Source organism: Streptomyces sp. NBC_00224 (assembly GCF_041435195.1).
Taxonomy (GTDB): Bacteria; Actinomycetota; Actinomycetes; order Streptomycetales; family Streptomycetaceae; genus Streptomyces.
The window spans coordinates 4799956-4914409 of sequence record NZ_CP108106.1; the positions used below are offsets into that span (position 1 = coordinate 4799956).

Below are 114454 nucleotides of genomic sequence, written 5' to 3' on the forward strand. Positions count from 1 at the left end.
CCCGGGGGCGGCGGCGGGTGCGCGGCGCGGTCGTACAGCGCCTCGGTCACCGGGTCCTGGGCGTACAGGTCCTGCGCCCGGTACGGATCGTTGCCGTAGGCGTCCTGGAAGTACGGGTCCGGCACGGGCTGCTGCGGCGGCACCTGCTCGGCGTAGGGAGGCACCGGAGGCGTGTTGCCGGACGACGCGGAGCCGCCGCCCGCGCCCTGCCCGCGGTCACCGTCGTACGGCGCGTTCATGGTTACCCCACCTCATCGTCCCCGGCCTGGCCGGCCACGGTGCATAGCGATAGCTCAATGCTCCACTTTCTCACCCGTGCCGGGCGAGGCCCCGCTTTCCGGACCGGTGTCCGGTGTCGGGTCACTCGGCTGCTCGGGATCGTCGCCGCCGTCCGCCTCCGCGCCGTCGCCTTCCCCGGTCTCCCCGGCCGCCTTGCGGGCCGTCGACCGCTTGCGCTGGGTGTACATCCTGATGCCCGCGAGGACGAGCAGCAGGACACCGCCGGCGATCACCAGCATCACGGTGGGGGTGATCTCGGAGACCTTGACCGTGAACTCCATCGGATCGCCGTACGGCGTGCCGTCCTGCGTGTAGAGCCGTGCGGTCACCTGAACGGGGCCGTTGGCGTTCGCGGTGGCCGTGAACTTCACCGACTGGCTGTGACCACCGTCGATCTTGACCGGCTGCCCGCCGTTCGCGTCCTCGTTGGTGGTCACCTTCAGGCGGGAGGGGTTGCTCGGCTCCAGCCGCAGCACCAGATTGCCCACGGGCTGGACCAGCTGGTTCTGCACGGTGACGGCGAGGGTGGCGCTGCGCCCCGACATGGTGGCCGTGGACTTCTGGATCAGCCGCACCTCGCCGGTGAGCCCGTCCAGATAGCTCTGCACCCCGGCCCGGTAGATCACGGCCCCTTCGCGGTCGCCGCGCCAGGACGTCGACATCTCGCGGTTGACGGCGTTGCCGAAGGGCGTGACGACGCGGTCGGGGGCGGTCAGGATGACCTTGAACTTGTCCAGGGTGCCCTGGGTGCTCTTCATGTCCTGGAACGCCTGCACCGGCAGTTCCTGCCTGCGCAGCGACCCGGGGTACGAGGAGGAGCCGGGCACCCGGGCGGTGGCGCGCGCGTCCGGCTTGGCCGTGGCGGCAGCGGTGAGGTCGAGCGGCTCGGTCCAGCGCTGCGTGCTCAGGGCGCGGATGGCGCTCGCCATCGTCTGGGCCTGGCTGGCGGTCGGCATCCGCTGCGGGGCGACGACGATGCTGCGCTGCTTCTCCGTGTCCTGGAGCGTGATCGCCAGCGTCTGGGCGAGGAACTCCTGGACGGCCGGGGTGGAGTTCCCGGCCCGGGACATGTCGCCCTCGAACGCCGTCGAGAGGCGGGCGTCGGAGACCACGGCCGTGGTGCCGCCGCCGATCGGCCGCGCGGCCGACGGCGAGTACAGGAGGCCGCCGGTCTCGCGGAGGCTGTCGCTGCGGGCGATCACGTTGTGGGCGCCCGCCGAGGTGGCCACGTCGACGATCGAGGGGTCGACCGCGCCCTCCACCGGCCAGGTGAAGTCGACCGAAGGCGTCACATGGAGGATGGTCTCCACGGTCTTCTCGGCCACCTCGGTGGCCCCCTGCAGATGGCTCAGCGACCCGGAGACGTCCTTGCCGCGATGGGCGAGCGAGGCCAGGTCCGGGTCGGCGAAGGGCAGCGCGACGACCTTCTCGCCCTGTACCGCGTCCTCAAGCTCGCCCAGCCACTGCTTGGCCACGTCCTGGTTGGTGCCCGGCACATCGGTGTCGCCGGACTTGACCCGGTAGTTGCGGGTCATCGCGTCGACGGTGGCGAGCAGATCGGGGTCGATCACCCAGGTCACCGGCAGCTGACCGCCCAGCGAGACCATCCGCTCCAGCCGGCCGCCGGGCGCGAGCTCTGCGGCCAGCGCGTCGTCGGCGAAGACCGGGGTCTGCTGCTCGTCCGAGCCCGTCTGGGCGGTGAGGTGGGTCGACGACATCAGCGGCCACATATAGGTGAGCTGCGACTTCTTGCCGTCGACGGCCTCGGGCTGCCACGGCAGGAAGGTCCGCTGGATGCCCAGGACCTGCTCGTACTGCTGGTTCGCCGTCTGCCCGGACAGGGAGACGCCCAGCTGGTAGACGCCGTCGCCGCCCAGCCCCAGCTTGCTCACCGGCACCGAGAGGGTGAAGTCCCGGCTGATCCCGGGGGCCAGCTTCGCGAACTTGACCGTGTACTTGTCACCGACCTCGGCCGGGTCCAGGCCCGGCGCGTAGCCGCTGCGCTGGGAGGCGTCGTCGATCGCGGTCCGGCCGTTGAGCCGCTGGCCCACCCGCAGACCCACATGGGCGCCTGTGACGGTCTGCTTGCCCGTGTTGGTGACCGTGCCGGAGATCGTCAGCGTGTCGCTCTTGACGGGGGCGCTGGGCGACATCGAGTCGAGCGTCACCTGGACGGTGCGCGAGACAGGCGCCGCTCTGCCCGGTGCGGCCGCCTCGCTGGCGTGGGCCGCCGTGGTGGCGGCCGTGCCGGAGAGCAGACCGGCGATCAGGGGAGCGCCGACGAGCAGTGCCGCTGTGCGGCGCAGCCACCGGCGGGCAGGAGAGGAGCCCATCCCCTGAGAATCTGCCGCCTCGGCCACGCGTCGCCCGTCCCTCGTCGTCGTCAGCTGTGTCGGTGGTTGTCGATTCCTGCGTCCACGCATGGTAACGAGGTCGACTGTGGCGAAGTGCCGTGGACTGCTCCACATGATCGGAAGAGTGTGCCAGGGAGCCAGGTGAGGCGGCTTTCCGGGGCCGTGGAGAGCCCGCGAGGACGAGTGAGCCGGGGCGGGCGGAAACGGTGACGCCCCGGTCGGCCGGGGCACGTACCCTTTTCTGTTGTGCCGAACGCCAACGAAGACAACCCCAGCGCCCTGAGCCAGGTGCAGCGCCGCGCGGTCAGCGAACTGCTGCGGGTCTCCCCGGTCGCCGACGACCTCGCCCGCCGCTTCCAGGAGGCCGGGTTCTCGCTTGCCCTGGTCGGCGGGTCGGTACGGGACGCGCTCCTCGGCCGGCTCGGGAACGACCTGGACTTCACGACCGACGCCCGCCCCGAGGACGTGCTGAAGATCGTGCGCCCGTGGGCGGATGCGGTCTGGGAGGTCGGGATCGCGTTCGGCACCGTCGGCTGCCAGAAGGACGGCTACCTCATCGAGGTGACGACGTACCGCTCCGAGGCGTACGACCGCACCTCGCGCAAGCCCGAGGTGTCCTACGGCGACTCCATCGAGGAAGACCTCGTCCGCCGCGACTTCACCGTCAACGCGATGGCCGTGGCACTCCCCGAGAAGGAGTTCATCGACCCGCACGGCGGCCTGGAGGACCTGGCGGAGCGCATCCTGCGCACCCCCGGCACCCCGGAGGGGTCTTTCTCCGACGACCCGCTGCGCATGATGCGGGCCGCGCGTTTCGCGGCCCAGCTCGACTTCGAGGTGGCTCCCGAGGTCGTCGCCGCGATGACGTCGATGGCCGAGCGGATCGAGATCGTCTCCGCCGAGCGCGTGCGCGACGAGCTGAACAAGCTGCTGGTCTCCGTACACCCGCGCAAGGGGCTGCGGCTGCTCGTGGAGACCGGGCTCGCGGACCACGTGCTGCCCGAGCTTCCCGCGCTGCGGCTGGAGAGTGACGAGCACCACCGGCACAAGGACGTCTACGAGCACTCGCTCACGGTGCTCGACCAGGCCATCGCCCTGGAGAAGGACGGGCCCGACCTGGTGCTGCGCCTCGCCGCGCTGCTGCACGACATCGGCAAGCCGAGGACGCGCCGGTTCGAGCAGGACGGCCGGGTCTCCTTCCACCACCACGAGGTGGTCGGCGCGAAGATGACCAAGAAGCGCATGATCGCGCTGAAGTACTCCAACGACATGGTCAAGGACGTCTCGCGCCTGGTGGAGCTGCATCTGCGCTTCCACGGCTACGGAACCGGCGAGTGGACCGACTCGGCGGTGCGCCGGTACGTACGAGACGGCGGCCCGCTCCTGGCGCGGCTGCACAAGCTGACCCGCTCGGACTGCACCACGCGCAACAAGCGCAAGGCGACCGCGCTGTCGCGGGCCTATGACGGGCTGGAGGAGCGGATCGCGCAGCTCCAGGAGCAGGAGGAGCTCGACTCGATCCGCCCGGACCTGGACGGCAACCAGATCCAGGAGATCCTGGGGATCGGGCCGGGCCCGGCGATCGGTCAGGCGTACAAGCACCTGCTGGAGCTGCGCCTGGAGAACGGGCCGATGGAGCACGACGCGGCCGTAGCGGCGCTCAAGGAGTGGTGGGCCCAGCAGGGCTGAGGTCGGCCACGAGGACGTTTCACGTGAAACATGCGCCGATGTTTCACGTGAAACACGGCGACCCGTCGATATGCCGAGGGGCGGTGTTTCACGTGAAACACCGCCCCTCAGGTCTCCGCTGGGACTACTTCTTGTAGTTCTCCAGGCAGAGGGTGAAGTCCTTGCTGCCGCCCGTCTCGGTGTACTCCGAGTACTTGTTGCGGTCGCAGCCGCTGTTGTCGTCCTTCTTCTGGACAACCTTGTACTTGGCCTTGGAGTCGCCGCAGTCCACGACCTTCAGGTCCGGGTTGGTCGTGGAGTCGGGGTTGCCGATGCTCATGCAGTCGCCGACCTTGGCGGTGTCGGCGTCATGACGGCTGGTGTACCAGCCGATGGCCGCGGCGATGAGGACGCTCACCACGACGACGATCCGGACGATCTTCTTGATGTTGCGGCGCGGCGGGGCGGGCGCCGGCGCGTGGGGTATCGGACCGCCCTGGTTGATGTAGGGCGACTGCTGCGGCGGGACTCCCGGCTGACCCGGCTGCTGACCGTACGGCGCGCCTCCCTGCGGCTGCCCGTACGGGGCTGCGCCCTGCGGCTGTCCGTAGGGAGCGTTGGGCTGCGGCGCGTACGGGTTCTGGCCCTGGGGCGGCGGAGTGGACACTTGGGGGTTCCCCCTTGGTGAAAAACAGATGATGTATGACGCCCGTAAGGTAGCGGGCCCGGCTGACATCCCTGCTACCGGAGGGGACTCTGTGGCCCTGATGTGACACTCAGCCGCGCTGAAAGCGGGTCATAAACACCGCTACTGCCGCGTAGATCACAGAGACCGTGACAACCAGAAGTGCCGACTTTCCGTCAGGCGGCAGCATCAGCGCGGCAACCGCGGCGGCGCCGACGAAGGCGACGTTGAAGAGCACGTCGTACAGCGAGAAGATCCGGCCGCGGTAGGAGTCGTCCACCGAGGACTGCACCACGGTGTCCGTGGAGATCTTCGCGCCCTGGGTGACCAGCCCCAGGACGAAGGCGGCGACGAGCACCGGCACGGGGGCGAACGGCAGCCCCAGGGCGGGCTCCAGGACCGCCGCCGTCCCCGCGCACACCGCCATCCAGCGGTAGGGCCCCAGCCGCGCCACCGCCCCCGGCGTCACCACGGCCGCCGCGAAGAACCCCGCCCCCGAGATGCCCACCGCAAGCCCCAGCAGCGCCAGCCCGTCGGAGGTGCCGTCGGCCCAGGCGTACCGGCAGAGCATCAGCACCAGCACGGTGAGCGCCCCGTAGCAGAAGCGCATCAGCGTCATCGCGATCAGCACGTGGGCGGCCGTGCGGCGCTTGTGCAAGTGACGCAGCCCGTCGGTGAGTCCGCGTGCCGTCGTGCCGATCGCGGAGCGGATTCCGGGCCGCACCGCGTCGGGGTCGGGCCCCAGCAGTCCGTGTGGCAGGCGCAGCGACCACAGGGCCGCGCACAGATAGAGGAGCGAGCCGAGCAGCACGGTGGCGGCGTCCGCCGGGAGCACCAGACGCAGCCCGAAGGCCAGACCGCCGCCCGCGGTCGCGGCGAGGGTTCCGGCGGTCGGCGAGAGGGAGTTGGCCATGACGAGCCGCTCCTCGTCCACGACCCGGGGCAGCGCGGCCGAAAGTCCCGCGAGGACGAAGCGGTTGACGGCCGTGACGCAGAGCGCGGAGGTGTAGAAGAGCACGTCGGGCGCGGAGGTGAGCAGAAGCAGCGCGGTGCAGCCGGCCAGCAGGGCGCGCAGCAGATTGCCGTACAGAAAGACCTGGCGCCGCTGCCAGCGGTCCAGGAGGACGCCCGCGAAGGGGCCGACGACCGAGTAGGGCAGCAGCAGAACGGCCATGGCCGAGGCGATCGCCGTGGGCGAGGTCTGCTTCTCGGGGGAGAAGACGACGTGTGTGGCGAGCGCGACCTGGTAGACGCCGTCCGACGCCTGGGAGAGCAGTCGTACGGCCAGCAGATGCCGGAAATTCCTCAGGCGCAGGAGTACGCGCAGATCACGCACGACAGGCATGTGTGCAAGCGTCACATACGGAGAGGGCCCCTGCGCCGGCACGGCACAGGGACCCTCAACAGTCGGGCGGAAGCCGAGGCTTAGCGCTCGACCTCGCCCTTGATGAACTTCTCGACGTTCTCAAGGGCCTCGTCGTCGAAGTACTGCACCGGCGGGGACTTCATGAAGTACGAGGACGCGGAGAGGATCGGGCCGCCGATGCCGCGGTCCTTGGCGATCTTCGCGGCACGCACGGCGTCGATGATGACACCCGCGGAGTTCGGGGAGTCCCACACCTCAAGCTTGTACTCAAGGTTCAGCGGAACGTCACCGAAGGCGCGGCCCTCAAGGCGCACGTACGCCCACTTGCGGTCGTCCAGCCAGGCCACGTAGTCCGAGGGGCCGATGTGGACGTTGTTCTCGCCCAGCTCGCGGTCGCGGATCTGCGAGGTGACGGCCTGCGTCTTCGAGATCTTCTTGGACTCCAGGCGCTCACGCTCAAGCATGTTCTTGAAGTCCATGTTGCCGCCGACGTTCAGCTGCATGGTGCGCTCCAGGCGGACACCGCGGTCCTCGAAGAGCTTCGCCATCACGCGGTGCGTGATGGTGGCGCCGACCTGGGACTTGATGTCGTCGCCGACGATCGGGACGCCCGCCTCGGTGAACTTGTCAGCCCACTCCTTGGTGCCGGCGATGAAGACCGGAAGGGCGTTGACGAACGCGACCTTGGCGTCGATGGCGCACTGCGCGTAGAACTTCGCAGCGACCTCGGAGCCGACGGGCAGGTAGCAGACGAGAACGTCGACCTGCTTGTCCTTGAGGATCTGGACCACGTCGACCGGGGCCTCGGCGGACTCCTCGATGGTCTGGCGGTAGTACTTGCCCAGACCGTCGTGGGTGTGACCACGCTGGACCGTGACGCCCTTGTTCGGGACGTCGCAGATCTTGATGGTGTTGTTCTCGCTGGCGCCGATGGCGTCCGCGAGGTCGAGGCCGACCTTCTTGGCGTCCACGTCGAACGCGGCCACGAACTCCACGTCCTTGACGTGGTAGTCGCCGAACTGGACGTGCATCAGACCCGGCACCTTGCCGGCCGGGTCGGCGTCCTTGTAGTACTCGACGCCCTGCACCAGCGAGGCGGCGCAGTTTCCTACGCCGACGATGGCTACGCGAACCGAACCCATTCCGGTTGCTCCCTGTGTGTTCTCGACGAAGTCCTGCGGACGCAGGGCCTTCAGTTGGCGGTGTCCTCGGACGGATCCGGCCGGGTGCTGTCCCGATGCCGGGGCAGGCCGCCCGTCTCTCCTGATGTGTGGTCCTGCTGAGCGGAGCCGGTGGCGGGGCCGGATCGCTGATCCCGTCCCGCCCGCTCGCTCTCGATGAGCTCGTTCAGCCAGCGCACTTCGCGCTCCACGGACTCCATGCCGTGACGCTGCAGCTCAAGCGTGTAGTCGTCCAGGCGCTCGCGCGTACGTGCCAGGGAGGCGCGCATCTTTTCGAGGCGCTCCTCCAGCCGGCTGCGACGACCTTCCAGCACGCGCATCCGCACCTCGCGCTCCGTCTGCCCGAAAAAGGCGAAACGTGCCGCGAAGTGCTCGTCCTCCCAGGTGTCGGGACCGGTGTGGGAGAGCAGTTCTTCGAAATGCTCCTTCCCTTCGGCCGTCAACCGGTAGACGATCTTGGCCCGGCGCCCTGCGAGTGAAGCAGCGAGAGCGTCCTCGGGAGCGCTGCCCGGTTCCTCGATCAACCAGCCGCTCGCGACCAGCGTCTTGAGGCAGGGGTAGAGGGTCCCGTAACTGAAGGCCCGGAAGATCCCCAGTGAGGTGTTGAGCCGCTTGCGCAGCTCGTACCCGTGCATCGGGGCCTCGCGAAGCAGACCGAGTACGGCGAATTCGAGGATGCCGGAGCGCCTGCTCAACCTTCGCCTCCTCTGCTGCCGCGGACCTTTATGCCGTGCTGATGTATCGACTCGATACATCCTGACGATAGAACGGTGTCGCCTCTGCGACAAGAGGGGCCATGGTGAACGGCGTCACATCGTCAATTCGTAGGAAGCAAGTTGCCTGATTTGGGGTGAACTTCGGCCCCTGGCTGGTTTTGACCGTGCGTAGTCTGTGCGGCATGCAGACCACCGGGAGCCGAGTGACGTCAGGGGGCGTCGGCGCGTACCGCGCCATCGGTATACCGGGTGCACGGCGGACGGGCTCGTCGCAGGGCTGGTCCGTCTGTCGGGGGGACCGGAACTCACCAGTCGCTTTCAGGCGCTCTCGCCTGCCCGAGGAGTAGTCGTTCGATGAGCGAGCACCGTCGCAAACCGCCGGAGTCGCAAGGTGGCGGCCGGGCCGCCGCCCGACGGGCTGCCCAGCAGCCCTCCGGCCGCCGCGCGGCCCCCGCCCGGGAGTCCGTCACGGATTCCCCCTCCGGCTCGTACGGAGAGCAGCGGTCGGCCGGTGGGCGCGCCGAGGCGCGACGGGCCGCCCAGCGGGGCGGACGCAGACGAGCGGCCGAGCCCGGCGGCGGCGGTCCGGCGGGTCCGGGCGGGCGCCGCGGTGGTACGGGCCCCGGCAACCGGCGGCCCGGCAAGAAGCGCTTCATCGACTACCCGCGCTTCAACAAGCGCGGGTGGCGGCGCTGGATGCCTTCCTGGAAGCTCGTCAGCGGGCTGTGTCTGGGCTTCCTCGGCACACTGGTGGTCGTGATCGGCGTCGCCTACTGGATGGTGAGCGTCCCGAACGTGGCCCAGGCGGCCCAGGCCGAGAACAACGTCTACTACTGGTCCGACGGATCCCAGATGGTCGCGACCGGCGGCGAGATCAACCGCCAGATCATCGCGTACGAGAAGATCCCGGCGGCCATGCGGTACGCGGTGATCTCGGCGGAGAACAAGACCTTCGAGACCGACTCCGGCGTCGACCCCCAGGGCATCGCGCGCGCCCTGGTGAACATGGCCAAGGGCGGCCACACGCAGGGTGGCTCCACGATCACCCAGCAGTACGTGAAGAACGCCCGGCTCGACGACCAGTCGCAGACGATGACCCGTAAGTTCAAAGAGCTCTTCATCTCCATCAAGGTCGGCGCGACCAAGAAGAAGAGCGAGATCATGGCGGGCTATCTGAACACCGCCTACTACGGGCGCGGCGCCTACGGTCTGCAGGCCGCGGCCCGCACGTACTACAGCAAGGACGCCAAGGACCTCGACCCCAGCCAGTGCGCCTTCCTCGCCTCGCTGCTCAAGGGCGCCACCTACTTCGACCCGGCCGGCGCCACCGAGACCGACCCGGCGGCCACGCCGCAGCAGAACACCAAGAACGCCATGAGCCGGTGGGCCTGGATCCTCGACGAGGAAGTGAAGGACGGCCACCTCGGCGCGGCGGACCGGGCCAAGTACAAGACCTTCCCGATGCCGGACAAGCCCAAGAAGAACGCGCAGCTCAGCGGGCAGATCGGCTATCTGGTCAGCCTGTCCAAGGCGTACTTCGTGAACAACAACACCCAGGGCATCAGCTCCGGTGACCTGGACCAGGGCGGCTACGAGATCCACACGACCTTCGACAAGAAGAAGGTCCAGGCGCTCGAAGACGTGGTGAAGAAGGTCCGCAAGAAGAACATCGATCCGAAGAAGCGTCCGGAGCACGACACGTTCGTCCAGTTCGGCGCGGCGTCGGTGGACACCAAGAGCGGCGCCATCAAGGCGCTGTACGGCGGCGAGGACGCGACCAAGCACTTCACCAACAACGCCGACCAGACCGGTGCCCAGGTCGGCTCGACCTTCAAGCCGTTCGTGCTGGCCGCCGCCATGGAGTACGGAAAGCGCGACCCGAAGGGCCCCAAGGACCAGGGCGAAACGGATCGGACCCCGGTCTCCCCGAAGAGCATCTACAGCGGCATGAACAAGCTGAAGATCAAGAACTACGACGGGAGCGTGTGGACCAACGAGAAGGGCGAGCAGTGGCTGCAGACCAACGACGGCAATGAGTCGTACAACAAGCCCAGCTACGCCATCGACCTGCGGTACGCGATGCAGGAGTCGGCGAACACGCCCTATGTCCAGCTCGGCATGGACGTCGGCACGGACAAGGTGAGGGACGTCGCCCTCGCCACGGGGCTGCGCAAGGACAGCCTGGCCTCGTCGAGCGTGCCGTCGTTCTCCATCGGCACCTCCTCCCCCAGCGCGATCCGCATGGCCGGCGCGTACTCCACCTTCGCCACCAGCGGGATGCACCACGATCCGTACTCGGTCGAGAAGGTCAACAAGCGCGGCCGGGTCGTCTACCAGCACGACGACAAGGCGACCCGCGCCTTCTCGGCCGCGATCGCGGACAACGTGACGGACGTCCTGAAGAACGTCGTGGAGAAGGGCACCGGCACCAACGCCCAGCTCAGCGGCCGTGATGTGGCGGGCAAGACCGGTACCACCGACGGCAACCGCTCCGCCTGGTTCGTCGGCTACACGCCGCAGCTGTCGACCGCGGTGAGCATGTACCGCCTCGACGACAACGAGACGAACAAGAAGCGCGAGTTCCTGAAGATGTTCGGGACCGGCGGCCAGGAGAAGATCCACGGTGCGTCGTTCCCGTCGACCATCTGGCACGACTACATGGAGCAGGCGCTGAACGGCGTGCCGGCCGTCGACTTCCCGACGCCCGAGGCGATCGGCGACAAGGTGTACGGCGGCGGCATGTCGCCCAGCCCGAGCCCTTCCCCGTCGCCCTCGGACTCCCCGTCGCCCTCCGGAACCCCCTCGCCCAGCCCGTCGCTGACGCCGTCGCCGTCCCCGAAGCCCAGCAAGACCTGTGGCAAGTGGGACTGGAACTGCGGCGGACCCGGCGGGCCCGGTGGCCCCGGCGGTAGCGACGCGGGCACCGACCAGGGCACCACCGTCGGGGACACCAGTGGCCCTTCCGGCAGCCCGTCGCCCAGTAAGTCCAAACCGGGCAGCGGCCCCCAAGGGAATATCTTCGGAGGCCCTAACGGCTAGCGGGCCCGGCGCGCGCGGCTGAATGTCAGGGGCGGTGTTTCACGTGAAACCAGGCATGGTGTTTCACGTGAAACATCGCCCCTCGGCATTTCCACAGAGGTGTACGGCAGGATGTGCGGCATGACGAGCGAGACCAGTGCCCGCGCGTACGAGAACAGGCGTGCGGAGCCCGCCGAACCCGTCGTACGGCCCACGGAGCAGGACGAGGTCGCCACGGCCGGCAGCGAGCTGCTGGGCGGTCCGATGGGCCGCTGGGCCTGGGGGGCGGGCCACTGGCTCACCCCTGTCCGGGTGATCGCCCTCGTCGCGATCGGCATGTTCGCCCTCGGTATGGCGCAGAAGGCCCCCTGCTACGAATGGGCCTGGTTCCGGGGCGTGAACTCCCAGTACACCCACGCCTGCTACTCCGACATCCCGCATCTGTACGTGGGGCGGGGCTTCGCCGACGATCTCGTGCCGTACTTCGACCGGCTGAGCGGCGACATGGACTACCTCGAATATCCCGTCCTGACGGGACTGTTCATGGAGGTGGCCTCCTGGCTGACGCCCAGCGGCGGCAGCATGCAGCACCGCGAGCAGATGTACTGGATGGTCAACGCGGGGATGCTGATGGCCTGCACGGCCGTCATCGCCGTCTGTGTCGCGCGGACACACCGCCGCCGCCCCTGGGACGCCCTGCTGGTCGCCCTGGCGCCCGCCTTCGCGCTCACCGCGACGATCAACTGGGACCTCTTCGCCATCGCCCTGACGGCCGCCGCCATGCTCATGTGGTCCCGCAGCCGCCCGCTCGCCTTCGGCATCCTCGTCGGGCTCGCGACGGCCGCCAAGCTCTATCCCGCCCTGCTCCTCGGGCCGCTGCTGTTCCTGTGCTGGCGGGCCGGGAAGTGGCGGGAGTACGGGGTGGCCTTGTTCGGCGCGGCGGGCTCCTGGCTGGCGGTGAACGTGCCGGTGATGCTGCTCGCGCCCGAAGGCTGGAAGAAGTTCTACACGTTCAGCCAGGAGCGGTCCGTCGACTTCGGCTCGTTCTGGCTGATCATCTCGCAGCGCACCGGCAAGTCCCTGGACGTCGGCACGGTGAACAACCTGGCGACCCTGCTGATGGTGCTGCTGTGCGCGGGCGTCGCGGCGCTGACGCTCACCGCACCGCGCCGGCCGCGCTTCGCGCAGCTCGCCTTCCTGGTCGTCGCCGCGTTCATCCTGACCAACAAGGTCTACTCGCCGCAGTACGTGCTGTGGCTGATCCCGCTGGCCGCGCTGGCCCGGCCGCGCTGGCGGGACTTCCTGATCTGGCAGGCCGGGGAGGTCGTCTACTTCCTCGGGATCTGGATGTACCTCGCGTACACGATGAGCGGCGAGAAGCACCAGGGACTGCCGCCGGAGGGCTACCAACTGGCCATCGCCGCCCATCTGCTGGCGACGCTCTACCTGTGCGCGGTGATCGTGCGGGACATCATGATGCCCGAGCGGGACGTCGTACGGCGCGACGGCTCGGACGACCCGTCCGGTGGCGTTCTCGACGGGGCCGAGGACGTCTTCGTCCTGGGGCAGGCGGCGCATCCGCCCCGGCACGCGGCTCCCCTGGTGGAGGGCCCCCGGGTGGAGTGGGGCACACGGCAGCCGGGCACCTAGCCCGGGCGGCCGGGAAGCGACGCGAAGGGGCCCCCGCCACCGGCGGGGGCCCTTCGTCATGTCCGGCGGCGACGCGTCGTCTAGCGGTCGACCAGGCGGTCGAACTGCGTCGTGGTGTGCCGCAGATGGGCCACCAGCTCATCGCCCACGCGCGGCTCCTGGGAGTCCGACGGGACGAAGAGGATCGACACCTGCATGTGCGGCGGCTCGGCGAACCAGCGCTGCTTGCCGTCCCAGACGAACGGCGACAGATTGCGGTTGACGGTCGCCAGACCGGCCCGCGCGACGCCCTTGGCGCGAGGCATCACACCGTGCAGCGCCTTGGGAGCCTCAAGCCCGACGCCGTGCGAGGTACCGCCGGCGACCACGACCAGCCAGCCGTCGGAGGCGGCCTTCTGCTGGCGGTAGCCGAAACGATCCCCCTTCGCGACCCGGGTGACGTCCAGGACGGCGCCCCGGTACTCGGTGGCATCGTGGTCGCCGAGCCACAGCCGCGTACCGATGCGGGCGCGGAAGCGGGTCTGCGGGAACTGCTGCTGCAGCCGCGCCTGCTCCTCGGCCCGCAGATGGCTGACGAACATGGTGTGCAGCGGCAGCCGGGCCGCGCGCAACCGGTCCATCCAGCCGATGACCTCCTCGACCGCGTCCGAGCCGTCGGTGCGGTCGAGCGGGAGGTGCAGGGCGAAGCCCTCCAGGCGCACGTCGTCGATGGCGGAGTGGAGCATGCCGAGCTCCTCCTCCTTGATGCCGTGGCGCTTCATCGAGCTCATGCACTCGATGACGACGCGCGCGCCCACCAGGGCGTGCACCCCGTCCACGGACGACACGGAGCGGATGACGCGGTCCGGCAGCGGCACCGGCTCCTCGCTCCGGCGGAACGGCGTGAGCACCAGCAGGTCGCCGCCGAACCAGTCCTTGATGCGGGCCGCCTCGTAGGTGGTGCCGACCGCCAGGACGTCCGAGCCGAAGCGGTTCACCTCCTCGGCCAGCCGCTCGTGGCCGAAGCCGTAGCCGTTGCCCTTGCAGACCGGGACGATGCCCGGGAACTGGTCGACCACGGACTTCTGGTGCGCCCGCCAGCGCGCGGTGTCGACGTACAGGGAGAGCGCCATGGCCGGATCCGGAACCTTTCTGGTGGCTGCGGTGTATCAGAGGTATGAGAGACGAGATTACGCAACCATCAGCGCCGCGACATGTAGATGTCGAGGGCCTTGTGCAGCAGCTTGTTCAGCGGGAAGTCCCACTCACCGACGTACTCGACGGCCTCGCCGCCGGTGCCCACCTTGAACTGGATGAGACCGAAGAGGTGGTCGGTCTCGTCGAGCGAGTCGGAGATGCCGCGCAGGTCGTAGACGGTCGCGCCCATGGCGTACGCGTCACGCAGCATCCGCCACTGCATCGCGTTCGAGGGCCGGACCTCACGGCCGATGTTGTCGGAGGCGCCGTAGGAGTACCAGACGTGCCCACCGACGACGAGCATCGTCGCCGCCGACAGGTTCACGCCGTTGTGGCGCGCGAAGTAGAGCCGCATCCGGTTGGGGTCCTCGTTGTTGAGGACCGTCCACATGCGCTGGAAGTACGAGAGCGGGCGCGGCCGGAAGTGGTCGCGGACAGCGGTGATCTCGTACAGCCGCTGCCACTCGGCCAGGTCCTCGTAGCCGCCCTGGACGACCTCGACACCGGCCTTCTCGGCCTTCTTGATGTTGCGGCGCCACAGCTGGTTGAAGCCCTTGAGGACGTCGTCGAGCGAGCGGTTGGCGAGCGGCACCTGGAAGACATAGCGCGGCTGCACATCGCCGAAGCCCGCGCCGCCGTCCTCGCCCTGCTGCCAGCCCATCTTGCGCAGCCGGTCGGCGACTTCGAAGGCGCGCGGCTCGATGTGGGTGGCCTCGACGTCCCGCAGACGCTTGACGTCCGGGTCCTGGATGCCGGACTTGATGGCGGCCGAGTCCCAGCGCCGGATGACGACCGGCGGGCCCATCTTCACCGAGAAGGCGCCCTGGTGCTTCAGGTGCGCCAGCATCGGCTGCAGCCACTCGTCGAGGTTCGGGGCGTACCAGTTGATGACCGGGCCCTCGGGCATGTACGCGAGGTACCGCTTGATCTTCGGCAGCTGGCGGTAGAGCACCAGACCGGCGCCGACCATCTGGCCGTTCTTGTCGAACCACCCGAGATTCTCCGAGCGCCACTCGGTCTTCACATCAGCCCACGCCGGGACCTGGCAGTGGCTCGCCGCGGGCAGGCTCTGGATATACGCCAGATGCTGCTCACGGCTGATGGTCCTCAGGGTCAGGCTCATGCGGGGCGCTCCTCGGCAGGTGTGTCCCCATGGGTACAGGGGCTCCGGCTCTCGCGCCGAAGCCTACTGCGCCCGGGGAGCGCCCCGGATGGCTGTACGGACCCTGGGCTGGTGCGGGGTGCTCTCAGCCGCCGACCACACCGCCGAAGAGGCCGCCGTGCGCCATGCCAAGGAAGAAGCCCACCGCTGAGGCGCCGAGCCCGAGGATCAGCAGGAACCGCTCGCGGGTGGTCTCCGAGATGAACTGCCCGTACGCACCGGTGAGGATCCCGATGAGGCCTGCCCAGGAGCTGACCAGGTGCAGGCTGTGGAAGAACGCGGTGCTGAACGCCAGCGCTCCCAGCACGACGGTCACCGCCATGAAGGCGTCCTGGAGGGGATGAGGCTTGCCGTCGGTGGCGAAGAGGGAGACGACGGACGAGTTCGATCGCACTGCCTGTGCCATGAGGCACCTCCTGGCGGTAGCGGAGCGCGGCGAAGGGTAGCGCCGCGCACACCCGATGTGTACAGATTGCGGCCCCTGACCGCCGGATTTCAACCGGAAGCGGGTGTGCAGGTAGTCTGTACGGTCTGCACCGGTGTCTGCCCTGGCCAGGACGCGGTCCCTCTCCCTCGGAGCGGGATTGTCAGTGGCGGCGGATACCGTTGCTTACGCATCACGACCCTCCTGCCACGGAACGACCGTGGCCGCTGAGTCCAAAGGAGGTGGGTTCCACATGCGTCACTACGAGGTGATGGTCATCCTCGACCCCGATCTGGAGGAGCGCGCTGTCTCTCCCCTGATCGAGAACTTCCTCTCCGTCGTCCGCGAGGGCAACGGAAAGGTTGAGAAGGTCGACACCTGGGGCCGTCGTCGTCTCTCCTACGAGATCAAGAAGAAGCCCGAGGGCATCTACACGGTCATCGACCTGCAGGCCGAGCCTGCGGTCGTCAAGGAGCTCGACCGTCAGATGAACCTGAACGAGTCGGTCCTCCGGACGAAGGTCCTCCGCCCCGAGACCCACTGAGCTTCCGCTCAGAGGCAATCGGGTTCCGAGTAGCAACACAGCAGCCAGCAGCAATCCCCGCCGAGAGGTTCATCCATGGCAGGCGAGACCGTCATCACGGTCGTCGGCAATCTCGTCGACGACCCCGAGCTGCGCTTCACCCCCTCGGGTGCGGCCGTCGCGAAGTTCCGTGTCGCGTCGACTCCCCGCACCTTCGACCGTCAGACCAATGAGTGGAAGGACGGCGAAGGCCTGTTCCTGACCTGCTCGGTCTGGCGTCAGGCGGCGGAGAACGTCGCCGAGTCGCTCCAGCGAGGCATGCGCGTCGTCGTGCAGGGCCGGCTGAAGCAGCGGTCCTACGAGGACCGCGAGGGCGTCAAGCGCACGGTCTACGAGCTGGACGTCGAGGAAGTCGGCCCCAGTCTCAAGAACGCCACGGCCAAGGTCACCAAGACCACCGGCCGAGGCGGCCAGGGTGGTTACGGCGGCGGTGGCCAGCAGCAGGGCGGCGGCAACTGGGGCGGAGCCCCCAGCGGTGGTTCCCAGGGTGGCGGCGCTCCCGCCGACGACCCCTGGGCCTCCGGCGCGCCGGCCGGCGGCGGCCAGCAGCAGGGTGCCGGCGGTGGCAGCTGGGGCGGAAGCTCTGGCAGCTCCGGCGGCTCCGGCGGCGGCTACTCGGACGAGCCGCCCTTCTAGGGCAGCCCGTACCCCCACTTCTTGATCACACAGGAGAAACACCATGGCGAAGCCGCCTGTGCGCAAGCCTAAGAAGAAGGTCTGCGCTTTCTGCAAGGACAAGACCGCTTACGTGGACTACAAGGACACGAACATGCTGCGGAAGTTCATTTCCGACCGCGGCAAGATCCGTGCCCGCCGCGTGACCGGCAACTGCACGCAGCACCAGCGTGACGTCGCCACGGCCGTCAAGAACAGCCGTGAGATGGCGCTGCTGCCCTACACGTCCACCGCGCGATAAGGGAAGGGTGACCGAAAAATGAAGATCATCCTCACCCACGAGGTCTCTGGCCTCGGCACTGCCGGCGACGTCGTTGACGTCAAGGACGGCTACGCTCGCAACTACCTGGTCCCGCGTGGTTTCGCGATCCGCTGGACCAAGGGTGGCGAGAAGGACGTGGCGCAGATCCGCCGCGCCCGCAAGATCCACGAGATCGCCACCATCGAGCAGGCCAACGAGATCAAGGCCCGCCTCGAAGGCGTGAAGGTGCGTCTGGCCGTTCGCTCCGGCGACGCCGGCCGTCTCTTCGGCTCCGTCACCCAGGCCGATGTCGCTGCGGCGATCAAGGCTGCCGGTGGCCCGGACGTGGACAAGCGTCGCGTCGAGCTCGGCTCGCCGATCAAGACCCTGGGCGCGCACCAGGTGTCCGTGCGTCTGCACGCCGAGGTTGTCGCGAAGGTTGGCGTCGAGGTCGTCGCCGCCTAAGCGCAGCGCTCAGCAGAGCATAAGAAGGGCCGCACCCTCCGGGGTGCGGCCCTTCGCCGTGTGCGGCGCGTGTGATGTTTCACGTGAAACGCCGCGCTTCGGGTGCCGCGTTTCACGTGAAACATGGGTCAATCAACTGGTCCTCAACCAGCGCTCAACAGTCCTCGGGGGGCCTCGACGCTCCCCAAGTGGTCCTCAGCGCGTGGCGCCCGTCACCAGCCAGCGTCCCGAGCGGGCGCGGGCCCACAGCGTCACCATCCGGACGGTCATCATCAGGGTCATCGCCCACCACAGCGTCGTGAGCCCGCCGCCGAGTACCGGGACCAGGAGCGCCACCGGAGCGAAGCAGGCGAGGGTCAGCAACATCGCCCGGGCCAGATAGGGGCCGTCGCCCGCACCCATCAGCACCCCGTCGAGGACGAAGACGATGCCGGAGATCGGCTGGGAGACGGCGACCACGAGGAGAGCGGGCAGCAGGGTGTCCTGGACCGTGTGGTCGCCGGTGAAGAGCGGGATGAACAGCGGCCGGGCGACGGCCACCAGCAGGCCGAGAGCCACTCCGGCGGCGATGCCCCACTCCACCATGCGCCGGCACGCCTGGCGGGCGCCCTCGGTGTCCCCGGCCCCCAGATAGCGGCCGATGATGGCCTGCCCGGCGATGGCGATCGCGTCGAGGGCGAAGGCCAGCAGGCTCCACAGGGACAGGATGATCTGGTGGGCGGCGATGTCGGTGTCACCGAGACGGGCGGCCACGGCGGTGGCGATCATCAGGACGGCCCGCAGCGAGAGCGTACGGACCAGCAGTGGGACCCCCGCCTGGGCGCTGGCGCGGATGCCTGCCGCGTCGGGGCGCAGCGAGGCGCCGTGCCGCCGGGCTCCTCGTACGACGACCGAGAGGTAGACGGCCGCCATCGCGAACTGGGCGATCACGGTGCCCCAGGCGGAGCCCGCGATGCCGAGGTCCGCCCCGTAGACGAGCCCGACGTTCAGCGCCGCGTTCAGCGTGAAGCCGCCGATGGCCACGTAGAGCGGCGTCCTCGTGTCCTGGAGGCCGCGCAGGATGCCGGTGGCCGCGAGGACCATGAGCATGGCGGGGATGCCGAGCGCGGAGATACGCAGATAGGTGACGGCGTAGGGGGCGGCGGTGTCCGAGGCGCCGAAGAGATCGATGAACCAGGGGGCCGCGGGCAGGACGACGGCTATGACGGCCGCGCCGAGCAGCAGGGCGAGCCAGACGCCGTCCATGCCCTGGCGGATGGCGGCCTGCAGGTCTCCGGCGCCGACGCGGCGTGCGACGGCGGCCGTGGTGGCGTAGGCGAGGAAGACGAAGACGCTCACGGCGGTGGTGAGGAGTGCCGCGGCGATGCCCAGACCGGCCAGTTGCGGGGTGCCGAGGTGGCCGACGATCGCGCTGTCGGCCATGACGAAGAGCGGCTCGGCGACGAGTGCGCCGAAGGCGGGCACGGCGAGGGAGACGATCTCGCGGTCGTGTCGGCGCCGGATGTTCTTCGGTGCCACTGGGGCCTGTGTCATGAACTCAATCTAATCTTCCACAGGTAAGAGATGCAATGCATTAGTGGTCCTTACCTTGGAACCGGAGTGCGGTTCGGCTGTGCGCCGTTTGTCGTGATCTTGGGCCAGCCGGGAAAGTTTTTCTCCCCCACAGCCGGTGGATGGAAAAGCCGCAGGTCAAGTGGGTGTTGGTGGGATGGCTATGACTTTGTCCACAGTGCTGTCCCCCGGTCCGTGCACAGGTTCTGCGGGGTTCTCCACAGCATCTGGTCCGTCGTCCACATGGCCTGTGGATAACCAGATTGGCGGACGGTGCCGACGGGCCTAACGTGGACCGGCGCCCGACGCGCCGGAACCGGAGTCGGGCATCTCGTTTTGTCAGTGTCGTGCCGTAGAAAGAGTGGCACGGCTAGGTCCGCGGAGCGGACGGGAGGAGGTGGCCCGGTGAGCATTCCCGAGCCCTTGGACGACCCCTGGGCCGACAGCGGTCCGGGTGACCGTCTGCCCGTCTCCCGCCCCCGCCGCGCCGACGGACGGGGCCGTGGCCGCGACGACCAGCACGACCGGGGCAGCGAGAGCGAGTCCTGGGACGGCGGCGGCTCGTCCGGCTTCGAGCGGGTCCCCCCGCAGGACATCGACGCCGAGCAGTCCGTTCTGGGCGGCATGCTGCTCTCCAAGGACGCCATCGCGGACGTCGTGGAGATCATCAAGGGCCATGACTTCTACCGGCCGGCGCACGAGACCGTGTACACGGCGATCCTCGACCTGTACGCGAAGGGCGAGCCGGCCGACCCGATCACCGTCGCGGCCGAGCTGGTCAAGCGGGGCGAGATCACCCGCGTCGGCGGCGCCTCGTATCTGCACACCCTGGTCCAGTCGGTGCCGACCGCGGCCAACGCCTCGTACTACGCGGAGATCGTCCACGAGCGGGCGGTGCTCCGCCGTCTCGTCGAGGCGGGCACCAAGATCACGCAGATGGGATACGCGGCGGACGGCGATGTCGACGAGATCGTCAACTCCGCCCAGGCCGAGATCTACGCGGTCACCGAGCAGCGCACCAGCGAGGACTATCTGCCGCTCGGCGACATCATGGAGGGCGCGCTCGACGAGATCGAGGCGATCGGCTCCCGCAGCGGCGAGATGACCGGTGTGCCGACCGGCTTCACCGACTTCGACTCGCTCACCAACGGTCTCCACCCGGGCCAGATGATCGTCATCGCGGCCCGTCCCGCCATGGGTAAGTCCACGCTGGCGCTGGACTTCGCCCGGGCCTGCTCGATCAAGCACAACCTGCCCAGCGTGATCTTCTCCCTCGAAATGGGCCGTAACGAGATCGCGATGCGTCTCCTGTCGGCCGAGGCCCGGGTCGCGCTGCACCACATGCGTTCCGGCACCATGACCGACGAGGACTGGACCCGGCTCGCCCGCCGGATGCCGGACGTCTCCCAGGCCCCGCTGTACATCGACGACTCCCCGAACCTGTCGATGATGGAGATCCGCGCCAAGTGCCGTCGGCTCAAGCAGCGCAACGACCTCAAGCTCGTCGTCATCGACTATCTGCAGCTGATGCAGTCCGGTGGGTCCAAGCGCGCCGAGAGCCGCCAGCAGGAGGTCTCGGACATGTCGCGAAACCTCAAGCTGCTCGCCAAGGAACTGGAGCTTCCGGTCATCGCGCTGTCGCAGCTGAACCGTGGCCCCGAGCAGCGTACGGACAAGAAGCCGATGGTCTCCGACCTGCGTGAGTCCGGCTCCATCGAGCAGGACGCGGACATGGTCATCCTGCTGCACCGCGAGGACGCGTACGAGAAGGAGTCGCCGCGCGCGGGCGAGGCGGACCTGATCGTGGCCAAGCACCGTAACGGTCCGACGGCCACGATCACGGTGGCCTTCCAGGGTCACTACTCGCGTTTCGTGGACATGGCACAGACCTGACCGGGCCCTGACACGCGCGAGCCGATACGCACGGGCTGATGCGCACGGGCCCGAACCGGGCGGCCCGTGCCGACTCGTGCGTGTCGGACGAAAAACCGGTCGACGGCCGCGTGACCCGGGGATAGACCTGGGGCCATGACCTCATCCCCGCATGCGCCGATCACCCCGCCGACGACCACGGCCCCCCTTGACCTTCTGCCCAGTACAGAGCGCGCTCTGATCCACCGCCTCGCCGTCGCCCAGTCCGAGGGGCGGCTCCCTTCGCTGGTCGCCGGCGTGGTGCGCGAGGGCCGGATCGTCTGGACGGGCTCGCGCACCTCGGTCGAGGGCCACGGGCCGGACGCCGACGTCCAGTACCGCATCGGTTCGATCACCAAGACCTTCACCGCTGTCCTGGTCACGCGGCTGCGGGACGAGGGGCTACTGGACCTCGAAGACCCGCTGGACAAGCACCTGCCCAACACCGGGGTCGGTGAGGTGACCATCGCCCAACTCCTCAGCCACAGCGCAGGGTTGGCGGCCGAGACGCCCGCGCCCTGGTGGGAGCGGAGCTCGGCGGCGCTGCGCCCGGAGCTCGCGGACGTGCTGGGCGAGAACCCGTTTTTGCACCCGGTCGGCAGGCTGCACCACTACTCCAACCCGGGCTACACGCTGCTCGGTTCGCTGGTCGAGGCGGTACGGGGAGTGCCCTGGGAGGAGGCGCTGCAGAGCGAGATCCTCGATCCGCTGGGGCTGAACAGGACGAGCACGCAGCCGGTGGCCCCGCATGCGGGCGGCTGGGCCGTGCACCCCTGGGCCGACGCCCTGCTCCCCGAGCCGTCCGAGGACCTGGGGATCATGGCCCCCGCGGGCCAGTTGTGGTCGACGGCAGCGGACCTCTGCCGCTTCGCGGTTTTCCTCGCCGAGGGAGACGACCGTGTGCTGAGCGCCGCGTCCGTACGGGAGATGCGGGCGCCGTCTGCTCCGCCCGAGGCGGGGGACTGGCAGGGCGGTTACGGACTGGGCGTACAGCTGAGCCGCCAGGACGACCACCGCACCCTCGCCGGGCACACCGGCTCGCTGCCCGGGTTCGTCGCAGGGCTGTGGATCAGCGTGGAGGACGGCATCGGGGCGGTAGCGCTCGCCAACTCCACCTCGGGGACGGCCCCGGCGGTCGCCGCCGATCTCGTCCGGATCGTCGTCGAGGCCGAGCCGAAGCTCCCTGAGCCGTGGCGGCCCCTCTCCGAGGTCGACCCGTCTCTGCTGGAGCTCACCGGCCCCTGGTACTGGGGGACTTATGCCTACGGCCTGCGACTGAATGCCGATGGCACGGTGGCGCTGGAGCCGCTGCGCGGAACCGGCCGCGCGGCGAGGTTCGAGGCTCGGGCCGATGGCAGCTGGATCGGTCTCAACGGCTACTACAAGGGCGAGATCCTGCGGGCGGTGCGCCGCCCGGACGGCTCGGTGAGCCATCTCGACCTCGGGTCGTTCGCCTTCACCCGGGAGCCGTACGGGCCGGACGATGCCGTCCCGGGAGGCGTCGACCCCGAGGGCTGGCGCGGGGTCTGATGTTTCACGTGAAACGTGCCCCACGTGCCCCCGGGGCGCTCAGCGAGTTCCGGTCCCGGAGGCTCAGAGGGCTTTCTTGAAGCCCAGGTGGGACGCGTCGAAGCCCAGTCGCTCATAGAAGCGGTGGGCATCGATCCGGGTGGCGTCCGACGTCAGCTGGACCAACTGGCAGCCCAGGCGCCCGGATTCCTCGACGGCCCACTCGACGAGCCGGGTGCCGAGGCCGCTGCCGCGCTCATCGGCGTGGATGCGTACGCCTTCGATGATCGAGCGGGTGGCGCCGCGCCGGGACAGCCCGGGGATGACGGTCAGCTGGAGTGTGCCGACGACCTGGTCGTCGCGGACGGCGACGACCAGGTGCTGGTTGGGGTCCTTGGCCAGCCGGTCGAAGGCGGCGAGGTACGGGGCGAGGTCGTTCGGCGACTCCCGCTGGGCGCCCAGCGGGTCATCGGCGAGCATCGCCACGATCGCCGGGATGTCCTGGGGTGCCGCCGGCCTTATCTCAAGATCGCTCATGGACCGGAGACTACGCGGGGACGCGGAGTTCCTCGACGGCCCTGACCAGCGGGGCGAGTTCCGGATTCAGCGCGGCCTCGTCGAGCGCCTCGCGCAGTGCGCGGTCATTGGTCGGCCGGGCCTCGGAGAGCAGCTCCTGGCCGGACTCGGTGACGTCCGTGTAGATCCCGCGCCGGTCGGTGTCGCAGAGGTACCGGGTGAGCAGGCCGCGGTCCTCCAGGCGGGTCACCAGCCGGGTGGTGGCGGACTGGCTGAGGACGACCGCGTCCGCGACCTGCTTCATCTGCAGATGGCCGCCCGGGCCGCTGTGCTGGCGGCTGAGGACGTCCAGGAGCGAGTACTCGCGCACGCTCAGCTCGTGCCCCGACTGCAGGGCCCGCTCGATATGGGCCTCGATCCTTCCGTGCAGCAGGGAGAGGGCGCACCAGCCCTGGGAGAGGGCGGTGAGTGCGGGGTCCGTCGCGGTCATGCGTCTGTCCTCCGTCCGGAGCGGCTTGAGACCAGGATAGGTCACGAGCGCAATAGCCCGCGTTTGCAATTAACCCGCGCCTGCAATTATTGTGGACGCCCGTAAGGCGCTCGTGCAATCTCCTGGAAGGGTGAACATCCCATGCCACTCGCGCTCCTAGCCCTGGCCATCGGGGCGTTCGGTATCGGCACCACCGAATTCGTGATCATGGGCCTGCTGCCGGAGGTGGCCGACACCTTCGACGTGACCATCCCCATGGCCGGCTACCTGGTGACCGGATACGCGCTCGGCGTGGTGCTCGGCGCCCCGCTGATGACCGTCCTGGGCACCAGAATCTCCCGCAAGCGCATGCTGATGCTGCTGATGGGCTTCTTCATCGTCGGCAACGTGCTCTCCGCCGTCGCCCCCGTCTTCGGGCTGATGCTGGCCGGGCGGATCGTCGCCTCCCTGGCGCACGGCGCGTTCTTCGGCATCGGCTCGGTCGTCGCGGCCGATCTGGTCGCCCCGGAGAAGAAGGCCGGGGCCATCGCGATGATGTTCACCGGTCTGACCGTCGCCAATGTCATCGGCGTCCCGCTGGGCACGCTGGTCGGCCAGCAGATCGGCTGGCGTACGACGTTCTTCATCGTGGCCGCACTCGGTGTGGTCGGGCTCCTCGGCGTCGCCAAGCTCGTCCCCGACCTGCCCAGGGCCGAGGGTGTCCGGCTGCGCCACGAGATCGCCGCGTTCCGCAACGTCCAGGTGCTGCTCGCCATGGCGATGACCGTGTTGGGCTTCGGCGGCGTCTTCGCCGCGATCACCTACATCACGCCGATGATGACCCACGTCACCGGCTACGCGGACGGCTCCGTCACGTGGCTGCTCGTCCTCTTCGGCCTCGGCATGGTCGCCGGGAACCTGATCGGCGGGCGGTTCGCCGACCGGGCTCTGATGGCGATGCTCTACGTATCGCTGAGCGGCCTCGCCGTCGTGCTGGCCCTGTTCACCCTCACCGCCCACGACAAGACCGCTTCGGCCGTCACCGTCTTCCTGATCGGCGCGCTCGGCTTCGCGACCGTACCGCCGCTGCAGAAGCGGGTCCTCGATCAGGCCGCGGGCGCCCCCACCCTCGCCTCCGCCATGAACATCGGCGCCTTCAACCTCGGGAACGCGCTCTCCGCCTGGCTCGGCGGGCTCGTGATCGCCGCCGGACTCGGGTACACCGCCCCGAACTGGGTCGGCGCCACGCTCGCCGCCTCGGCCGTCGTCCTCGCCGTCGTCTCCAGCGCGCTGGAACGGCGTACGCGGACGGACAGCCGGATCGTCACGGGCGCCGCCCCCGAGCCGGTCCGCGCCACCGCGGCGCACCACTGACCGACCCGCAGCACCCGGTCACCCCTGACCAACCGCTCTACCGCACCAAGGAGTCACCCCTCATGAGCACCACCACCGCAGTCGCCCCGCTCACCATCCAGGACGCCGAGGCCCTCGTGGAGGCGGCCCGCGCAGCCGCCGAGGAGGCCGGGGCCACGGTCGCCGTCACTGTGCTCGACGCGGGCGGCCATCTGCTGGCCTTCCGCCGCGACGACCGCGCCGTACTGATCGCGGGCGAGACCAGCACCCGCAAGGCGTACACCGCGCTCCAACTCGGCACCGCGACCGCCGACCTCGTCGATGCGGTCCAGCCCGGTGGGCTCTTCCACACCCTGCCGACCGCGCTCGACCGGCCGCTGCTCTTCATCGCGGGCGGCGTCCCTGTCCACCGCGACGGACGGCTGATCGGGGCGATCGGTGTGGGCGGCGGATCCCCCGAGCAGGACCACGGCTTCGCCACGGAGTCCGTTCAGCGGCTCGTCTGAGCCCGCTGTCGAGCCCGCCGCCGGGTCGCGGCCGGCAGCCTGTGTTCAGCCCGCGGCGACTGTCAGCGGAGCGAAGCGACGGGTCCAGTCACCGGGCAGTCCGGGGATGTTGCGGGTCATCACCGCGTTGAAGGCGATCGGTTCCAGACCGTTCGCCTTCAGCCAGTTGAGCAACTCTTCGTGGCGTACGTCGACGTCGGTGCGCAGCGGGCGGTCCGTGCCCGCGGCGAGCGAGGCGACCAGGGCCTTGGCGGTCTCGGTGTCACGCGCCACCAGCGGACCCACGACATGGGTCTCCATGTTCGGCCAGGCCGCCGCATAGCCGATGATGCCCCCCGAGTCCTCGGCGACTCGCAACTGGTCGGCGAAGGCGGGCAGCCGGGTGATCACATGAGTGCGGTCGCGGCCGAAGACATCGGCGTCCAGCCGCAGGATGGCGGGCAGGTCCTCGGCGGTCGCCGGGCGGGTCGCCACGGTGGGGGACGGGCCCGAGGGGCGGAAGTGGCCACGGACCATCTCGGCGCGGCCGGTGGTCTCGAAGCCCAGCTGTTCGTAGAGCGGCTGCCCGTACGGTGTGGCGTGCAGCGTGATCGGCCGGTCGCCCAGCTCCGCCAGAACGTGCCGCATCAACCGCCGCCCCACGCCCAGCCGTGCGTGCTTCTCGGCCACCAGGACCATTCCGATGGCGGCGAGATCCGCGTACGAGGTGACCACGCAGGCGCTGACCAGCCCTTTGCCGTCCGGGTCGTCGATGCCGTAGCCCCTTCCCGCTGTGAGCAGCAGGCCCCACTTGTGCTCCTCGCGCGGCCAGCCGCGGTTCTCGGAGAGGTCGGCGCAGGAAACGAGGTCGTCAATGGTCAGGCGGCGGATCGGAAGCTCGTCGAGCGGTGAGGGCATGGGGATCAGGCTGTCCGATGGACCCGCACTTCGTCCACCGTTTTGCGCATACAGGGCGTTGCTTTCGGCCACGCTCTGTCAGCCTTCGCCCGGATGTTTCACGTGAAACATGGAGCGAAGGCGTTGTTTCACGTGAAACATGGAGGCCCTGAGCGACCCCGGCGCCCGGCTGGGGTGCCCGGTGCACGGGTGTGACCAGGGGTACTAGCCTCTGGACACATGGCGAGACTTCATCTCTTCGACCTCGACGGGACCCTCATGCGGGGATCCGCCGCGCCGGTCGAGATATCCCGGCAGCTAGGGCTGCTGGAGGAAATCGGCGAGCTGGAGAGGGAGCTGTCCGGCGGTCTGATCGGGCCGCCCGAGTACGCGGTCCGGGTCCACGAGCTCTGGTCGGGGCTGACGCAGGCGCATGTGACGGCGGCTTTCGTCTCTGCGCCATGGCTCGCCGGGATCCAGGAGGTGTGGCGGGAGATCCGGGAGGGCGGTGACTACTGCGCCGTGATCTCGCTCTCGCCGTCGTTCTTCGTCGAGCGGCTGCTGGAGTGGGGAGCCGATGCCGCGCACGGCTCCGTCTTCCCCGAGGTGCCCTTCACCCGGCCCGTCGACCCGGCCGGGATCCTGAGCGCCGCCGCGAAGGTGACACTCGCCGAGCGGCTGCGCGCCGAGTTCGGGGTGAGCCGGGCGGACTGTGTCGCGTACGGGGACTCGATGTCGGACGTGGAACTCTTCGCCGCGGTGCCCCTGTCGGTCGCGGTGAACGCCGACCACCACCTCGCCGGAAGGGCCACGCACATCTACTCCGGGGGCGACCTCCGTGAGGCCTACGCGCTGGCACAGGTCACACGAGCCTAACGGGAATGTCGGTTCGGATACCCGGGATTCCTGCTATTTGTCCCCGCAGCCGCACTGAAGCTGACATGCTCCGGTACGGGAGGGACGGGACTCCCGGACGTCGGTAACTGCGGCCAGAGGTTCGAGGCGAGACAAGGGATGAACGCTCCGACCAACACGTCGACCGACGCTGTGCTGATACGCCGCACACTCGCGGAGATCGCACCTTTAGCGGACAAGGTCACGTCGTATTTCTACGCATTGCTCTTCATAGGCGATCCGGAGCTGCGCACGCTCTTTCCGGCAGCGATGGACGCCCAGCGGGACCGGTTGCTCAAGGCGTTGCTCACGGCCGCCGAGCATCTGGAGAACACCGCCACACTCACTGAATATCTTCGCCAGCTGGGCCGGGGCCACCGTAAGTACGGCACCCGGCCCGAGCATTATCCGGCCGTCGGAGAGGCGCTGATCGGGGCACTGGTCCGGTACGCCGCGAAGACCTGGGACGAGGCGACCCAGGCCGCCTGGGTCCGGGCGTACACGACGATGTCGCAGATCATGATCGACGCGGCCGACGAGGACGAGCTGCGCCGGCCCGCCTGGTGGTACGCCGAGGTCGTCTCGCACGATCTGAGGACCCCGGACATCGCGGTGGTCACCCTCCGCCCGGACCAGCCGTACCCCTTTCTGGCCGGGCAGTACGCGACGCTGGAGACGCCCTGGTGGCCGCGGATCTGGCGGCACTACTCGCTGGCCTCCGCGCCCCGCACCGACGGACTGCTGTCGCTGCACGTCAAGGCGGTGCCGGCCGGCTGGGTCTCCGGCGCGCTGGTCCACCGCGCCCGCCCCGGGGACACCCTGCGCCTGGGGCCGCCCGCCGGGTCGATGGTGGTCGACCACACCACCGACAACGGCCTGCTCTGTCTGGGCGGCGGCACCGGCATAGCGCCCATCAAGGCGCTGGTCGAGGACGTCGCCCGGTACGGCGAGCGGCGGCCCGTCGAGGTCTTCTACGGCGCCCGCAGCAACCACGACCTCTACGACATCGACACCCTGCTGCGGATGCAGCAGGCGCACTCGTGGCTGTCGGTGCGGCCGGTGATCTCGGAGGGTCCGGGCCGGGGGCTCGGCGGACGGCTCCCGGAGGCGGTGCGCGAGTACGGGCCGTGGAACTCGTACGACGCCTATGTGTCCGGGCCGCCGGGAATGATCCGCAGCGGCGTGACCACCCTGCGGGACATCGGGATCCCCTCCGACCGCATCCGCCACGACTCCGTCGAGGAGCTCGTCGCGGCGAACGACTGAGGCGCGGCGCAGCACCGAGGACCGCGCGCCCGGCGGGGGATCAGCCCAGGTCGGGCGCGTGCATCGCGCGGACTCCCTCGATGTTGCCGTCGAGGTAGTGCCGCAGCGACAGCGGTACGAGGTGGACGGAGGCGATACCGACGCGGGTGAACGGGATCCGTACGATCTCGTACTCGCCGCACGGGTCGTCCACTTCGGGGCCGTGCCGCAGGGACTCGTCCATGGAGTCGAGCCGGCAGACGAAGAAGTGCTGCACCTTCACGCCGGTCGCCCCGCCGTCGGCGCCGATGTGCTCGACGGTGTCGACGAAGCAGGGCACCACATCGGTGATCTTCGCGCCGAGCTCCTCGTGCACCTCGCGGTGCAGGGCCTCGACGACGGTGGAGTCCTCCGGCTCGACGCCGCCGCCGGGGGTGAGCCAGTAGGGATCCATGCCGGGCTTGGTGCGCTTGATCAGGATCAGGTCGTCGCCGTCCAGCAGGACGGCTCGTGCGGTGCGCTTGACCACGGGTCGGACGGTCATGGGAGAAATGTGGCCCGTGGCGGCGCCCGCGAAACTCTCTCAGCTCCAGTCGACCGCGGCACGCAGCAGCCACTCCTGCGCCCGAGCGATGTGCGGCAGGGCGAGCGTGCCGGTGCGCACCGCCAGGAAGTAGGTCCGCAGCGGGGGCACCGGAGGGTCGAGCAGGGCCACCAGCTCGCCGCGCTCCAGCGCCCCCTCGCACAGATAGCGCGGCAGTACGGCCAGGCCGGCACCCGCCGTCACCGTCTCCAGGACCGCCCGCAGGTCGGGTGCGATCACCGTGCCCGCGGCGGCCGGCTTGGTGTCGAAGACCGCGGCCCAGTAGCGCGAGACGAACGGGAGCGACTCGTGCACCTCCACCACCGGAATGTGCTCCAGTACGCCGGGGCCTCCGCGCCGCAGCGCCCCCGGCGCGACCCGCGAGGCCCAGCGCACCCCGGCGACCAGCACATGCTCCTCGTCGCAGAGCGGGGTCGCGCTGAGCAGCCGGCCGCGGGGCCGGGCGGTGGCGATGGCCAGGTCGTGGTGGCCCGCGGCCAGGCCCTCCAGGGTCTCCTCGGCGTTGCCGAAGGAGGCCCGCAGCGCGAGCCCCTGCGGGACGAGGGAGGTCAGTGCGGGCAGGGCGCGCAGCGAGGTGAACTCCGGTGGCCCGGCGAGGTGGAGGGTGCGTACACCCGACTCCTCGTACGAGCCGGACTCCGCGATCTCGACCAGCGCGTCCAGGTGCGGGGCGGCCCGCTGGGCCAGTTCGTCCCCGACGGTCGTCGGTGTCACCCCGCGCGCCTGGCGCAGGAACAGCGGGCGCCCCAACTGCCGCTCCAGGGTGCGGATCTGGCTGGTCACGGCGGGCTGCGAGAGGCCGAGCAGGGCGGCGGCCCGGGTGAAGGAACCCGCGCGATGGACCGTGACGAACGTGCGCAGCAGGGCGAGGTCCATGGCTGCCCTCCCGTCCCGAACTGCCTCACAACGTCCCCGGCCGGACACAACTATAAATATGTCGATAGGTCTCTGTCGCTACTGTGATTGGACACTGACACAGAGTCAACTAGCCTTGGTGACACGGTTCTTCGCGCGTGGAACCGGGGCGGTCCGAGCCATGAGGGGGGAGGCTCGGACCGCCCGTCTCATGCCCCGGCGGCCGCGGCCTCGTCCAGCGCCCGCCGTACGTCGGCGACGAGATCCGCGGTGTCCTCGGCCCCGGCGGAGAAGCGGATGAAGCCCTCCGAGACCTTGTCGCCGCCCCAGCGGCCACGCCGCTCGGCAGTGGAGCGCACCCCGCCGAAGCTCGTGGCGTCGTCCACCAGCCGCAGCGCCGCCAGGAACCGCTCCGCGTAAGCGCGGTCGGGCAGGTCGAAGGAGACGACACAGCCGAAGCGGCGCATCTGCGCGGCCGCCTGCCGGTGCGCGGGGTCGGACGGCAGCCCGGGATGGCGCACCCCGCTCACCTCGGGGCGCTCGGACAGCGCCTCCGCGACGGCCAGCGCGTTCGCCGACTGCCGGTCCGCGCGCAGCTGGAGCGTGGCCAGCGACCGGTGCGCCAGCCAGGCCTCCATCGGCCCGGGAATCGCCCCGACGACCTTGCGCCATGTGCGTACGCGCGCGGCGAGCCCAGGGTCCCGGCAGACCACATAGCCGAGCAGCAGATCGCCGTGGCCGGTGAGGCCCTTGGTGCCGCTCGCCACCGCGAAGTCCGCGCCGAGCTCCAGCGGGCGCTGGCCGAGCGGGGTCGCCAGCGTGTTGTCGACCGCGACCAGCGCGCCCGTGTCGTGGGCGGCCGCCGCCAGCCGCCGGATGTCGCAGACGTCCAGGCCCGGGTTGGAGGGCGTCTCGATCCACAGCAGAGCCGCGCCGTCCAGGACGTCCAGTTGGGCGTCGCCCGCGGTCGGCGCGGTGCGCACCTCGACTCCGTAGGCGGCGAGCTGCTCGCGCACCAGGGGCAGCGCCTGGTAGCCGTCGTCCGGCAGGACCACGGCGTCGCCCACGCGCGCGTGGGAGAGCAGGACCGCCGAGATCGCGGCCATGCCGGAGGCGAACACGACCGCCTCGGCGGGCGCGTCCGGGGACTCCAGCTCGGCGAGGGCGCGCTCCAGATGGGTCCAGGTCGGATTGGTGTCCCGGCCGTAGGTGTAGGGGCCCACGGCCTCGCCCGGGAGGTGGAAGTGCGCGGCGAACACCGGCCCCGGCAGCGAGGGTTCGTACGCCACCGGGTCCGGGAGCCCGGCCCGCACCGCTCTGGTGCCGTCACCCGGCGCCCGGGGAGGGTTCACACCGGAGGTCATCCGCGCTCCCCTCAGTCCTTGTCGTCGGGCAGGACGACGTTCAGCGCCCAGGACACGATCGAGATGATCAGGCCGCCGAGCAGTGCGGTCCAGAAGCCCTCGACATGGAAGTTGAGGTCGAGCTTCCCGGCCAGCCACGAGGTGAGCAGCAGCATCAGGGCGTTGATCACAAAGGTGATCAGGCCGAGCGTGAGGATGAACAGCGGGAACGAGAGGAGCTTCACGACCGGCTTGACGATGAAGTTCACCACGCCGAAGAGCAGCGCGACCAGAACCAGCGTCAGGGCCTTCTTGCCGGTGCTGTCACCGGTGAGCGTGATGTCCTGAACCAGCCAGATGGCCACGGCCAGGGCCGCCGCGTTGGCGAGCGTCTTGACTACGAAATTCTTCATGTGTCTGATCGTGGCAGACGTGATCGGTACCAGTGCAGGGGCGGACGGCGATGAAGCAATTCCGGCTTGACGAACTTGAGGCGGAGCGCGCCGCGAACGACGGCGCGTATCTGCAGTTTCTGCGGGAAAGGAACATGTCGGCCGGGCTCTACGCACTGGACGCGGGCGATCACGACCCGCAGAAGCCGCACGCCCAGGACGAGATCTACTTCGTGGTGAGCGGCCGGGCATCCATCACCGTCGGCCTGGAGACCACCGAGGTGGCGCGGGGCAGCGTCGTCTATGTGCCGGCCGGGGTCGCCCACCGGTTCCACCACATCGCCGAGGACCTGCGGGTTCTGGTCGTCTTCTCTCCCCCTGAGAGCTGAGGGCGACCCCCGGGACTCCCTAGGGGTCCGGTCAGGGGAGACCAAGGGCTGCGAGGCCCCCGTTCGGTACCCCCGCGCCCCTAGCATCGAGGGTGTCGAAGGCAGCAGCCCGAGACCTCAGGAGAATCACGAGTACGAAAGAGGTAAGGATGATGGCCGCACGGGAGATATTCACGGGGATGCCCTGGTGGGTGAAGTGGGTTGCCGTGCCCGTCATCGCCCTGGTCGTATTCGGCGGTCTCATCGCCAGTGTGGTCGGCTTCCTGTTCGGACTGCTCTTCAAGGTGCTGATCTTCGTGGCCCTGGTCGGCGGTCTCGTCTACGTCGTGCGGCGGTTCATGTCGGGCTCGTCGTCCTCGCGCGGAGACTGGTAGGCGGCAGCGCGCATTTCGTACGGGCGCGGCCCCGCAAAGGCACAGCGCTCGTACAGAACGCCCCAGGATTAGCCCGGCTGAGGGACGGAGAGGCCAAACCCCTCATGGCGCCGGAGGCGGCCGTTATGGTGAAAACCTCTGCTGCCTCGGGCGGGCCCCCTGTCCGTCAGCACGCCTGGGGGTGACTTTTGGCCACGGCTGCGAACGCCGGTGTCCCTACCCTGATCGGTTCGGTCCAGCGGGCGTTGCGCCTGCTGGAGGCCGTGGGTGCCCATGTGGACGGCGCTCCTGCCAAACAGCTGGCGCGGGAGGCCGGACTGCCGCTCCCCACCGCGTACCACCTGCTGCGCACCCTCACCCACGAGGGCTATCTGCGCCGAGAGAACGGTGTGTTCGTCTTCGGCGAGGCCGCCGAGCGGCTGGCGGACGGCGGGGCGATGCAGAATCGGCGCACCAAGATCAGCCGCTCTCTCGCGGAGTGGCGCGACGCCATCGGGGTCCCCGTCTACTTCGCGGTCTACCGCGAGGGTGAGATCGAGATCGCCGGAGTGGCCGACACGCCGTCGGCCCCGGCCGTCGAGGAGTGGGCCGACTTCCGGGAGACCGGGCACGCGCACGCCATCGGCCAGTGCCTGCTGAGCCAACTCGACGAGAAGGCCCGCGAGGACCATCTGAACCGGCACCCCGTCCGCGCGGTCACCCCCTATTCCGTACGCGACCGCCGGGCCCTCCTGGACCGCCTCGCGGCTACGGAGCGTATGCAACCGGTCGTCGAACGCCAGGAGTACGCACTGGGCACGGTCTGCGCGGCCATCCCGATCGCGGCGGGCTCCGGAGCCGCCACCATGGCCATTTCCCTCCCCCTCCACCAGCAAGAACGCCTGATTCCGGCGATCGAGCAGCTCCGTGGCGAAGTCGGCCGTCTCCTCGGCTCCCTCGCGTTCTCTATCAGTATCTGAAAACTCACTCCTTGTGATCTGTTAGTGCTTCCAGCACGATTGCGTCAAGAGGGCCAGGGGGGATCATTCCTGGCCATTTCAGCTACAGCGGGGTACATGATGCGTGAGGTCCTGGCAGAGGTCATGATGAGCTTCCTCGTCTCCGAGGAGCTCTCCTTCAGGATCCCGGTGGAGCTCACATACCGCGCCGACGATCCGTACGCGGTCCGCATGACCTTCCACCTTCCCGGCGACGAACCCGTGACATGGACGTTCGGGCGGGAACTGCTGCTCGACGGCATCAACACCCCCACCGGCGACGGCGATGTGCACATCGCGCCCTCCTGCCCGGAGGAGCTCTGCGACGTCCACATCCGCCTCCAGGTGGGCGGCGAACGGGCGCTCTTCCGGGCCGGGGCCGGCCCGCTGGTGGCCTTCCTCGACCGCACCGACAAGCTCGTACCGCTGGGGCAGGAGCGCGCGCTCGGCGACTTCGACGGACATCTGGACGAGGCGCTGGGGCGGATCCTGGCCGAGGAGCAGAACGCGGGCTGAGCGCCGCCTACTTCTTGCGGCGCTTGCCTCGTCCGCCGCGCACCGGCCCGCGTGCCGCGACGGCCGGGCGGTCGGCCGAGACCACCAGCGCCGCGAGGGCGGTGGTCACCGGGACCGAGGCCACCAGGCCGATCGAGCCCACCAGCGTCCGGACGATCTCCTCGGCGACCAGCTCGCTGTTGGCCACCGTCCCCACGCTGCTCTGCGCGATCGAGAACAGCAGCAACAGCGGCAGCGCCGCGCCCGCGTACGCCAGGACCAGGGTGTTGACCACCGACGCGATGTGGTCGCGGCCGATCCGGATGCCCGCCCGGTACAGCCCGCGCGGACCCATCGTCGGATTGGCCTCGTGGAGCTCCCAGACCGCCGACGTCTGGGTGACCGTCACATCGTCGAGCACCCCGAGCGATCCGATGATCACGCCGGCCAGCAGCAGACCGGACATGTCGATGTTCGGGTACAGCGCGTGGATCAGGCCGGTGTTGTCGTCGGTGTTACCGGTCAGCGAGGCCCAGCCGATGAAGAGCGACCCGAGCAGCCCGATCAGGACGAGCGAGACCAGCGTGCCGAGCACGGCGACCGAGGTGCGCGCCGACAGGCCGTGGCACATGTACAGCGCGATCAGCATGATCGCGCTCGACCCGACCACCGCGACCAGCAGCGGATTGGAGCCCTGGAGGATCGCCGGCAGGATGAACAGGGTCAGCACGGCGAACGAGACGACCAGCGCGACGAGCGCCATCACCCCGCGCAGCCGGCCGACGACCACGACCGCGAGGGCGAAGATGCCCGCGAGCAGCGCCATCGGGAGCCGCCGGTTCACATCGGTCACCGAATACTGCAGGTCGTGCGGGGCGTCGGGGGCGTACGCGACGATCACGCCCTGCCCCTTGTGCAGTTGGCGCGGAGCGTCCGGCTGGACGATCTCGGTGAAGGTGCGGCCCTTCTCCTTGCCGCTGGTGACCTCGATGGTCGCCTTGGCGCACAGGCCCCGATCGGAGCGCTCGGCCTCCTGGCCCTTGGCGGTCGAGGTGTTGCCGTTCGACGGGGTCTGACCGCCGTTGACCGTCTTGCAGTCGACCTTCTGGAGTGCGACGACCTTCGCCTGCTGGGTCTGGCGGTCGAAGCCGACTCCGGTGCGCTGGTGGGACGGGGATCCCCCGGGCCACAGCACGGCCAGGCCGACGAGCACCGCGACCGAGAAAGGGATCAGCACGGCGGCGATCACCTTGCGGAGATGCTTGGAGACGGGCGCCGCGGGACCGTGGCTGTGCGTGTGCCCGGAGGTCTGGCCGTGCGGGTGTCCGTGGGCGTCTTCGGGGGGCTGCTCTGCTGACGTCACCGCCCGATCATCGCAAGAACGGTGGGGCCCCTCTGTTCAGCGCGCTGGCGATGACGCTAGCGTGGTGACACCTTTGCACACGCGGGAGCTCGGAGCACCGGGCTGAGAGGGCGCTGAAAGCCGTACGAACCGTACGGAAGTGGCTGCGCCGACCGCCGAACCTGTTACCGGGTAATGCCGGCGTAGGGAGTAGGTCTCATGACCGTTCAGGACGCACGCACGCCTGCCTCGAATCAGAGCGAGGCCGGGAAGTCCATCGGCTGGCACAAGGGATACGTCGAGGGCTCGCGCCCCGACCTCCGGGTGCCGGTCCGCCAGGTGCACCTCACCAACGGCAAGGACGTCACGCTGTACGACACGTCCGGGCCGTACACGGACCCGAACATCGAGACGGACGTCCGCCGCGGACTCGCCCCGCTCCGGGAGAACTGGATCATCGCGCGCGGGGACACCGAGGAGTACGCGGGCCGCCCCGTGCGCCCCGAGGACGACGGCATCAAGCACACCTCGCCGCGTGGCGGGCTGAAGAACCTCGACGCGGTGTTCCCGGGCCGGCCGCGCCAGCCGCGCCGGGGCCGAGGCGGCCAGGCCGTCACCCAGCTCGCGTACGCCCGCCGGGGCGAGATCACCCCGGAGATGGAGTACGTCGCGATCCGCGAGAACGTCTCGCCCGAGGTCGTGCGCGAGGAGATCGCGGCCGGGCGCGCGGTGCTGCCCGCCAACGTCAACCACCCCGAGATCGAGCCGATGATCATCGGCAAGCGGTTCCTGGTGAAGGTCAACGCCAACATCGGCAACTCCGCCGTCACCTCCTCCATCGAGGAGGAGGTCGACAAGATGACCTGGGCCACCCGCTGGGGCGCCGACACGGTCATGGACCTCTCCACCGGCCGCAACATCCACACCACCCGCGAGTGGGTGCTGCGCAACTCCCCCGTCCCGATCGGCACCGTGCCGCTCTACCAGGCGCTGGAGAAGGTCGACGGCCGCGCCGAGGAGCTGACCTGGGACGTCTACAAGGACACGGTCATCGAGCAGGCCGAGCAGGGCGTCGACTACATGACGGTCCACGCCGGGGTGCTCCTGCGGTACGTGCCGCTCACCGCCCGCCGCAAGACCGGCATCGTCTCGCGCGGCGGCTCGATCATGGCCGCCTGGTGCCTCGCGCACCACAAGGAGTCGTTCCTGTACGAGAACTTCGAGGAGCTGTGCGAGATCCTCGCGGCGTACGACGTGACGTACTCCCTGGGCGACGGCCTGCGCCCGGGCTCCATCGCGGACGCCAACGACGAGGCGCAGTTCGCCGAGCTGCGCACGCTCGGTGAGCTCAACACGATCGCCAAGCGCCACAACGTCCAGACGATGATCGAGGGCCCGGGCCACGTCCCGATGCACAAGATCAAGGAGAACATCGACCTCCAGCAGGAGATCTGCGAGGAGGCGCCGTTCTACACGCTCGGCCCGCTGACCACCGACGTCGCCCCGGCGTACGACCACATCACCTCCGGCATCGGCGCGGCGATGATCGCCTGGTGGGGCACCGCGATGCTCTGCTACGTCACGCCCAAGGAGCACCTGGGCCTGCCGAACCGCGACGACGTGAAGACGGGCGTCATCACCTACAAGATCGCGGCGCACGCGGCCGACCTCGCCAAGGGGCACCCGGGCGCCCAGGACTGGGACGACGCGCTCTCGGACGCCCGCTTCGAGTTCCGCTGGGAGGACCAGTTCAATCTGGCCCTCGACCCGGACACCGCCCGGGAGTTCCACGACGAGACGCTGCCCGCCGAGCCGGCGAAGACCGCGCACTTCTGCTCGATGTGCGGGCCGAAGTTCTGCTCGATGAAGATCTCGCAGGACATCCGGCGCCAGCACGGCGGGGATCTGGCGGCGGGGGACATCGAGGCCGGGATGGCGGAGAAGTCCAAGGAGTTCGCCGAGGCGGGCAACCGCGTCTATCTGCCGATCGCGGAGTGACGTCCGCGTACCGATGTTTCACGTGAAACAGCGATCCCTGTTTCACGTGAAACATGCGCGGCCGTGGTTTCACGTGAAACGAACGCGCCGGTGGTTTCCCGGTGGGATCCCGGCGGTTTCACGTGAAACGGGCGCCCCGAAGCCGGTCACTCCGGCTGGTGTTCGGGGCCCCCGAAGTCGGGACTGGTGAAGTCCGGGCTGGTGAAGCTGGGCCGGGTCCCCTTGGACGAGTCACCCGGGCTGTCGAAGTCGGGCCGGTCGTAGCCGAGGCTCGGTATCCGGCCCGCCGAGCGGCGCCTCGGCGCACCCGGACCGGCACCCGGGTCGGCCAGCGCCTCACGCAGGAACGGGTAGATGCCCCGCTCCACCAGGGCGTGGCGCCATGCGTCACGGGCCCGGGAGACCTCCTGCGTTCTCTCGTCGCCCACCTCGGCCTCCTCCGGCTCGGCGACGACCTGGGTGGCGCCGTTGCGGATCGCGGTGAGCAGGAGGCTGATCGCGGCGGCGAGTATCGCGGCCGCGGTGAGCGCGCCGAAGAACCAGCCGGCGGTCAGTAAAGTGTCGGCGAAGGCGGGCTCGGGGTTGAGCATCTTCAGGATGTAGCCCACCAACAGGAAGATCGCGGCGGCGGTCCCGGAGAGGACCGGCGCCAGCACCGCGACGACCGCGCCGACGCCTGCACCCGAGGTGGATTCCGGGCTGTCGACCACCGGAGGCGTCATCACCGAGCCGCGCTCCGATGTGAGCGCGGGGGTGGAGGGCGTGCGCAACTCCTCGCGCACCCTGACGTAGTGGTCGTACTCGGCCGCCGCGGCCGCCGAGACGAGGGCACCGGCGTTGAGCACCATGGTGCGCAACTGCTCGGTGTTGAGCCTTACTCCTACGCCGGCCAGCTCAGGCCGGTCGGGCGCGGTGCGCAGTGCGTCGTCGAGGATCCGCTCGAACTCCGGGCGGTCCTCGGTCAGCAGGTGCGGAGCGCTGTTCATGTGCATCCCCCGATGCTCCGTAGGGCCGGAAAGCCCGCCTGACGAACGGGCAATCGGGCGGAAACGGAGGAGAGCCTGCTACGGATAAGCCGATGGTAGAGCGGTTACGGCACGGGGTGACAGGGTGTTTCCGAAATCACCTTGCTGCCGCCCGAGCCGGTGTTTTCCCGATTACGCGTCAGTCATGCAGAGGCAACTGCACGACCAGCAGTTTTCCGGCCATGGTCACCCCACCGTCCATGGCGATGGCGAGGCCGTCCGCGTACACATGCGGTCCCTCCACGACCGGACGGGAGTCTTCCTCGCCGTCTTCGGTACCCACTTCGCCCAGCAGATAGGGAATCGGGCTGTGTCCGTGGACCACCCGCTGCCCGCCGTACGCCGAGAGCAGCTCACGCGCGGCCTCGGGGCCACCGTCGTCGCGGAAGGCGAAGCGCTTGGTGAACTTCCGGAACAGGTCCCAGCATTCGTCGGCGTCGTTGCGGGTGAGCAGCGCGTGCACGGTGTCGTTCACGGCCTCGATGGAGTCGCCGTACTCCAGATACGCGGTGGTGTCGGAGTGCATCAGCAGATGCCCGTCCTCCTGCTCGATCGCGTCGAGGCGGGACATCCACTGCAGATGGACGTCCTGGAGGCGATCCATGTCGACCTTCTGGCCGCCGTTGAGCAGCCAGGCGGCCTGGAAGGTGGCGGTGCCCGCACCGGAGTTGACCGGGGTGTCACCGAAACGCTTGGCGCCGATCAGGAGCAGCTCGTGGTTGCCCATGAGGGCCTTGCAGTAGCCGCCGGCGGCCGCGGCCTCGGCCGACAGCCGCATCACCAGGTCGATGACGCCGATGCCGTCGGGACCGCGATCGGTGAAGTCGCCGAGGAACCAGAGGCGGGCATTGCCCGCGGCCCAGTTCGCGTCGACGTCGATCAGCCCCTGCTCGCGCAGCGCGGCCAGGAGTTCGTCGAGGTAGCCGTGGACGTCGCCCACGACGTAGAGCGGCCCGAGCCCGTCCGGCAGGGGCGCCGGGGTGGGGTCGGTCTGCACCCGGACCTGCACGGTGTCCCCCCGGTTGATCACCGGGAGGTCGCGTGCCGTCGGGGTGTAGCCCTCGGGCGGCTCGTCGTCCGCGAAGGCGTTCCCCGGGTGGATGTCCGGGGGGTACGCCTCCGCCGGGTGCACGGCCGCGGGAGGATGCGGCTGCGCCGGTGGAGGCATCTCGACTGGTGGGGGCGGCGGGGGGACCTGCGCGGAATGCGCGGGAGCCTGCGCGTACGGAGGCACCCGGAAGTCACGCAACGTCTCCGTCCGCTCGGGTCCCTGACCGGCCCCCTGAGTCATCGACCCCTCCACCACCGTCGCGCCGCCGTACACCGTGGGACCCCCCTGGTCGGGCGGGGATCCGTGGTGTCGTGCGCCCATCATAGGAATGAGGCTCGTGCTGTGTGACGCACCAGGGGTGGTGAATCCGGGCGCGGCCTTGCTTCCCCGGTTGTTATGTCCCCCAATGTGTTGGTCTAGTCCTTGTCCGCATCGCTGTCGGGGCTCCTGTCCGGCACGTTCGGGTCCTGGCCGAGTCCCCTGGGTTCCGCGACGGGGGAGCGCGGGGGACTGACCGTCGTACGCGGCGACCGGCGCTGCGACGACGTGCGGATGATGAGTTCGGTCGGTATCACCTGCTCGATCGGGTGACCGTGGTCGATGCCTTCGATGGCGTCGATGAGCAGTTGGACCACGGCGGTGCCGATGCGCCGGGGCTTGAGCGAGAGGGTGGTGATGGGCGGTTCGGTGCTCGCGTACACGGTGGACTCGCTGCAGCAGACGAGCAGCAGGTCCTCGGGCACCCGCAGGCCGTATCTGCGGGCGGCCGCCAGCAGATCGGTGCCGTTGGGGTCGAACAGTCCGTACACGGCGTCGGGGCGGTCCGGGCGGGCGAGCAGCCGGTCGGCCGCGACGGCGCCCGCGCACGGGTCGTGGGCGGGGTAGGACTCGTAGACCGGGTCCTGCCCGACCCGCTCGCACCAGCTCAGATACGCCTCGGTGGAGAGCCGGGTATAGGTGTCGGTGGTGGTGCCGGTGAGGAGGCCGATCCGGCGGGCGCCGGCGGCTGCGAGATGGTCGAGCAGTTCGAGTACGGCGGCCTCGTGGTCGTTGTCGACCCAGGCGGTCACCGGTAGCGAACCCGCCGGACGTCCGTCGGAGACCACCGGTAGTCCCTGGCGGACCAGTTCGGTGACGACGGGGTCCTGGTCGGAGGGGTCGATCACGACGGTGCCGTCGAGGGCGACGTTCGACCAGACGTCCGCGGGGCTGCGGCGTGAGGTGGCGGGCAGGATGACGAGGGCGTAGCCGCGCGCGAGCGCGGCCGATGTCGCGGCCCTCGCCATCTCGGCGAAATAGGCGAACTCGGTGAAGGTGAAAGGTTCATCCCCGTATGTCGTCACAGTCAGGCCGATCAAGCCCGACTTGCCGGTACGGAGCGTGCGGGCCGCTGCGGATGGGCGATAGCCCAGCCGGTCTGCGACCTCGCGGACGTGGCGGCGGGTGGCGTCGGGGAGCCGGCCCTTGCCGTTGAGCGCGTCGGAGACGGTCGTGATGGAGACACCGGCGGCGGCGGCAACGTCCCGAATGCCCGCCCTCCCCAGCCGGCGACCGGTCGACCGGCTCACCTGGTGCTTCCCTGCTGCTGTCATGGCGAGCCGATAGTAGGGCGAGGCGAGACAGTTGGCCCGGGTGCATATGCACGCGTTGACAGGCACGTTTCTGCATGATCGTAAATGGCTAAGCGCCTTGATTTGCATGGGAGTTGGGCGGAGTCACGTTGTGGTGGCGGTTGTCGATCGGTGGGCGGCTGCCGAATGCCCGATGTTTCGAAGAGGTCTCAACTCACCTGCACGAGGGATGCGCGCCACGGCGCGAGCCACCGGCGCACGGCTTTGACGGGGAGCGCTCCCCCTCCCGCGTGCCCACGTCCCCGGGGCGGGGCGGGCGGGGCGGCCGCGTCCGGAGGATGCCTTTTGGCTCTTCGCAGGGGCGCCGAATCCTCATAAGGTGAGCAGTATTCGTACGGACGGAACGGTCGAGGAGGACCTGCGGTGAGCGAGACGAGCCCCAAGCTGCGCGCCGAGCTGGACGGCATCCCCACCTACAAGCCCGGCAAGCCCGCGGCCGCCGGCGGCCCGGTCGCGTACAAGCTGTCCTCCAACGAGAATCCGTACCCGCCGCTGCCGGGGGTGATGGAGGGCGTCGTGGCCGCCGCCGGGAGCTTCAACCGCTACCCGGACATGGCGTGCACCGGTCTGATGAACGAGCTGGCGGACCGTTTCGGCGTGCCGCTCACCCACCTCGCCACCGGCACGGGCTCGGTCGGTGTCGCCCAGCAGCTGCTCCAGGCCACCTCCGGCCCCGGCGACGAGGTCATCTACGCCTGGCGCTCCTTCGAGGCGTACCCGATCATCACCCAGATCAGTGGAGCGACGTCCGTAAAGGTGCCGCTGACCTCGGACGATGTGCACGACCTGGACGCGATGGCCGAGGCGATCACCGACCGGACCCGGCTGATCTTCGTCTGCAACCCGAACAACCCGACCGGCACCGTGGTCCGCCGGGCGGAGCTGGAACGATTCCTCGACCGGGTGCCGTCGGACGTGCTGGTGGTCCTGGACGAGGCGTACAAGGAGTTCGTCCGCGACGCCGACGTGCCGGACGGGCTGGAGATCTACCGCGACCGCCCGAACGTGGCGGTGCTGCGCACCTTCTCCAAGGCGTACGGGCTCGCCGGGCTCCGGATCGGCTTCGCCGTCGCCCACGAGCCGGTGGCGGCGGCGCTGCGCAAGACGGCCGTCCCCTTCGGCGTCAGCCAGCTCGCCCAGGACGCGGCGGTCGCCTCCCTGCGCGCCGAGGACGAACTGCTCGGGCGTGTCGGCTCGTTGGTGGGCGAGCGCGCCCGGGTGTACGAGGGGCTTGTCGGCCAGGGCTGGACCGTGCCCGAGACGCAGGCGAACTTCGTCTGGCTGCGCCTCGGCGAGCGGACGGTCGAGTTCGCGCAGGCCTGTGAGGCGGCGGGCGTGGTGGTCCGGCCGTTCGCGGGCGAGGGCGTGCGGGTCACGATCGGTGAGACCGAGGCCAATGACCTCTTCCTGAAGGTGGCCGAGGGCTTCCGCAAGGCGAACTAGGGCCTTTGCACCCCGAGCCCGGTCCGGGACGGTCCCAGGGGCTGTCCGGCGATTCCGGTCGGTTTCGGGCCCACCACCTCGCGCGCGTCCGACTCCAGCGCGGGGGAGACCGGGGTCGCGAAGTAGCTCCTCGCCCCGGATGCGGGCGGTGGAGAGGTTCGGAAGTGCCCCCACGAGCGCCGCGCTCGTGGGGGTTTCTTCGTGTGTGGCGGTGAGCTGCCCGGTGGGCCAGGAGATCCGCATCCGCCGGAGCTCGCCCCATACGGGTCCCGCACAGAGGTCCCCCCCCGCTTGAAGGTCACGGAAGCGTGTGCGACATAATGCTTGTGAATGTGAACGCGTTCACAAGCGTGTCCTGCTTCGTCCCGGAATCAGTGGGATCAGTGGGACAAACTGCCGCTGTGATCACGGCGATGTAAGGAGATGACGTTGTGAATCTGGCTCTGGCGCCGGAAACACTGGCGCGCTGGCAGTTCGGCATCACCACCGTCTACCACTTCCTCTTCGTGCCGCTCACGATCTCGCTCGCCGCGCTCACGGCCGGGCTGCAGACCGCGTGGGTGCGGACCGAGAACCAGAAGTACCTCAAGGCGACGAAGTTCTGGGGCAAGCTCTTCCTGATCAACATCGCGATGGGCGTCGTCACCGGCATCGTCCAGGAGTTCCAGTTCGGCATGAACTGGTCCGACTACTCGCGGTTCGTGGGTGACATCTTCGGGGCCCCGCTCGCGTTCGAGGCGCTCATCGCCTTCTTCTTCGAGTCGACCTTCATCGGCCTCTGGATCTTCGGCTGGGACAAACTGCCGAAGAAGATCCACCTAGCCTGCATCTGGATGGTCTCGATCGGCACCATCCTCTCCGCGTACTTCATCCTGGCCGCCAACTCCTGGATGCAGCACCCGGTCGGCTACAAGCTCAACAAGGCCACCGGGCGTGCGGAGCTCACCGACTTCTGGCAGGTGCTGACGCAGGACACCACCCTGGTCGTCGTCTTCCACACGCTCACCGCGGCCTTCCTCACCGGTGGCGCGTTCATGGTCGGCGTCTCCGCCATCCATCTGCGCCGCAAGAAGCACATCCCGGTGATGCGCACCTCGCTCCGGCTCGGCCTGGTCACGCTCGTCGTGGGCGGACTGCTCACGGCCGTCAGCGGCGACCAGCTCGGCAAGGTCATGTTCAAGCAGCAGCCCATGAAGATGGCGGCGGCCGAGGCGCTGTGGGACGGCGAGAAGTCGGCGCCCTTCTCGATATTCGCCTACGGAGACGTGGCCAAGGGCCACAACAGCGTCGAGGTCTCGGTCCCGGGTGTGCTCTCCTTCCTCGCCGACAACAACTTCTCCTCGTACGTCCCCGGCATCAACGACGTGAACAAGCAGGAGCAGCAGAAGTACGGGCCCGGCGACTACCGGCCCAACATCCCGGTCACCTTCTGGGGCTTCCGCTGGATGATCGGCTTCGGCATGGCGTCCTTCGCCATCGGAGCCGTCGGCCTCTGGCTCACCCGCAAGAAGTTCCTGCTGGCACCCGGACTCAGGACCGGTGACGACGAGGTGCCGCATCTGGTCCTCTTCCGGAACAAGGCGCTCAGCACCCGGCTGACCGGCTGGTACTGGTTCATCGCCATCTGGACGCTCGGCTTCCCGCTGATCGCCAACTCCTGGGGCTGGATCTTCACCGAGATGGGCCGCCAGCCCTGGGTCGTGTACGGCGTACTGCGCACCAGTGACGCGGTCTCCCCCGGTGTCTCGCAGGGCGAGGTCCTCACCTCGATGATCGTCTTCACCCTGCTCTACGCCGTGCTCGCGGTGATCGAGGTGCGGCTGCTCGCGAAGTACGTCAAGGCCGGACCACCCGAGCTCACCGAGTCCGACCTCAACCCGCCCACCAAGATCGGCGGGGACGACCGCGACCCCGACCGGCCGATGGCCTTCTCGTACTGAGGCTGAGGAGACAGAGGCATGGAACTCCACGACGTCTGGTTCGTACTCATCGCCGTTCTGTGGACCGGCTACTTCTTCCTGGAGGGCTTCGACTTCGGAGTCGGGATCCTCACGAAACTGCTGGCCCGCGACCGTACGGAGAAGCGGGTCCTGATCAACACGATCGGGCCCGTCTGGGACGGCAACGAGGTGTGGCTGCTGACCGCGGGCGGTGCGACCTTCGCCGCCTTCCCCGAGTGGTACGCCACGCTCTTCTCCGGCTTCTACCTGCCGCTGCTGATCATCCTGGTCTGTCTGATCGTGCGCGGTGTGGCCTTCGAGTACCGGGCGAAGCGGCCCGAGGAGAAGTGGCAGCGCAACTGGGAGGAGGCCATCTTCTGGACCTCGCTGATCCCGGCGTTCCTGTGGGGCGTGGCCTTCGGCAACATCGTGCGCGGAGTGAAGATCGACGCGCACAAGGAGTACGTGGGCACCTTCTGGGACCTGTTCAATGTGTACGCGATCCTCGGCGGACTGGTGACGCTGTTCCTGTTCACCTTCCACGGCTCGGTCTTCACCTCCCTGAAGACCGTTGGTGAGATCCGCGAGCGGTCGCGGGCACTGGCACTGAAGCTGGGCCTGGTCACGGCCGTACTGGCGCTCGTGTTCCTGATCTGGACGCAGGTCTCGCGCGGTGACACCAAGAGCCTGGTCGCGATGGTGATCGCGGTCGTCGCCCTGGTCGGGGCGATCGGAGCGATCAAGGTCGGTCGCGAAGGCTGGTCGTTCGCCCTGTCGGGCATCACGATCGCGGCCGCCGTGGCGATGCTCTTCCTGACGCTCTTCCCGAACGTCATGCCGTCCTCGCTGCACGAGGAGTGGAACCTCACGGTCTCCAACGCCTCGTCGAGCCCGTACACGCTGAAGATCATGACCTGGTGCGCGGGCATCGCGACCCCGGTGGTGCTCCTCTACCAGGGCTGGACGTACTGGGTGTTCCGCAAGCGGATCGGCACACAGCACATCGCCGACGCGCACTGAAGTCCGCACAGGGGGTGTGTTTCACGTGAAACACACCCCCTGACCCGTAGGCCCCTGACCCTTCGAGGGGATGTTTCACGTGAAACCGATCGACCCGCGACTGCTCCGATACGCCCGGGCCACCCGTCTCTTCCTCGCGGCCGTCGTCGCCCTCGGCCTGGTCGGGGCGGGGCTGGTCGTCGCGCAGGCGATGCTCATCGCCGAAGTGGTGGTGGGGGCGTTCCAGGACGACCTCGGCGCCGGTGGGCTGCGGACGCCTCTGCTGCTGCTCGGGGCGGTCGCGGTCGGGCGGGGGCTGGTGTCCTGGCTGACCGAGCTGGCCGCCCACCGGGCGAGCGCCGCGGTCAAGTCGGAGCTGCGGGGCCGGCTTCTCGAACGGGCGGCCCTGCTGGGGCCCGAGTGGCTCAGTGGCCAGCGGACCGGCTCGCTGGTCGCCCTGGCCACCCGCGGGGTGGACGCGCTCGACGACTACTTCTCGCGCTATCTGCCGCAGTTGGGGCTCGCGGTGGTGGTGCCGGTGGCGGTGCTCGCCAGGATCGTCACCGAGGACTGGGTGTCGGCCGCGACCATCGTCGTCACCCTGCCGCTCATCCCGCTCTTCATGGCGCTGATCGGCTGGGCCACCCAGGCGCAGACGGACCGCCAGTGGCGGCTCCTCTCCGGGCTGTCGGGGCACTTCCTGGATGTGGTCGCCGGGCTGCCGACGCTCAAGGTGTTCGGCCGGGCCAAGGCGCAGGCCGAGTCGATCCGGACGATCACCTCGGAGTACCGCCGGGCCACGTTGAAGACCCTGCGGATCGCCTTCCTGTCGTCGTTCGCCCTGGAGCTCCTCGCGACGCTGTCGGTGGCGCTGGTCGCCGTCGGCATCGGCATGCGCCTGGTCCACGGTGATCTGGACCTCTACACCGGGCTGGTGATCCTGGTCCTCGCCCCCGAGGCATATCTGCCGCTGCGGCAGGTCGGAGCGCAGTACCACGCGGCGGCGGAGGGGCTGTCGGCCGCCGAGGAGATCTTCGAGGTCCTGGAGACCCCGCTGCCCGAGGGCGGTACGGGAGCGGTGCCGGCCGGTCCCGTGCGGATCGAGGTCGACGGGGTGACGGTTCGTCATCCGGGCCGCGCCGAGCCGTCGTTGGCGGCTGCCTCGCTGACGGTGCAGCCGGGCGAGACAGTGGCGCTGACCGGGCCGAGCGGTGTCGGGAAGTCGACGCTCCTGGGTGCGGTGCTGGGGTTCGTGGCGCCGGACGAGGGCCAGGTGCGGATCTCCGGCACCGATCTGGGCGCGCTCTCGCTGGAGCAGTGGCGCGAGCGGATCGCCTGGGTGCCGCAGCGGCCGCACCTGTTCGCCGGGACGATCGCGGAGAACGTACGCCTCGCACGGCCGGACGCGGACGACACGGCGGTACGGGAAGCCCTGCGGGACGCGGGCGCCCTGGAGTTCGTGACCGCGCTGCCCGATGGCCTGGGAACCGAGCTGGGGGAGGACGGCGCCGGGCTTTCGGCCGGTCAGCGCCAACGGCTCGCGCTGGCAAGGGCGTTCCTCGCGGACCGGCCGGTCCTGTTGCTCGACGAGCCGACGGCGGCGCTGGACGGGGCGACCGAGGCGGGCATCGTCGACGCGGTACGGAGGCTGTCGGCGGGCCGCACCGTACTGCTGGTGGTCCACCGCCCCGCCCTGCTCGCGGTCGCGGACCGGGTGGTGGAGCTGCGGCCGGCCGAGGGCGGGGCCGGCGGGGCGGTGGCGCGGGACGCGGTGGGCGGGGCCGGTGAGGCGGTCGTCGTGACGACTTCCCGTGCTGATGTCCCCGTACCGGCTCCGGCCTTGGCTTCAGCTCCGGCCGTGGCTTCGGCTTCTGTCGGGCATTCCGCCCCCCAGGACGTGCTCGCGCGGGTGCGCGGGGCTGCCGGGGGGCTGCGCGGGCGCCTCGTCCTGGCGTTGGTGCTGGGGGCGTTGGCGCTCGGGTCGGCCGTGGGGCTGATGGCCGTGTCCGGGTGGCTCATCTCGCGGGCTTCCGAGCAGCCGCCGGTGCTGTATCTGATGGTGGCCGTGACGGCGACCCGGGCGTTCGGCATCGGGCGGGCCGTGTTCCGGTACGCCGAGCGGCTGGTGTCCCACGACGCGGTGCTGCGGATGCTCTCCGAGGTGCGCGTCGCGGTGTACCGCAGGCTGGAGCGGATCGCTCCGGCCGGGCTGCGCTCCACCCGGCGCGGCGATCTGCTGTCCCGCCTGGTCGCGGATGTGGACGAGCTCCAGGACTACTGGCTGCGCTGGGTGCTGCCCGCCGCCACGGCCGTGGTGGTCTCGGTGGCCAGTGCCGGGTTCACCGCCTGGCTGCTGCCCGAGGCCGGGGCGGTGCTCGCGATCGGACTGCTGGTCGCCGGGGTGGCCGTGCCGATGGTCAGCGGCGCGTGCGCGCGTCGGGCCGAGCGCCAACTGGCACCCGCACGCGGCCTGCTGGCCACTCGGGTGGCCGATCTGCTCACCGGAACAGGCGAGTTGACGGTGGCGGGCGCGCTCGGCCGCCGTACCCGGGAGGCGAAGGACGCCGACTCCGCGCTCACACGGATCGCGTCGCGGGCCGCTGCCGCCACCGCGCTCGGCGGCGGCCTCTCCGCGCTGACCTGCGGGCTGACCGTGGCGGCCGCCGCCCTCGTCGGGGCTCAGGCGGTCGCCGACGGGCGCCTGGACGGAGTGCGGCTCGCCGTCGTGGTCCTGGTGCCGCTCGCCGCCTTCGAGGCCGTCAACGGTCTGCCGCTCGCCGTACAGGCACGCCAGCGGGTCAGGCGCAGCGCCGAGCGGGTGTACGAGGTGCTCGACGCCCCCGTGCCGGTACGGGAGCCGGAGCACCCGGCCACCGCACCCGCGTCGCCCTTCCCCCTGGAGGTGCGGGGACTGGCCGCCCGCCACGAAGGGCAGGGCCGGGACGCGCTGAGCGACTTCACACTGACGCTCACCCCGGGCCGGCGCGTCGCCGTCGTCGGGACCTCCGGGTCCGGCAAGACCACCCTCGCCCAGGTGCTGCTGCGCTTCCTGGACGCGCGCGAGGGCACGTACCGGATCGGCGGGAAGGACGCGGCGGAGCTGGCGGGCGACGACGTCCGCCGCCTGGTGGGGCTCTGTGCCCAGGACGCCCACATCTTCGACAGCTCCGTACGCGAGAACCTGCGGCTGGCCCGTACCGGCGCGGACGAGGAAGCGCTGCGCGACGCGCTGGCAGCGGCCCGGTTGCTCGACTGGGTGGACGGGCTGCCCGACGGCCTCGACACGCTCGTCGGGGAGCACGGCGCCCGGCTCTCGGGCGGCCAGCGCCAGCGGCTCGCGCTGGCGCGAGCGATCCTGGCCGACTTCCCGGTGCTCGTCCTGGACGAGCCCGCCGAGCATCTGGACCTGGTGACGGCCGACGCGCTCACGGCGGATCTGCTGCGGGCGACGGAGGGCCGGACGACCGTGCTGATCACCCACCGGCTGCGCGGCCTGGAAGCCGTGGACGAGGTGGTGGTGCTGGCCGAGGGCCGGGTCGTGCAGCGCGGGGCGTACGACGATCTCGCTCTGGTCGACGGGGAGCTGCGGCGGATGCTGGAGCGCGAGCGCGACAGCGACCTCCTCCAGGAGGCCCGCCCGGCCTGAGGCGGTTTCCGTGCCGGGGCCTCGCTCTGCGGGGCCCCGGCTGTCGCGATCTTCACCCGGCCTTCCGGTCTGCGCCCTGGCCCTTCGAGGTTCTGCCCCCTGCCTCTCGCCAGGCCCGACTTTCCTCGCCAATTGGGACTTACTAGGCTCAAGGGCATGTCAGTGCCGGATCCGAAGGACCCCCAGGACACCAAGGACCGTGACGCGCTCGAAGCGGCGACCCTGGCCACCCGAAGCCTCCAGGGTCTGTCCACCGAGCTCACCGCGCGCGTGCCGCAGCTGCTTGAGGCGATGCGTTCCGTCGGTACCGGCCTGGAGCTGCACTCCACGCTCGACCGGATCTGTGAGACCGCCGCCGAGCTGGCCGACGCCCGGTACGCGGCGATCGGGGTCGTCGACGAGACCGGCACGGGACTCTCCGACTTCGTGACGTACGGCGTCACGTGCGAGGAGGCCGCCGCCATCGGGCGACGCCCCGACGGCCACCGGGGGCTGCTCGGCCGGCTGATCGACCACCCCGAGCCGCTGCGGCTCGGGGACCTCTCCGCGGACCCGCGCTCGGCCGGATTCCCCGCGCACCACCCGCCGATGCGGACCTTCCTCGGGGTTCCCATCCGGGTGCAGGGCGAGGTCTTCGGGAACCTCTATCTCACGGAGAAGAGCGGCGGGGCCGAGTTCAACGACTACGACCTGCACATGGTGCGGGTGCTGGCCACCGAGGCGGGGATCGCGATCGGCAACGCCCGGCTGTACGAGGCGGCGCGCCAGCGGGAGCGGTGGATCGACGGATCGGTCGCCGTCACCACCGCGCTGCTCTCGGGCGGCGACGCGGACGACGCCCTGGAGGTCGTCGCCGAGCAGGCCCGGCACCTCGCGGACTCCGCCGCCGGCATCGTGCTGCTGCCCGCCGAGGAGGGCGGCCTTGAGATCGTCGCCGTCTCCTCCGACGAACCCGGCTCGGTGCTGGGTGTGGTGATCCCACCGGAGAGCCCGGTCGTCGCCACGCTTCTGGACGGCGAGGCGGTCTTCGTGGACGACGCGGCGACCGACCCCCGGATGATCACCAAACTCGCGGAGCGGTACGGGCCGAGCATGATGCTGCCGCTGCACAGCGGCGGCCGGGTACTGGGCGCGCTCGCCACCCCGCGTGCGCGGGGAGACCGCCCGTTCACCGAGGCGGAGCGGACGCTGGCCACCCAGTTCGCCTCACAGGCGGCGCTCGCGCTGATGATGGCGGAGGCGCAGCGGGACCGGGAGCGGCTCGCCGTGTACGAGGACCGCGACCGGATCGCCCGGGACCTCCACGACCTGGTCATCCAGCGGCTGTTCGCCACCGGGATGATGCTGGAGGGCGCCCAGCGCAAGTCGGTCGTGCCCGAGGTGCAGCTGGGCGTCGGCAAGGCCGTCGACGAGCTGGACGTGACGATCCAGGAGATCCGCACGGCGATCTTCGCGCTCCAGCAGGGGCCGGCCGAGGCGCCTTCCGGCCTGCGCACCCGGGTACTGCGGGAGATCAACATGGCGGCGGTGCCGCTCGGCTTCAAGCCCGCGCACCGCTTCGTCGGCCCGGTCGACGCCCTGGTCGGTGAGCTGACCGGCAAGAACCTCATCGCGGCCCTGCGCGAGGCACTGTCCAACGCATTCCGGCACGCCGAGGCCTCGCGTATCGAGGTCGTCGTGGACGCCACCGTCCAGCTCCCGGACGGGAGTCAGGGCGTGCGGCTCACCGTCGCGGACGACGGTGTCGGCATCCCCGAGGGCGGCCGCCGCAGCGGGCTGCGCAACCTGGGGCGGCGCGCGGAGGCGCTGGGCGGGTCCAGTACGTACGGGCCCGGGACCGGGGAGGACGGCGGCGGGACAGCAGTGGTGTGGGAGGCCCCGCTGTAGAGGGCAGGCGTGAGCCCGGTGAAGCCGACTGCCGATCGGGACGCGGGCCGCCTCGATCCCGTATCTGTACGCCACTTGGGGGGAGCGGCCCCCGGGCGAGAGGTGTGTTTCACGTGAAACATGCTCCGGCCGCGCGACGATCCGGGCATGCGTCTCGGACACCTGCGCAGGGCCCTCACACTGGTCCTGTGTGCCCTCGCCGGGCCGCTCGCTCCCGCCGCCACGGCCGCCGACGACCCCGATGTGCCCCGTACGAGCGTGGCGGTGGCTCGGCTGTACCTGGACGCCGCCCATGCGACCACCGCGTACGAACAGGGCAGACGCGCGGCCGAGGCCCAGCGGGCGAAGGCGGAGTGGCTCGACCGGCTCCTCGCTGACCGGCGACGTGATCTCGTACGGCTTCATGACGACATGGGCCGGGTGGCCCGCGCCCAGTACCGGACCGGCGGGAACATCGCGTACACCGCACAGCTGCTGCTCGCCGATGACCCCGAAGAGCTGATGCGCGGTCAGCGGCTGGCCTGGCAGGCCGACATGGCCGTGACCCGGCTCTACGGGAAGGCGCACCGCGCGGAAGGGCGGCTCACGGCGGCCCAGCGGGGGGCACAGGACGCCTGGCGCGACCTCGCGGACCGCAGGGACCAGCTGGAAGGCATCAAGAAGTCGATCGCAGCGCGCCTGGAGGAGGCGCGCTGGGAGCTCCAGGGCGAGGCCGACCGGAGCGTGGCGGCGGGCCGGTGCCGTGGTGCCGTACGCCTTGAGGAGCCGCCGGGCTCACGCCCCGCGAGTGCGTGGACGGCGCCCGTGGAGACGTACCGGCTGTCGGCGGGCTTCGACAGCGCGGGCGAGCGCTGGGCCCAGCGCCACACCGGCCAGGACTTCGCGGTGGACATCGGTACGCCCGTACGGGCGGTCGGCGCGGGCCGGGTCGTCTCCGTCTCGTGCGGCGGCGGCTTCGGGATCGAGATCGTCGTCGGACACCCCGGCGGCTACTACTCGCAGTACGCCCATCTCGCGGCGGTCACCGTCGACCAGGGCGACCGGGTGAGCACCGGCCAGTGGATCGGCCAGACGGGCACCACCGGCAACTCGACCGGCCCGCACCTCCACTTCGAGATCCGGCTCACCCCCGAGATGGGCTCGGCGGTCGACCCGGTGCCGTGGCTGAGCGAGCACGGGGTGGCGCTGCACAGCAACGCCGCCGAGCCCGAACCGGACGGGTCGTGACGCGGGTGTGCCGCTGAGCACGCGCGCGTTGCGGGAGTGCGGCTCAGAGGGAGGCGAGGATCCGCTCGATGACGACCGCCACGCCGTCGTCGTTGTTGGCGACCGTGTGACCCGAGGCGGCGGCCACGACGTCCGGGTGGGCGTTGCCCATGGCGTACGAGGTGCCCGCCCAGGTGAGCATCTCGACGTCGTTGGGCATGTCGCCGAAGGCGACGACCTCGGCGGGGGTGATGCCGCGCTCGGCGCAGCACAGTTCGAGCGTGGACGCCTTGGAGACGCCCGGGCCGCTGATCTCAAGCAGCGCGGTCGGACTGGACCGGGTGATCTCGGCACGCGCCCCCACGGCCTTGCGGGCCAGTGCGAGGAAGTCGTCGGGCGGCAGCTCGGGGTGGTGGGCGAGCACCTTGAGGATGGGCTCACCGACCGTGTCGGCGTCCTCGGCCAGCAGCTTCTCGGCGGGCGCGATACTGCTGGCCGCATCCATCAGCATCGGCGGATAGGACAGTTCGTGGTGGAGTCCGCCGGTCTGCTCGACGGCGAAGGACGTACCCGGGGCGGCGGCGCGCAGGATCTCGACGACCTCCAGGGCGGCCGCACGCTCCAGCGGGCGGACCTTGACGAACCGGTGCTCGCCGACGCCGTCGTGCAGATCGACGACGGCCGCGCCGTTGCCGCAGATGGCCAGGCCGTGGCCGTGGAGGTGGTCACTGACCACATCCATCCAGCGGGCGGGGCGACCGGTGACGAAGAAGACCTCGATGCCCGCCTCCTCGGCGGCCGCGAGCGCAGCGACCGTACGCTCCGAGACGGATTTGTCGTCGCGCAGCAACGTGCCGTCCAGGTCGGTCGCGATGAGCCGGGGGACGGCAGGGGCGGGGTGCTCGGCGGGGAGGGGCTCGGTAGCTGAGGTCACAGATGCCATTCTCCCGTACACCGGTGCACGGGCGTGCGAGGGAGTGCACATGTGAGTACGCACGCTGGGGGCGTGCGGGGCGCAAGGGGCGCAAGGGGCGCATGAGGCGCCGGGCTCCAGTCGGCCTCTGTCGGCCCCGGAGCGAGACTCTGGCCGGCCTCTGCCGGCCCTGCCTGGCTTGCCGCCCTGCCCGCTGGGCGGCGCCGGGAGTGTCAGAGACAGCCGTTAGTGTCGTAGGTATGCGTCTGAGCACTGTGATTCTTCCGGTACGCCGCTGGCACGACGGCGGTCGCGACGAGTGGCTGCGAGCCGAGGAGCTGGGCTTCCACACCGCGTACACCTACGACCACCTGTCCTGGCGGACGTTCCGCGACGGGCCATGGTTCGGCGCGGTGCCGACGCTGACCGCCGCGGCCGCCGCCACCTCGCGGATGCGGCTCGGCACACTGGTCACCTCGCCGAACTTCAGGCACCCGGTGACCCTGGCCAAGGACCTGATCACGCTCGACGACGTCTCGAACGGCCGGATCACGCTCGGGATCGGGGCCGGTGGCAACGGCTTCGACGCCACCGCGCTGGGCCAGCAGGCGTGGACGCCGCGCGAGCGGGCCGACCGCTTCGCCGAGTTCGTGCCGCTGCTCGACCGACTGCTGACCGAGGACTCGGTGACGTCCGAGGGCACCTCCTACTCGGCGGTCGAGGCGCGCAACATCCCCGGCTGTGTCCAGCGGCCGCGGCTGCCGTTCGCCGTGGCGGCCACCGGTCCGCGCGGGCTGAAGCTGGCGGCGCGGCACGGGCAGGCGTGGGTGACCACGGGCGACCCGAAGCTCTTCGAGACCGGCACGCCCGACCAGTCGGTCGAGGCGATCCGCGGACAGATCAAGAAGCTCGGCGAGGCCTGCGACGACATCGGCCGTGATGTGGACGAACTGGACAAGATCCTGCTCACCGGCTTCACGCCGGAGCCCGGGCGGGTGCTGGAGTCCCTCGACTCCTTCGTGGACTTCGCGGGCAGGCACTTCGAGCTCGGCGTGACGGAGATCGTTCTGCACGCGCCGATCCCGGACTCGGACTTCGCCGCGGACCGGAAGGTGTTCGAGCAGATCGCCACGGAGGGGCTGGCGCAGCTGCGCTGACGCGGCGGGGGCGTCGGCGCCGCCCCCGTTCCCCGTCCTGCCCCCGCTTCCGGGCCCGTACGGCCCGTACGGCTCAGCTCAGCTCTTGGCGCGTACGTGTCCGCTCAGCCAGGGCGTGAGCGTGCCGCCGAGGACGAGTTCCTTGTACGTCTCGTCGCCGGGCAGCGGCACCACCAGCCACCACCCCGGCGGGAAGAAGCGGCCCTTGACGTACGCCAGGTCGCCGTAGACCGAGCGGAGGAACGCGGGAACCGCGTCGCGCGGCACGTCGTTGAACTCCACACCGTCGACGGTGATCTTGGCGTCGTCCTCCGTGAAGAGCTGCACGGTGACGGCGGGAGAGCCGCCGAGCTCGACGAACGCCTCGTGCGGAAGCGAGCCGTCCGGGTCCAGGACGGCGAACGCCCCGGCCGAGCTGCGGCGCGATGAGCGGTCGGCGCCTATGTCGTCGGTGACCTCGACGGCGAGGTGGTGTTCGCGGGCGACCTCGCGGATCGCGGCGACGGCGCTCTCGGTGCTGGGCAGACGCGGATGTGACATGCCGTCGATCATCCCACCGGGGAGTGCGACCCGACCCGGCAGCGTGCCTCACTCGGCGACGGACCTCACTCCGGAAAGCGCAGGTACTTCGGCGGTACGCAGTCGGTGAGCCACACCCCGTTCGCGCTGATGTGGAAGACATGGCCGTCCCGCCGCATCGCCGCGGCGTCCACGCCAAGGACGACGGGGCGGCCGCGCCGGGCGCCGACCCGGGTCGCCGTCTCGCGGTCGGCGGAGAGGTGCACATGGTGGCGGGCCATGGGCCGCAGCCCCTCGGCCCGGATCGCGTCCAGGCTGCGGGCCACGGTGCCGTGGTAGAGGTGCGCGGGCGGCTCGACGGCCGGCAGGCCCAGGTCGACGGCGACGGTGTGGCCCTGACTGGCCCGGATCCGGTCGCCCTCGATCGCGAAGCGGCGCTTGTCGTTCACGGCGACGACATGGTCGAGCTCGGCGCGGGTGATGGGGAAGCGGTGCGCGGCAGCCGCCCGCAGCAGGGTGTCGATCTCGACCCAGCCGTGCGGGTCGAGGGTCAGTCCGATGTGTTCGGGCTGGTGGCGCAGGTGTTTCGACAGGTATTTGGACACCTTCACGGTGCGTCTGTCGTCCGGTGTTTCGGCCATGTCGCCAGGGTGCCGGGCAGGGACCGTCCCGGCACCCCAATTTCCCTTGGCCTCACGCCTTGAGCTGCTCGGCCGCCCAGCGGGCCCACTCCTCGTGCATCGCGCTGAGCCGCTTGCCGTACTCCAGGGCCAGGCGGCCGTGGAGGGAGAGCGGGTCGTTGTCCCACTCGATCGCCGCCTCCGCCTCCTGGAGGCCGGCGAGCTGGCGGGCGGAGCGCTCGGCCTCGGTCAGGAGGTACGTCTGCGCCTCCAGCGGGGTGAGGAGGCCGAGGAAGAAGACGCGCAGCAGTGAGTCGCTGCGGCGGGTACGGGAGGGCTCGGTCTCGGTGAGCCAGTGGCGCAGCTCGGCCCGCCCCGGGTCGGTGATGGCGTACTCCTTTCGGCCCCGGGGGCCCGCGGCCGACACCCCGATCAGGCCGGAGTCGGCGAGCTTGCCCAGCTCGCCGTACACCTGGCTCTGGGTCGCCGACCAGACGTGGGAAAGCGAGGTCTCGAACAGTTTCATCAGGTCGTAGCCGCTGGCCGGACGTTCGGCCAGCAGCCCCAGGACCGCGTGACGAAGGCTCATGACCTCAACTTTACATTCCACTCTTGACACGTCAATCCAGGAACCTCTAATTTTGACATGTCGAAGTTGGAATGTGGAGCGGGTGAGAGCCCGACGAAGGGGGACTCCCATGAACTACCTGCGCGGTTTCATCCCGTGGATCGTCTTCGCCGCCGTTGGCAGCGCGCACTGGCAGTGGGGCGCGGTCGCCGCGCTCGCCGTGGGAGCCTGGCTGTTCTCCACCGACCGCAAGCGCGGTGCGGCGGCCGACTCGCTGATTCTTGAGCAGTCCACCATCGCCTTCTTCGCCGTGCTGAGCGTCGTCGCCTTCGCGGCGCCGGACAGCGGGCTGCGGGAGTACGGCGGGGCGCTGGCCACCGGGTGGCTGGCCCTCACCGCCTGGGCGACGCTGGCCGTCCGGCGGCCCTTCACCACCGGGATAGCCAAGCGGCAGGCGCCGCGCGAGGTGTGGAACAACCCGGTGTTCCTGCGCATCAACGTGGTGCTGACCGCCGCCTGGGCCGCCGCCTTCACCGTCACCGCCGTCGGGCTCGCCGTCATCCACGCCGAGTCGCTGGGCAGCACCGCCGCGATAGCCGTGCAGGTCGCCGGGTTCGCGCTGCCCGCGCTCTTCACCGCCAAGTACCCGGAGAACGCCCGGCGCGCCGCTGAGGCCGCCAAAGTGACTGCAATCACGGACTAATGACGGTCAGTTAGGTTTGATCCACAGACAAGTGCGGTTATCCACAGGGTGTGTGACTATTCTGTGGACAACGGCCGGGCCGAAAGAGCGTCCAACGTACGGGACTGAACCTCCCGTTCGGCCGCGGCGGAGATGAACGCGGCGACGTTCTCCGGGCCGACCAGGGCCTGTACGGCCCGGACCGTGTGCGCGGGCAGGGTGACCGGCCCGGGGTCGGGATCGGCCGGGACCGCCGGGACCGCGGCGCCGAGATGCTGCTGGAGATGCCGGGTGGCGAACAGGCGCATGGCCCGGGCGAGTTCGGCGTCCACGGTCTGCTGGGCGAGCGGGCGCAACCGGCGCACCAGACCGGCGGCCTCGGCGGCCTCCGCGTCTGTGGGCGGACGGTGGCCCAGATAGCGGGCGAAGACGTGCTCGGTGGTGAAGTCGAGGAAGCGGGCGGCGATGTGCTCCACCTGGCCGCGCAGCTCGCGCAGATGCCCGGAGATGGCGTCCAGGGGAACCCCGGCCGCGTGCAGCTCGGCGGCGACCGCCAGCTCCTGCGGGCTGGGGACCAGGAACTCGCGGTCGCTGCCGGGGATGCGTTCCAGGATGCCCAGTTCGACCGCATCGGCGACGGCCTGGTCGTCGGGCTCGCCGCCGAAGGTGGCGTCGAGATCGGCCCGGGAGATCCGGGCGGCCTCCTCGTCGGTCCAGGGCCCGCTGACCTCGGCGACCAGGCCGAGGACACCACCGAGACCGCGGCCCGCGTCCCAGGCCTCCAGGAGTTCCTTGATGGAGGCCAGGGTGTAGCCGCGGTCGAGCAGATCGGCGATCTGGCGCAGCCGGGCCAGATGGGCCTCGCCGTACACATTGGACCGGCCGCGCCGCTCGGGCCTGGGCAGCAGGCCGCGGTCCTGGTAGGCGCGGATCGTACGGACCGTGGCGCCGCTCGCATGGGCCAGGTCCTCGATGCGGTACTCGGAGGAGGGGAGGGAGTGCGGCGCCGCTTGCTGCGGCGCAGGCTGGACCGCCTGCTGGACTGCTTGCTGAGCGGGTGACTGGGCCGCAGCCGGGACCGGCGGCTGGAGCGTCGCCTGAGCCGTCGGCCGGACCGGTGGCTGCGTCGGCACGGCCGATGCCACCGGGGCGTGGACCGGCGTCGCCGACGCACCCGGCGCCGCCGGTGGCTGTGTTGCTGGCTGCCCGGACAAACCGTCTCCCTCTACCCCAGGGCGGCGCGGCCCACCGCACCCGCTGCCGCACGGGCCGCCGGCGAGGTCGCGAGATATTCGACGGCCTTGCGCAGGGAGCCCTCCTGCGAGGGATGGTACGACCGCCGGAAGTAGCGGGGTATGGCCGCGCCGAGCTCCTTCCAGCTGGGCAGCAGCCCGCGCCCTACCGCCCGGTTGTGCTCACGCAGCGAGTAGCGCAGTCGGCCGGCGAGCTGGGGGTCGTGGCGGATCAGATAGGAGGCGCCCCACCCCCACAGCCAGAGCAGCACCGGGGCGACCACGACCATGCCCTCCACCCGGCGGGCGTAGCGGGGCAGGCCCTCGCCGCCGCAGTGCTGGTACATGTCGAAGGCGACGGCGCGGTGTTCGACCTCCTCGGCGCCGTGCCAGCGCAGCAGGTCGAGCATGACCGGGTCCGAGTCGGCCCGGTCGAGGGCCTCGGCGTGCAGCACCCAGTCCCCCAGGACCGCGGTGAACTGTTCGATCGCGGCGATCAGCGAGAGCCGGAAGCGCAGCCATTCCTGGGTCGGTATCGGCGCGCCGAACGGGGGCCGCTCACCGAGGAGTTTGTCGAAGAGGAAGTCGACATGGCGGGTGTAGGCGGCGGTGTCGAGGCGCTGCTCGGCGAGGTGGTCGAGGACATAGGCGTGCTGGACGCTGTGGGTGGCCTCCTGGCCCATGAAGCCCTTGACGTCCTTGAGCAGTGCCGGGTCGGTGACCAGCGGAAGGGCTTCCTTGAAGACCTTCACGAACCACCGCTCGCCCGCCGGAAGGAGCAGGTGCAGGACGTTGATGACATGGGTGGCGGTGGGCTCGTCCGGTATCCAGTGCAGGGGGGTCTCGTGCCAGTCGAACGAGACCCGGCGCGGGCTGATCCTGTACGGCTCCCGGCTCACAGCGGTGGCTCCAGTCGGGCGATCGCGCGCAGGGTGCGGGGCGTGAAGCGGGACATGAGGTGGGCGCCGCGGGCCTCGGGCGTCACGGGCACCACGGCCTGGTTCTTCACGACCGCGCGCAGGATCGCCGTGGCGACCTTCTCCGGCGGATAGTTGCGCAGGCCGTAGAGCCGGGCGGACTTCTTCTGGCGGCGCTTCTCCTCGGTCTCGTCGACCCCGGCGAAGCGGGCGGTGGAGGTGATGTTGGTGTTGACGAAGCCGGGGCAGATGGCGCTGACTCCGATGCCCTGGCCGGCCAGTTCGGCGCGCAGGCACTCGCTGAGCATCAGCACCGCCGCCTTGGTGGTGGAGTACGCGGGCAGCGCCTTGGAGGGCTGGTAGGCGGCGGCCGAGGCGGTGTTGACGATGTGGCCTCCCTGGCCGCGCTCGGTCATCTGCTTGCCGAAGATCCGGCAGCCGTGGATGACGCCCCAGAGATTGACGTCGAGGACCTTCTTCCAGTCCTCGGTGGTGGTGTCGAAGAACGAGCCGGAGAGGCCGATCCCGGCGTTGTTCACCAGGACGTCCACGATGCCGTACTCGGCGGCGACCTTCTCGGCGAGCTTCTCCATGGCCTGCTCGTCGCTGACGTCGACCGTCTCGGCCCAGGCCTCGGGGGCGCCGATGAGCCGGGACATGTCGGCGGTCCGGGCCGCACCCTCCGCGTCCCGGTCCACGGCGACGATCCGCGCCCCGGCCTCCGCGAACGCGAAGGCGGTGGCCCGGCCGATGCCGCTGGCCGCGCCGGTGATGAGGACCAGCTGTCCGCCGAAGCGGTCCGCGTACGGGCCGGTGGCCGCGGCGTCCTTGGCCGGGACGCCGTCCTCGTTGGCGGTGATGAACTCGGTGATCCAGGCGGCCAGGCGGTCGGGCCGGGTGCGCGGGACCCAGTGCTTGGCGGGCAGGGTGCGGCGGACCAACTGGGGCGCCCAGAGCTCCAGGTCGTCGTAGAGCCGCTCGGAGAGGAACGCGTCGCCGGTCGGCGTGATCAGCTGCACCGGCACGTGCGCGTACGCGTCGGCGCGCGGGCGGCGCAGCCGGGCCCGGATGTTGTCCCGGTAGAGCCAGGCGCCGTGCGCCGCGTCCTGCGGCAGGGAGGACGTCGGGTAGTCGCCGGAGGGGACCTTCTCCACCCGTTCGAGGATCCTCGGCCACCGCTTGCCGAGCGGGCCGCGCCAGGCGAGCTCGGGGAGGACCGGGGTGTGCAGCATGTACACGTACCAGGACTTGGCGCCCTGGCCGAGCAGCTGGCCCACCCGGCGGGGGGTCGGGCGGGTCATCCGGCTCTTGATCCAGTGCCCGAAGTGGTCGAGGGAGGGACCGGACATCGAGGTGAAGGAGGCGATCCGGCCCTCGGTGCGCTTGACGGTCACGAACTCCCAGGCCTGTACGGAGCCCCAGTCGTGGCCGACCAGGTGCACCGGCCTGTCCGGGCTCACCGCGTCTACGACCGCCAGGAAGTCGTCGGTCAGCTTCTCCAGGGTGAAGCCGCCGCGCAGCGGGGCCGGAGCGGTCGAGCGACCGTGGCCCCGTACGTCGTACAGCACGACGTGGAAGCGCTCGGCCAGCCGGACGGCGACCTCCGACCAGACCTCCTTGCTGTCCGGATAGCCGTGCACGAGCACCACGGTCGGCTGCTCCGGATCGCCGAGTTCGGCGACGCACAGCTCGATCCCTCCCGTGCGCACCCAGCGCTCGCGCGCGCCCTCCATACCGTTGCCCGCCCGGTCTCCCACGCTCACGCCGCCTTCTCCTCGGCCCAGCGCCGCACATGCGGCAGATCGTCGTCCAGCCAGAACGCGCTCTGTTCGGGGTCCTTGGAGTCGGTGACGACCAGGATCTCCTCGAACTTCGCGCCCGTACCCCGGAACCCGAGGTGCGGCTCGACCGCCCACAGCCCCGGCCGGGGCGGGTGGTCGGAGAACTTGTAGGGACTCCACAGCGGCGACCAGCCGTCGCGATGGCCGTGCAGCGCGTCGCTCGCCAGGCCCTTGAGGGACTGGGTGCCGAACCCGAAGACGTTCGGCGACCAGCGGCGCTCCTTGACCTGGTCGACCTTGTGGGCGATCACGCCGAACGGGTACGCGCGGTGCCGGTTGGCGTAGCCCTGGCGGACCATGAGCCGGTCCACGTCCTCGTAGATCTCGCGCAGCGGCCGCTGTTCGCGGACCTCCCGCAGGATCAGCTCCCGGTGCACCTCCAGATCCGCGAGGAGCCGGTTGTGCACGGGGTTGAGGCCGAGGCAGCCCGAGTAGCCGATGTCGGCCGTGAAGCCCTTGTAGACCGGGGCCATGTCGAGGATGAACGGCATCCCCGCCTCCAGCCTCCGGTTGGTGGGGAAGAACTGGAGCGGGATGCGGAAGTTCACGAACGCCGTGCGGTCCCCGAACCAGGCGAACGGCAGGTGGAACCAGTCCCGCACGCCGCGCTCGCGCAGCCACTCCCGCTGCATGCGGGCCGCCTCGCGCTCCGTCACACCCGGCTTGAGCTGGGCCGCGACGGCCTCCGCGCACTCGTAGGCGAGCCGCTGCACTTCCCTGAACCCGCTGAGCCGCGCGTCGAGTTCCGTCTTGACCGCCGTTGGCATCGCGCCCACACCCCTGTCGTCGTACGCGTGCGTAACTTGACACTGATGAATGTGACAATGCCCGGCGGCTACGTCAAGGGTTCTGCGCCCGCCTGTGGACGACGACCGCGTTGTGGACAACCCGATCCCCCTTCGGAGGGCGTTTCTCGGGGTTCCGTCACTCTTCCGTAGGGGGCACCTAGGGGGCCGTACCTCTGGAGTCGGACACGGATACAGCCGCCTGGTCTGACGATCGATGTGGTCTGCGCCACTACCTTCGAAGTGTGAATGTGATCGCGACCGAAAGCCTGAGCAAGCGGTTCCCCCGGGTGACCGCGCTTGACCGGCTCTCCTTGGACATCGGGCCCGGTGTGACCGGCCTGGTGGGTGCCAACGGAGCCGGCAAGTCGACGTTGATCAAGATCCTCCTCGGCCTCTCCCCGGCCACGGAGGGCACCGCCGCGGTGCTCGGCCTCGACGTCGCCACCAGCGGCGGCGCGATCCGTGAACGCGTCGGCTACATGCCGGAGCACGACTGTCTGCCGCCCGACGTCTCGGCCACCGAGTTCGTCGTGCACATGGCGCGCATGTCGGGCCTCCCGGTGACCGCCGCCCGGGAGCGCACCGCCGACACCCTGCGCCACGTAGGGCTGTACGAGGAGCGGTACCGCCCGATCGGCGGCTACTCGACCGGTATGAAGCAGCGCGTCAAGCTCGCGCAGGCGCTGGTCCACGACCCGCAGCTGGTCCTGCTCGACGAGCCGACCAACGGGCTGGACCCGGTCGGCCGCGACGAGATGCTCGGCCTGATCCGCCGCATCCACACCGACTTCGGCATCTCCGTCCTGGTCACCTCGCACCTCCTTGGTGAGCTGGAGCGCACCTGTGACCACGTAGTGGTCATCGACGGCGGCACGCTGCTGCGGTCCAGCTCCACCAGCGACTTCACCCAGACCACCACCACCCTCGCGGTCGAGGTCACCGACTCCGACGCGCACCCGGACGGCGCCGAAGCCGTGCGCGGCGCGCTCGTCGCGGCCGGCATCACCCTCCACGCGGGCGTGGAGGAAGGGCTGCCGGGCGCCGGGCACATCCTGCTCGTGGAGGCGGCGGGTGAGGAGACGTACGACGTGGTGCGCGACACCGTCGCCGGGCTCGGCCTCGGGCTCGTACGGATGGAGCAGCGCCGCCACCACATCGCGGAGGTCTTCAAGACCCCGGCGCAGGCCCCGGAGCCGGTCTCCGAGCGTGCCGCCGCCTGGGCGGCGACCGCCGCCGCACAGCAGAACGGAGGCGGCAGCCATGGCAGCTGAGGCCGCAGGGACGCGGATGACACAGAACCAGATCGCCCAGACCCAGATCCACAACATCGGCTACCGGGGCTACGACGGCCCGCGCCTTGGCCGGGCGTATGCACGGCGCTCGCTCTTCTCGCAGTCGCTGCGCGGCGCGTACGGACTGGGCCGCAGCGCCAAGTCCAAGGTGCTGCCGATGCTGCTCTTCGCGGTGATGTGCCTGCCCGCGGCCATCATGGTCGCGGTCGCCGTCGCCACCAAAGCCAACGACCTGCCGGTGGACTACACGCGCAACGCGATCCTGATGCAGGCCGTCATCGGCCTCTTCATCGCCGCGCAGGCCCCCCAGACCGTCTCGCGCGACCTGCGGTTCCGCACCGTGCCGCTGTACTTCTCGCGGCCCATCGAGCGGGTGGACTACGTCCTCGCCAAGTTCGCGGCGATGGCCTCGGCGCTCTTCATCCTCACGGCGGCGCCGCTCGTCGTGCTCTACGCGGGCGCGCTGCTCGCCAAACTCGACTTCGCGGACCAGACCAAGGGGTTCGCACAGGGACTGGTCTCGGTGGCGCTGCTCTCGCTCCTGTTCGCCGGCATCGGCCTGGTGGTCTCGGCGCTCACCCCGCGCCGCGGCTTCGGCGTCGCGGCCGTCATCGCCGTGCTGACCATCTCCTACGGGGCGGTCTCCGCGGTCCAGGGCGTCGCCTTCGACCAGCAGTCCACCGGGGTCATCCAGTGGCTCGGGCTCTTCTCCCCCATCACGCTCATCGACGGGGTGCAGACCGCCTTCCTCGGCGCGACCTCGGCCTTCCCGGGCCGCGAGGGGCCCGGCGCGGGAGCCGGCGCGGTGTATCTGCTCGTCGTCCTCGCGCTGATCGCCGGCTCGTACGCCGTCCTGATGCGCCGCTACCGGAAGGTCGGGCTGTGACCACCATCGACATCGACCACACCTCCCGCTGGTTCGGCAACGTGGTGGCCGTCAACGACGTCACCATGTCGATCGGCCCCGGGGTGACCGGACTGCTCGGCCCCAACGGCGCCGGAAAGTCCACGCTCATCAACATGATGGGTGGTTTCCTCGCCCCCTCGACGGGAAGCGTGACGCTCGACGGGCGCCCCATCTGGCGCAACGAGGACGTCTACCGGCAGATCGGCATCGTCCCCGAGCGGGAGGCGATGTACGACTTCCTGACCGGCCGCGAGTTCGTCGTCGCCAACGCCGAGCTGCACGGGCTCGGGGCCAGTCAGGCCCAGCGGGCGCTCGCCACGGTCGAGATGGAGTACGCGCAGGACCGCAAGATCCAGACGTACAGCAAGGGCATGCGCCAGCGCGTGAAGATGGCATCCGCGCTGGTCCACGACCCTTCGGTGCTGCTGCTCGACGAGCCGTTCAACGGCATGGACCCGCGCCAGCGCATGCAGCTGATGGAGCTGCTGCGGCGGATGGGCGCCGAGGGCCGCACCGTCCTGTTCTCCTCGCACATCCTCGAAGAGGTCGAGCAGCTCGCCGCGCACATCGAGGTGGTCGTGGCCGGGCGGCACGCGGCGAGCGGTGACTTCCGCAAGATCCGCCGGCTGATGACCGACCGCCCGCACCGCTATCTGATCCGCTCCAGCGACGACCGCGCGCTCGCCGCCGCGCTGATCGCCGACCCCTCGACGGCCGGGATCGAGGTGGACCTCAAGGAGGGCGCGCTGCGCATCCAGGCGGTCGACTTCGGGCGGTTCACGACGCTGCTCCCGCAGGTCGCGAAGGCACACGGGATCCGTCTGCTGACCGTCTCGCCGTCCGACGAGTCGCTCGAATCCGTCTTCTCCTACCTCGTAGCGGCCTGAAAGGAGCTGTGAGCGTCATGTACAACCCCACAGTCGCCCGGCTCACCTACCGGGCCCTGCTCGGCCGCCGCCGGGCCGCCATCCTCTGCGTGCTGCCGGTGCTGCTGATCGTCATCGCGGCGGCGGTACGTTCCTTCAGCGGCGCCGACGACCAGGTCGCGGCCAATCTGCTCGGCGGGTTCGCGCTCGCCACGATGGTCCCGCTGATCGGTGTCATCGCGGGCACGGGAGCCATCGGGCCCGAGATCGACGACGGCTCGATCGTCTATCTGCTGGCCAAGCCGGTGAAACGCCCGACGATCATCCTGACCAAGCTGATCGTGGCGATCGCGGTGACCATGGCCTTCTCGGCCGTCCCCACCTTCATCGCCGGAATGATCCTCAACGGCAACGGCCAGCAGATCGCGATCGCCTACACGGTCGCCGCCCTGGTCGCCTCGATCGCGTACGCGGCGGTCTTCCTGCTCCTGGGCACGGTCACCCGGCACGCGGTGGTCTTCGGCCTGGTCTACGCGCTGGTCTGGGAGAGCCTGTTCGGCAACCTGGTCCCGGGCGCGCGCACGCTGAGCGTCCAGCAGTGGTCGCTCGCCCTCGCCGAGCGGATCGGCACGAACGGCTTCATCACCTCGGACGTCGGCCTGCCGGCCGCGGTCGTCCTGCTGACGGCGGTCACGGTCCTGGCGACCTGGTACGCGGGCCAGAAGCTGCGGACGCTGAAGCTGGCCGGGGAGGAGTGAGGCGCCGGGGGGTGACGCGCGCCGAGTGGTGACCTCCGGGGCAGGCGTCACCCTCCCGGGACCCGGGCGGCGGTCTTCCGGCCCCGCCCGGGTCATCATCGAGGGATGACGACGCTTCACGGTCCGGGCACGCGCCGGGCCCCCGAGCCGGCCCGGCCGGTGCGGGCCTGGGTGCGCTCCTCGCCGGGGACGCACATCTGGCTGCTGGTCATCGCGATCACCAGCATCGTCATCCAACTGTCCAGCCAGGACCTTGAGCACTATCTGCTGCACCGCAACAGCAGCAACATCCACGAGCTCACCAGGCACCCCGCCCAGTCGCTGTTCACCAGCGCCTTCTGGATCGAGAACCCGTCCTCGTTCCTGCTGTACCTGGTGCTCTTCGAGCTCGTCCACGCGCCCGTGGAACGCTGGATCGGCACCGTACGGTGGCTGGTCGCGGTCGCCACCGCCCATGTCGCGGCCACGCTGATCAGCCAGGAAGTGATCCTGTGGAGCATCCAGAACCACGAGGTGCCCAAGCGGATGGCACACGTGGTGGACATCGGGGTCAGCTACGGGCTCGCCGCTTCGGCGGGGCTCCTTGTGTACCGGCTGCCGCAGCCGTGGCGGTGGCTCTACCTCGCGTGCGTGGTCGCGTTCTTCGGGATCCCGCTGCTGACGGGTGGCACGTTCACGGACATCGGGCATGCGGTCTCACTGGCCATCGGGCTGGCCTGCTGGCCGCTGACCAGGGGTAAATCAGTGGCTTCGAACGGACGTGCGGTGCACAGTGGTTGAGGGCCCCAGGGCAGACCGCTTCGAGCGCGCTACGGCGCGGGTCGCCCCGGGGCACGGGGATCAGTAAGGGGCGTCCACCTATGGCGGACGCCCCTTACTTCTGCTTACTTCTGCCCGTACAGGCGCTCTCGTCAGGGCGCTCCCGTACGTACGCGCTCACGCGCCCAGCAACTGCTCCAGCACCACAGCGATCCCGTCGTCCTCGTTGGACGCCGTGATCTCGTGGGCGACGGCCTTCAGCTCGTCGTGGGCGTTGGCCATGGCCACGCCGTGCTCGGCCCAGCCGAACATCGGGATGTCGTTGGGCATGTCGCCGAACGCGATCGTGTCCGTCGACCTGCAGCCGAGCCGGCGCGCGGCCAGCGACAGACCCGTCGCCTTGCTCAGGCCCAGCGGAAGCAGCTCCACCACGCCCTCGCCCGCCATCACCACGTCGACGAGGCTGCCGACGACCTGGCGCGCGATCCGCGCCAGCGCGTCGTCACCGAGCTCCGGGTGCTGGATGTAGACCTTGTTCAGCGGGGCCGACCACAACTCGGCGACCTGGTCGAAGGCGACGACCGGCAGCGAGCCCTCGTGGACCCGGTAGCCGGGGCCGACCAGCACCTCGCCGTCGAGCCCGTCCCGGCTCGCGGCCAGCGCCAGCGGGCCGACCTCGGCCTCTATCTTCGACAGCGCGAGCCCCGCCAGCTGGCGGTCCAGCGTCACCGACGTCAGCAGCCGGTGCTCGCCCGCGTGGTAGACCTGCGCGCCCTGGCCGCACACCGCGAGACCCTGGTACCCCAGGTCGTCCAGGATGTGCCGGGTCCAGGGCACCGAGCGGCCGGTGACCACGATGTGGGCCGCGCCCGCCGCGGTGGCCGCGGCGAGCGCTTCACGGGTGCGCTCCGAGACGGTCTCGTCGGACCGCAGCAGCGTCCCGTCCAGATCGGTCGCGATCAGCTTGTACGGGAACGGCTTCCCCGGGGCGGTGCTCACTTGGCGATGGGCTCCAGCACCTCGCGGCCGCCCAGGTACGGGCGGAGCACGGCCGGGACCCGCACGGAGCCGTCGGCCTGCTGGTGGTTCTCCAGGATCGCCACGATGGTGCGCGGCACCGCGCAGAGCGTGCCGTTCAGCGTCGACAGCGGCTGGACCTTGCTCTTGCCGTCGGCGTTTTCGCGCATCCGCACGGACAGTCGGCGCGCCTGGAAGCTGTTGCAGTTGGAGGCCGAGGTCAGCTCGCGGTACTTGCCCTGCGTCGGGATCCACGCCTCGCAGTCGTACTTGCGCGAGGCCGAGGCGCCCAGGTCGCCGGTGGCCACGTCGATCACCTGGAAGGGCAGTTCGAGGCCGGTCAGCCACTGCTTCTCCCAGTCCAGGAGCCGCTTGTGCTCGCTCTCGGCGTCGTCCGGGTGGACGTACGAGAACATCTCGACCTTGTCGAACTGGTGGACCCGGAAGATGCCCCGGGTGTCCTTGCCGTACGTACCGGCCTCGCGGCGGAAGCACGGCGAGAAGCCCGCGTAGCGCAGCGGCAGCTTCTCCGCGTCGATGATCTCGTCCATGTGGTACGCGGCGAGCGGGACCTCGGAGGTGCCGACCAGGTAGTAGTCGTCCTTCTCCAGGTGGTACACGTTCTCCGCGGCCTGGCCGAGGAAGCCGGTGCCCTCCATGGCGCGCGGGCGGACCAGCGCCGGGGTGAGCATCGGGATGAAGCCGGCCTCGGTGGCCTGCGCGATCGCCGCGTTGACGAGGGCGAGCTCCAGGAGCGCGCCGACACCCGTCAGGTAGTAGAAGCGCGAGCCGGAGACCTTGGCGCCGCGCTCGACGTCGATGGCGCCCAGCGCCTCGCCGAGCTCCAGGTGGTCCTTGGGCTCGAAGCCCTCGGCCGCGAAGTCGCGGACGGTGCCGTGCGTCTCCAGGACGACGAAGTCCTCCTCGCCGCCGACCGGCACGTCCTCGTGGACGATGTTGCCGAGCTGGAGCAGGAGGTGCTTGGCCGCCTCGTCCGCCTCGTTCTGCTCGGCCTCGGCGCTCTTGACGTCGGCCTTGAGCTGCTCGGCCTTCTGCAGGAGCTGGGCGCGCTCCTCGGGCGAGGCCTTGGGGATCAGCTTGCCGAGCGCCTTCTGCTCGGAGCGCAGCTCGTCGAAGCGGACGCCGGACGACCTGCGCCGCTCGTCGGCTGAGAGCAGGGCGTCGACGAGCGCGACGTCCTCTCCACGGGCGCGCTGGGAGGCGCGAACACGGTCGGGGTCCTCACGGAGCAGGCGAAGGTCAATCACCCCTCCAGGCTACCGGTGCGGATCCCTGGGACCCCACCGGATATCCCCGCCACGCTTGTTCCGCGTGTCGGTTTGCCCGAATTGACCGTATTGAGAAATGTGGTGGAGGAATTCCGGGACGGGCGTCAATAAAGCCAGCCCTTTTCCCTGAAAAGGGGTGCTTTCCGGACTTTCGTTGACCTGAATCCCTTGTGGTTCAAGGGACTTGTCCACAGAGGCGTCCAGGTCGGGAAAGTTATCCACAGGGTGTGGGGACTTCCTGTGGACCGCCCGGAAGATCCCTTCCGTGGCGCGATGTGGGGCCAAGGATTCCCAGTTCACACCTCTCGCACACACTCATTCGGGTGGGAATTGCTCGCTCTAAAGAGTTGATCGAGGGAATTGGGGTGACATCGCCCCCGCTGATCTTCTGTGGACGGATGTGTCGTCACTAGAGGTATTTGTCGACTCTGTCTGGTTGCGTTGTCGACTTACCCACAGGTCGAGAAGAGAGCCTGTGGATAACTTTGTGGACAGTGAAAATCAGCAGGTAGGACTGCAGGCGGGGCCGGTGGAAAACGTGCTCAGGCCCGGCCGTCCTGGCTGCGCGCCAGCCACTCCGCCGCCGCCACGAACTCGGCGTCCGAGGTCCCCGGCCGTACCGGCCGCACCTCGTCGGCCGTCACGCCCGCGCGCGGGTACGAGCCGAGGAAGCGCACCTTCGGGCAGATCCGCTTCAGCCCCATCAGCGCCTCGCCGACGCGCCGGTCCGAGATGTGGCCCTCGGCGTCCACCGCGAAGCAGTAGTTGCCGATGCCCGCACCCGTCGGCCGGGACTGGATGAGCATCAGGTTGACCCCGCGTACGGCGAACTCCTGGAGCAGTTCGAGCAGCGCGCCCGGGTGGTCGTCGCCCAGCCAGATCACCACGGACGTCTTGTCCGCCCCGGTCGGCGCGGCCGGCCGGGCCGGGCGGCCCACCAGGACGAACCGCGTCTCCGCGTTCTCCGCGTCGTGGATCTCGGTGACCAACGGCACCAGGCCGTACGTCGCCGCCGCGAACTCGCCCGCGAACGCCGCGTCGAACCGGCCCTCCTGGACGAGGCGGGCGCCGTCCGCGTTGGACGCGGCCGACTCCCACAGCGCCTCGGGCAGATGCGCGCGCAGCCAGTTGCGCACCTGCGGCTGGGCCACCGGGTGCCCGGTCACCGTCTTGACGTCCGACAGCTTCGTCCCCGGCCGCACCAGCAGCGCGAAGGCGATCGGCAGCAGCACCTCGCGGTAGATCATCAGCGGCTCGCCGGAGGCCAGTTCGTCCAGGGTCGCGGTGACCCCGCCCTCCACCGAGTTCTCGATGGGCACGAGCGCGGCCGCGGCCTCCCCGTTGCGTACCGCGTCGAGCGCGGCGGGCACGGACACCATCGGCACCAGCTCACGGGTCGCCGCCTCCGGCAGCGTGCGCAGGGCGGCCTCGGTGAAGGTGCCTTCGGGACCCAGATAGGTGTATCGCGTGGCGGACATACTCGTCACCCTAATGGCCTGCCGTCACGGGCGAGAGCCGTCTCGGCGGGTCAGGACTCCAGCAGCAGCTGGCCCACGTACTCGCCCGCGCGCGGGCCGCCGGGCACCGCGAACAGGCCGCTCGACTCGTGCCGGATGAACTCCGACAGCGCGTCGCCCCGGTCGAGCTTGCGCTGCACGGGCACGAAGCCCCGCAGCGGGTCGGCCTGCCAGGCGACGAACAGCAGGCCCGCGTCCGGCACCCCGTCAGCCGAGAAGCCGTCGTGGTACGAGAAGGCGCGCCGCAGCATCGCCGCGCCGCCGTTCTGCTCGGGCGCGGAGATCCGGGCGTGCGCGTTGTCGGGGATGACCAGCTTGCCGTCCGGGCCGAACTTGTCGAGCTGCATCGCGGTGGTCTCGGTACCCCCCGAAAGAGGGGCGCCGTTCGCCTTCCTGCGGCCGATCACCTGCTCCTGCTGGGTGAGCGGCACCTTCTCCCAGTCGTCGAGCAGCATCCTGATGCGACGCACCACCGCGTACGAGCCGTTCGCCATCCACGCCGGCTTCCCGCCGTCCGGGACGAAGATCCGCTTCTCGAAGTCGGGGTCGGAGGGCTTGGGGTTGCCAGTGCCGTCGATCTGGCCCATCAGATTGCGGGCCGTCATCGGCTTCTTGGTGGCACCGGGCGTCCGGTTGAAGCCGTTCATCTGCCAGCGCACCCGGGCCGCCGCGCCCGCGTCCTTCTGGAGCGCGCGCAGCGCGTGGAAGGCCACCAGGGCGTCGTCCGCGCCGATCTGCACCCACAGGTCGCCGTTGGAGCGCTTGGCGTCCAGCCGGTCCGAGGAGAAGTCCGGCAGCGGGTCCAGTTCGGCCGGTCGCTGCGCCACCAGGCCCGTACGGTCGAAGAAGGTGCGGCCGAAGCCGAAGGTGACGGTGAGCGAGGACGGGCCCGCGTCCAGCGCGACCCCGGTGTCCGCGCCCCCCGGCTCGCCCGCCATCAGCGCCTTCGCCGTCGCCGACCAGCGCCGCAGCAGCGCCGCCGCCTCCTTGCGCCCGGCGCCGGGCGCAAGGTCGAAGGCGACCAGATGGCCGCAGGCCTGAACCGGAGTGGAGATCCCCGCTTGGTGTTTCACGTGAAACAGGACCTCGGTGGAGCCGACCGAGGACAGCTCGGTGGCCCCCGACCCGTCCGACGCGACGGCGGCGTGGACGAGCGCGCCGCCCGTCGCGCCCAGCGCGACACCGGCCGCGCCCGCCGCTCCCACCGTGCCGAGCAGGCGCCGACGGGTCATGTCGAGGGACTCGCCGGTGTCGTCGGCGCTCTTGTTGATCTGGTCCGTCATGTGGTCCGTACTCAGCCGATCTTGATGTTCTTGTCCACGGTGACCTGGTCGATGTCGGAGGTCCGCACGGTCACGGACACCTGCCACTCGCCCGGCATCGGGAGCTGGACGCCGCTCGCGCTCCAGTGTCCCCGGGTGATGCGCTCGGGCTCCACCGGCAGCGGGCCGATCGCCTTGGCGGTCAGCGTGAACGCGACCTTCACCTCGGCCGCGTCCAGCGGCTTGGCCGCGGCGTCGTCCGTCCACACGTGCATCTCGTTGGCGCCGGTGCGGCCCGGGTCCAGGGTGAGGCGGACCGTGCCCTTGCCGTTCTTGCCACCGGTGTCGAAGGGGATGCGGATGCTGATCGGCCGGTCCGGCACGGCCACCTGGTTGGTCGACTGGGCGGCGGCCGCCGCCTCCTGCGTACGCCCCGGCTCGGTCGACGACAGGAGCGTCGCCACGGCGAGCACCGCCACCGCGACCCCGGCCTCGGTGAGCACCGAGCGCCGCAGCCCCGACCGCTGCGGGTCGGCGTCGCGGATGCGCTTCTCCCGTGCGACCGTCACGGCGGCCTGCTGGCGGGCCAGCTGCTGGGCGCGCTTGCGGTCGGCCGGGTTCTTGGCGTCGTCCGGCACGGTCACCGGCTCCGGCTCCTCGGAGAGCTCCGGCTCGGCCGCCCTCTGCTCGACGATGGACGCCGCCTCGGCCTCGGGGGCCGCGTGCTCGGAGAGCTGCCCGGTCCAGCGGCGCGAGATGTACGCGGCGCAGAGCAGCACCGCGATCAGCCCGGCCTTGACGAGCAGCAGCTGCCCGTAGCCGGTCCCGGTCAGCGCGGACCAGGAACCGACCTGCCGCCAGCCCTGGTAGACGCCGGTCGCCACCAGGACGGTCACGGTCCAGAAGGCGATCCGGGAGAACCGCCGCACCGCGGCCCGCTCCACCGCGGGCGTCAGGTGCAGCGCCACCAGCAGGGTCGCGAGCCCGCCCAGCCAGGTCGCCACGGCCAGCAGGTGCACCACCGCGACGGGCATCGCGAGCGCAGTCTGGATGCCGGTCGAGGCGTGCTCGGCGAGCGCCCAGGTGGCGGCTATACCGGCGGCCACCACGAAGCCGCCGATGGCGAGCCCGTAGGTGAGGTCCTTCTTCTCCTCGTCCTCGCGCTTGGCGTACGCGCCGAACAGTACGGAGATGAACAGCGCCGCGGCGCTGAGCAGCAGCAGCCGGGAGCTGAGCGCGGCACCCGACTTGGTCTGCAGGACCGCCTTGAGCCCGTCGAGGTCGAAGGCGTCCGAGAGCTGCCCGGAGCCGGTGTAGGGGGTCCGCAGGAGCAGCAGCGCGATGGTGGCCGCGGTCATCGTCAGCCAGCCGCCGACGACGAGGCGCTGCACCGGCCGCACCGAGGCGCCCCGCTGCCAGCAGGCCAGGATGAAGGCGCCGCCGCCGGCGAAGAGGATGAAGCCGGCGTACGCGGCGTAGCGCATGGTGTCGTACAGCGCGCCGACCAGACCGCCGCCGACATCCGGGGCCGACAGCGAGACGGTGGTCTTGGAGGGGGCGCCGATGGAGAACGTGAAGGCGCCCGCGACCGGGTGGCTGTCGGCCGAGACGGCCTGCCAGGCCACGGTGTAGGTGCCCTTGGGCAGTCCGTCGCGCAGGCTCACTCCGTACTTCACGATGGAGCCGCTGCACAGGTTGAGCAGTTCGCCGGTGTCGGCGCGTTTGCCGTTCGGGTCGAGGACCCGGATGGACTTGTTGTCCATGGCGACCTGCTCGGAGAAGGTGAGGTCGACGTCCTTGGGGGCGGAGGCGACCACCGCCCCGTCCTTCGGGTTGGTCGCGGTGACCGCGGCGTGCGCCGAGGCGGGCGAGGCGGTCGCGAACACCGCGCCGAGCAGGGCGGCCGCGACGAGCAGCAGCCGGGCCAGGGCGGTTCCGAAGCGTGGGGCGGTGGCCGTCATCGTCTGTTCAGTCCCTCATCCCTCAGTGGTGCTTCGGGTTGTAGGTGGATTCCTTGACCGGCAGTTCGACCTTGACCGTGCCGGCCTTCTCGAAGTGCAGGTCGACGGCGATCTTCTCGCCCTGCTTCGGCTTCTTCTTCAGGCCCATGAACATGATGTGGTTGCCACCGCGTTCGAGGTCGAGCTCGCCGCCCGCCGGGATGTCGAAGGTCTTCACCTCCCGCATCTTCTGGTCCTTGGTCGCGTGCATCGTGACGTCGTTCGAGACGTCACTGGTGACCTTGGTCAGCTTGTCCGCGGTCTTGCCGTCGTTCTTCACGACCAGGAAGCCGCCGGCCATGTCCGCGCTCACCGGCTCCGGCATGAACGCCTGGCCGATCTTCAGGTCGGGCTTGCCGTCGGAGCTGTCGGACGAGCAGCCCGCCAGCGCCAGCCCGGCGGTCAGGGCTATGGCGGAGGCGAGGGTGGTGCGGCGGTTCACGGGTTCTCTCCAAGAATGATCTTCGGCAGGTCCTTGGTGTAGTCCTCTGGGGTGGCGGACTCGCCGTACAGGACGTACCCCTGGTCGGTCTTCGGCGAGAAGGCGATGACCTGGGCGCCGTGCATGGACACGACGTTCCCGTTCTTGTCCTTCGTCGCCGGGTCGATACCGATGCCGATCGAGCGGGCCCCGGCCTGGATGGTCGGGAAGTCACCGGTCAGCCCGATGAACGCCGGGTCCTGCCCCTTGAGCCACTTGCCGAGCGTCTCGGGGGTGTCCCGTTCGGGGTCGGTGGTCACGAAGACGACCTGGAGCTTGTCCTGGTCGGCCTTGGGCAGGTGCTTCTTGGCGACGGCGATGTTGCTCATCGTCAGCGGGCACACGTCGGGGCAGTGGGTGTAGCCGAAGTAGATGAGGGTCGGCCTGCCCTTGGTCCGCTCACGGAAGTCGAACTTCTTGCCCTGGGTGTCGGTCAGGACGAAGTCCGGCTTGGTGAACGGCCGGTCGAGCACGGTGCCGGCCTTGTTGCTGGTGTCGGCGGAGACATCGGTGACGGGGCTCTTGGCCTTGTCGTCGCTGCCACCGCACGCGGTCAGGGTGAGCGCCGCCGCCACCGCGAATGCGATGGCAGCGGGCACGTACTTGGTGCGCATGGGGAAAGTTTCCGGTCGGGGGGAGGGCCTGGCGGGATTACGCGGCCCGGCGGCGCCCGGCGAGCACGCCGAAGGCCACACCGGCGACGCCGACGACGATGCCCACGACGCCCAGGACGCGCGCGGTGTTGTCGGTGTCCTTGGAGTCCGAGGCGGCCTCGGTCTTCTTGTCGTCGTGCCCGGCCATGTCGTCCTTCTTGTCGTCGGACGCGGGCGCGGCAGCACCGTGGTGGTCAGCGGCGGCGGCGGACAGCGTGAGCACCGGCGCCGGGTTCGCCGGCTCCTCGGCGCCCTGCTTCTGCTCCTCGATCCAGCGGACGGTCTCGCCGTTGCTGTACGTCTGGATGGCCTTGAAGACCAGCTTGTCGGTGTCGGTGGGCAGCGCGCCGATGGAGAGCGGGAACTTCTGGAAGTAGCCGGACTCGACCTTGCCACCGCTCCAGGTCACCTTGGTGACGGCCTCGTTGATCTGCTTGCCGTGCACCGTCAGCGGCTTGTCGAGCTTGGACTTGGTGACCTCGACGGTCCAGCCGGGCAGGGCCTGGGGCTGCACGGACGCCAGTGGGTGGTCGGCCGGGAAGCTGACCTCAAGCTTCACGGTCTGGGCGTCGTCGCGCTCGTTGGGCACCTTGAAGTTGACGACGGCGTAGCCGCCCTTCGCGGCCGCGCCCTCGGGCTGCACGCTGACGTGCGCGAGGGCCGGGCCGGCCAGCATCAGGACGGACGAGGCGGCGACGGCACCGGCGATGGCGATACGACGGGAAACGTTCATGGCGGAGACACTCCAGTCAGCAGGAAGGTAAGTGGTGACGGTCCGGAGCGCAGATGCGCGCGGACTCCACGGACCACTCCTGGGACGGGTGTCGTCTGGGCGTTACGGAGTGGGCCGCGTCAGGCTGCGAGGGTGTATACGGCGGGCGGCCCGCGCCTGATCACCGAGTGCTGAAGTGCTTCCCCGGCCGGCAGCAGGGGGGTGGCGAGCCCGGCGAGCGGCAGGCGCGGGCCGTGCCCGGGCGCCCCCGGCAGACCGGCACGCAGGGCCCGTACGAGCGAGAGAGCGGCGCGCAGCGAACGAGCGCACGCCCCTTCGGCGGCAGCGGTGGCGGCCTGGGCGGAGAGCCGCACCAGACGGAAGAGCGCGGCCTCGCCCCGCCGCAGCAGCCAGCCGGTCAGCAGCGCGGCCAGCAGATGGCCGAGGAGCATCGGGAGCGAGGGGAACAGTCCGGCCAAGGCGCTGTGCGCCGAGCCGGAATCAGCCATCCCGGGCATTCCGGCCATGCTTGTCGTGGGGCCGTGTGCGGCGGAGGTGGCACCGGAGGGCGGGCGCAGGCCCGCGTCGGTGACGATCCGTCGCGCGTCCGAGGCCGTCAGCTGGGCCGACGCGGCCGGGCCGCAGACCAGCTTGGCGGCGAGCCGCAGCAGCGAGGTGTCGCCGGGTGCCCCGTTTCCGGAGGCGGCGGCCGTGTGCTGGCCGATGCCGAACAGGGCGTGCAGCCCGAGCTGTCCGGCGGCCAGGGCGCCCGCGATGGACGGCAGCGCGCGCTCCCGTCCGGCGAGCGGCGCGGCGACCGCGAACACCCCGAGGAACCCGGCGAGCAGCGTCCACCACGGGACCGTCGCACAGGCGGCCAGGACGTGCCCGAGCGCGGACAGCACGACGCAGACCGCGGCGAAGACCGCGGCCCTCAGCAGCCGGAGACCGGCGCCTGCGTCGGTGTGTCGGGCGTGTCGGGCAGACATGGCGGGGCCATCATCGCACCAGCCTTGGCCGTCCTACACGGCAGGTCCACAAGGTGCCGTATTCCTGTGATGATCACATCCGTACCCGACTGTCCGGAACCGGACGGGTGTCCGTCCGCCGCGTCCATACACCGGTACGAGGGGCGCACACATCCGCCGAATGAGCGCTATCACGTCAAGTCCGTGCTTACGAACCAAGGGTTGCGGCAATACGTAGGGGTATGTCGAGCCGCAGCCAGGAGGCCGGAGCATGAGCATCTGGTGGTCACTCCATTTGCGGCGCGAGGCCGCGAGCGTTCCGCTCGCACGTCGTCTACTGCTCGGCACCATGGAGACCGCGGGCGTCGATCCGGACATCTCCTACGACCTGTCGGTCGCACTCGGTGAAGCGTGTGCGAACGCGGTCGAGCACGGTGGGGACGAAGGTTCCGGCACCTCGGCGGCGTACCGGGTGACCGCGTATCTGGATGGCGAGAAATGCCGTATCGAGGTCGCCGACTCGGGGCCGGGCTTTCCCGTACGACGAGGCCGTCGCACCGCAGCACGGATGAACAGCACATTGGGCTCCGCCATGGCGGAGCAGGGCAGAGGGCTCTGTCTGATCGAACAGCTCGCCGACCACGTCCACTTCGGCAACAGACCGGGCAGAGGCGCCGTGGTGAGCTTCGACAAGATCCTGAAATGGCGGGAAGGCGCCCTCCTCAACGTCTCGTGAAGGTCCCGTGCGGTGAGTGGAGCTACTCATCCGTCCCCCTACGCGCGCGTGAGGGAAGGGGCGGACACGACGGAGGCGTGAACGGCGGCATGAGAAGAGCCCGGCCGCCCCTGGGGCGACCGGGCTCCGGCACTCGTGGCGGCGTCAGCCCTGCTTGACCCGCGCCATCCACGCCTCGACCTCGTCGGCCCGGCGCGGCAGCGAGGCCGACAGGTTCTCGTTGCCGTCCTCGGTCACCAGGATGTCGTCCTCGATCCGGATGCCGATGCCCCGGTACTCCTCGGGCACGGTCAGGTCGTCGGCCTGGAAGTACAGACCCGGCTCGACGGTCAGGCACATGCCCGGCTCCAGGTCGCCCGCGACGTACGTCTCGGTGCGCGCGGCGGCGCAGTCGTGGACGTCCATGCCGAGCATGTGGCCGGTGCCGTGCAGGGTCCAGCGGCGCTGGAGGCCGAGCTCCAGGACCTTCGCCACGTCCAGGTCGCCGCACAGGCCCCACTCGACGAGCTTCTCGGCGAGGACGCGCTGGGCGGCGTCGTGGAAGGCGCGGTACGGGGCGCCGGGCTTGACCGCGGCGATACCGGCCTCCTGGGCCTCGTACACCGCGTCGTAGATCTTCCGCTGGAGCGGCGAGAACGTGCCGTTGATCGGCAGCGTGCGCGTGATGTCCGCGGTGTACAGCTCGTTGGTCTCGACGCCGGCGTCGAGCAGGAGCAGCTCACCCGGGCGCACGGCGCCGTCGTTGCGCACCCAGTGCAGGGTGGTGGCGTGCGGGCCGGCCGCGCAGATCGAGCCGTAGCCGATGTCGTTGCCCTCGACGCGAGCCCGCAGGAAGAACGTTCCTTCGATGTAGCGCTCGCTGGTCGCCTCGGCCTTGTCGAGCACCTTGACGACGTCCTCGAAGCCGCGCGCGGTGGCGTCGCAGGCCTTGCGCAGCTCGGAGACCTCGAAGGCGTCCTTGACCAGGCGCGCCTCGGACAGGAACTCCCGCAGCTCCTCGTCGCGCTCGGCGGTGACCTTGTCGGTGAGCGCCGCCTCGATGCCGGCGTCGTGACCGCGCACGTTGCGGACCGGACCAGTGGCCTCCTTGAGCGCGGCGGCCAGCTCGCGGACGTCCTTGGCCGGGATCCCGAGGAGCTGCTCGGCCTCGCCCAGCGAGTGGCGCCGGCCGACCCACAGCTCGCCCTGGCCGTCCAGCCAGAACTCGCCGTTCTCCCGGTCGGAGCGCGGCAGCAGGTAGAGCGTCGCCTCGTGCCCGTCGCCCTTGGGCTCCAGGACGAGCACGCCGTCCTGGGTCTGGTCGCCGGTCAGGTACGCGTACTCGGTGGAGGCGCGGAAGCTGTACTCGGTGTCGTTCGAGCGGGTCTTCAGGTTGCCCGCGGGGATCACCAGGCGCTCGCCGGGGAAGCGCTTGGACAGCGCGGCGCGGCGGTCGGCGGTGTGCGCGGCCTGGGCGATTGGCTCAAGGCCGTGCAGCTCGGTGTCGGCCCAGCCGGACTTCATGTTCTCGGCCAGCTCGTCGGACACGCCCGGGTACAGGCCGTTCTTGCGCTGCTTGATCGGCTGCTCTTCCGACTCGTCCGGGGTCTCCGGGGTGAGCTGCTCGGCCACGGTCTGCCTCCACTTAGTACGACATTGGACCTCCGTCCATCGTACGGGCGGGTGGAAAAGGGTCCAGGGCCGTAGGGCCTGTCACACCCCGTAGGCGACCGCTACCGGCGCCGCGGCCGTCCGTGACCTGCGCCGATCCCCGTTCCCGGCCCGCGGAGCCGCCCGATCCGCTACGCGAAGCGGGCCGCCAGCAGCACCACGTCCTCGACGCCGTCCGACGCGTCGAGCCCGTCCGGCAGCACGGTCCGCAGGACGTGGTCGGCGATCGCGCCCGGGTCGTCGCGGGCCGCCCGGGGGACGCTCGCGGCCGCCGCGTGGAGGCGGGCGAAGGCCCGGTCCATCGGGTCACCGGTGCGGTGGAGCAGCCCGTCGGTGTACAGCAGCACCGTTTCTCCGGCCGCGGGCTGGATCTCCACGCTGGGCGCCTCCCAGCACGCGAGCATCCCCAGCGGCGCGGAGAGCGAGGTCTCCACGTACTCGGTGCGGCGCTCGCCGACGATCAGCGGCGGCGCGTGCCCGGCCCCGGCGAGGACGATCTTGCCGCGCGCGGGCTCGCAGTACGCGAAGAGCGCGGTCGCCGAGCGGGCCGGCTCGGTCAGCCGCAGCAGCAGTTCGAGGTCGGAGAGGACGGCGACCGGGTCCTCGCCCTCCATCACCGCATACGCCCGCAGGCTGGCCCGCAGCCGGCCCATCGCGGCGACGGCGCTCGGCCCGGACCCGGTGACGGAGCCGACCGCGAGACCGAGCGCGCCCTCGGGCAGCGGCAGTGCGTCGTACCAGTCGCCGCCGCCGCGCGGCCCGGTGCGGTGGCGGGCGGCGAGCTGCACCCGCGCCACCCGGGGCAGTCTGCTGGGCAGCAGCTCCTCGGTGACGGTGGCGAGCCGCGTCCGCGCGCGGTCCAGCTCGACGAGCCGGGCCACGTGCTCGGCGGCCTGCCGCAGATAGAGCCCGACGAGGTGGCGGCGGCGCTCGGGCGGCTCGGCGGGTTCGTCGTAGAGCCAGACCGCCGCGCCCAGGCGGTCGCCCGTGTCGGTGGTGAGGGGCAGCGCGTAGCTGGCGGCGTAGCCGAGCCGGGCGGCCACCTCGCGGTGGCGCGGGTCGGGGCCGGGGCCGCTGCCCACCTCTCCGACCAGATCCGATCCGCCGTCGGCGTCGGGGAGGCCGTCGAGGATCCTGCCGTACGGGGTGGCGCTGCGCGGGACCGTCTCGATGTGGCCCAGGTCGGCGTGGGCGAGGCCGAGGCCGGTGGTGACGGCGGGGCCCAGACCGTCGGCGGGCTCCAGGACGACCAGACCGCGCCGGGCGCCGACCAGCGCGGCACCGGCCCGCAGCAGCTCGTTGAGGGCGTCGTCGAGCACGGAGGTGCGGGAGAGGCGCTCGGTGAGTTCGTGCAGCGTGGTGAGGTCGGAGACCCAACTGGCGAGCCGGTCCTGGATCACCGCGCAGGGGCCTGCGGGGGAGTCGGGGGTGGATGTGGGCAGAGGCGCAGAAGTGTGCGCGGCGGGCGGGACGGCTGGATCGATTCCAGCCACTTTCGGCAGGTGTGGGGCGCTCATGGCAGTCGGCTTTCCGGCCAGTCGATTCCGCGCAATAGCATCGCAAACCCCCATGTCAATCTGCGCCGCCATCAATGCATCCAGATGTACACGTACAAGTAAGGGGATGTCCAGCATTGTCATAGCGGGATTGTTGGTGTCCGGGGAGTGTTCAACTTGGCGGAAAATTGCCCCCTATGGCCCATCTCTGGGGTCGACTGAGGGCGTTCAAGAGCGCGTCATATCGAGCGGGTTGGGTACGTACTCGGTGATGGCCAGGGGCAGTTGACGATGTCCCGGAACCCGGCGGCGGGCCACGGCGTCTTAGGAGCCGACGGCCGCGCCCCATCCCCGAGTGGCGGGGTTTTTGCACAAGGGACGGCAAGCGCCAGGCGCGCGCCACCCCTCGCCATGCTTTTAATGGTCACAGCCCACGTTCGGTCCTGACGGGTTACCCGTACCGCAGGCTCGCAGAGCTCACAGAGCATGTACGCGCAGTGAAGTGATGCACACATGGTGTGATGTGGACCTCGGCGTTCAACGGAAAGGAACGAGCGCTCATGCGCGAGATCCTCGGAAGGCGACGCAGGCTCCGGTTCCGGCGCAGTGAAAGGGCTGCTCAGCTTGGCGCCGCGCTGACCTGCGCGACCGAGTGGAAATGGCCCGTACTCCCAGGTGTGGGACTCAAGGCGGCCGGCGGCCGCGGTGACCGGGGCCGCGGCTGTGCCTGTCCCGACCCCGATTGCGCCGTCCCGGGGGCGCACCCCTTCGACCCGGGGCTCCTCGCGGCCTCGACCGACGAACGCCTGGTGCGCTGGTGGTGGACCAACCGCCCGGCCGCGCCCGTGCTCCTCGCGACGGGCGACAGGGCGCCGTGCGCGGTGAGCCTCCCGGCTGTCGCCGGGGCGCGGGCGCTCACGGTCCTCGACGAGATGGGTATCCGGCTCGGCCCGGTGGTGGCGACGCCCACCCGGTGGTCGCTGCTGGTGGCTCCTTACTCGATGGAACGTCTGGGTGACCTCCTCTACTCCAAGGACTGGGTGCCGAGTTCGCTCCGCTTCCACGGAGAGGGCGGATATCTGGTGCTGCCCCCGTCCGAGACGGGCAAGGGGCAGGTGCGCTGGGAGCGGGCTCCACTGCCGGGGTCGGCCAGGCCCTGGCTGCCGGATGTGGAGGCGGTGGTGGACGCGCTGGTCGCGGCGTCGACCAGTGCACCGGACGGCGGGTCCCGGCTCGCGTACTGAGCCGGCGACCCGGTCGGCCCAGTCTGCGTACCGGGTCAGCGAACGGGACCCGCGCCGAGTTCCCACCGGAGCGCGGTGTCACTCGTTCGGGTGTAGGAGCACCCCACTTGTACGGGAAACGGGCGCGCGGATCACCGGGCGCCCGGTTTCCGTCGCTATCTTCGGCCCACCGCAGGAATTCCATGGGATGGGTGGGCCGCCGTGAACCTCCGCATGATCGGTATCGGGGCCGTGGTGGTGTTCGCGGTGCTGCTGCCGCTGGCGGCTTCGGCCGGACCGGCCGAAGAGCCGGATCCGACGGGGGCCGAGTCATCGGGTGGCGATCCCGCCCGGGCCGACTCCACCCGTGCCGAGGCGGCGGGCTCCGGGTCGGCCGACTCCGTGGGACCCGAGTCCGTAGGGACTGAATCCGGTGGGCCCGCTTCCGGTGGGCGCGATTCCGCTCGGTCCGGCGGCTCCGGCTCCGAACCGGACGACGCGAAGCAGGCTCCCCACGCGCGCGTGGGTGGTGCGTCCGCCGAGCCGGCCGCCCACTGCGGACCCGAACTCGTCTCGCCCGACGGCGTCGAGGCGCAGACCTGTGTGCTGACCGAGGGCCGCGATGCCTGGGCGCGCACGTACTACCGCAATGCCACGGGCGGACGGTTGCGCTCGGTGCTCACCCTGATGGGGCCGGGCGGCCACACCGTGCAGACGAACTGCGCCGTCGGTGCGGGAGATCAACCGGGAGTGTGCGAGACCCCGAGAGAGCCTTCGAAGGGAAAACCTGGCGCGTACTCGGCGGTCGCGGAGTTTGCCGGAACGGGCGAGGAAGCGCCTCTGCTGCTGCGTTCCGGGTCCAATGCGGCCGACGGCGCGGCGCTCAACTCGGCGGCGGACGCGGCTCGTTGAGCGGGAAGCGGCCACGTGGGCGCGTGCGGCGAACCGGAAGAGGAAATGGAAGGGCCCGGTCGCTGGCGACGGGGGATGCACCAGCGACCGGGCTCTTAGAACGGTAACAAGAGATCTGTCATTCGCAAATTCGATCTCGGTTATTCGGACACCGATTTATCTGCGACTACCGGGAGTTGTGACGCGGGTCACCTGTCCCGTGACAGGAATGGTCACGCTCAGCTCAACGTCACCTGGCGGTTGGTGAGGCCGCCGCGCGCCCTGCGCTCCTCCGGCGTGAGCGGCGACTCGTCCGCCAGCGCCGCCGTCAGCCGCTCCGCGAACGCGGCGGCGGGCTTCTCGCACTCCTCGGCCGTCATCGAGCTCGGCAGGTCCCAGACCGGAACGGTCAGACCGTGCGCCCGGAACGAGCCGACGAGCCGGGTGCCCTCGCCGAGCGAGGAGGTGCCGGCCGCGTGCAGCCGGGCGAGCGCGTCCAGAAGGCGCTCCTCGGCGTGCGGCATGACCCACCGGAGGTGGTTCTTCTCGGGCGTCTCGCACCAGTAGGAGGAGTCGACCGACTTGAGCCGTACGGTCGGGATCGCGGCCGCGTTGGCGCGCTCCAGGGAGGCGGTCACCTCGGGGGTGGCGTTCTCCGCGTCCGGCACCCAGAACTCGAACCCGCTGTGCACGGCGGGCTCGAACGCGGCGGCCGGGTCCAGCAGGTCCTGGAGCCGCGGGCCCTGAGGGTCGACGCGCTGGGCGGCGACCGGCGTACCCGGCTCCGTCGTCAACGCGCGCGTGAGCGTGTCCGCCAGGTCGCGGCTGATGTCGCCGGAGGGCGTGTCGTTCTGCAGGCCGAGCAGCACCGAGCCGTCGTCGCGGCGCAGCGCGGGCCACGCCATCGGCAGGACGGTCGCGAGCGTCACGGACGGCACGCCCTCGGGCAGCCCGTCCTTGAGGGTGAGTTCGACGGTCGCGGCGGGGACCAGCTCGCGCAGCGCGACCCAGTCGCCCTCGCCCGCCAGGCCCTCGAACGGGCGCTGGACCAGCTCGGTCACGGCGTGCGAGGCGGCCCGGCCGTGACAGGCCTTGTAGCGGCGGCCGGAGCCGCACGGGCAGGGCTCGCGGGCCCCGACGACCGGGACCTCCCCGTCCTTGAGCTGCGGCGCGGCGGCCTTCGTCTGGGGGCGCTTCTTGGCCATGGTGTGGCTCTCTCCCGGCTGCGGTGGTGCGGTGTCGCTGTGTCGGGCGCGAGCCTAGTCGTACCGGTCGGCGCACGGCGTACGGCTCGGTGCAAGTCGTACGGTGCGGTTCGCGTACGGGGGTGGGCCGTGCGGCTGGGCTCGCGGTGCGGGCGGTCAGGTCCGGCCCGGCGGTGGGACTCGGCCCAGGTCGGTGACGCACTCTGGGCTCAGTCCGGGCCCCCGACGGCGCCCTGGCCTCAGTCCAGGTCGTCGAAGGCGTCCGCGAATTCCAGTCCCGGCATCGCCACGCGCGCGACGAAGCCGTCCGGCGCGGGCCCGCGTCCGTTCTCGCGCCCCTGGGCGCGGTCGTACCCGGCGGTGATGATCACCCAGACGGTCACCTCGCCGGCCGCGCTGTCCCGTACGCCCCAGTCCTGGGCGAGCGCGCTGATGATGTTCAGACCGCGGCCCCCGCGCGCGGTGACCGACGGCGTGGCCGGAATCGGCCGGGTCGGGCCGCCGCCGTCGGTTACTTCGACCGTCAGCCGGCCCGCCTTGTCGACGCGCCAGGCGGCCCGGACGTCTCCGTCACCCACGTCCGCGCGCCCCAGCGGTCTGCCGTGTCGGCAGGCATTGCTGAGCAGTTCGGAAAGGACCAGTACGGCATCGTCCACGACCGGCTCGGACACCCCGCTGCCGAGCAGTTGCTCGCGCATCCGGTGTCTTGCCTTGCCCACGCCCGCAGGGCCGTGGGGCACGGCCATGCTCGACGACGTGGGCACCTCCTGTGCCACCACCAACGCCACCCCCGAGACCTCCTTCACCCCACGCCACGGTGTGGATGCCCCAATGGACTGGACCGGAAACCGGCCAACCGGCGTCCGGTGACGCACTCGTAACGATCGAATACGGACCGAACGCGCCGGTGCACTCCCTGTCACCAGTATTACTGGTGACAGAGCGAGGGGAGGGCGACAAAGGAAGCGGCGCTCCTGCGGCCCTCGTACAGCGCTCCGAGAGGCCCCGAGGATGCCCCGCGCAGCTGCCTCAGATGCGTCCCAGCTGGTGGAGGACCTGCTTCGGACGGTTGGTGATGATGGCCTCGACCCCGAGGCGCACGCACAGTTCGACGTCCTCCGGCTCGTTCACCGTCCAGACGTGGACCTGGTGGCCCGCCGCGTGCAACCGGTCGATGTAGCCGGGGTGATTGCGGACGATCCGCATGCCGGGGCCCGCGATCCGCGCCCCCGCGGGCAGCCGCCCGTCGCGCAGCCGGGGCGACAGGAACTGCATCAGGTAGACGGTCGGGATGTCCGGCGCTGCCGCCGCGACGCGGTGCAGGGAGCGGGCGGAGAAGCTCATGATGCGTACGGGCGAGGTCTCGCCGACCGGCGGCGGTTCGGCCATTCCGAAGCGCTTGAGCAGGTGCAGCAGCCGGTCCTCGACCTGCCCGGCCCAGCGGGTGGGGTGCTTGGTCTCGATGGCCAGCTCGATGCGGCGGCCCGCGTCGGCGACGAGTTCCAGGAGCCGTTCGAGGGTGAGGACGGAGGTGAAGGACGGGTCGCCCCAGTCCGGGCTCTCCTCGCTGTCCTTCCAGGAGCCGAAGTCGAGCGCCGAGAGCTCGGAGAGCTCCAGGGCGGAGACGGCGCCGCGGCCGTTGGAGGTCCGGTTGACGCGGCGGTCGTGGACGCAGACGAGATGGCCGTCGGCGGTGAGCCGGACGTCGCACTCAAGGGCGTCCGCACCGTCCTCGATGGCCTTCACGTACGCGGCGAGGGTGTGCTCGGGCGCGTCCTCGGAGGCGCCGCGGTGGGCGACCACCTGGATGGAGGCCCGGTGGGGCGTATGACTGTCGTGCTGCCGTGCTTGGGTCACCGCGTCATCGTGCCACTGCGACGGGGGTGAGGGGCGGCTTGCGGCGGGCGCCCCGGGCCGGGTGCGCTGTCCGGTGGCCGACGGGCGGTCCCCCTGACCGGCGCCCTGTGATCGGCGTCCTGTGGACGGGAGCACGAATACACAGCTCCTGCTTACAGTGGCCCGACAGCTTGTGGGAAAAGCTGAGCGCTGACATGTGCACACGTCCGCACCGTGCGATACGCGATTGTCGGACCCCTGGCGCACCATGGTCGGTGTCGCGTCCCCCAGCCGAAACATGCCGACCCCGAGACTGAGTGGAACCGAGGAGAGAGAGCTGTGAGCACCGAGAACGAGGGCACCGCGGCCCCGGCCGTCCCGCCTGCCCCGTCGTCAGCACCGCCCGCGCCTCCCGCCCCTCCCGTGACGTCCGAGGAGGCTGCGGCGCCGTCCCCTGCGGCTGAGCCCGCCGCCCCGCAGGCGGAGCCGGTGGCTCCGTCCACGGTAGCCGGGCCTGCGGCCACGCACGCGACGCCGGAGTCCGCCGCCACGTACGCCGAGACCGCGGCCACGCACGCGACGGCCGCGCCGGAGGCGGCGAGCGGACAGGAAGCGACCTCCGTACAGGAAGCGACCCTCGTACAGCAGCCGGTCTCCGCGCAGGAGTCCGCGCACGAGCCGGTCACCGCGCAGTTGCCCGGCCCGGTGCCGGCCGAGCCGTACGGCGGGGCGCCCGCCACGCACCCGCAGGCGGCCGGCGGCGGGTGGCCGACGCCCCCGCCCGCGCTGCCCGCGTACGGCGGCGGAGGCGGCGGCCCGGTCTGGGGCGCGCCCGTGCCCGAGCCGCAGGGCCCGCGCCCCCGCCGGGGCGGCCTGGTCGCGGCCGTCCTGGCGGCCGCGCTGGTCGCGGGCGGCGTCGGCGGTGCCATCGGCTACTGGGCGGCGGACCGCGAGGACGGCTCCGGCGGCTCGACCACGGTCTCGGCGTCCGACACCCCGAAGGACTTCAAGCGCGACCCGGGCACGGTCGCGGCGGTCGCCGCGAAGGCGCTGCCGAGCGTCGTGACGATCGAGGCGCAGGGCGGCGACGGCGAGGGCGGCACCGGTACCGGCTTCGTGTACGACCGGGAGGGCCACATCGTCACCAACAACCACGTGGTGGCCTCCGCCGCCAACAGCGGCAAGGTGACGGCGACGTTCTCCAACGGCAAGAAGTACGACGCCGAGGTGGTCGGCCGGGCTCAGGGCTACGACGTGGCCGTCATCAAGCTCAAGAACGCCCCGTCCAACCTGATCCCGCTCGCCCTCGGCAACTCGGACCAGGTCGCCGTCGGCGACTCGACCATCGCGATCGGCGCGCCCTTCGGCCTCTCCAACACCGTCACCACGGGCATCATCAGCGCCAAGAACCGCCCGGTGTCGTCCAGCGACGGCGCCAACTCCAAGGCGTCGTACATGAGCGCCCTCCAGACCGACGCCTCCATCAACCCGGGCAACTCGGGCGGCCCGCTGCTCGATTCGCGCGGCGCGGTCATCGGCATCAACTCGGCCATCCAGTCGGCCGGCAGCGGCGGCTTCGGCCAGTCGCAGGCGGGCTCGATCGGCCTGGGCTTCGCGATCCCGGTCAACCAGGCGAAGAACGTGGCGGAGCAGCTCATCAAGACCGGCAAGCCGGTCTACCCGGTGATCGGCGCGACTGTCGCCATGGACGAGAAGGGCCAGGGCGCCAAGATCTCCCCGCAGGCGTCCGGCGGCGCCGCAGCCGTGGTGACCGGCGGCCCGGCGGACAAGGCGGGCCTCAAGCCCGGCGACGTCATCACCAAGTTCGGCGACACGGTGATCGACAGCGGCCCGACCCTGATCAGCGAGATCTGGACGCACAAGCCGGGCGACCAGGTCCAGCTCACGTACAAGCGCGACGGCAAGGAGGCGACGGTCACGGTCACCCTGGGCGAGCGCATGGGCGACAGCTGACCACCACCGACGCGGCAACTGCCCGAGCAGCCTCGGCAACTGCCACGGGAGCCCGGCCGTCCCCCGGCCGGGCCTCCGCACCACGATGGCCCCTCCGCTAGGCTGTAGCCGCCCCACTGCCGGTCGGCCCGGGGCAAGGGTGGGTTGCCCGAGCGGCCTAAGGGAACGGTCTTGAAAACCGTCGTGGCGCGAGTCACCGTGGGTTCAAATCCCACACCCACCGCGTGTATGGGCCGTACGGCCTGTGAAAAAGAGGTGCCCCGGAAATCCGGGGCACCTCTTTTTTGATCCGGGGTTTCGATCAGGGGTTTTGATCCGGGGCGCCTCTCTACGTCGAGTCTCTGCGTCGAGGCGCCCGGCCCGTACGGGATCAGATGCGGCCCGCGGCGCGGCGGCGAGTGCGGCGGACAGGGTGAGGAGGGCCCGGGCGAGCGCGGCGGTGGCGATCGCGGCGTGGGCGGTGGTGCGGCGGGAGGTGTAGGCGTGTAGGGGGCGTTGGCCATGGGGCGGCGCCCCTTACACGCGTGCGTACTTGTGCGACACCCGCACTCCTGCGTACGCCTTCGTTTCGTAATCCTGCGTCCGCGACCGCCCCTCAGTACGCCGCCGTCAGCCGCGCCGCCGACGCGATCGTCGCCCGTGCCTCCCGCTCGGTGAGGCCGGTGTGGACTGCGGCGGCGGTGAGGCGGTCGGCCAGGGAGTCGCCGATGCCGTTCTCGTAGGCGCGGCAGGCGGCCCAGAAGAGGCGCGTGTTGCGCTGGCCCGCGTGAGCGGCGAGGACGAACTGCACCAGGCCATGGCCCCGTTCCGTGCCGTACGCCCGGGGGTGGTGGGCGCGCGCCGGGGGCGTGAGCAGATCGAGAAGCGCGTCGGGGCAGGGAGCGGGGGCCAGATGGGCCGTGCCCGGGGCGAGGCGGTAGACGCCGTTGCTGGTCAGCGAGCCGGGGCCGACCAGATAGCCGCCCGCGCCCCGGACGTCGATACCGGGCGCGAGTCGGCTCGCGGAGTTGGGGACGACCCGGTCGGGCGGACCGGTCAGCCAGATGTGTCGCCCGCCGCTCGGTGTGATCACCACGACGGTCTCCGGGATCGTGAACAGGTGCCGCAGCGCCAGGTGTTGGAGGGCCGCCACGGACTCGGGCGGCGGGTCGGCGGCGAGCGGCATGAAGGGCGACGGCGGCGACGGACGCACCGCCCCCGGATCGCGCTGGGGCGGGACCGACGACCCTGCCGCCGTCCCCGTCGGCGAATCCGCCACAGACCCCGCAGTCGGCCCCGGAGCCGAGCCCGTCGCCGCTCCCACCGAATCGGCCGCACCCTGCTCCGCGTGGACCGGCTTCATCGTGTCCAGATCGATCCCGATGAGGTGATGCGGCGGCCGCCCGCAGGCGATGCCGTATCCGGTGGCCCAGGGCGCGGCCGCGAACAGCGCGCGTACGGCCGCGGGGTCCGTGGTCGCGTCGTGCACCCCGTGCCCCGGCAGCCCGCACTCGCCCCGGCAGAGGGCGGGCTGCGGCTCGTCGTGGTGCGGTGAGCGGAGCGCGGGGAGCTTCGAACGGGACAGCGGAATGACGGGGAGCCCGCGCTCGGCGACGGAGAGAGCGTGGGCGAGGGCCAGGGTGGAGGCATGCCGGTCGATGGTGGCCATGTCTTCCATGTTCGTACGAGTGTTCGAAAAAGGGAAGCGGGAATCGGTTCGGGTTCCAAGGGGGGCGGGGAGCGTCCGTGGGTGGGACGCGACCGGGTGGATACGGGGTGCGGGCTGAGCCGATCCGGGGGCCTGGGCCGGGCGAATACAGGCTAGGGCGGGACGGGAGGTGGGTGTGTGGCAGGCGAGGTACGGACGCCCGTCGCCCCGGTGACAGCAGAGTGGCGCGGAAGATTGGCCGAAAGTGCGCTGAAACGCTTCTTCACCCCTGGGGGCTGGTGTGTGGCGCGGTGCGCCTGAGTCGGCAGGGGGGCTCTGGGGTTTTGGAGGCGTGTTGGTGGTTTATCGACATGTCCTCACGCTTGCGAGCGAAACGCGCCGACTGGGCTGGTTCGCCGGGGATTCGGTGGGCAACTCTGATCTCGCGACGTCGCAACAGCGCCCGGGGCGGTTGGCCAACTTCCCTGGAGCAAGCCGTACTTCTGGTTCCTGGAGGAATAGACATGGCAAGCATCCGTACCGCCCGCGTCATCGCCGCCGTCGCCGCCCTGCCTCTCGCAGTGGGGCTCTTCACGGGGGTGGCCGCCGCGGACAACGGCTCCTTCGCGGACCACGGATCGAACGCGGCAGTGGCGACCGTCAGCGGGAGCGGTGTCGGGCACGACAACAACGGGAACTCGTCCACCACGCAGCAGCAGGCGGTGGGGTCGGGCGCCTCGAACCAGAGCAACACCGCCCAGGTGAACGGCTCCGCCTTCACGGCGATCCGTCAGGACAACGTGTCGGTCAACTTCACCAACCTCTGGTGAGCCGGGGCCCCTCGGGGTCGGGGTCAGTGGGGTGAACGACTGCCCGGGTGGCGGCGCTGCGGCGTGGCCACCCGGGCTGTTGCGTGTCCGGATGGCGCCGCGCGGCAGGGGTGTGGGCGCGGGCGCAGGTGCAGGCAGAGACACAGGCGGCGGCATCGGCACCGGTATGGGCATCGGCACTGGCACCGGACCGGCATGAGCATTGACAGAGCGACCATATCTGACGGACAGTCAGAAACCCCGACCCGTAAGCGTACGTCCGGACTCCGGAGGCCGCCGCCGTGCACCTCGCCCCGACCGAACGCCAGCAGCGCCTGCGCGCCGAACTCCGCTCGTACTTCCGTGCCTTGATGCCGGACGGTGCGGGCGCCGCGCCGGGTGGCGATCCGGAGGGCGGCGATCCGGCGGCGCAGCGCGCTCTGCTCCGGCGCATCGGCGCGGACGGGATGCTGGGACTCGGCTGGCCCGTCGAGTACGGCGGCCAGGGGCGCGGCCCCGATGAGCAGTTCGTCTTCTTCGACGAGGCGTACCGCGCGGGCGCCCCCGTCTCGATGGTCACGCTGAACACGGTCGGGCCGACCCTGATGCGGTACGGGACCGAGGAGCAGAAGACGTACTTCCTGCCCCGGATCCTGGCCGGCGACCTCGTCTTCGCCATCGGCTACACCGAGCCGGAGGCCGGGACCGACCTCGCCTCGCTGCGGACCCGGGCCGTACGGGACGGCGGGGACTGGCTGATCGACGGCCAGAAGATCTTCACCTCCAACGCCCAGAACGCCGACTGGATCTGGCTCGCCTGCCGAACGGACCCGTCGGCGCCCAAGCACCGGGGCATCTCGATCATCCTGGTCCCGACCGACGCGCCGGGCTTCTCGTGGACGCCGATCCGCACCGTGGGCGGCCTGACCACGACGGCCACGTACTACGACGGGATCCGCGTTCCGGCCGGGAACCTGGTCGGCGAGGAGAACGGCGGCTGGGGGCTGATCACCAATCAGCTCAACCACGAACGGGTCGCGCTCGCAGCGATCGGCATGCAGGCCGAGGATTTCTACGAGGCGGCGCTCGCTCGCGCCCGTACCCCCGATCCAGTGAGTGGGCGGCGCAGGGTTGACGAGCCGTGGGTGCGTTCCAAGGTCGCCGAAACGCATGCCCGGTTGGCGGCGAATCGCCTGCTCAACTGGCGTTTGGTGGGGGCTGTGGGGGCGGGTTCGCTGGCCCCCGGCGACGCGAGCGGCGTGAAGTTCATGGGAACCGAATCGGCCGTCGAGGTGTATCGAATGTGCCAGGAGATCACGGGGGAAGCGGCGCTGGTGCGGCGAGGTTCGCCGGGCGCCGTGGGGGACGGGGAGCTGGAGCGGATGAACAGGGCGGCACAGATCAACACGTTCGGGGGCGGGGTGAGCGAGGTGCAGCGGGAGATCGTCGCGACGATGCGGCTCGGGATGAAGAGGGGGCGGAGGTAGGTGAACGAGAACGTGTCCGCGCGCCCGGAGGGGCGGTCTGCGAGCTTGGAGGGGTCTGCGAGCTTGGAGGGACGACCTACAGGTCCGGAGGCTCGGTCTACGGGTCCGGAGGGGCGGGACGTGCGCGGGGAGGGGCGGCCCGCGCGCACGGACCCGGGCGGGCTGTACGGGCGGCTGAAGGCGTACGAGGGGAAGTCGGCGGCGAGCGAGGGCGTCGGCAAGGACCTGGTCAACGAGCCGATGATCAGGCACTGGTGCGAGGCGATGGGCGACACCAACCCGGCCTACCGGGGGCCGGGCGCGATCGCGCCGCCGACCATGCTCCAGGCCTGGACGATGGGCGGCCTCTCGGGGCACACGGACCGCTCGGGAGCCCACGACGAACTATTCGCGCTGCTCGACGGCGCCGGTTTCACCTCTGTGGTCGCGACCGACTGCGAGCAGGAGTACGTACGGGAGCTGCGCCCGGGCGACCGGATCACCTATGACGCGGTGATCGAGACGGTCTCGGAGCGGAAGACCACCAAGCTGGGGACGGGCTACTTCATCACCACGCGGATGGACGTGCGGGCGAACGGCGAGCTCGCGGGCACGCACCGCTTCCGGATCCTCAAGTACGCCCCGGCGCGCCGCAAACCCAAGGGGCAGCGCCCGAGACCGGTCGTCAACCGGGACAACGCCGGGTTCTGGGACGGAGTCTCCGCGCACAAGCTGCTGATCCAGCGCTGCACCGAGTGCGGTGAGCTGCGCTTCCCCTGGCTGCCGGGGTGCAACGGGTGCGGGGCGGCCGAGTGGGACACGGTGGAGGCGAGCGGCGCCGGGACGGTGTTCTCGTACGTGGTGATGCACCACCCTCGCTTTCCGGGGTTCGCGGTGTCCGACGCCATCGGTGCGGGTGCAGGAGCCAGCACCGCTGCCGATCCCGCCGGCTCGGGCCCGTACGCGGTGGGGCTGATCGAGCTGGCCGAGGGCGTGCGGATGATCAGCAACGTGGTGGGGGTCCCGTACGACAAGGTGCGGATCGGGATGCCCGTGCGGCTCGAATTCCTCTGCGTGGACGAGGAGTTGGAGCTGCCGGTGTTCCGAGGGGGTGAGGGTGGCTGATGGACTTCACCCCCACCGAGGAGCAGTCGGCCGTCCGTGAGCTGGCCGGGGAGATCTTCGGGGACCTGTCCACCCATGAGCGCCTGACCGCCGCAGGGACGGGGACGGACACCGAGCTGTGGAAGGCCCTGTGCGGCGCGGGGCTGCCCGCGGCGGTCGAGGAGACGGGGCTGCTCGGGCTGGTCCTCGCCCTGGAGGAGCAGGGCCGGACCACCGCCCAGGTGCCGTTCGCGGCGAGCTGTGTCTACGGAGTCCTGGCGCTGGCCGCCCACGGCTCAGGGGAACAACGCGACCGGCTGCTCCCGGCCCTGAGGGATGGCACCGCGGTGGCGACCGGTGCTTTCCCCGCGCACGGCGGAGTACGAGCCTCGGCGGACGGGGGGCCGACAGGGGAGCTGACCGGAGTGGTGCCGGTGGTCCCCTGGCTGCGGGATGCCACCCACGTCCTGGTAGCGGACGCGGACCGGGCGCTGTGGTGGATACGGACGGGGGCACCTGGGACGCGGACGGAGCCGGTCGAGACGACCGCGCCCTGGTCGGCCGGGCGGCTCACGCTCTCGGGTGCGCGGGGCGAACGGGTCGGCGGGCCCGGACCGGGCGCGTACGAGGACGTGCTGGCGACCGCCCGTACCGCCTTCGCCGGACTGCAGACGGGGGTGTGCGCGGGGTCGCTGGCCCGGGCCGTGGAGCACACCGGCACCCGTGAGCAGTTCGGGCGGCCGCTCTCGACCAACCAGGCGGTCCTGCTGCGGGCGGCCGACGCGTACATGGAGACCGAGGCGATACGGGTGACCTCGTACGAGGCGGCCTGGCGGCGCGACCGGGCGCTGGCGTACCGCACGCACGCGCTGACGGCGGCCTGGTGGGCGTCCGAGGCGGGCAGAAGGGTCGTCCACACGGGCCAGCATCTGCACGGCGGACTCGGTGCCGACCTGGAGCACCCGGTGCACCGGCACTTCCTCTGGGGACGCCAGATCGACGCCTACCTGGGGTGCGGCGCCGAACTGCTGGAGGAGCTGGGCGCGTTGATCGTCGACGGAGAGGGCGCACCGGGTGGCCCGAACGGAGAGGTGGGCGCCTTGAACGAACAGGATGAACAGGACGGGCAGGACGGGCGGGGCGGAGAGGAGGGCGTGGCATGAAGGTGGGCGATGAGTTGCCACCGCTGGAGATCCCGGTCACCCGGACGCTGATAGTCGCCGGGGCCGTGGCCTCCCGCGACTACCAGGACGTGCACCACGACGCGGTGCTCGCCCAGGAGAAGGGGTCCCCGGACATCTTCATGAACATCCTGACCACCAACGGCCTGGTCGGGCGTTACATCACCGACCACTTCGGTCCCGAGTCACGGCTGAGCTCGGTGCGCATACGGCTGGGGGCGCCCAACCATCCCGGCGACACGATGACCTTGACGGGCACGGTCACCGCAGTGGAGGCGGACACGGCCGAGGTGCGGGTGGTGGGGGCGAACGGGCTGGGCCACCACGTCACCGGGACCGTGACGGTCGCACTCCCCCGGGCCGGGGCGAGCGGTGCCGGGGAGGTGGCGGTATGAGCGTCCGGCGGGCCGACTCGCTCGGTGGGAAGGCGGCGATCGTCGGGATAGGGGCGACCGAGTTCTCCAAGGACTCGGGCCGCAGCGAGCTGAAGCTCGCGGTGGAGGCGGTGCGCGCCGCGCTCGACGACGCCGGGCTCACCCCCGACGACGTCGACGGCATGGTCACGTTCACCATGGACACCAGCCCCGAGATCACCGTGGCGCAGGCGGCCGGCATCGGCGAGCTGTCGTTCTTCTCGCGGATCCACTACGGCGGCGGTGCCGCGTGCGCGACCGTCCAGCAGGCCGCGCTGGCGGTGGCCTCGGGGGTGGCGGAAGTGGTCGTCTGCTACCGGGCGTTCAACGAGCGTTCGGGGCGGCGGTTCGGGTCCGGGGTGCAGCACCGGGAGCCGTCCGCCGAGGGGGCGGCGCTCGGCTGGTCGCTGCCGTTCGGGCTGCTCACTCCGGCCTCCTGGGTCGCCATGGCCGCCCAGCGCTATCTGCACGCGTACGGACTGACGCCGGAGGCGTTCGGGCACGTGGCCGTCGTCGACCGGAGGCATGCGGCGACCAATCCGGCGGCGTACTTCTACGGCAGGCCGATCACGCTGGCCGACCACGCCGCCTCGCGGTGGATCGTGGAGCCGCTGCGACTCCTGGACTGCTGCCAGGAGACGGACGGCGGTCAGGCGATCGTCGTCACGACGGCCGAGCGGGCGCGGGATCTGCGCCGCCCGCCCGCCGTGATCACCGCGGCCGCACAGGGGGCGGGCCGCAGACAGGAGGGGATGACGAGTTTCTACCGGGACGGTCTGACCGGGCTGCCCGAGATGGGGGTGGTCGCGCGGCAGCTCTGGCGGACGTCCGGGCTCACTCCGGCCGAGATCGATGTGGCGATCCTGTACGACCACTTCACCCCGTTCGTGCTGATGCAGCTGGAGGAGTTCGGGTTCTGCGGGCCGGGGGAGGCGGCGGATTTTGTGGCGGCGGACGCGTTGCCGCTGAACACGCACGGGGGACAGCTGGGGGAGGCGTATCTGCACGGGATGAACGGGATAGCGGAAGCGGTCCGGCAGGTCAGGGGGCTGGCGGTCAATCAGATACCGGGTGCCGGACGGGTGCTGGTGACGGCCGGTACGGGAGTTCCGACGTCGGGGCTGGTTCTGAGCGCGGAGGGCTGAACACGGCGGGGCGGGGCAGGGCGGTCCGGTGCTGTGCGGTGCTGTGCGGTGCGGTGCGGTGCGGTGCGGTGCGGTGCGGTGCGGCTGAGCATGGCACGCCGGCCACCGGCTTCTCGGACGCCGGCTACCGGCTTCCCCGCGCGCCGGCCACCGGCTTTCCGCACGCGGACCACCCGTCTCCCGCACGCGTACCACTGGCCCCGCCGCGCGCGGACGGCTGAACCTCCGCACACGGAAGGATGATCCTGTCCACGGACGGCTGAGGCGGAGGGCCGAGCGGTGGCCGATGGAAGCTGACGGCCTTTCACTCGCCTTATGCGCAGCCTTACATCGATCCGGCCCTGGTGCCTGGGCATCGTCACGCCACCGCTCGCCGTGGCCACCACGCTCGCCGCTCTGCTCACGCTGAGCCCACCCGCGTCGGCCTCACCGGCGCCCGATGTCCCGACCGTCGCCGCCGCGCCGGAGGCCGCCTCGGGCATCGCCTCGGACGCCGACGCTGCCGCTGCCCCGGATGCGGTCCCGGACGCCGTCTCGCAGGCCGCCCCGGACGCCGCCCCGGCGGACGCGGTGGACAGTCCTGCGGTGCTGGCGCGGGCCGTGCACTTCAAGGGGGCGGCGTTCGACACCTGTCAGGCGCCGCCGCTGGCGACGATGAAGGCCTGGCGGTCCTCGTCGTATCGAGGGGTCGGCGTCTACTTCGCGGGGCGCGGGCGCGGCTGCCCGAACCAGCTCCATCTCAGCCGGAGCTGGCTGGCGAGTGTGGACGGGATGGGCTGGCGGGTGCTGCCGATCTTCGTCGGCTCGCAGTCGCCGTGCGTGCGGTCGGAGGCGAAGCGGAAGGTGCGGATGGGCAGCAACTCGGCGGCCCAGGGCCGGACAGAGGGGAGGCAGGCGGCCGACGCGGCCGAGAGGCTGGGCATCCGGCAGGGCAGCGCGCTCTACCTGGACATGGAGGCGTACGACGCGGGCAACTCGGGGTGCGCGCGGACCACGCTGGCGTTCGTCCGTGCCTGGAACCGCGCGGTGCGCGGCGAGGGCTTCCTGCCCGGGTTCTACAGCAGCGCCGCGTCGGGTGTGCGGCACATGGAGCAGGCCCGACGGGCCGGGCAGTCCGACCTGCCGTCGGTGATGTGGTTCGCGCGGTGGGGCTCCGGGTCGTCCTTGTACGGGGAACCGACCCTGCACGCGGACGCGTGGCGGCCGCACCGGCGCATCCACCAGTACGCGGGGAACGTGACCGAGACGCACGGCGGGCGCCGGCTCGTGGTGGACCGGAACACCGTGGACGCGCCGGTCGCGCGGTTCCGACCCTGACGAGCCCGGGGGCGTTCTCCACCTTCAGGAGGTGCAGCCACCCCCACCCGTACAACCTGAGAGGGACCCAGCTTCGCGACCTGGGGCCGATCCGTGGCGTAGCGGGCGCTCCTAGCGTGGAGGTATGACCACGCCTGTCTGCAACAGCGCCTCCCGGGCGGCGACGCCGTACCCGTCGTTCGCCTCGTACATGCGGGCCCGAGGCCCCGTGCTGCTGCGCACCGCACGCTCGCTGACCGCGAACCCGAGCGACGCCGAGGACCTGCTGCAGACGGCCCTCACCAAGACGTATGTCGCCTGGGACCGGATCGAGGACCACCGCGCCCTCGACGGCTATGTGCGCCGCGCGCTCCTCAACACCCGGACCTCGCAGTGGCGCAAGCGCAAGGTGGACGAGTTCGCCTGCGACGAGCTGCCCGAGCCGGAGACGGTGCCGGAGCCGGACCCGGCCGACCAGCAGGTTCTGCACGACGCGATGTGGCGCGCCGTGATGAAGCTGCCGGACCGCCAGCGGGCGATGGTCGTGCTGCGGTACTACGAGGACCTGAGCGAGGCGCAGACCGCCGAGGTGCTGGGGGTCTCCGTCGGTACGGTGAAGAGCGCGGTCTCCCGGGCGCTGGGCAAGCTCCGCGAGGACCCGGAGCTCGCCCCCGTCCGCTGACCGGATACCTGGTGGCCGATACCGGGCGGCCGATAACGGGCGCAGGGGCCCCGCGCGCCGCGTGACCTTGGTCTCGTGGGTGATTCATTACCTCCGGGTAGTGACATACCGCGCGGTACGTGAGCAGAATCGGCACACCCCTATCGCCACGTGGCGCACCGTAGCGCCCACCGGGAGGCCGCCGTGCTGAGCACCATGCAGGACGTACCGCTGCTGATCTCGCGGATCCTGACCCACGGGTCGACGATCCACGGCAAGTCGCAGGTCACGACCTGGACCGGCGAGGCGGAGCCACGGCGCCGCAGTTTCGCCGAGATCGGGGGCCGGGCCGCACAGCTGGCACACGCTCTGCGTGAGCTCGGCGTCGAGGACGGCCAGGCGACCGCCACCCTGATGTGGAACAACGCCGAGCATGTCGAGGCGTATCTCGCGATCCCCTCCATGGGCGCGGTGCTGCACACGCTGAACCTGCGGCTCCCGGCCGAGCAGTTGATCTGGATCGTCAACCACGCGGCCGACCGCGTGATCATCGTTAACGGTTCGCTGCTGCCGCTGCTCGCCCCGCTGCTGCCGCATCTGCCGACCGTCGAGCACATCCTGGTCTCCGGGCCCGGCGACCGTTCGCTGCTCGACGACATCGACGGCGCGGGACCGCAGGTGCACGAGTACGAGGAGCTGCTCGCGGGCCGCCCGACCTCGTACGACTGGCCGCAGCTGGACGAGCGCAGCGCCGCCGCCATGTGCTACACCTCCGGCACGACGGGCGACCCCAAGGGCGTCGTCTACTCGCACCGGTCGGTCTATCTGCACTCGATGCAGGTCAACATGTCCGAGTCGATGGGGCTCACGGACAAGGACACGACCCTGGTCGTGGTGCCGCAGTTCCATGTGAACGCCTGGGGGCTGCCGCACGCGACCTTCATGACCGGCGTCGACATGCTGATGCCGGACCGCTTCCTGCAGCCCGCGCCGCTCGCCGAGATGATCGAGCGCGAGAAGCCCACGCACGCCGCCGCCGTGCCGACCATCTGGCAGGGGCTGCTCGCCGAGGTCACCGCGCGCCCCCGGGACCTCTCCTCGATGGTGAGGGTCACCATCGGCGGCGCGGCCTGTCCGCCCTCGCTGATGGAGGCGTACGACAAGCTGGGCGTCCGGCTCTGCCACGCGTGGGGCATGACGGAGACGTCGCCGCTGGGCACCATGGCCAACCCGCCGGCCGGGCTCTCGGCCGAGGAGGAGTGGCCGTACCGGATCACCCAGGGCCGCTTCCCGGCGGGCGTCGAGGCGCGGCTGGTCGGTCCCGGCGGGGACCTCCTGCCCTGGGACAACGAGTCGGCGGGCGAGCTGGAGGTCCGAGGCACCTGGATCGCGGGCGCGTACTACGGCGGCGCGGGCGGCGAGGACTTCCGCCCCGCCGACAAGTTCAGCGAGGACGGCTGGCTGAAGACGGGCGACGTCGGTGTGATCAGCCCCGACGGCTTCCTGACGCTCACCGACCGCGCCAAGGACGTCATCAAGTCGGGCGGGGAGTGGATCTCCTCGGTCGACCTGGAGAACGCGCTGATGGCCCACCCCGAGGTCGCCGAGGCCGCGGTCGTCGCGGTCCCCGACGAGAAGTGGGGCGAGCGCCCGCTCGCCACGGTCGTACTGAAGCCGGGGGCGACCGCCGACTACGCGGCCCTGAAGGACTTCCTCGCCCGGTCGGTCGCGAAGTGGCAACTGCCGGAGCGGTGGACGATCGTCGAGTCGGTGCCGAAGACGAGCGTGGGGAAGTTCGACAAGAAGGTGATCCGCAAGCAGTACGCGGACGGGGAGCTGGAGGTCACGGAGCTGCGCTGACGGGTGCGCTGACGAGCGCGCCGACGGGTGCGCTGACGGTGGCCGAGTGAGGTGGGCTGGGCCATGTTTCACGTGAAACGTGGCCGACGGAGTGGGCCGGGGTGTGTTTCACGTGAAACATGCTCCGGCCCACTCCCGTCCGGCGTCGGTCAGTTGGTGCCGATCTTCGCGAGCAGGTCCACGATCCGGCCCTGGACCTCGGTGCTCGTCGAGCGCTCGGCCAGGAACAGCACCGTCTCCCCCGCCGACAGCTTGGGGAGCTCCGGCTGGTTGAGGCCCGCCGAGGTGTAGACGACGAGCGGGGTGTGGTTCAACTGCCCGTTCGCGCGCAGCCAGTCGACGATCCCGGCGCGGCGGCGGCGTACCTGCATCAGGTCCATCACGACCAGGTTCGGCCGCATCTGGCCCGCCAGCGTCACGGCCTCGGTGTCGGTGGCGGCGCGGGCGACCTGCATGCCGCGCCGCTCCAGGGTGGCCGCCAGGGCGAGGGCGATCTCCTCGTGCTCCTCGATCAGCAGGACCCGGGGCGGGTGCTGCTCGCTGTCGCGGGGGGCGAGGGCCTTGAGGAGTACGGCGGGGTCGGCACCGTACGCCGCCTCGCGCGTCGCCTGTCCGAGCCCGGCCGTCACCAGCACCGGCACCTCGGCGGCGACGGCCGCCTGGCGCAGCGACTGCAGCGCGGTACGGGTGATCGGCCCGGTCAGCGGGTCGACGAAGAGCGCGGCGGGGAACGCCGCGATCTGGGCGTCGACCTCCTCGCGGGAGTGCACGACCACGGGCCGGTAGCCGCGGTCGCTCAGCGCCTGCGAGGTGGAGACGTCGGGCGCGGGCCAGACGAGCAGCCGTCGCGGGTTGTCGAGCGGCTCGGGCGGCAGCTCGTCGTCGACGGGCTGCGGGTGCGGGCGGTTGGCGACCTCTACGGCGCCGCCGGGTCCGTCCAGCGGCTCGGGCCCCTCGGCGCCCTCGTCCGGCGCCCCTATGGCGTACGCGCGCCCCTGGCCCTCCGAGGGGGGCGAGAGCAGCGAGGTGGGGGACGGGCCGGGGCGCTCGGCCTCGGCGGTTCCGGCCGGGCGTTCGCCCTCGGAGGGCGTTCCGAGCTTGCGGCGCCGCCCCGAGCCGGAGGAGCCGGAGGTCTGCTGGGTGAAGGGCACGCCCTGGCCGAGCGTACGCACGCTGATGGAACGGCCCTGGGAGGCGTCGTCGGGCGCGGGGCCCGCCTCGGCGGGCAACGGCTGGCGCGCGGGCTGCGGTACGGCGCCGGGGCCGCCCGCCGTCTCCGGCCCGTTCGCCGGAACCGCTCCGCCCACGGCCCACGCGGGCGGCTGCTCGACGGGGTGCGGCTGCGGCGGGGTGTGCTCGTCGGCGGCCTCGTTGCGTACGGCGTCGTGGCGCCCGCGACCGGCGGCCGGGAGGGGCTGACCGGCCTGGGAGGCCTGCGCGGGCCCGTTCGCCAGCGGGCGGTGGGCCGGGGCCGTGGCGGCGGTGGGGCCGCCGCTCCGGCCGGGGCCGTTCGCCAGGGGGCGATGAGCCGGCGCCGAAGGGGCCGGGAGGGGCTGGTGGGGGTCGGGGACCCCGGGGCGGTTCGGGTCCACGGGGATGCCGGTGCCCTGGCCGGGCGCTGATCCGGGGAGCCCGAGGGGCCTGCCGGGCCCGGTCGCCGGGGGCCGCTCGGCGTCGGCCGGACCGGAAGCCGGTGCGGTGGCCGGGCCGGAAGCCGGGCCGGTGGCGGGGAAGCCCTCGGGTCTGGCCGGGCGGTCGGCGTCGGCGGGCGGGAGCGCGAACGCCGTGCGCACCGCCCCCTCCTCGGCCTCCGGGGCAGCCGCCAGAGCCCTGCGGGCACGACGGCCGCCGGGCTCCGCGTCAGCGGTGGGTGCGTCGGCGCTGCTGGCGGGCAGGGCGCGGCGGGCGCGGCGGCCCGAGGGCGCGGCCGGGTCGGCCGCCATGCCCTGGGGCGGAACGGTCTCGCTCAGCGCGGCCGGTCTGCCGGCGCCGGGCTGGCGGGCGCTCTCGGCGGCGGTGACGACAGACCCCTCGGAGGGCAGGGCGGGCGCGGCGCCGTCCTCGGCCGGGCTGGGCCGTCCGCGCCGCCGCCCCGTGCCCGAGGAGCCGCCGGTGTCGCCGGACGGTCCGGCGCCCGGGCCGCCCGAAGTCCCGTCGCCGGGGCCGCCGATGGGGCCCGCGGGTCCGGCGCCGGGGGCGTAGGGGTGCGCGCCGCCCGTCATGTTCTGGCCGCCCGTGGAGCCCTCGGGCCCCGCCATACCGGCGGCCGGGCCGTTGGGGGTCCCGCCGGACGGGCCGCCGGGGCCGAAGGGGTGGCCGCCGGGGGAGCCCTCGGGCGTACCGCTCGAAGAGCCGTGGGGCGCGCCGCCGGACGGACCGGCACCGGGCACTCCCGGCACTCCGCCGGGCCCCGGGCCGCCGGACGGCCCCGCGCCCGGACCGCCCCGGCCCGTACCGGAACTCCCACCGGAGCCCGCGCCGTCGCCCTCGCCCGCCTGCTGCGCGGGGATGCGTTCAAGAGCCGCCGGGGACGCGGCGGACGGGTCGATCGGCCGGCCCTCGTGGGCACGCGCCCGACGGCGGCCGGTGGGGGACTTCTCCTCCTCGACGGGGCTCTCCAGGAACGCGTCCGTGGAGGCCCGCCGGGCGCGGCGGCGCCCCGAGCCGGTCGGCTGCTGGACGGGAACCACCGCGACCTCGGCCGCGGCGGGCTCCGGAACCGAGCCCGCGCCCTCCCCCAGCGGCACCTCCAGGACGTACGCGCTGCCGCTCATGCCCGGCACCTCGACCGTCTGGAGCACACCGCCGTGGGCGCGCACGATGCCCTGGACGATGGGCTCGTGGACGGGGTCGCCCCCGGCGTACGGCCCGCGCACCTCGATGCGTACGACCTCGCCGCGCACCGCCGCCGCGACGACGACCGTGGAGTCCATGTAGCCGCCGGCGGCGACCGGCGCGTTGCCCGTGGCGTCGACGCCCGCGACATCCGCCACCAGGTGCGCAAGGGCCGTGGAGAGCCGCGCGGGGTCGATCTCGGCCTCGATCGGGGGCGCGTGGACGGCGAATTGGGCCCGGCCGGGCCCGATCAGCTCGACGGCACCCTCGACGCCCGCCGCGACCACGGTCCCGACCAGCACCTTCGCCTTCTTCAGCTCCTCCGTACCGGAGTCGAGCCGCTGGAAGGCCAGCACATTGTCGACGAGGGTGGTCATCCGGGCGTATCCGGCGGCCAGATGGTGCAGGACCTGGTTGGCCTCGGGCCACAGCTGGCCCGCGTCGTCCGCCGCCAGCGTGGACAGTTCGCGGCGCAGCTCGTCCAGCGGTCCGCGCAGCGAGCCGCCGAGCACGGAGAGCAGCTGCTGGTGGCGCGCGGACAGCGCGTCGTAGCGGGTGGTCTCGCGCTCCAGGACCTCCGCGTGCTTCTTGGCCTGGTCCTCGTACGGGCGGCGGTCGGTGAACGTCATCACCGCGCCGACCAGCAGGTCCCCGTCCCGTACCGGCGCGGTCGTCAGGTCGACGGGCACGCCCGCGCCGCTCTTCGCCCACAGCATCTGGCCGCGCACACGGTGCTTGCGGCCGGACTTCAGCGTGTCCGCGAGCGGGCTCTCCTCGTACGGGAACGCCTCGCCGTCGGCGCGCGAGTGCAGCACCAGCGGGTGCAGCTCCTGGCCGCCGAGGTCGCTGGCGCGGTAGCCGAGGATCTGCGCGGCGGCCGGGTTGACCAGGACGACGCGCCCCTCGGTGTCGGTGCCGACGACACCCTCCGCCGCCGCGCGCAGGATCATCTCGGTCTGCCGCTGCGAACGGGCCAGCTCGGCCTCGGTGTCGACGGTTCCGGAGAGGTCGCGGACGACGATCATGAGGAGCTCGTCGCCTGAGTAGTGCGCGCCGCCGACCCCGTAGGAGGTGGACGGCGAGGCGTACGCGTCTCTTCCGTCCTCCAGGTTGGCGCTGGTCACCTCGACGGGGAACTCGCCGCCGTCGGTGCGCCGGGCCACCATCCGGGTCGGTTTGGTGCGGCCCAGCTCGTCCTCGGTGTCGGGGCGGCGCATCGAGCCCGGGATGAGCTTGGAGTCGAAGGAGGGCAGCAGGTCGAGCACGCCCCGCCCCACGAGCCCGGTCCCCGGAGACTCGAACATCTCCAGGGCGATGGTGTTCGCGTTGACGACCGTGCCGTTGCAGTTGACGAGTACGAGCCCGTCCGGAAGGGCGTCAAGTATGGCTGCGAGGCGAGCAGCGCCTCGGGATGGCCTGCTGCTCACGACGACGCTTCCTCCCTGAACCACTGCACCTTGCGGCCTGTCACTGGGAGGGAGTCTAAAGGCAGGGGATGTGCGCGCGACGGCGGATGAGGGGGAGCTCTCACCAATGTTCTGTGACCACGGCGTATGCCGGGAGATTGCGCCGACGGGGTGGGGCGCACCCGGCTGCCCTGTCGGGGCCGCGTGCTTCGGGCGCCCCGTCGGCGCGCTCACCGTGTCGCCGTCCCAGCCCTCACCGAACCTTCACCGGACACTCACCGGGCTCCGGGGAGGACCGGCACGAACGCGTCCCACCGCGCCATCTCGCATCCGTCGTGCCGGTTGTAGGTGGCGTCCACCGGCCGTCCCGCCCAGGTGCCGGTGACCCGGGCGGTGGAGTCGCCGCCGTAGATCATCGTGCACGTGGCCCTCGATGAGACGGGCGCGAACGGGTCCTTGCCCCAGGTGGTGAGCTTGTCCAGCCGGTCGCACGCCTGGAGGATCTGCGGGTGGTTGCCCCCGGCGGGGTGGCACTCCAGCTCGTACGTGCCGTCGGTCTCCCCGTTGTGCGCGACGGTGACCGTGAGGTGGTCGTGGTTGCCTCCGCCGCTGTCGAGGAGGGGGAGCGGGGGCAGCGGCAGGGGGGCGGCAGCTAAGGCGGCGGGCGAGGCGGCGAGGGCGGCCGTGGCGGTGGTGGCGAGCGCGGTGACGACGAGGCGACGCAGCATGCGGGGCTCCACGGGCTGGACGGGGTGGGTCCGGCCCCACCGAGGTGAACGGATTCGCCATGCCTAACGCGCCGGGACGCCGGGCGTTGCGCACGGGCTCGGAGCCCGGCCCCGGAGCCCCGTCCCGGAGCCCTCGGCGGAGGCCTCCCCCGGGCCGGTCGCCGCGCAGGTCGCCGAGGCGTTTCCGACTCGGCTCCCACGGCCGGAAATCGTGGGTCGCCTAACGCTTTGCTCTGGCGCCCGCCTGCCTAGTACCGTGGGGTGCGATTGGTGACGCGGAGCAAGGCTGTGTCATCATCTGCACGCACCACTCGCGCACGCGGGAGGTTGTGCTGGAGGCGTCGCCTAGTCCGGTCTATGGCGCCGCACTGCTAATGCGGTTTGGGTCTTAAAGCCCATCGAGGGTTCAAATCCCTCCGCCTCCGCCAGTTGAACCCGAAGCCCCGGCCCCACGGCCGGGGCTTCGGTCGTTCCCGGGCCGGTGCGGACGTCGGGGGTCCGCTCTCGGGCGCCGATCCGGTGACCCCGGTCACATTTCCCCTGTTACGGGCACATCGCCCCCGCCGGACCCTCTCCCCCGCATCTGCCCTCACAGGGGCGTTTTCGCAGGTCAGGATGGGTGTGGCCAATGGATTTCGCGTGACGGCGCAGGTCATGTAATGTTGTTCTCGCAACGCCGACCGGGAAGAAAAAAACCGGGAAGCAAGCACTCGTAGCTTAACGGATAGAGCATCTGACTACGGATCAGAAGGTTGCAGGTTCGAATCCTGCCGAGTGCACAGCCGAAAGGCCCCCTGGAGAGATCCAGGGGGCCTTTCTCGTATGCCCAGCTCCAACCCGACGCCGGCCCCGGCCCCGGCCCCAGCCCCGTTGTCAGTGGTCCCCGCTACCGTCGAGACATGGCTGGGGTGTGGCGCAGTGGTGGGGTTCGTTGGGGGGAGGACGGGCCTGGGCTGGTGTGGGTGGGGGACCGGGGGGAGCGGCGGGTCAGCCGGATCGCGTTCGGGGGTGCTGTCGGGTTCCGGGTGGTCGGGGAGCGTACGTGCGTGGGGGCCCGGGGGAATCCCTGCCCCGGGGGCGTGGCCGTGGCGCGGGGGAGTACCCAGGCGCGGTGCGGCGAGTGCGGTCGGCTCGACCGGGTGCATTCCGTCGCCGCCGACGGGGTGCCCGACGATCCTCGGGTCTACCGGGTCTATCTGGCGTGGTTCGGGCCGGGGCTCGTCAAGGTCGGGATCACCGCCGAGGAGCGCGAGGGCGCGCGGCTGAGGGAGCAGGGGGCCGTCTGCTTCTCCTGGCTGGGGCGCGGGCCGCTGATGGCCGCCCGGCGGTGCGAGGAGCTGCTGCGGGCCGCGCTGGGGGTGCCCGATCGCGTCTCGTACGAGCAGAAGCGGGTCGTACGGGCCGCGCTTCCCGGAACCGGTGAGCGCGGTGACGAGATACGGGACATGCACGGGCGGGCCGTCGGGCTCGGTGGGTGGCCCGAGTCCCTGGAGCCCCTGCCGTGCCGGGTTGTCGACCACGGGCCGCTGTTCGGGCTCGACGGCCTCGGGCCCGCGCACGGGGTCGTGCGCGAGCTGGTGCCCGAGGGGGTCGTCGGCGGGCGCGTTCTCGCCGCCGCCGGGCCCGATCTCCATCTGGAGGTGGAGGAGGGGCGCGTCGTCGTCCTGGACACGCGGCTCATGAGCGGGTGGGGGCTCGGGGCGGCGCCCGCCGACGGGGGGATCACCGTGCCCGTTCGGGCACTGCGCCCTCCTGACGTGCAGGATCAGCTCTTCTGATCCTCGGGGGGATCCCACTGGGGCCCTCCTCGGATCCCTTTGGTCAAGACTTGGATCCCCTTTGGATCCCTTCGGGTAAGGGGTATGGACACGTTCACCGATGACAGCGGAGGGTGGAGCGCATGAGCGATCAACTCGTGGCCGGTATTGAACCGCCTTACTACGCCGTCGTGTTCACCTCCCTGCGCACCGAAGGCGACCGGGGGTACGGCGAGACGGCCGACCTCATGAAGAAGCTCGTCGAGGAGATACCGGGCTACCTCGGATACGAGACCGCGCGCACCCCGGGCGGCATCGGCATCACCGTCGGGTACTTCCGCGACGAGGACGCCATCGCCGCCTGGCGCTCCCGCCTGGAGCACCAGAGGGCGCAGAAGCAGGGCCGCGCCGAGTGGTACGAGAGCTACAGCGTCCACGTCGCCAAGGTCGAGCGGAGCTACAGCTTCCAGCGCGAGGGCAGCGAGGGCGGCGAGAGCTCCGGTGAACATGCTGGCCGCTGAGGCCGAGGCCGCTCTTGTGCGGACCTTCTGGGCCCGCCTCGGGCTGCCCGGGCTCGTCGACGTGCACACGCACTTCATGCCCGACCGCGTCCTGAAGAAGGTCTGGGCCTACTTCGACTCGGCCGGGCCGCTCACCGGAGTGGAGTGGCCCATCGCGTACCGCGAGGAGGAGGCGCGGCGCATCGAGCTGCTCGCCGACTTCGGCGTGACCGCGTTCACCTCGATGCTGTACCCGCACAAGGCGGACATGGCGCGATGGCTCAACGGGTGGGCCGTCGACTTCGCGCGCCGCACCCCCGGCTGTCTGCACACCGCCACCTTCTTCCCGGAGGAGGGAGCGGGCGCGTACGTCGAGGAGGCGCTCGACGGCGGGGCCCGGGTCTTCAAGGCGCACGTCCAGGTGGGGGGTTACGACCCCAACGACCCCCTCCTCGACGCCGTGTGGGGCGCGCTCGCCGAGGCCGCCGTGCCCGTCGTCGTCCACTGCGGCTCCGGGCCCGCGCCCGGCAAGCACACCGGGCCCGAGCCCATCGGGCGCCTCCTCGCCCGGCACCCCCGGCTGCGGCTGATCGTGGCGCATATGGGGATGCCGGAGTACGTCGACTTCCTGGCGCTGGCCGACGCGTACGAGGGGGTCATGCTCGACACGACCATGGCGTTCACGGACTTCAGTGAGCGGCTCGCGCCCTTCCCGCCGGACGCGCTGCCCCGGCTCCGCGACCTGGGCGACCGGGTGCTGCTGGGGTCGGACTTCCCCAACATCCCGTACGGCTATCTCCACCAGCTCGAATCCCTCGAACGGCTCGGGCTCGGCGACGACTGGCTGCGGGACGTCTGCCACGGGAACGGCGCCCGGCTGTTCGGCCTCCCGGGCGCCGGTCTTTAGAAGGCCGCCACCCTTTCTCAGGAAATTCACAGGAACGCGCAAGGGCGTTCTCAGGGGGCGCTCACAGGGTGGTCGGCATGACCACCACCTCCCCGCAGGGGCGCACCGAATTGCTGAGGCCGGACGGGACCGCCGTCCGGGTGCTCGTCGTGGACGACGAGGCGGCGCTCAGCGAGCTGCTGTCCATGGCGCTGCGCTACGAAGGGTGGCAGGTGCGCAGCGCCGGGGACGGGGCCGGTGCGGTGCGCGCCGCCCGGGAGTTCCGGCCCGACGCGGTCATCCTCGACATCATGCTGCCCGACATGGACGGGCTCGCCGTGCTCGGACGGCTGCGCCGCGAACTCCCGGACGTGCCCGTGCTGTTCCTCACCGCCAAGGACGCGGTCGAGGACCGGATCGCGGGGCTCACGGCCGGCGGCGACGACTACGTCACCAAGCCGTTCTCGCTCGAAGAGGTCGTGGCCCGGCTGCGCGGGCTCATCCGCCGGTCCGGCAGCGCGACCGTGCGGAGCGAGTCGCTGCTCGCCGTCGGCGACCTCACGCTCGACGAGGACAGCCACGACGTGACCCGGGGCGGGGTGAACATCCACCTCACGGCCACCGAGTTCGAGCTGCTGCGCTATCTGATGCGCAACCCGCGCCGGGTGCTCAGCAAGGCGCAGATCCTCGACCGGGTCTGGTCGTACGACTTCGGCGGCCAGGCCAACGTGGTGGAGCTGTACATCTCGTATCTGCGGCGGAAGATCGACGCGGGGCGGTCGCCGATGATCCACACCCGGCGTGGGGCCGGGTACCTCATCAAGCCCGGCGAGTGAGCCGGATGCGTTCCGGGCGCGCCCCGAGGCGGCCGCGCCGGTGGACGCTGCGGACCCGGCTCGTCGTCTCCGCCGTCGCGCTGATCGCCGTCGTGGCCGCCGTGATCGGCACGGTCACGGTCATCGGGATGCGCTCCAACCTCCAGCGGCAGCTGGACGACTCGCTGCGCCCCGCCGTCGAGCGCACGCACCACCTCGCGCCCGACCTCTCCACGGGCTTCGTCTCCGCGCCCGGGCAGCCGTTCGGCACGGTCGGGCTGCGCATCGGCCCCGACGGGCAGCCCGCCGGGGCCACCAGCGTCCGGGGCGAGCCCGGGTCGTCGCCCCGGGGGGCCCAGGAGCCCCTCACCGCCGGCCAGATCGGCGCGCTGGCGGCGGTGGCCAAGGACGGGCGCATCCACACCGTCGCGGTGCCGGGCCTCGGCTCGTACCGGGCGCAGTGGGCGAGGGACGGCTCGGCCCTCGTCGGCTTCCCGCTCAAGGACGTCGAGTCCACCGTCAACGCCCTGATCCTGGTCGTCGTCTCGGTGACCGCCGCCGGTCTGGTCGCCGCCGGGATCGCGGGCACCGCCATCGTCGGCGTCGCGCTCCGCCCGCTGCGCCGGGTCGCCGCGACGGCCACCCGGGTCTCCGAACTGCCGCTCCACAGCGGCGAGGTGGCCCTGCACGAGCGTGTCCGGGACGCCGAGGCCGACCCGCGTACCGAGGTCGGGCAGGTCGGCGCGGCGCTCAACCGGATGCTGGGGCACGTCGGCTCCGCGCTTGCCGCGCGGCAGGAGAGCGAGACGCGCGTACGGCAGTTCGTCGCCGACGCCAGCCATGAGCTGCGCACCCCGCTCGCCTCCATTCGCGGGTACGCCGAGCTCACCCGGCGCGGCACGGAGGAGGTCGGGCCCGCGACCCGCCACGCGCTGGGGCGCGTCGAGGCGGAGGCCCAGCGGATGACCGGCCTGGTGGAGGATCTGCTGCTGCTCGCACGGCTCGACGCCGGACGCCCGCTCTCGTACGAGAGCACTGATCTCTCCCCGTTGGTCGTGGACGCGGTGAGCGACGCGCGGGCGGCCGGGCAGGGACACCGGTGGCGCCTGGAGCTCCCGGACCTGCCCGACGACCCGGTCTCCGTCCTCGGCGACGGCGCCCGGCTCCACCAGGTCCTGGTCAATCTGCTCGGCAACGCGCGCACCCACACCCCGGACGGCACGACCGTCACCGCGCGCGTGGCGCGCCAGGGCGCGTGGGCCGTGCTCGAAGTCGAGGACGACGGCCCGGGCATCCCGCCCGCGCTGCTGCCGCACGTCTTCGAGCGGTTCGCGCGCGGCGACGCCTCCCGGTCCCGGGCGCACGGCTCGACCGGGCTCGGCCTCGCCATCGTGCAGGCGGTGGTGGCCGCGCACGGGGGCGGCGTCTCGGTGCGCTCGGCCCCGGGCAGCACGGTCTTCAGCGTCCACCTGCCGGTCCCGGGCGCCCCGCCCGCGCCGGCCACCCGGCCCGCGACGACCCCCGCTCCCGTACCCGTTCACCACTCACAGCCTGCCCACAGTCGCGCCACACAGGTGTGACAGCGGTCCTCGCGAGGGTCGGTGGCATGCGAACCGACATCTCCGTGGGCACCCTGCCGGCACGCGAGCACCTGCCCGTCGGTGCGGCGGGCGGGCCCGTACTCGACGTGGTGGTCCCCGTCTACAACGAGGAGCGGGACCTGGAGCCGTGTGTGCGCCGGCTCCAGCAGCACCTCGCACGCACCTTCCCGTACGCGTTCCGGATCACCGTCGCCGACAACGCCTCCACCGACCGCACGCCCGAGGTCGCGGCGCGCCTGGCCCGCGAGATCGAGGGCGTACGCCACTTCCGGCTCGAAGAGAAGGGACGCGGGCGGGCGTTGCGGACCGTGTGGTCGGCCTCGGACGCGCCCGTGCTCGCGTACATGGACGTCGACCTCTCGACCGACCTGAACGCCCTGCTCCCGCTGGTCGCCCCGCTGATCTCGGGCCACTCCGACCTCGCGATCGGCTCCCGCCTCAGCCGGGCCTCGCGGGTGGTGCGCGGGCCCAAGCGCGAGTTCATCTCCCGCGCGTACAACCTGATACTCAAGTCGTCGCTGGCGGCGCGCTTCTCGGACGCCCAGTGCGGGTTCAAGGCGATACGCCGTGACGTGGCCGAGCGGCTGCTGCCGATGGTGGAGGACACCGGCTGGTTCTTCGACACCGAACTCCTGGTGCTCGCCGAGCGGGCCGGTCTGCGCATCCACGAGGTGCCGGTGGACTGGGTCGACGACCCGGACTCGACCGTCCATATCGTGCGGACGGCGACCGACGACCTCAAGGGTGTGTGGCGGGTCGGGCGCGCCCTCGCCGTCGGTGCGCTCCCCCTGGACCGGCTCGCGCGCCCGTTCGGTGACGACCCGCGCGACCGAGGGATCAGCGGCGTACCGGGCGGGCTCGCCCGCCAGCTCGTCGGCTTCTGCGTGATCGGCGCGCTCTCCACCCTCTTCTACCTCGGCCTCTACTCGCTCTTCCGGACCGGCACCGGACCCCAAGTGGCCAACGCCGCCGCCCTGTTGGTGTCCGCCGTCGCCAACACCGCCGCCAACCGCCGGCTCACCTTCGGCGTACGGGGGCGGGACCGCGCGATGCGCCACCAGGCGCAGGGCCTCGTCGTGTTCGCCATCGGACTCGCCCTCACCAGCGGCTCGCTCGCGGCCCTGGGCGCCGCGAACGGCGACCCCTCGCACTCCACCGAGGTCGCGGTCCTGGTCGCGGCGAACCTGGCGGCCACCGTGCTGCGCTTCCTGCTCTTCCGCGCCTGGGTCTTCCCGGACCGCGCCACGTCGATCCCCCACCAGAAGGACGCCACCCGATGACCACGACCTCCTACCCGGCCGGCGCGCACGAGGGGGTCGCCGCGGCCCGGCACAAGGCCGCCGCGGGCCGCCTCTGGCGCGGCCGCACCACCGACCCGGCCTGGGTGCGCCCCGCCTTCCTCGGCCTCCTCCTGCTCACCTTCCTCGCCTACCTCTGGAACCTCAGCGCCTCCGGATACGCCAACTCCTTCTACTCGGCGGCCGTCCAGGCGGGCGGCGAGAGCTGGAAGGCGATGTTCTTCGGCTCGCTGGACTCCGCGAACGCCATCACCGTCGACAAGCCCCCGGCCGCGCTGTGGCCGATGGCGCTCTCCGTACGGCTCTTCGGCCTCGGCTCCTGGCAGATCCTGCTGCCCGAGGTGCTGATGGGGGTCGGCACGGTGGCGGTGCTGTACGCGGCCGTACGGCGCAGGTTCAGCCCGGCGGCGGGCCTGATCGCGGGCGCGGTGCTCGCGCTCACCCCGGTCGCGGCGCTGATGTTCCGCTTCAACAACCCGGACGCGCTGCTCGCCCTGCTGATGACCGTGACGGTCTACTGCGTGCTGCGCGCGTTGGAGGGCGCGCGGACGAAGTGGCTGGTGTGGGCGGGTGTGGCCGTCGGCTTCGCCTTCCTGACGAAGACCCTCCAGGCGTTCCTGATCCTGCCGCCGCTCGCCGTGCTGTACGCGGTGTGCGCGCCCACGACCGTACGCAGGCGGCTCGGCCAGCTCGCCCTGTCCGGGCTCGCGACGGTGGTGTCCGGCGGCTGGTGGGTGGCGGTCGTGGAGCTGTGGCCCGCGTCCTCGCGCCCGTACATCGGCGGCTCGCAGAACGACTCCTTCCTGGAGCTGACCTTCGGCTACAACGGCCTCGGCCGGATCAACGGAGACGAGACCGGCAGCGTGGGCGGCGGGGGCGGCGGCCGGGGAGGCGGCGGGTGGGGCACGACCGGCCTCGACCGGATGTTCGGCTCCGAGGTGGGCAGCCAGATCTCCTGGCTGCTGCCCGCCGCGCTGCTGCTGCTCGTCGCGGGCCTGGCGATCACCTGGCGGGGCAAGCGGACCGACACGGCCCGGGCGGCGTTCCTGGCCTGGGGCGGGGCGCTGCTGATGACCGCCGGGATCTTCAGCTTCATGGCGGGGATCTTCCACCAGTACTACACGGTCGCCCTCGCCCCCTACATCGCCGCGCTCGTCGGCATGGGCGCGACCGTGCTGTGGGAGGAGCGGACCCGGCTCGCGGCGGCCGCGACGCTGGGCGCGTCGGTGGCGCTCACGGCCTGGTGGTCGTACGTGCTGCTCGGCCGCACACCGGACTATCTGCCGTGGCTGCGGTGGACGGTGCTGATCGGCGGCCTGGCGGCGGCGGTCGGGATCGCGCTCGCGGGACGGCTCGACCGGAGGCTGGCCCTTGGCGCGGCCGGGGTGGGTCTGGTGGCGTCGCTGGCCGGGCCGTTCGCGTACACGGTGAGCACGCTCCAGACCGGCCACACCGGCTCGATCGTCACGGCGGGCCCGGCGGGCGCGTCCATGGGCGGCGGGCCCGGCGGCGGGCGGATGCGGGGCGGTCCGGGCGGCGAGTTCACCGCGCCGGGCGGGCAGAACGGGCGCCCGGCGCAGGCCGGCCAGGGCCAGGGCCAGGGCCAGGGCCAGGGCCAGGGCCAGGGCCAGGGCCAGGGCCAGGGCCAGGGCCAGGGTCAGGGTCAGGGTCAGGGTCAGGGGCCGCAGGGCGGCGGGATGGTTCCTCCGGGCGGCGGCGCCCAGCAGGGCGGCCGGACGGGCATGCCGTCCCAGCTTCCCGGCGGCGGTGGGCAGTTCCCCGGCGCGGGCGGCGGCGAGCGCGGCGGACCCGGTGGCATGGGCGGGCTGCTCAACGGCGCCCGGGTCAGCGCCAAGGCGAAGTCCCTGCTCAAGACGGATGCCGACCGGTTCACCTGGGTCGCGGCGGCCGTCGGCTCGCAGAACGCGGCCAGCTACCAACTCGCTACCGAGAAGCCGGTGATGGCGATCGGCGGCTTCAACGGCAGCGACCCGTCGCCCACGCTCGCGCAGTTCAAGAAGTACGTGGCCGAAGGGAAGATCCACTACTTCATCGCCGGAGGCGGGGGCGGTGGCGGCGGCATGATGGGCGGCCAGGGCGGCGGCACCTCCATCGCCACCTGGGTGGCGGCCACCTTCACCAAGGTGACCGTCGGCAGTGCCACGTTCTACGACCTGACGGCTCCCGCCAAGTAGCGGCCGTCGGTGGGGGCGGTGGTCCGGGGACGACCCGGACCACCGCCCTTTTCGTATGCCGGTTCCGCACGTTCCGCCCATTCCGTACGAGTTCCGCAGGCCCCGGAGAAATGAGCTTTACACCGTACAAGGACCTCCTTTACGGTGTACGGCGTCGTCCCCATACGCTGTACAACTCGACTAGGAGCCCGCATGACGGCCACCGCCGCCGATCCGACGGCCGCCCCCACGGGGCACCCACAGCGCTGGCTGATCCTGGGTGTCATCTGCCTGGCCCAGCTCACCGTGCTGCTCGACAACACCGTCCTGAACGTCGCGATCCCCTCCCTGAGCACGTCGATCGACGCCTCGTCGGCGGACATCCAGTGGATGATCAACGCGTACTCGCTCGTCCAGTCCGGACTGCTGCTCACCGCGGGCAGCGCGTCCGACCGCTACGGCCGCAAGAAGATGCTGGCGGCCGGGCTCGCGCTCTTCGGCATCGGCTCGCTGGCGGCCGGACTCTCCCAGAGCGCCGGGCAGCTGATCGCCGCGCGCGCCGGGATGGGCGTCGGCGGCGCGCTCCTGATGACCACCACGCTCGCCGTCGTCGTGCAGATCTTCGACAACGAGGAGCGGGTCAAGGCCATCGGCCTCTGGGCCACGGTCAACTCCCTCGGCTTCGCCGCCGGGCCGCTGATCGGCGGTCTGATGCTCGACCACTTCTGGTGGGGCTCGATCTTCCTGATCAACATCCCGGTCGCGGCGCTCGGCCTGGTGGCCGTGCTCATCCTGGTCCCCGAGTCGAAGAACCCGCTGGGCGACCGGCCGGACCTGCTCGGCGCGCTGCTCTCGACGGTCGGTATGACCGGAGTGGTGTACGCGATCATCTCGGGCCCGGGCCACGGCTGGACGTCGGTGCACGTGCTGGCCTCGGCCGGGGTGGGTCTGGTCTTCCTCGCCGCGTTCGCCCGCTGGGAGCTGTCCATCCCGTACCCGATGCTGGACATGCACTTCTTCCGCAACCAGAAGTTCACCGGCGCGGTCGCGGGCTCGATCCTGGTCGCCTTCGGCATGGGCGGCTCGCTGTTCCTGCTGACCCAGCACCTCCAGTTCGTCCTCGGATACGGGCCGTTGGAGGCGGGTCTGCGCATCGCGCCGCTGGCGCTGAGCGTGATCGCGCTGAACGTGGCGGGCGTGGGCGCGCGGCTGATGCCCAAGCTGGGCACGCCCAGGACGATCGCGGTCGGCATGGCGGCGAACGCGGCCGGACTCGCGGCGATAGCGGTGCTCGGCCGCGAGCACTACAGCGGCATGCTGCTGGGCCTCGTGGTGATGGGCGCGGGCATCGCCGTCTCGATGCCGGCCATGGCCAACACCCTGATGAGCGCGATCCCGCCGGAGAAGGCGGGCGTGGGCGCGGGCGTCAACGGCACCCTGGCGGAGTTCGGCAACGGGCTCGGCGTGGCCGTGCTCGGCGCGGTCCTCAACTCGCGCTTCGCGGCGCTGGTCCCGTCCGTGGTGGGCGCGGCCTCGCTCCCGGCGGCGCTCGCGGCGGCGGGCGACGACGCCGAACGCTCCCGGATCTCGGACGCGTTCGCCTCCGGCCTGGAGACGAGTCAGCTGGTCGGCGCGGCGGCGGTGCTCGCGGGCGGCCTGCTCGCGGCGGCGCTGCTGGCCCGGGCGGAGCGCGCTGACGCGCCGGTGGAGCCTGTGCCCGCGGCATAGCATCTACGGGTCGGACGGCAGCATTCCGCTGTTCTGCGCTGCCGTCCGCCCCACTCCACTACCGCCGCAGGAAACGCCGTACGACTGTCGTACGTATACGTACAGACAGTCCGACGACCCACGAGGAGGGCGCGCCATGGTGTCGGCAGCCGACCGCGCGAAGAATCCGACGCGTACCAGCGTGTGGCTGGAGGGCGGCAAACAGGCGGGCCGCGTCCGCCGGAGCGACCAGCCGACGACCGCGACGTCCCTCGACCGGGACCGGATCATCGCGGAGTCGGTGCGTCTGCTGGACGCGGAGGGCCCGACGAAGTTCTCCATGCGCCGCCTGGCGGGCGAGCTCGGGGTCACGGCCATGTCGCTGT

The 114454-nt window shown here is 71.0% G+C and carries 99 protein-coding genes, 3 tRNA genes and 1 riboswitch (2 of these 103 running past the window's edge); of the genes, 56 read left to right on the forward strand and 46 right to left on the reverse strand.

The features are described from left to right. Window positions 1-239, reverse strand: the 5' portion of a protein-coding gene (gene murJ / locus OG965_RS21385; protein ID WP_371653695.1) for a murein biosynthesis integral membrane protein MurJ. 1933 nt of this gene lie to the left of the window's left edge; the window shows 239 of its 2172 coding nt (coding positions 1-239); its start codon is at window positions 237-239; its stop codon lies beyond the left edge, outside the window. Between the two features lie 54 nt (window positions 240-293). Beyond that, window positions 294-2639: a DUF6049 family protein gene (locus tag OG965_RS21390; RefSeq protein WP_371653696.1), complete on the reverse strand. Its 2346-nt coding sequence runs from the start codon at window positions 2637-2639 to the stop codon at window positions 294-296. Between the two features lie 240 nt (window positions 2640-2879). On the opposite strand from OG965_RS21390, the gene OG965_RS21395 reads away from it, so the two are divergent. Then, window positions 2880-4322, forward strand: a complete 1443-nt coding sequence (locus tag OG965_RS21395; protein ID WP_371653697.1) for a CCA tRNA nucleotidyltransferase — start codon at window positions 2880-2882, stop codon at window positions 4320-4322. A 124-nt stretch (window positions 4323-4446) separates the two neighbouring features. On the opposite strand, the gene OG965_RS21400 is transcribed toward OG965_RS21395, so the two are convergent. From OG965_RS21400 to OG965_RS21415, 4 genes are all read right to left on the reverse strand, one after another. Then, window positions 4447-4968 carry a hypothetical protein gene (locus OG965_RS21400; RefSeq protein WP_371653698.1) on the reverse strand — a complete coding sequence of 174 codons (522 nt, stop codon included), beginning with the start codon at window positions 4966-4968 and terminating at the stop codon, window positions 4447-4449. A 109-nt stretch (window positions 4969-5077) separates the two neighbouring features. After that, on the reverse strand, window positions 5078-6331 hold the full coding sequence (locus OG965_RS21405; protein WP_371653699.1) for an MFS transporter: 1254 nt from the start codon (window positions 6329-6331) through the stop codon (window positions 5078-5080). A gap of 80 nt (window positions 6332-6411) precedes the next feature. Then, entirely contained in the window at window positions 6412-7494 is a 1083-nt protein-coding gene (locus OG965_RS21410; protein ID WP_371653700.1) for an inositol-3-phosphate synthase, read from the reverse strand. Between the two features lie 50 nt (window positions 7495-7544). Next, on the reverse strand, window positions 7545-8228 hold the full coding sequence (locus OG965_RS21415; RefSeq protein WP_188276669.1) for a PadR family transcriptional regulator: 684 nt from the start codon (window positions 8226-8228) through the stop codon (window positions 7545-7547). Between the two features lie 375 nt (window positions 8229-8603). Here OG965_RS21415 and OG965_RS21420 point away from each other — a divergent pair, with 375 nt between their 5' ends. Next, window positions 8604-11288 carry a transglycosylase domain-containing protein gene (locus tag OG965_RS21420; protein WP_371653701.1) on the forward strand — a complete coding sequence of 895 codons (2685 nt, stop codon included), beginning with the start codon at window positions 8604-8606 and terminating at the stop codon, window positions 11286-11288. 120 nt (window positions 11289-11408) lie between these two features. Next, window positions 11409-12917, forward strand: a complete 1509-nt coding sequence (locus tag OG965_RS21425) for a glycosyltransferase family 87 protein (RefSeq protein WP_371653702.1) — start codon at window positions 11409-11411, stop codon at window positions 12915-12917. Window positions 12918-12997: 80 nt separating this feature from the next. Here OG965_RS21425 and OG965_RS21430 read toward each other — a convergent pair whose 3' ends face one another. From OG965_RS21430 to OG965_RS21440, 3 genes are all read right to left on the reverse strand, one after another. Further along, a complete protein-coding gene (locus OG965_RS21430; RefSeq protein WP_371653703.1) occupies window positions 12998-14029 on the reverse strand; it encodes an alanine racemase in 1032 nt (343 codons plus the stop codon). 68 nt (window positions 14030-14097) lie between these two features. Beyond that, window positions 14098-15216 carry a lipid II:glycine glycyltransferase FemX gene (locus tag OG965_RS21435; RefSeq protein ID WP_371653704.1) on the reverse strand — a complete coding sequence of 373 codons (1119 nt, stop codon included), beginning with the start codon at window positions 15214-15216 and terminating at the stop codon, window positions 14098-14100. A 124-nt stretch (window positions 15217-15340) separates the two neighbouring features. Then, window positions 15341-15661 carry a hypothetical protein gene (locus tag OG965_RS21440; RefSeq protein WP_371653705.1) on the reverse strand — a complete coding sequence of 107 codons (321 nt, stop codon included), beginning with the start codon at window positions 15659-15661 and terminating at the stop codon, window positions 15341-15343. A 271-nt stretch (window positions 15662-15932) separates the two neighbouring features. On the opposite strand from OG965_RS21440, the gene rpsF reads away from it, so the two are divergent. From rpsF to rplI, 4 genes are all read left to right on the forward strand, one after another. Beyond that, window positions 15933-16223, forward strand: coding sequence for a 30S ribosomal protein S6 (gene rpsF / locus OG965_RS21445; protein WP_067162183.1), 291 nt, complete (start codon window positions 15933-15935; stop codon window positions 16221-16223). A 75-nt stretch (window positions 16224-16298) separates the two neighbouring features. Further along, a complete protein-coding gene (locus OG965_RS21450; RefSeq protein ID WP_371653706.1) occupies window positions 16299-16898 on the forward strand; it encodes a single-stranded DNA-binding protein in 600 nt (199 codons plus the stop codon). A 43-nt stretch (window positions 16899-16941) separates the two neighbouring features. Beyond that, window positions 16942-17178, forward strand: a complete 237-nt coding sequence (rpsR, locus tag OG965_RS21455) for a 30S ribosomal protein S18 (RefSeq protein WP_005315025.1) — start codon at window positions 16942-16944, stop codon at window positions 17176-17178. 18 nt (window positions 17179-17196) lie between these two features. Continuing rightward, on the forward strand, window positions 17197-17643 hold the full coding sequence (gene rplI / locus OG965_RS21460; protein ID WP_371653707.1) for a 50S ribosomal protein L9: 447 nt from the start codon (window positions 17197-17199) through the stop codon (window positions 17641-17643). A gap of 195 nt (window positions 17644-17838) precedes the next feature. Here rplI and OG965_RS21465 read toward each other — a convergent pair whose 3' ends face one another. After that, entirely contained in the window at window positions 17839-19176 is a 1338-nt protein-coding gene (locus OG965_RS21465; RefSeq protein WP_371653708.1) for an MATE family efflux transporter, read from the reverse strand. 423 nt (window positions 19177-19599) lie between these two features. On the opposite strand from OG965_RS21465, the gene dnaB reads away from it, so the two are divergent. Then, window positions 19600-21087, forward strand: a complete 1488-nt coding sequence (dnaB, locus tag OG965_RS21470; RefSeq protein ID WP_190092030.1) for a replicative DNA helicase — start codon at window positions 19600-19602, stop codon at window positions 21085-21087. A 135-nt stretch (window positions 21088-21222) separates the two neighbouring features. Further along, complete coding sequence (locus OG965_RS21475) at window positions 21223-22635, forward strand: serine hydrolase domain-containing protein (protein WP_371653709.1); 1413 nt, start codon at window positions 21223-21225, stop codon at window positions 22633-22635. 63 nt (window positions 22636-22698) lie between these two features. Here OG965_RS21475 and OG965_RS21480 read toward each other — a convergent pair whose 3' ends face one another. Further along, a complete protein-coding gene (locus OG965_RS21480; RefSeq protein WP_371653710.1) occupies window positions 22699-23151 on the reverse strand; it encodes an N-acetyltransferase family protein in 453 nt (150 codons plus the stop codon). A 10-nt stretch (window positions 23152-23161) separates the two neighbouring features. Then, on the reverse strand, window positions 23162-23620 hold the full coding sequence (locus tag OG965_RS21485; protein WP_371653711.1) for a MarR family winged helix-turn-helix transcriptional regulator: 459 nt from the start codon (window positions 23618-23620) through the stop codon (window positions 23162-23164). A 141-nt stretch (window positions 23621-23761) separates the two neighbouring features. On the opposite strand from OG965_RS21485, the gene OG965_RS21490 reads away from it, so the two are divergent. Next, window positions 23762-24973: an MFS transporter gene (locus OG965_RS21490; protein WP_371653712.1), complete on the forward strand. Its 1212-nt coding sequence runs from the start codon at window positions 23762-23764 to the stop codon at window positions 24971-24973. Window positions 24974-25035: 62 nt separating this feature from the next. Continuing rightward, on the forward strand, window positions 25036-25458 hold the full coding sequence (locus tag OG965_RS21495) for a heme-binding protein (RefSeq protein ID WP_371653713.1): 423 nt from the start codon (window positions 25036-25038) through the stop codon (window positions 25456-25458). A gap of 45 nt (window positions 25459-25503) precedes the next feature. Here OG965_RS21495 and OG965_RS21500 read toward each other — a convergent pair whose 3' ends face one another. Further along, window positions 25504-26355 carry a GNAT family N-acetyltransferase gene (locus tag OG965_RS21500; RefSeq protein ID WP_371653714.1) on the reverse strand — a complete coding sequence of 284 codons (852 nt, stop codon included), beginning with the start codon at window positions 26353-26355 and terminating at the stop codon, window positions 25504-25506. A 219-nt stretch (window positions 26356-26574) separates the two neighbouring features. Here OG965_RS21500 and OG965_RS21505 point away from each other — a divergent pair, with 219 nt between their 5' ends. Then, window positions 26575-27210, forward strand: coding sequence for an HAD family hydrolase (locus tag OG965_RS21505; RefSeq protein WP_371653715.1), 636 nt, complete (start codon window positions 26575-26577; stop codon window positions 27208-27210). 54 nt (window positions 27211-27264) lie between these two features. After that, window positions 27265-28494 carry a globin domain-containing protein gene (locus tag OG965_RS21510; protein WP_371657013.1) on the forward strand — a complete coding sequence of 410 codons (1230 nt, stop codon included), beginning with the start codon at window positions 27265-27267 and terminating at the stop codon, window positions 28492-28494. A gap of 40 nt (window positions 28495-28534) precedes the next feature. Here the strand turns inward: OG965_RS21510 and OG965_RS21515 are convergent, their stop codons facing one another. From OG965_RS21515 to OG965_RS21530, 4 genes are all read right to left on the reverse strand, one after another. Beyond that, window positions 28535-29017, reverse strand: coding sequence for an NUDIX domain-containing protein (locus tag OG965_RS21515; protein WP_371653716.1), 483 nt, complete (start codon window positions 29015-29017; stop codon window positions 28535-28537). A gap of 39 nt (window positions 29018-29056) precedes the next feature. Next, a complete protein-coding gene (locus tag OG965_RS21520) occupies window positions 29057-29953 on the reverse strand; it encodes a LysR family transcriptional regulator (protein WP_371653717.1) in 897 nt (298 codons plus the stop codon). Between the two features lie 188 nt (window positions 29954-30141). Next, entirely contained in the window at window positions 30142-31296 is a 1155-nt protein-coding gene (locus OG965_RS21525) for a cystathionine gamma-lyase (RefSeq protein WP_371653718.1), read from the reverse strand. Window positions 31297-31307: 11 nt separating this feature from the next. Beyond that, a complete protein-coding gene (locus OG965_RS21530; RefSeq protein WP_371653719.1) occupies window positions 31308-31688 on the reverse strand; it encodes a phage holin family protein in 381 nt (126 codons plus the stop codon). A gap of 50 nt (window positions 31689-31738) precedes the next feature. Between OG965_RS21530 and OG965_RS21535 the strand changes: the two genes are divergently transcribed. From OG965_RS21535 to OG965_RS21550, 4 genes are all read left to right on the forward strand, one after another. Beyond that, window positions 31739-32056, forward strand: coding sequence for a cupin domain-containing protein (locus tag OG965_RS21535; RefSeq protein WP_266981715.1), 318 nt, complete (start codon window positions 31739-31741; stop codon window positions 32054-32056). Between the two features lie 152 nt (window positions 32057-32208). Beyond that, window positions 32209-32430 (forward strand): DUF5326 family protein, encoded by a 222-nt coding sequence (locus tag OG965_RS21540; protein WP_371657014.1) that lies wholly within the window; start codon window positions 32209-32211, stop codon window positions 32428-32430. Between the two features lie 188 nt (window positions 32431-32618). After that, window positions 32619-33389: an IclR family transcriptional regulator gene (locus OG965_RS21545; RefSeq protein ID WP_371653720.1), complete on the forward strand. Its 771-nt coding sequence runs from the start codon at window positions 32619-32621 to the stop codon at window positions 33387-33389. 96 nt (window positions 33390-33485) lie between these two features. Next, window positions 33486-33923 carry an SsgA family sporulation/cell division regulator gene (locus tag OG965_RS21550; RefSeq protein ID WP_371653721.1) on the forward strand — a complete coding sequence of 146 codons (438 nt, stop codon included), beginning with the start codon at window positions 33486-33488 and terminating at the stop codon, window positions 33921-33923. A 7-nt stretch (window positions 33924-33930) separates the two neighbouring features. Here OG965_RS21550 and OG965_RS21555 read toward each other — a convergent pair whose 3' ends face one another. Then, a complete protein-coding gene (locus tag OG965_RS21555) occupies window positions 33931-35265 on the reverse strand; it encodes a YibE/F family protein (protein WP_371653722.1) in 1335 nt (444 codons plus the stop codon). Window positions 35266-35336: 71 nt separating this feature from the next. Next, a riboswitch (TPP riboswitch) is annotated at window positions 35337-35471 on the forward strand. Between OG965_RS21555 and thiC the strand changes: the two genes are divergently transcribed. Further along, window positions 35464-37242, forward strand: coding sequence for a phosphomethylpyrimidine synthase ThiC (gene thiC, locus OG965_RS21560; protein WP_371653723.1), 1779 nt, complete (start codon window positions 35464-35466; stop codon window positions 37240-37242). It overlaps the preceding riboswitch by 8 nt. A gap of 146 nt (window positions 37243-37388) precedes the next feature. Here the strand turns inward: thiC and OG965_RS21565 are convergent, their stop codons facing one another. The 3 genes from OG965_RS21565 to OG965_RS21575 form a co-directional block, all read right to left on the reverse strand. Beyond that, entirely contained in the window at window positions 37389-38234 is an 846-nt protein-coding gene (locus tag OG965_RS21565; protein ID WP_371653724.1) for a hypothetical protein, read from the reverse strand. Between the two features lie 172 nt (window positions 38235-38406). Next, on the reverse strand, window positions 38407-39573 hold the full coding sequence (locus OG965_RS21570; RefSeq protein WP_371657015.1) for a metallophosphoesterase: 1167 nt from the start codon (window positions 39571-39573) through the stop codon (window positions 38407-38409). A gap of 161 nt (window positions 39574-39734) precedes the next feature. Further along, complete coding sequence (locus OG965_RS21575) at window positions 39735-40910, reverse strand: LacI family DNA-binding transcriptional regulator (protein WP_371653725.1); 1176 nt, start codon at window positions 40908-40910, stop codon at window positions 39735-39737. Window positions 40911-41312: 402 nt separating this feature from the next. Between OG965_RS21575 and hisC the strand changes: the two genes are divergently transcribed. The 6 genes from hisC (at window position 41313) to OG965_RS21605 (ending at window position 52091) form a co-directional block, all read left to right on the forward strand. Beyond that, window positions 41313-42392, forward strand: a complete 1080-nt coding sequence (hisC, locus tag OG965_RS21580; RefSeq protein WP_371653726.1) for a histidinol-phosphate transaminase — start codon at window positions 41313-41315, stop codon at window positions 42390-42392. A gap of 431 nt (window positions 42393-42823) precedes the next feature. Beyond that, window positions 42824-44332, forward strand: a complete 1509-nt coding sequence (locus tag OG965_RS21585) for a cytochrome ubiquinol oxidase subunit I (RefSeq protein ID WP_371653727.1) — start codon at window positions 42824-42826, stop codon at window positions 44330-44332. 18 nt (window positions 44333-44350) lie between these two features. Next, complete coding sequence (gene cydB, locus OG965_RS21590; RefSeq protein WP_371653728.1) at window positions 44351-45352, forward strand: cytochrome d ubiquinol oxidase subunit II; 1002 nt, start codon at window positions 44351-44353, stop codon at window positions 45350-45352. Between the two features lie 79 nt (window positions 45353-45431). Beyond that, window positions 45432-48977 carry a thiol reductant ABC exporter subunit CydD gene (cydD, locus tag OG965_RS21595; protein ID WP_371653729.1) on the forward strand — a complete coding sequence of 1182 codons (3546 nt, stop codon included), beginning with the start codon at window positions 45432-45434 and terminating at the stop codon, window positions 48975-48977. A 156-nt stretch (window positions 48978-49133) separates the two neighbouring features. Continuing rightward, the gene (locus OG965_RS21600) at window positions 49134-50864 is read left to right on the forward strand and encodes a GAF domain-containing sensor histidine kinase (RefSeq protein ID WP_371653730.1); all 1731 of its coding nucleotides are present in this window, start codon (window positions 49134-49136) and stop codon (window positions 50862-50864) included. Window positions 50865-51011: 147 nt separating this feature from the next. Next, window positions 51012-52091, forward strand: coding sequence for a peptidoglycan DD-metalloendopeptidase family protein (locus OG965_RS21605; protein WP_371653731.1), 1080 nt, complete (start codon window positions 51012-51014; stop codon window positions 52089-52091). 43 nt (window positions 52092-52134) lie between these two features. Here OG965_RS21605 and OG965_RS21610 read toward each other — a convergent pair whose 3' ends face one another. Continuing rightward, window positions 52135-53013 carry a Cof-type HAD-IIB family hydrolase gene (locus OG965_RS21610; protein WP_371653732.1) on the reverse strand — a complete coding sequence of 293 codons (879 nt, stop codon included), beginning with the start codon at window positions 53011-53013 and terminating at the stop codon, window positions 52135-52137. 230 nt (window positions 53014-53243) lie between these two features. On the opposite strand from OG965_RS21610, the gene OG965_RS21615 reads away from it, so the two are divergent. After that, window positions 53244-54140 carry an LLM class flavin-dependent oxidoreductase gene (locus OG965_RS21615; protein ID WP_371653733.1) on the forward strand — a complete coding sequence of 299 codons (897 nt, stop codon included), beginning with the start codon at window positions 53244-53246 and terminating at the stop codon, window positions 54138-54140. A gap of 78 nt (window positions 54141-54218) precedes the next feature. Here OG965_RS21615 and OG965_RS21620 read toward each other — a convergent pair whose 3' ends face one another. The 3 genes from OG965_RS21620 to OG965_RS21630 form a co-directional block, all read right to left on the reverse strand. Next, a complete protein-coding gene (locus OG965_RS21620) occupies window positions 54219-54680 on the reverse strand; it encodes a hypothetical protein (RefSeq protein WP_371653734.1) in 462 nt (153 codons plus the stop codon). 65 nt (window positions 54681-54745) lie between these two features. Then, window positions 54746-55300 carry an RNA 2'-phosphotransferase gene (locus OG965_RS21625; protein WP_371653735.1) on the reverse strand — a complete coding sequence of 185 codons (555 nt, stop codon included), beginning with the start codon at window positions 55298-55300 and terminating at the stop codon, window positions 54746-54748. A gap of 52 nt (window positions 55301-55352) precedes the next feature. Beyond that, entirely contained in the window at window positions 55353-55868 is a 516-nt protein-coding gene (locus tag OG965_RS21630; protein WP_371653736.1) for a PadR family transcriptional regulator, read from the reverse strand. 109 nt (window positions 55869-55977) lie between these two features. On the opposite strand from OG965_RS21630, the gene OG965_RS21635 reads away from it, so the two are divergent. Continuing rightward, on the forward strand, window positions 55978-56550 hold the full coding sequence (locus OG965_RS21635) for a hypothetical protein (RefSeq protein ID WP_371653737.1): 573 nt from the start codon (window positions 55978-55980) through the stop codon (window positions 56548-56550). Between the two features lie 56 nt (window positions 56551-56606). On the opposite strand, the gene OG965_RS21640 is transcribed toward OG965_RS21635, so the two are convergent. The 4 genes from OG965_RS21640 to OG965_RS21655 form a co-directional block, all read right to left on the reverse strand. After that, complete coding sequence (locus OG965_RS21640) at window positions 56607-57503, reverse strand: MerR family transcriptional regulator (RefSeq protein WP_371657016.1); 897 nt, start codon at window positions 57501-57503, stop codon at window positions 56607-56609. 251 nt (window positions 57504-57754) lie between these two features. Continuing rightward, the gene (locus OG965_RS21645; protein WP_371653738.1) at window positions 57755-58660 is read right to left on the reverse strand and encodes a metal-dependent hydrolase; all 906 of its coding nucleotides are present in this window, start codon (window positions 58658-58660) and stop codon (window positions 57755-57757) included. Further along, on the reverse strand, window positions 58657-60411 hold the full coding sequence (locus tag OG965_RS21650; protein ID WP_371657017.1) for an SDR family oxidoreductase: 1755 nt from the start codon (window positions 60409-60411) through the stop codon (window positions 58657-58659). The genes OG965_RS21645 and OG965_RS21650 overlap by 4 nt, the downstream gene beginning before the upstream one ends. Window positions 60412-60437: 26 nt before the next feature. Then, entirely contained in the window at window positions 60438-61286 is an 849-nt protein-coding gene (locus OG965_RS21655) for a M24 family metallopeptidase (RefSeq protein WP_371653739.1), read from the reverse strand. Between the two features lie 269 nt (window positions 61287-61555). On the opposite strand from OG965_RS21655, the gene OG965_RS21660 reads away from it, so the two are divergent. The 5 genes from OG965_RS21660 (at window position 61556) to OG965_RS21680 (ending at window position 65910) form a co-directional block, all read left to right on the forward strand. Further along, a complete protein-coding gene (locus tag OG965_RS21660) occupies window positions 61556-62578 on the forward strand; it encodes an ABC transporter ATP-binding protein (protein ID WP_371657018.1) in 1023 nt (340 codons plus the stop codon). Window positions 62579-62594: 16 nt separating this feature from the next. After that, window positions 62595-63485 carry an ABC transporter permease gene (locus tag OG965_RS21665; RefSeq protein WP_371653740.1) on the forward strand — a complete coding sequence of 297 codons (891 nt, stop codon included), beginning with the start codon at window positions 62595-62597 and terminating at the stop codon, window positions 63483-63485. Then, window positions 63482-64393, forward strand: coding sequence for an ABC transporter ATP-binding protein (locus tag OG965_RS21670; RefSeq protein ID WP_371653741.1), 912 nt, complete (start codon window positions 63482-63484; stop codon window positions 64391-64393). Before OG965_RS21665 ends, OG965_RS21670 begins: the two co-directional genes overlap by 4 nt. Window positions 64394-64410: 17 nt before the next feature. Next, window positions 64411-65130: an ABC transporter permease gene (locus OG965_RS21675; RefSeq protein WP_067162251.1), complete on the forward strand. Its 720-nt coding sequence runs from the start codon at window positions 64411-64413 to the stop codon at window positions 65128-65130. A gap of 105 nt (window positions 65131-65235) precedes the next feature. After that, a complete protein-coding gene (locus OG965_RS21680) occupies window positions 65236-65910 on the forward strand; it encodes a rhomboid-like protein (protein WP_371653742.1) in 675 nt (224 codons plus the stop codon). A gap of 156 nt (window positions 65911-66066) precedes the next feature. Here the strand turns inward: OG965_RS21680 and OG965_RS21685 are convergent, their stop codons facing one another. The 9 genes from OG965_RS21685 to OG965_RS21725 form a co-directional block, all read right to left on the reverse strand. Then, window positions 66067-66888, reverse strand: a complete 822-nt coding sequence (locus OG965_RS21685) for an HAD family hydrolase (RefSeq protein ID WP_371653743.1) — start codon at window positions 66886-66888, stop codon at window positions 66067-66069. Further along, the gene (serS, locus tag OG965_RS21690; protein WP_371653744.1) at window positions 66885-68174 is read right to left on the reverse strand and encodes a serine--tRNA ligase; all 1290 of its coding nucleotides are present in this window, start codon (window positions 68172-68174) and stop codon (window positions 66885-66887) included. The genes OG965_RS21685 and serS overlap by 4 nt, the downstream gene beginning before the upstream one ends. 563 nt (window positions 68175-68737) lie before the next feature. Further along, entirely contained in the window at window positions 68738-69673 is a 936-nt protein-coding gene (gene pheA / locus OG965_RS21695) for a prephenate dehydratase (protein WP_371653745.1), read from the reverse strand. Window positions 69674-69723: 50 nt separating this feature from the next. Next, on the reverse strand, window positions 69724-70995 hold the full coding sequence (gene efeB / locus OG965_RS21700; protein ID WP_371653746.1) for an iron uptake transporter deferrochelatase/peroxidase subunit: 1272 nt from the start codon (window positions 70993-70995) through the stop codon (window positions 69724-69726). A gap of 11 nt (window positions 70996-71006) precedes the next feature. After that, complete coding sequence (locus OG965_RS21705; protein WP_371653747.1) at window positions 71007-72935, reverse strand: copper resistance protein CopC; 1929 nt, start codon at window positions 72933-72935, stop codon at window positions 71007-71009. 22 nt (window positions 72936-72957) lie between these two features. Next, window positions 72958-73416: a copper chaperone PCu(A)C gene (locus OG965_RS21710; RefSeq protein ID WP_371653748.1), complete on the reverse strand. Its 459-nt coding sequence runs from the start codon at window positions 73414-73416 to the stop codon at window positions 72958-72960. Beyond that, window positions 73413-74069 (reverse strand): SCO family protein, encoded by a 657-nt coding sequence (locus tag OG965_RS21715; RefSeq protein ID WP_371653749.1) that lies wholly within the window; start codon window positions 74067-74069, stop codon window positions 73413-73415. Before OG965_RS21715 ends, OG965_RS21710 begins: the two co-directional genes overlap by 4 nt. Window positions 74070-74106: 37 nt before the next feature. Further along, window positions 74107-74841, reverse strand: a complete 735-nt coding sequence (locus OG965_RS21720) for a YcnI family protein (protein ID WP_371653750.1) — start codon at window positions 74839-74841, stop codon at window positions 74107-74109. 119 nt (window positions 74842-74960) lie between these two features. After that, window positions 74961-75809, reverse strand: coding sequence for a hypothetical protein (locus OG965_RS21725; RefSeq protein WP_371653751.1), 849 nt, complete (start codon window positions 75807-75809; stop codon window positions 74961-74963). A 250-nt stretch (window positions 75810-76059) separates the two neighbouring features. Between OG965_RS21725 and OG965_RS21730 the strand changes: the two genes are divergently transcribed. Beyond that, the gene (locus tag OG965_RS21730) at window positions 76060-76524 is read left to right on the forward strand and encodes an ATP-binding protein (protein WP_101389220.1); all 465 of its coding nucleotides are present in this window, start codon (window positions 76060-76062) and stop codon (window positions 76522-76524) included. A gap of 144 nt (window positions 76525-76668) precedes the next feature. On the opposite strand, the gene OG965_RS21735 is transcribed toward OG965_RS21730, so the two are convergent. After that, the gene (locus OG965_RS21735; RefSeq protein ID WP_371653752.1) at window positions 76669-78135 is read right to left on the reverse strand and encodes an aminopeptidase P family protein; all 1467 of its coding nucleotides are present in this window, start codon (window positions 78133-78135) and stop codon (window positions 76669-76671) included. Between the two features lie 170 nt (window positions 78136-78305). Beyond that, on the reverse strand, window positions 78306-79808 hold the full coding sequence (locus tag OG965_RS21740; protein ID WP_371657019.1) for a PP2C family protein-serine/threonine phosphatase: 1503 nt from the start codon (window positions 79806-79808) through the stop codon (window positions 78306-78308). 422 nt (window positions 79809-80230) lie between these two features. Here OG965_RS21740 and OG965_RS21745 point away from each other — a divergent pair, with 422 nt between their 5' ends. Continuing rightward, entirely contained in the window at window positions 80231-80914 is a 684-nt protein-coding gene (locus OG965_RS21745; RefSeq protein ID WP_371653753.1) for a bifunctional DNA primase/polymerase, read from the forward strand. Between the two features lie 201 nt (window positions 80915-81115). After that, complete coding sequence (locus OG965_RS21750; protein WP_371653754.1) at window positions 81116-81805, forward strand: hypothetical protein; 690 nt, start codon at window positions 81116-81118, stop codon at window positions 81803-81805. Between the two features lie 218 nt (window positions 81806-82023). Here OG965_RS21750 and OG965_RS21755 read toward each other — a convergent pair whose 3' ends face one another. The 3 genes from OG965_RS21755 to OG965_RS21765 all read right to left on the reverse strand — a co-directional run bounded on the left by OG965_RS21755 (window position 82024) and on the right by OG965_RS21765 (window position 84846). Beyond that, complete coding sequence (locus OG965_RS21755) at window positions 82024-82989, reverse strand: DUF5926 family protein (protein ID WP_371653755.1); 966 nt, start codon at window positions 82987-82989, stop codon at window positions 82024-82026. Between the two features lie 239 nt (window positions 82990-83228). Beyond that, complete coding sequence (locus tag OG965_RS21760; RefSeq protein WP_371653756.1) at window positions 83229-83864, reverse strand: ATP-binding protein; 636 nt, start codon at window positions 83862-83864, stop codon at window positions 83229-83231. 154 nt (window positions 83865-84018) lie between these two features. Beyond that, window positions 84019-84846 carry a glycerophosphodiester phosphodiesterase gene (locus OG965_RS21765; protein WP_371653757.1) on the reverse strand — a complete coding sequence of 276 codons (828 nt, stop codon included), beginning with the start codon at window positions 84844-84846 and terminating at the stop codon, window positions 84019-84021. A 318-nt stretch (window positions 84847-85164) separates the two neighbouring features. Between OG965_RS21765 and OG965_RS21770 the strand changes: the two genes are divergently transcribed. Together OG965_RS21770 and OG965_RS21775 are read left to right on the forward strand one after the other, a co-directional pair. After that, window positions 85165-86799 (forward strand): trypsin-like peptidase domain-containing protein, encoded by a 1635-nt coding sequence (locus OG965_RS21770; RefSeq protein ID WP_371653758.1) that lies wholly within the window; start codon window positions 85165-85167, stop codon window positions 86797-86799. 138 nt (window positions 86800-86937) lie between these two features. Then, a tRNA-Ser gene (locus OG965_RS21775) sits at window positions 86938-87022 on the forward strand. Window positions 87023-87394: 372 nt separating this feature from the next. Here the strand turns inward: OG965_RS21775 and OG965_RS21780 are convergent. Continuing rightward, the gene (locus OG965_RS21780) at window positions 87395-88447 is read right to left on the reverse strand and encodes a bifunctional DNA primase/polymerase (RefSeq protein ID WP_371653759.1); all 1053 of its coding nucleotides are present in this window, start codon (window positions 88445-88447) and stop codon (window positions 87395-87397) included. A 503-nt stretch (window positions 88448-88950) separates the two neighbouring features. Between OG965_RS21780 and OG965_RS21785 the strand changes: the two genes are divergently transcribed. From OG965_RS21785 to OG965_RS21825, 9 genes are all read left to right on the forward strand, one after another. Beyond that, the gene (locus tag OG965_RS21785) at window positions 88951-89256 is read left to right on the forward strand and encodes a hypothetical protein (RefSeq protein ID WP_371653760.1); all 306 of its coding nucleotides are present in this window, start codon (window positions 88951-88953) and stop codon (window positions 89254-89256) included. 281 nt (window positions 89257-89537) lie between these two features. After that, entirely contained in the window at window positions 89538-90722 is a 1185-nt protein-coding gene (locus tag OG965_RS21790) for an acyl-CoA dehydrogenase family protein (RefSeq protein ID WP_371653761.1), read from the forward strand. A 120-nt stretch (window positions 90723-90842) separates the two neighbouring features. Continuing rightward, on the forward strand, window positions 90843-91826 hold the full coding sequence (locus OG965_RS21795; protein ID WP_371653762.1) for a bifunctional MaoC family dehydratase N-terminal/OB-fold nucleic acid binding domain-containing protein: 984 nt from the start codon (window positions 90843-90845) through the stop codon (window positions 91824-91826). Beyond that, window positions 91826-92968, forward strand: coding sequence for an acyl-CoA dehydrogenase family protein (locus OG965_RS21800; RefSeq protein WP_371653763.1), 1143 nt, complete (start codon window positions 91826-91828; stop codon window positions 92966-92968). Before OG965_RS21795 ends, OG965_RS21800 begins: the two co-directional genes overlap by 1 nt. Then, window positions 92965-93381, forward strand: coding sequence for a MaoC family dehydratase (locus OG965_RS21805; protein WP_371653764.1), 417 nt, complete (start codon window positions 92965-92967; stop codon window positions 93379-93381). Before OG965_RS21800 ends, OG965_RS21805 begins: the two co-directional genes overlap by 4 nt. Continuing rightward, the gene (locus tag OG965_RS21810) at window positions 93378-94544 is read left to right on the forward strand and encodes a lipid-transfer protein (protein ID WP_371653765.1); all 1167 of its coding nucleotides are present in this window, start codon (window positions 93378-93380) and stop codon (window positions 94542-94544) included. The genes OG965_RS21805 and OG965_RS21810 overlap by 4 nt, the downstream gene beginning before the upstream one ends. Before the next feature lie 315 nt (window positions 94545-94859). Next, the gene (locus tag OG965_RS21815) at window positions 94860-95861 is read left to right on the forward strand and encodes a DUF1906 domain-containing protein (RefSeq protein ID WP_371653766.1); all 1002 of its coding nucleotides are present in this window, start codon (window positions 94860-94862) and stop codon (window positions 95859-95861) included. A gap of 124 nt (window positions 95862-95985) precedes the next feature. Beyond that, entirely contained in the window at window positions 95986-96522 is a 537-nt protein-coding gene (locus OG965_RS21820; RefSeq protein WP_101389237.1) for a SigE family RNA polymerase sigma factor, read from the forward strand. A 183-nt stretch (window positions 96523-96705) separates the two neighbouring features. Continuing rightward, window positions 96706-98361: a long-chain fatty acid--CoA ligase gene (locus OG965_RS21825; RefSeq protein WP_371657020.1), complete on the forward strand. Its 1656-nt coding sequence runs from the start codon at window positions 96706-96708 to the stop codon at window positions 98359-98361. Between the two features lie 149 nt (window positions 98362-98510). Here the strand turns inward: OG965_RS21825 and OG965_RS21830 are convergent, their stop codons facing one another. After that, a complete protein-coding gene (locus tag OG965_RS21830) occupies window positions 98511-102623 on the reverse strand; it encodes a PAS domain-containing protein (protein ID WP_371653767.1) in 4113 nt (1370 codons plus the stop codon). 254 nt (window positions 102624-102877) lie between these two features. Beyond that, window positions 102878-103330, reverse strand: coding sequence for an SSI family serine proteinase inhibitor (locus OG965_RS21835; RefSeq protein ID WP_371653768.1), 453 nt, complete (start codon window positions 103328-103330; stop codon window positions 102878-102880). A gap of 334 nt (window positions 103331-103664) precedes the next feature. On the opposite strand from OG965_RS21835, the gene OG965_RS21840 reads away from it, so the two are divergent. The 11 genes from OG965_RS21840 to OG965_RS21890 all read left to right on the forward strand — a co-directional run. Continuing rightward, window positions 103665-103758, forward strand: a tRNA-Ser gene (locus tag OG965_RS21840). Between the two features lie 278 nt (window positions 103759-104036). Beyond that, a tRNA-Arg gene (locus OG965_RS21845) sits at window positions 104037-104109 on the forward strand. Window positions 104110-104229: 120 nt separating this feature from the next. Then, the gene (locus OG965_RS21850) at window positions 104230-105108 is read left to right on the forward strand and encodes a DUF2797 domain-containing protein (protein ID WP_371653769.1); all 879 of its coding nucleotides are present in this window, start codon (window positions 104230-104232) and stop codon (window positions 105106-105108) included. 122 nt (window positions 105109-105230) lie between these two features. Then, the gene (locus tag OG965_RS21855; protein ID WP_371653770.1) at window positions 105231-105608 is read left to right on the forward strand and encodes an antibiotic biosynthesis monooxygenase; all 378 of its coding nucleotides are present in this window, start codon (window positions 105231-105233) and stop codon (window positions 105606-105608) included. Next, entirely contained in the window at window positions 105595-106494 is a 900-nt protein-coding gene (locus OG965_RS21860; protein ID WP_371653771.1) for an amidohydrolase family protein, read from the forward strand. Before OG965_RS21855 ends, OG965_RS21860 begins: the two co-directional genes overlap by 14 nt. Before the next feature lie 77 nt (window positions 106495-106571). Beyond that, window positions 106572-107309, forward strand: a complete 738-nt coding sequence (locus OG965_RS21865) for a response regulator transcription factor (protein ID WP_371653772.1) — start codon at window positions 106572-106574, stop codon at window positions 107307-107309. Between the two features lie 5 nt (window positions 107310-107314). Continuing rightward, window positions 107315-108868: a sensor histidine kinase gene (locus OG965_RS21870; RefSeq protein ID WP_371653773.1), complete on the forward strand. Its 1554-nt coding sequence runs from the start codon at window positions 107315-107317 to the stop codon at window positions 108866-108868. Window positions 108869-108894: 26 nt separating this feature from the next. After that, window positions 108895-110169, forward strand: coding sequence for a glycosyltransferase (locus tag OG965_RS21875; protein ID WP_371653774.1), 1275 nt, complete (start codon window positions 108895-108897; stop codon window positions 110167-110169). Further along, a complete protein-coding gene (locus OG965_RS21880) occupies window positions 110166-112382 on the forward strand; it encodes an ArnT family glycosyltransferase (RefSeq protein WP_371653775.1) in 2217 nt (738 codons plus the stop codon). The genes OG965_RS21875 and OG965_RS21880 overlap by 4 nt, the downstream gene beginning before the upstream one ends. Window positions 112383-112574: 192 nt before the next feature. Beyond that, entirely contained in the window at window positions 112575-114089 is a 1515-nt protein-coding gene (locus OG965_RS21885) for an MFS transporter (protein WP_371653776.1), read from the forward strand. Window positions 114090-114225: 136 nt separating this feature from the next. After that, window positions 114226-114454 carry the 5' end (the start) of a TetR/AcrR family transcriptional regulator gene (locus OG965_RS21890; RefSeq protein ID WP_371653777.1) on the forward strand. The gene runs 557 nt beyond the window's last position, so only the first 229 of its 786 coding nucleotides appear in the window; its start codon is at window positions 114226-114228; its stop codon lies off the right edge, out of view.

Excerpts from the sequence above, each read along its gene's own strand:
- OG965_RS21405 (WP_371653699.1), bottom strand. The coding sequence starts at position 6,331 with ATGCCTGTCGTGCGTGATCTGCGCGTACTCCTGCGCCTGAGGAATTTC.
- OG965_RS21410 (WP_371653700.1), bottom strand. The coding sequence starts at position 7,494 with ATGGGTTCGGTTCGCGTAGCCATCGTCGGCGTAGGAAACTGCGCCGCC.
- OG965_RS21420 (WP_371653701.1), top strand. The coding sequence starts at position 8,604 with ATGAGCGAGCACCGTCGCAAACCGCCGGAGTCGCAAGGTGGCGGCCGG.
- OG965_RS21425 (WP_371653702.1), top strand. The coding sequence starts at position 11,409 with ATGACGAGCGAGACCAGTGCCCGCGCGTACGAGAACAGGCGTGCGGAG.
- OG965_RS21430 (WP_371653703.1), bottom strand. The coding sequence starts at position 14,029 with ATGGCGCTCTCCCTGTACGTCGACACCGCGCGCTGGCGGGCGCACCAG.
- OG965_RS21435 (WP_371653704.1), bottom strand. The coding sequence starts at position 15,216 with ATGAGCCTGACCCTGAGGACCATCAGCCGTGAGCAGCATCTGGCGTAT.
- OG965_RS21440 (WP_371653705.1), bottom strand. The coding sequence starts at position 15,661 with ATGGCACAGGCAGTGCGATCGAACTCGTCCGTCGTCTCCCTCTTCGCC.
- rpsF (WP_067162183.1), top strand. The coding sequence starts at position 15,933 with ATGCGTCACTACGAGGTGATGGTCATCCTCGACCCCGATCTGGAGGAG.
- OG965_RS21450 (WP_371653706.1), top strand. The coding sequence starts at position 16,299 with ATGGCAGGCGAGACCGTCATCACGGTCGTCGGCAATCTCGTCGACGAC.
- rpsR (WP_005315025.1), top strand. The coding sequence starts at position 16,942 with ATGGCGAAGCCGCCTGTGCGCAAGCCTAAGAAGAAGGTCTGCGCTTTC.
- rplI (WP_371653707.1), top strand. The coding sequence starts at position 17,197 with ATGAAGATCATCCTCACCCACGAGGTCTCTGGCCTCGGCACTGCCGGC.
- OG965_RS21465 (WP_371653708.1), bottom strand. The coding sequence starts at position 19,176 with ATGACACAGGCCCCAGTGGCACCGAAGAACATCCGGCGCCGACACGAC.
- OG965_RS21475 (WP_371653709.1), top strand. The coding sequence starts at position 21,223 with ATGACCTCATCCCCGCATGCGCCGATCACCCCGCCGACGACCACGGCC.
- OG965_RS21480 (WP_371653710.1), bottom strand. The coding sequence starts at position 23,151 with ATGAGCGATCTTGAGATAAGGCCGGCGGCACCCCAGGACATCCCGGCG.
- OG965_RS21485 (WP_371653711.1), bottom strand. The coding sequence starts at position 23,620 with ATGACCGCGACGGACCCCGCACTCACCGCCCTCTCCCAGGGCTGGTGC.
- OG965_RS21490 (WP_371653712.1), top strand. The coding sequence starts at position 23,762 with ATGCCACTCGCGCTCCTAGCCCTGGCCATCGGGGCGTTCGGTATCGGC.
- OG965_RS21495 (WP_371653713.1), top strand. The coding sequence starts at position 25,036 with ATGAGCACCACCACCGCAGTCGCCCCGCTCACCATCCAGGACGCCGAG.
- OG965_RS21500 (WP_371653714.1), bottom strand. The coding sequence starts at position 26,355 with ATGCCCTCACCGCTCGACGAGCTTCCGATCCGCCGCCTGACCATTGAC.
- OG965_RS21505 (WP_371653715.1), top strand. The coding sequence starts at position 26,575 with ATGGCGAGACTTCATCTCTTCGACCTCGACGGGACCCTCATGCGGGGA.
- OG965_RS21515 (WP_371653716.1), bottom strand. The coding sequence starts at position 29,017 with ATGACCGTCCGACCCGTGGTCAAGCGCACCGCACGAGCCGTCCTGCTG.
- OG965_RS21520 (WP_371653717.1), bottom strand. The coding sequence starts at position 29,953 with ATGGACCTCGCCCTGCTGCGCACGTTCGTCACGGTCCATCGCGCGGGT.
- OG965_RS21525 (WP_371653718.1), bottom strand. The coding sequence starts at position 31,296 with ATGACCTCCGGTGTGAACCCTCCCCGGGCGCCGGGTGACGGCACCAGA.
- OG965_RS21530 (WP_371653719.1), bottom strand. The coding sequence starts at position 31,688 with ATGAAGAATTTCGTAGTCAAGACGCTCGCCAACGCGGCGGCCCTGGCC.
- OG965_RS21535 (WP_266981715.1), top strand. The coding sequence starts at position 31,739 with ATGAAGCAATTCCGGCTTGACGAACTTGAGGCGGAGCGCGCCGCGAAC.
- OG965_RS21540 (WP_371657014.1), top strand. The coding sequence starts at position 32,209 with ATGGCCGCACGGGAGATATTCACGGGGATGCCCTGGTGGGTGAAGTGG.
- OG965_RS21550 (WP_371653721.1), top strand. The coding sequence starts at position 33,486 with ATGATGCGTGAGGTCCTGGCAGAGGTCATGATGAGCTTCCTCGTCTCC.
- thiC (WP_371653723.1), top strand. The coding sequence starts at position 35,464 with ATGACCGTTCAGGACGCACGCACGCCTGCCTCGAATCAGAGCGAGGCC.
- OG965_RS21565 (WP_371653724.1), bottom strand. The coding sequence starts at position 38,234 with ATGCACATGAACAGCGCTCCGCACCTGCTGACCGAGGACCGCCCGGAG.
- OG965_RS21575 (WP_371653725.1), bottom strand. The coding sequence starts at position 40,910 with ATGACAGCAGCAGGGAAGCACCAGGTGAGCCGGTCGACCGGTCGCCGG.
- cydB (WP_371653728.1), top strand. The coding sequence starts at position 44,351 with ATGGAACTCCACGACGTCTGGTTCGTACTCATCGCCGTTCTGTGGACC.
- OG965_RS21600 (WP_371653730.1), top strand. The coding sequence starts at position 49,134 with ATGTCAGTGCCGGATCCGAAGGACCCCCAGGACACCAAGGACCGTGAC.
- OG965_RS21605 (WP_371653731.1), top strand. The coding sequence starts at position 51,012 with ATGCGTCTCGGACACCTGCGCAGGGCCCTCACACTGGTCCTGTGTGCC.
- OG965_RS21610 (WP_371653732.1), bottom strand. The coding sequence starts at position 53,013 with ATGGCATCTGTGACCTCAGCTACCGAGCCCCTCCCCGCCGAGCACCCC.
- OG965_RS21615 (WP_371653733.1), top strand. The coding sequence starts at position 53,244 with ATGCGTCTGAGCACTGTGATTCTTCCGGTACGCCGCTGGCACGACGGC.
- OG965_RS21620 (WP_371653734.1), bottom strand. The coding sequence starts at position 54,680 with ATGTCACATCCGCGTCTGCCCAGCACCGAGAGCGCCGTCGCCGCGATC.
- OG965_RS21625 (WP_371653735.1), bottom strand. The coding sequence starts at position 55,300 with ATGGCCGAAACACCGGACGACAGACGCACCGTGAAGGTGTCCAAATAC.
- OG965_RS21630 (WP_371653736.1), bottom strand. The coding sequence starts at position 55,868 with ATGAGCCTTCGTCACGCGGTCCTGGGGCTGCTGGCCGAACGTCCGGCC.
- OG965_RS21635 (WP_371653737.1), top strand. The coding sequence starts at position 55,978 with ATGAACTACCTGCGCGGTTTCATCCCGTGGATCGTCTTCGCCGCCGTT.
- OG965_RS21650 (WP_371657017.1), bottom strand. The coding sequence starts at position 60,411 with ATGGAGGGCGCGCGCGAGCGCTGGGTGCGCACGGGAGGGATCGAGCTG.
- OG965_RS21655 (WP_371653739.1), bottom strand. The coding sequence starts at position 61,286 with ATGCCAACGGCGGTCAAGACGGAACTCGACGCGCGGCTCAGCGGGTTC.
- OG965_RS21665 (WP_371653740.1), top strand. The coding sequence starts at position 62,595 with ATGACACAGAACCAGATCGCCCAGACCCAGATCCACAACATCGGCTAC.
- OG965_RS21675 (WP_067162251.1), top strand. The coding sequence starts at position 64,411 with ATGTACAACCCCACAGTCGCCCGGCTCACCTACCGGGCCCTGCTCGGC.
- OG965_RS21680 (WP_371653742.1), top strand. The coding sequence starts at position 65,236 with ATGACGACGCTTCACGGTCCGGGCACGCGCCGGGCCCCCGAGCCGGCC.
- pheA (WP_371653745.1), bottom strand. The coding sequence starts at position 69,673 with ATGTCCGCCACGCGATACACCTATCTGGGTCCCGAAGGCACCTTCACC.
- efeB (WP_371653746.1), bottom strand. The coding sequence starts at position 70,995 with ATGACGGACCAGATCAACAAGAGCGCCGACGACACCGGCGAGTCCCTC.
- OG965_RS21705 (WP_371653747.1), bottom strand. The coding sequence starts at position 72,935 with ATGACGGCCACCGCCCCACGCTTCGGAACCGCCCTGGCCCGGCTGCTG.
- OG965_RS21715 (WP_371653749.1), bottom strand. The coding sequence starts at position 74,069 with ATGCGCACCAAGTACGTGCCCGCTGCCATCGCATTCGCGGTGGCGGCG.
- OG965_RS21720 (WP_371653750.1), bottom strand. The coding sequence starts at position 74,841 with ATGAACGTTTCCCGTCGTATCGCCATCGCCGGTGCCGTCGCCGCCTCG.
- OG965_RS21725 (WP_371653751.1), bottom strand. The coding sequence starts at position 75,809 with ATGTCTGCCCGACACGCCCGACACACCGACGCAGGCGCCGGTCTCCGG.
- OG965_RS21730 (WP_101389220.1), top strand. The coding sequence starts at position 76,060 with ATGAGCATCTGGTGGTCACTCCATTTGCGGCGCGAGGCCGCGAGCGTT.
- OG965_RS21740 (WP_371657019.1), bottom strand. The coding sequence starts at position 79,808 with ATGCTGGACATCCCCTTACTTGTACGTGTACATCTGGATGCATTGATG.
- OG965_RS21745 (WP_371653753.1), top strand. The coding sequence starts at position 80,231 with ATGCGCGAGATCCTCGGAAGGCGACGCAGGCTCCGGTTCCGGCGCAGT.
- OG965_RS21755 (WP_371653755.1), bottom strand. The coding sequence starts at position 82,989 with ATGGCCAAGAAGCGCCCCCAGACGAAGGCCGCCGCGCCGCAGCTCAAG.
- OG965_RS21780 (WP_371653759.1), bottom strand. The coding sequence starts at position 88,447 with ATGGCCACCATCGACCGGCATGCCTCCACCCTGGCCCTCGCCCACGCT.
- OG965_RS21785 (WP_371653760.1), top strand. The coding sequence starts at position 88,951 with ATGGCAAGCATCCGTACCGCCCGCGTCATCGCCGCCGTCGCCGCCCTG.
- OG965_RS21800 (WP_371653763.1), top strand. The coding sequence starts at position 91,826 with ATGGACTTCACCCCCACCGAGGAGCAGTCGGCCGTCCGTGAGCTGGCC.
- OG965_RS21805 (WP_371653764.1), top strand. The coding sequence starts at position 92,965 with ATGAAGGTGGGCGATGAGTTGCCACCGCTGGAGATCCCGGTCACCCGG.
- OG965_RS21810 (WP_371653765.1), top strand. The coding sequence starts at position 93,378 with ATGAGCGTCCGGCGGGCCGACTCGCTCGGTGGGAAGGCGGCGATCGTC.
- OG965_RS21815 (WP_371653766.1), top strand. The coding sequence starts at position 94,860 with ATGCGCAGCCTTACATCGATCCGGCCCTGGTGCCTGGGCATCGTCACG.
- OG965_RS21820 (WP_101389237.1), top strand. The coding sequence starts at position 95,986 with ATGACCACGCCTGTCTGCAACAGCGCCTCCCGGGCGGCGACGCCGTAC.
- OG965_RS21835 (WP_371653768.1), bottom strand. The coding sequence starts at position 103,330 with ATGCTGCGTCGCCTCGTCGTCACCGCGCTCGCCACCACCGCCACGGCC.
- OG965_RS21850 (WP_371653769.1), top strand. The coding sequence starts at position 104,230 with ATGGCTGGGGTGTGGCGCAGTGGTGGGGTTCGTTGGGGGGAGGACGGG.
- OG965_RS21855 (WP_371653770.1), top strand. The coding sequence starts at position 105,231 with ATGAGCGATCAACTCGTGGCCGGTATTGAACCGCCTTACTACGCCGTC.
- OG965_RS21860 (WP_371653771.1), top strand. The coding sequence starts at position 105,595 with ATGCTGGCCGCTGAGGCCGAGGCCGCTCTTGTGCGGACCTTCTGGGCC.
- OG965_RS21865 (WP_371653772.1), top strand. The coding sequence starts at position 106,572 with ATGACCACCACCTCCCCGCAGGGGCGCACCGAATTGCTGAGGCCGGAC.
- OG965_RS21870 (WP_371653773.1), top strand. The coding sequence starts at position 107,315 with ATGCGTTCCGGGCGCGCCCCGAGGCGGCCGCGCCGGTGGACGCTGCGG.
- OG965_RS21875 (WP_371653774.1), top strand. The coding sequence starts at position 108,895 with ATGCGAACCGACATCTCCGTGGGCACCCTGCCGGCACGCGAGCACCTG.
- OG965_RS21880 (WP_371653775.1), top strand. The coding sequence starts at position 110,166 with ATGACCACGACCTCCTACCCGGCCGGCGCGCACGAGGGGGTCGCCGCG.
- OG965_RS21885 (WP_371653776.1), top strand. The coding sequence starts at position 112,575 with ATGACGGCCACCGCCGCCGATCCGACGGCCGCCCCCACGGGGCACCCA.